Source organism: Bradyrhizobium sp. MV1.5 (assembly GCF_055807615.1).
The window spans coordinates 1-83,746 of the sequence record NZ_JBVVPL010000005.1 but is presented as its reverse complement, the minus strand read 5'-3'; the positions used below and the strand labels follow the sequence as shown (position 1 = coordinate 83,746).

Sequence of the window (83,746 nt, the reverse complement as noted above, 5' to 3'; positions counted from 1 at the left end):
ACTGTTGTCGGGGCAGCTATCGCCCCCTTAACCCCGGGCCCAATTTACTTTTTTGCCCCCCCCGGCCCCCCCCCCCCCGCCGCCGGGGGGGGGGGGGCCCCCCCCCCCCCCCCCCACGTCGGAGCTCGTGAGCGCATGAGCGTATTTGTCCTCCGACGTCTGCTGACCTTGCTGGCGACCCTGGTCGGCGCGTCCGTGATCATTTTCCTGGTGTTGGATGCTCTCCCGGGCAACGCCGCGCAGATGCTAATGGGCGCCGATGCCTCGGCCGACGCGGTGCGTGCGCTCACCGTCAAGCTCGGGCTCGACCAGCCGCTGGCGGTTCGCTATCTGCAGTGGATCAAGGGGCTGCTCGTCGGCGATCTCGGCAATTCCTATGTCTACGGCACGCCGGTCGCAAGCCTGATTGCGGAGCGGCTGGTGCTGACCATTCCGCTCGCGATGATGTCCATGCTGATCACCGTGACGCTGGCGCTGTCGGCCGGCATCTACACCGCCGCCAACCACAACAAGCTCGGCGACGTCGGCGTGATGTCGCTGACGCAGGTGGGCATCGCGCTGCCGAATTTCTGGTTCGCGATCCTGCTGGTGCTGTTGTTTTCGGTGCGGCTGCAATGGCTGTCCGCGGGCGGTTTCCCCGGTTGGGAGGACGGCATCTGGCTCGGAATCAAGTCGCTGCTGCTGCCGGCGGTGTCGCTCGCGGTGGTGCAGGCCGCGATCCTCGCACGCGTCACGCGCTCGGCCGTGCTGGAAGTGCTGCGTGAAGACTTCGTCCGCACGGCGCGCGCAAAGGGCCTCGGCAAGCGCGAGGTGCTGTGGCGTCACGTGCTGCGCAACGCCATGATCCCCGTGATGACGGTGATGGGCCTGCAATTCGCCAATCTGCTCGCCGGCACCATCGTGATCGAGAACGTGTTCTATCTGCCGGGCCTCGGCCGCCTGATTTTTCAGTCGATCGCCAACCGCGACCTCATCGTGGTGCGCAACTGCGTGATGCTGCTCGCGACTATGGTCGTCATCGTCAATTTCGTGGTCGACGTGCTCTATGCCTTCGTCGATCCCCGCATCAAGGTTCACGACCTGTGAGCGCGCCGCTGACCACCCTCGTCGATGCGCCGGCCATCGCGCGCCCTCTGCCGGCCCGGACCTTCTGGCGCCGCGCGCTGCATCATCGCAGCTTCGTGCTCGGCGGCGCGCTGAGCCTGCTGGTTCTCGCCTCGGCGCTGCTGTCGCTGCTGTGGACGCCCTGGTCGCCTTATGAGATCGACATCGCGTCAAAGCTCCGGCCCCCCTCGGCCGCGCACTGGCTCGGCACCGACGTCTTCGGCCGCGACATCGTCTCGCTGCTGCTCGCCGGCGCCCGCTCCACCATCATGGTCGGCATCATCGCGGTCAGCATCGGCCTCACCTTTGGCGTCTGTCTGGGCCTGATCGCGTCGGCCAAGCGCGGCTGGACCGAAGAGATCATCATGCGCTTCTCCGATTTCACCTTCGCCTTTCCGGCCGTGCTCTCCGCGATCATGCTGGCTGCGGTGGCCGGTCCGGGCATGGTGACCTCGATCGTCGCCATCGGCATCTTTCAGATCCCGACGCTGATCCGGCTGACGCGCGGCTCGGCCAACGCGATCTGGGCGCGCGAATTCGTGCTGGCCGCGCGCGCGGCGGGGAAGGGCAAATTTCGCATCACCATCGAGCACGTGCTGCCCAACATCCTGTCGATCCTGATCGTGCAGGCGACGATCCAGTTTGCGCTCGCGATTCTTGCCGAAGCCGCGCTGTCCTATCTCGGGCTCGGCACGCAGCCGCCGCAGCCATCCTGGGGGCGGATGCTGAACGACGCGCAGACGCTGCTGTTCCAGTCGCCGATGCTTGCGGTCTATCCGGGCGCCGCGATTGCGATCGCGGTGCTCGGTCTCAATCTGCTCGGCGACGGGTTGCGCGATCTGCTCGATCCACGACTGGCGCGGGAGCGATGACAATGGGCGAGCGCTCGACCATGCCGTTGATCGAGGTCGAAAATCTCGGCGTGCGCCTCAATACCAGCCGCGGGCCGGCGCAGGCCGTGCGCGGCGTCAGCTTTGCCCTGAAGCGCGGCGAGACGCTCGGGCTCGTCGGCGAATCCGGCTGCGGCAAGTCGCTGACGGCATTGTCGCTGATGGGGCTGCTGCCGGACAGCGCGGTCGTCACCGGCAGCATCAAGCTGGATGGCGGCGAACTCGCTGGATTGTCGGACGCGGACTATTGTCGGCTGCGCGGCAACCGCATCAGCATGATCTTCCAGGAGCCGATGACCGCGCTCAATCCGATGCACACGATCGGCCACCAGGTCGCCGAGCCGCTGCGGCGTCACAGGAAATATTCGGCATCGCAGGCGCGCAAGGAAGCGATCGCCTTGCTCGACCGCGTCGGGCTGCCTGATCCGGCCAGGCGTGTCGACGCCTATCCGCACCAGTTTTCCGGCGGCCAGCGTCAGCGCGTCACGATTGCGATGGCGCTCGCCTGCGAGCCGGACCTTCTGATCGCGGACGAGCCGACCACCGCGCTCGACGTCACTATCCAGGGCCAGATCCTCGACCTGATCGCCGATCTCGTCGAGGAGCGCGGCATGTCCATGATCCTGATCTCGCACGATCTCGGCGTCATCGCCGAGAACGTGCAACGCATGATGGTGATGTACGGCGGCACGATCATCGAGAGCGGACCGACCGACGAGGTGTTCCGCCGGATGGGACATCCCTACACGCAGGGCCTGTTCCGCGCCCGACCGAAGCTTGGGGCGCGCAAGGGGACGCGGCTGACGACGATATCCGGCACGGTGCCGGAGCTCGCCGATCTGCCTTCCGGTTGCACCTTCGCCGACCGGTGTCCACTCGTGATCGACCAGTGCCGGGTCGCACTTCCACCGATGGTGGACGTCGGACCCGGCCATTTCGTGCGCTGCATCCGGACCGACGTGTCCATGGCCGAACGCGTCGGAGCGCTGACCGTATGAGCACGGCGCCTCTTCTCGACGTGAAGGATCTCGAGCAGCGCTACACGCTGCCGCGCGAAAGCGTGTTCCGCCCGCCGGGGCAGGTGCGTGCGCTCAACGGTGTCAGCGTGCGGGTCGACGCCGGCAAGAGCCTCGGTATCGTCGGCGAATCCGGCTCCGGCAAGTCGACCTTCGCGCGCGTGGTGATGGCGCTGGAGCGGCCGACATCGGGGCAGGTCGCGCTGCTCGGCCGCGACCTCAACCGCATCTCCGCTGACGAGCTGCGCCGAGCCCGCCGCGATTTCCAGATGGTGTTCCAGGATCCCTACGGATCGCTGGATCCACGCCAGACCATCGCGCGCATCGTTGCCGAACCGCTGACCGTGTTGGAGGCGATTGATCGCACGACGCTTCGTGCCCGCGTCTCCGCGGTGCTGCGGCAGGTGGGCCTGCGCGATGCCGACATGGAGAAATATCCGCACGAATTCTCCGGCGGCCAGCGCCAGCGCATCGCCATCGCGCGCGCGCTGATCACCCAGCCGAAGCTGATCGTCGCCGACGAGCCGGTCTCCGCGCTCGACGTCTCCGTGCAGGCGCAAGTCTTGAACCTGATGCAGGACCTCCAGGAACAGTTCGGCCTGAGTTACGTCCTGATCAGCCACGACCTGGCCGTCGTCGACTATCTCTGCGACGAGGTCGCGGTGATGTATCTCGGCCGCATCGTCGAGCAGGGCCGTCCCGAGGATCTGTTCGAGAGCTGCGCCCATCCCTACACGCGAGCGCTACTGGAGGCCGTGCCGCGGGTGCGCGCCGGCGGCGGCCGGCGCCGGCGCGGGGCCCAGGCGATCGCCTCGCAATCGGCGGCTGCGACCGGGTGCCCCTATGCCTCGCGGTGCGCGCTCGCCGACCAGCATTGCCGCGAGGTTCTGCCTGAGCTACGCAAGGTGGGCGAGACGCATCTGGCCGCCTGCCACAAGGCGGAAGCCGTGATGGCGTTGCCGCAGTTGCCCGCGGAAGGTTAGTGTCCGGGGCGGAATTGGCGTAGGCTGGGACGAGATGAAGGCCGGGGAGTTACGCATGTTCAGGAAACTATCGATTGTCGCATTCGCCGCCACGCTTGCCGTGGCGCCGTTGCCGGTGCTGGCGCAGAGCAAGAAGGACAGCGTCGTCATGGCGATGACGCTGGAGCCGCCGGGGCTCGATCCCACCAACGCGGCCGCCGCCGCGATCGCCGAGGTCACGCTCTACAACATCTACGAGACGCTGACCAAGATCAACGAGGACGGCTCGACCTCGCCATTGCTGGCGGAGAGCTGGACGGCCTCGCCCGATCTGAAGACCTATACGTTCAAGCTGCGCAAGGGAGTCAAATTCCACAATGGCGAGCCGTTCGACTCGGCCGCCGTGAAGTTCTCGTTCGAGCGCAATGCCGTCGCCACCAGCACCAACAAGGACAAAAGCCTGTTCCAGGGCTTCGAGAAGGTCGATGCGCCCGATGCCGACACGGTCGTGATCACCCTGAAGAATTCAGAGCCTAACCTGCCGTTCCTGCTGGGGCAGGCGAGCGGCTCGATCGTCGAGCCGAAGAGCGCTGCCACCAATATCACGCAGCCGGTTGGGACCGGGCCCTACCAGTTGGGCGCCTGGGCCAAGGGCTCCTCGATGACTCTGACCAAATGGGCCGACTATCGCAACGCCGCAGCGATCAAGCTGTCGAAGGTGACGATCCGCTTCATCTCCGATCCGTCGGCGCAGACGGCCGCGCTGCTGTCGGGCGACGTCGATGCTTTTCCGCGCGTCTCAGCCCAGCGCACCATCGCGCAGTTCAAGGCCGATCCGCGCTTCAACGTCCTGGTCGGCGGCTCCCGCGCCAAGACCATCGTCGCCATCAACCACCGCAAGAAGCCGCTCGACGATGTCCGCGTCCGCCGTGCGATCCTTGCCGCGATCGATCGCAAGGCGATGATCGACGGCGCGGTCGATGGTTTCGGCACGCCGATCGGCAGCTTCTACGTCCCGACTGCACTCGGCTATGTCGACACGACAGGCATTAACCCCTACGACCCCGAGAAGGCCAAGAAGCTGCTGGCCGAAGCCGGTGTCACCACGCCGCTCGAACTGTCGCTGAAGCTGCCGCCGCCGCCTTATGCGCGGCAGGGCGGCGAGATCCTCGCGGCCCAGCTCGCCAAGGTCGGCATCATCGCCAAGATCGAGAACGTCGAATGGGCGCAATGGCTGTCGCAGGTGTTCGCCGGCAATGGTCCGCACAATTTCGACCTCACCATCGTCAGCCATGTCGAGCCGTTCGATCTCGTCAAGATCACCGAACAGGACTACTATCTCGGCTACAACAACGCGGCGTTCAACGCGCTCTACAAGCAGATCGTGTCGACGCCGGATGAAGCCGCCCGTGTCAAGCTTCTCGGTGATGCCCAGCGCATGCTGGCCACCGACGCGGTCTCCGGCTATTTGTACCAGCCGCAGCTGATCACCATCACCAACAAGAAGCTGAAGGGCGTCTGGAAGGACGTGCCCCAGTACGAGAACGACTTCTCGACGTGGGCGTGGGAGTAGGGTCGCGCGCGTCGATTGCGCGATTTCGGTGACGATCTCTCCAACGGAAGAGATCGTCACGAGACCGGTCCAAACAAAAACCTGAAAAACAACCCCATGCACAGTAGCCGGGGGTAATCATTTCAATGGCTTGCGCGTCACGCGATCAGATGGTTTGCGGCGATGCCGTTGATGCGTCGGGCAAAACACTGGCATGATGGCATCATCGAAGAAGGCCGCGCCCGCCTGGCCGGCCCGATGCTCCCCCGACTTTGAACGTTCGGAACCCTCATGCGTTAGCTCGGCGCAGGATGGCCGCAGGCCGTGCGATCCGGCGCGAGGGTATGCGGAGTTCGGTTCTTGCTCAAACTGTACAGGTGGCCATCCGACGAATGGCAGAAGATCGGCGCGGAGATGCCGTCCGAGATCATCTGGGCTGATCTTTTGGACGCGACCGCGGAAGAAAAGCAGTTCGTCGAACGATTGCTCGGGATCCGCGTTCCGTCCGAGGATTCGCTCAGCGAGATCGAAGCGTCGAGCCGCCTGATCCTCGACAACGGCACGCTCTATCTCAGCTCGCCGGCGGTCCGGCTCAACGAGGACAACGAGGCCGAGATCACGCCGGTGGGATTCGTCATCGGCCCGCGCGTGCTGGTGACGGTGCGCTTCGCGCAGCTGCCGATCTTCGACGACATCGGCAAGCGTATCGGCTCCGATGACAGCCTGGAGAACGGCATGTGCGTGTTCGCCAGCCTGGTCGAGGCCATGGTCGACCGCGGGGCCGATGTCCTTGAGCATCTCGGCGCCAAGGTCGACAGGCTCTCGCGGGGCGTCTTCAAAGGTGGGCTCGTCCGCACCAAGCGACCGGTCCGCTCCAGCCGCAGGATGCGCGAGGCGCTGGAGAACATCGGAGAGCTGGCCGATCGGCTCGCCAAGGCGCGCGATGTCCTGCTTGGCGTTGGCCGCATCGCTTCATTCGCCGGCGATGTCGGGGGTGAATGGATCACGGCCGCGTCGAAGAAGCGCCTCGAAGCCGTCTCCAAGGATGTCGCTTCGCTCGGCGATTACGAGACGCGATTGTCGGACAAGATCCAGCTTCTGCTCGATGCCGTGCTCGGCTTCATCAACATCCAGCAGAACGAGCTGTTCAAGATCCTGACCATCGTCTCGGTCGTCGGCGTGCCGCCCACGATCATGGTCGGCATCTGGGGCATGAACTTCAAGCACATGCCGGAGCTGGACTGGACGTTCGGCTATCCGCTGGCGTGGCTCGCCATCATTGCCAGCGGCGTGCTGCCGCTGATCTGGTTCAAGCGCCGCGGCTGGTTCGAGTGAAGCCGCGGCGCACCGCTCGAAAACGATGCGCCGCTTTTCGGGTTCAGACGACTTCGGCGGCGAATTTGCCGATCCAGTCGCGGGCGAGCGTCAAATCGGTTTGCGACAATTGATGGCCCGTCGGCAGGACCTTGTGTTCGACCCGGGCTCCGGCTTCCGACAACAGCGAGGCAAGCTTCGCGGAATTGCTCGCCGGAACGATCGGATCAGCCTGCCCCGACAGAAGCAGGACGGGCTTGCCGCCGAGCTCAGCCTTCGGCGGATCCGACAGCGGCACCATCGCGCGGAGCAGGATCGCGCCTGCCAGCGCATCCGGCTCCAGCAGCAACAGCGCGGCCGCGATGTTGGCACCGTTGGAGAAGCCGACCGCGATCGGCGCGGCGAGGCCATATCGATGCCGTGCCTCCGCGACGAAGTCGCCGAGTTCGTGCGCGCGGCGGCGCACGTCGTCCTCGTCGAACACGCCCTCGGCAAGGCGGCGGAAGAAACGCGGCATGCCGTGCTCGAGCACGCGGCCGCGCGGCGAGAGCAGGGCCGAGCCGGGCGAGATCATCCTGCCGAGCCCGAGCAGATCGTTCTCGTCGCCACCGGTGCCGTGCAGCAGCAGGAGTGGAGGGGAGCCCGCGCTGGTCGCGGGCTCGAAACGATGGACGAATGAACTCTCGGTCATGACACGCTCTCTGCCAAATTCGGCAACACAGCCTCGATCTGCTTGCGCTGCGCTTCGAGGAAGCTCGGCAGCTTGAGGTCGCGTCCCAGCGTCGCGACGGGCTCGTCGACGGCGAAGCCGGGGATATCGGTCGCGATCTCGAACAGCACGCCGCCGGGCTCGCGGAAGTAGATCGAGCGGAAGTAGTTGCGGTCCCGTTGTTCGGTCGGGTGCAGGCCGTGATTGCTCACGAGCCTTTGCGCCATCTTGCCCTGCTCGGCGTCGTCGACCGCGCGGAAAGCGATGTGGTGCACGGAGCCGCTGCCCTGGTGCCCGCGCAAAAAGCCCTTGGCCTCGTAGATGTCGACCACGCTGCCTTCGACATCGCCGGACGCCTTGAAGCGGATCACCGAGCCTTCGCGCGCCGTCTCCTTGAAGCCGAACACGTCGGTGAGGACGGCAGCCGTCTTCGCCGCGCTGTCGAGCAGCAAGGTCACGCCGTGGAAGCCGCGGATCGCATGTTCGGCGGGAACGTCGCCATTGCTCCAGCCGGGCTCGCTCTCGGCGCCGGGGACACCGACGAGCGCGAGCGCCATGCCATCAGGGTCTGTGAACGGCAGCACGGACTCGCCAAAGCGCTTCTCCAGCGCCTCGTAAGCGATGCCCTTCTCGACGAAGCGCTGCGTCCAATAGCCGAGCGAGCCTTGCGGCACGCGGAAGGCGGTCTGGTGCGTTTCACCGACGCCGCGGCGCCCGGCCGGCACGCCAGCCCAGGGAAAAAAGGTCAGGATGGTGCCGGGGCGGCCGGTCTCGTCCCCATAATAGAAGTGATAGGTGCCGGGATCGTCGAAATTGACCGTCTTCTTGACGAAGCGCAGGCCGAGATCCCGGGTGTAGAAGCCGAAATTCCTGATGGGGTCGCCCGCAATCGCGGTGACGTGGTGCAGTCCAGACATTGTCGTCCTCCAAAGCTCGCGGAGCGGTCTTGCTCTGACCGGAAATATCGTTCTGCTTTGGATTGGAGACAATCCATGCAAATATGACGCCTATGTCTACGATTTGGAAACAATCGCCGGCGCCAGTCCATGGATAAGGTCGCCAGCCTCCGGGCCTTCGTAAAGGTGGTCGAAAGCGGCAGTTTTGCCGAGGCGGGCCGGCAGTTGCGGCTGTCACGCTCGGCGATCAGCAAATACATCGCCGACCTCGAAGAGAGCCTCGGCGTGCAGCTCCTGAACCGGACCACGCGCCATGCAAGCCCGACCGAGAACGGCCAGCGCTATTTTGAGCGCGCGATCGTGATCCTGTCGGAGATCGAGGCGGCCGACCAGGCCGTGGCGCAAGCCCAGTCGGCGCCGCGCGGCCTGTTGCGCGTCAACGCGCCGATGTCGTTCGGCACCCTGCGGCTCGGGCCGGTGCTTGCCGATTTCATGGCGCGATATCCGGAGCTGCAGCTCCAGCTCGTGCTCAGCGACGACCTGCTCGATCCCGTCCAGGACGGCTTTGACGTGACCTTGCGCATCGCGGAATTGGAATCGTCGAGTTTGATCGCGCGAAAAGTCATGCCGGTGGCGCGCATGATCTGCGCTTCGCCGGATTATCTGGCGCGTCACGGCACACCGAAACATCCGCAGGATCTGCGCGAACATGCCTCGTTGACCTACGGCTTCCTGCTTACGGGCAATCAGTGGAAGCTCACCGGCACCGATGGCGATCACTGGATCCAGCCGGCCTGGTCGCTCTGCGTCAACAATGCCGAAGTGCTGCGTGATGTCGCGATCAAGGGCAGGGGGCTCGCGCTGCTCCCGGAGTTCATCGCCGCCGATGCCTTGAAGAAGGGCAAGCTGCGAACGGTGCTGGACGATTATTCCGCGCCGCCGCTTGCGCTCTATGCGGTCTATCCGCCGACCCGGCATCTGTCGGTGAAAGTGCGGCTGTTCATCGATTTCCTGGTCGAGCGTTTTGGTCGCGAGGACGAGGCGGGTGTGCGAACCCGCTGACGGGGCGCAGGGCTATGAGCGCACGACCAGACTTTCCCTAGTTCTCGATCTCGAGCCGAACCGCGACATCATCGCCAACGCGCGCAAGCCTACGCGCTCGTGTTCTCGCAATCGCAGATGAAAAGTCCTGGACCATCTCCTTTACTTCGGGCACGAGGTTGGCTGTGTTCACGACTTTGATCGCATAGGGAGGTTTGAGGGCGTTCATCCCGCCTCCAAAAATCGAGTCTAGAAAAGCTCCCACAATGTCGCCATGCCATTCTGGCGCCCCTATCGCAATCTTAAGCGCTAGTCGAAAATCCTGAACAGTTTTCCAGCTGCTGGCGTCGAGTTCTATTTCGTGCATCGTCATACCGAGGGGGATCGTCTAGTTGACCGCACGCTCTTAGGCCGGCCGGAGCAGATCGTCCAGCGCGCTCATCGAGGCCTTTCGAAGCGCGGCGAGCTCGCGGGCGGCACTCTGGCATTCGGGCGTGGACATCGTGACCGCCGCCAGCTCGACCTCACGGCAGCGCTCGAACAAGCGGACCAAGCCGAGCGCACTCGCGCCGCTGCCGAGTTGATGCGCGCAGCGTGCGAGTTGCGTGGCATCGCCAATCACTGCTGCCTTGGCGATGTCCTCGACCAGCTTTTCGCTGGTCTGTTCCAGCAGGTCGTGGAGTTTTGCGATCTGCGCCGCGCCCAGCAGCTCTTTCTGGTCATCGAGGAGATGCCGGTCGATCAACGCGCCTGCGGCGAGTTGCGCCGCCGCTGGCTGGTTCTGGGCATCGTCCTCGATCGCCTCGCGCAGCGCATTGATCAGGATCGGCTTGCTGACGATCCTGGCAATGCCTGCCCCCGCGAGCCGCTCGCGGGCGCGGCGCGACATGTCGGCGGTTACCGCGATGATGCGCGGCATGGTCGGCAGATCGAGCGTTCGGATCCGCGATGCCGCCTCGACGCCGTCCATGTCGGGCATGTGCAGATCCATCAGGATGACATCGAACGCCTGGTCGCGCGCGTGTGCGATGGCCGACGCGCCGTTCGTGGCGATGGTGGCGTGGTGGCCGAGCCTCTTCAACATCGCTTCACCGACCTCGCAATTGACGGGGTCGTCGTCGACCAGCAGCACGCGAAGCTGCCGCGATGGCGGCTGAACCGCGCCTTGCGCGATGTCGGTCGTGGCGAGGCCAAGCGGTACCTCAAGCATGAACGAGCTGCCCTTACCCGGCGTGCTCGCCACCGTGAGCTCGCCGCGCATCAGGCGGGTGAGGCGCCGCGCGATCGCCAGTCCAAGGCCGGTGCCGCCGAACCGCCGCGCGATGCTGTCGTCGGCCTGGACGAAATCCTCGAAAATCCGCTCGTGCATGTCGGGCGCGATGCCGATGCCGGTATCGCGAACGGTGATGCGCAGCAGGACATGATCGTCATGTGCCTCGGCGGCCGCGCTCAAGCCGATGCCGCCGCGCGGGGTGAACTTGATCGCGTTGCCGATCAGATTGAGCAGGATGCGATTGAGCCGCACCGGATCGCCGTGCACGGAGGTGTTGACCGTCGCATCGCAGGCGAGATCGAAGGAGAGGCCCTTGTGAGAGGCCTGCGGGCGCATCAGATCGGCGGCCGTTTCGATGAGTTGATCGAGGCGGAAATCGCGGGTCTCCAGAGTCTCGGCGCTGGCCTCCAGGCGCGCATATTCGAGGATGCCGTCGACCAGCGCGATCAGCGTTTCGCCCGACGCGGCCGCGGTCGTGAGGTGGCGCCGCTGCGCTTGGCCGAGGCTGCCGTCGTCGAGCAGTTGCAGCACGCCCATGACGCCGTTCAGCGGCGTGCGTAGCTCGTGGCTGACGACCGCGAGAAAGCGCGATTTGGTCTCGTTGGCCGCGACCGCCGCGCTGCGCGCGCGCTCGGCGGCATCGTGCTCGGCAAGGGCCTGGTCGCGGGTCTTCTCCAGTTCGGAGGTGCGCTCGATCACCTTGCGCTCGAGCGTCGCATAGGATTCGCGCAAGTGAGCGGCCATCCGGTTGAACTGATCGCCGAGCGCCTCCAGCTCGTCACCGGTCTTGATCGCGAGCCGCAGGCCGAGGTCGCCGCTGCCGATCCGCCGCGCGCCCTGCGTCAGGATCTGGATCGGCACGGTCATGCGCCGGCTCAGAAAGAGAGAGACCAGCACCGCACATGCCAGCAGGATGACCAGGAGAAAAGTCGAGCGTCCGATCGACGCATAGATCGGCGCAAAGGCTTCGGTGAGCGGCAGCTCGACGAACACCAGCCAGCCCAGCGAGGGGACGGTCGCATAGGTCGACAGCACGCGTTGACCGGACAGATCCTCCTTGACCAGGCCGCCCGAGGGCGGCCCGATGCCATCGAGCGCGGCGCGGACGTCGGCATGGCCGGAGAGATCGCTGCGACGCAACGCCGGCCACAGATCGGGATGCGCGATCAACAACCCCATCCGATCGACCACATAGGCCTTGCCGGTGTTGCCGACCCTGATCCCGGCGACGAGGTCCCAGATGAAGCGAAGATTGACCTCGGCGACAATCACATCGGGCGTGAGACCGGTTCCGCGCGTGGCGAGCGTCATGAACGGCTCGGTGTCACCGAGGAAGTAGACCGGTCCGTAATAGGCGCGGCTTTCATTGGCGCCGCGGAAGGCCTGCGAGGCGGAGAGGTCGGCCTTGCTGCCGATCCTGTCTGCGACGCGGCGCGACACGCGCACCTGCTCGCGGCCTTGGGCGTCGAGCTCGGCGATTTCCGCGATCGCGGGCGAGAGGCGCAGGAGGCGGATGGCGTTCAGGCGCTGGTCCTCGTTCGTGGACAGCTCCGGGGGCAGGCGCGAGAGCCACCTGATCTGGTTTTCGATCTGGCCAATGAACTGGCCGATCTGGATCGCGGCGCTTGCTGCCTGCTCGCGCTGGGTCGCCGCCAGAAGCTGCTTCTGCTCGCGATAGGAGAACCAGACGTCGAAGCCGGTGTTGATGGCGAGCGCGGCAAAAGCGAGCGCGACGATCGAGTAGAGGTATTTGCGGAACAGCCGGCCGGCAGGCGGCCGCAAATCTCCCTGGTCGATCGTCTCGTTCACTCGCGGATCTCGTCGGCGCGCGCGAGCAGCGTGAATGGGAGCGTCAAATCCAGCGTGCGGGCGACCGTGCGGTTGATCAGGAGCTCATATTTCCGCGGCGATTGCACCGGCAGATCGCCGGCCTTGGTGCCGCGCAGGATGAGATCGACGTAGTCGGCCGAGCGCACTTCGAGGGTCGGCCCGTAGCTCATCAGCCCGCCCGCATCCATGAAATAATGGAACGGGTAGATCGTGGGCACGCGATGCTTCGCGGTTGCCGCGATGATAGCCTGCCGGTTGACCACCAGAAAGCTGTCGACGAGCGCGATCATCGCGGCCTTGGGCGGTTCGGTAAAGCGTCTGACGGCTTCGTCAATCTCCGTCGGCGCGCTGACGGGGGCGGGGACCACGGACACGCCGGACAGTGCTGCCTCTTGTTCGATGGAATCGAGGAAGAAGCGGCCGCCGCGAGGTGTGGTCGCCGGGTTGAACAGGATGCCGACGCGCGCAAGATCCGGCACGGCCTCCCGGATGAGCTGAAGCCATTTGCCACCCATCTCGGCGGTGCTGTTGGTGAAGCCGGTCACGTTGCCGCCGGGACGGGCAAGGCTTTCGACGAAGCCGTTGCCGACGGGATCGTTGGCGGTCGCGAACACGATCGGGATGGTTTTCGTGGCTTCGAGGACGGCCGCGGTTTCGATCGTCGAGCCGGTCAGGATCACATCCGGCTTGAGCGCCAGCAATTCCTGAACCGCGGTTTTCAGTCTATCCGGCGCGCCGAAGGTCGAACGGAGCTCAAGGCGGAAATTGACGCCTTCGACCCAGCCTCGCTGCCTCAAGCCCACGATGAGGCCACCCAGGCGGGAGGTCGGGCTGTCGATCATGCTCCTTCTGGTCAGTTCGTCGTCGAGCGGCAATGCGGTCAGCGATGCGACGACGCGCATGCGATCAGATGTCGCGCCGAGCGCCAGCCAGCCCGCGGCGGTCGTGCCCGCAAGGCGAATGAACCCGCGGCGATCCACCGCGAGAGCGGAAGGCCGTTCGGTCATGGATGTCTTTGCATGATGGTTTGCCCCAACCCGATGCTTTAGCCCGAACAGCCGGCATCCACAATTGATGAAAAAATGCGTTTGTGACTGCTCATTCGCAGCGGATCTCCGGCGTGGCCTGATTAACGCCGCAGCGTGAATTCTTCCGCGCCCCGCCGCTGCTCCCACTTCGCCTGTTCCAGCTCGGGCCGGTCGCATTCGATCTCGGGATAGCCGATGCAGAGATAGGCGATGAATTTCCAGGTGTCGGGCACGTCGAGAATGGCGTGGATGCGATCCGGATGGAGGATCGAGACCCAGCCAAGCCCGATGTCGTCGGCGCGCGCGGCCAGCCACATCGCGGTGATCGCCGCGACCACGGAATATTCCGTCGTCTCCGGCATCGTCGCGCGGCCGAGGCCGTGACCGGTGTCGCTGGCCTTGTCCGCGAACACGGCGAGGTGGCCGGGGGCCTGTTCGAGACCCGACAGTTTCAGCGTGGCGTAGCGCGCTGCGCGCTCACCAGCATAGGCATTCAGCGCGTCGGCGTTGCACGCTTTGAAGTCGTCGATCACGGCGCGACGCCGTGCGGCTTCGTCGACGATGACAAAGCGCCAGGGCTGGCTGAGGCCGACCGAGGGTGAGAGACAGGCCGTCTCGATCAGGCGATCGATGGCGCCGTCAGGCAACGGATCAGCGCGAAAGCGGCGCACGTCGCGGCGCCACACGAACAGCTCGCGCAAGTGCTGGCGAAAAATGTCGTCGAACTCGACCATCGCGTCACCCTCCGATCTGGACAGCTGCGGCAACCAGCAGGATCAGGATCTCGCCGGTCTGCTCGAACGCGCCGAGGATGTCGCCGGTCTGCCCGCCGATCTGGCGGATGGCAAGTCGCGCCAGCATCAGGCCGGCGAGGGAGATCAGGATCAGGCTCACCAGCGCCTTGCCCGGCCCAAGCGTGAACGTGAGCGCGAGGGTTCCAACAGCGAATGCGATCGCAACGCTGCGGCCCGGCGGTGATCCGGCGCTCGCCGACAAGCCGTCAGGTCGTGCAGGCGCGACCTGCGACATGAAGGCCGGCAACCCCGCGCGGGCCGCAGTGTGCGCAGCGCACAGCGCGAGCGCGACTGCCCACGGATTGGCGATCGCCGCGAGCGCGCTCCAGCGCAGGCCGAAGGACAGGATCAGCGTGCAGACGCCATAGGTGCCGATCCGGCTGTCACGCATGATCTCGAGCTTGCGCTCGCGCGTGCGGCCGCCGCCGAGCCCGTCGGCGGTATCGGCAAGGCCGTCCTCGTGCAGCGCGCCGGTGATGAGGGCGGTCGCGGCCAGCGCGAGCAGGGCGGCAAGGTTCGGTGCCAGACCGAACCGGCTGGCGACCTTGTAGACCAAGGCGCCGGCAAGGCCGACCAGCAGTCCCGCGACCGGAAGGGCCCAGGTCGCGCGCGCGACGGCGCCGTCAGCCGCGGGCTTCGAAGGAGCAACCGGGAGGATCGTCACGAACGATGCCGCCGTCCTGAGATCGGCGATGACATCTCGCAAGAATTCGTCGCGCGGCATCATTTCAGCTTCATCGGCAGGCCGGCGACGACGAACTCGACCTCGTCGGCAACGGCCGCGATGGCCTGGTTCATGAACCCGGCGGCGTCGCGGAAGCTCCGCGCCAGCGCGTTGTCAGGCACGATGCCAAGGCCGACCTCGTTGGTCACGAAGACGACGGGGCTCTTAAGGCGGGGCAGGGCGGTGACGAGCTCGCTCACCTCTCGTTCCCAATCGCGCTCCGCATGCATGAGGTTGGAGAGCCACAACGTCAGGCAATCGACGAGCCGCGCGCCGCCGCCATCGGTTGCGACCAGCGCGGGGACGAGATCGAGCGGCACTTCGCGTTCGATCCAGTCGGTTCCGCGGCGCGCGCGATGCCTCGCGATGCGCGCCTCCATTTCGGCATCGAGCGCCTCGGCCGTCGCGACATAGACCGGCTGCCCGGGTAAGGCGCGCGCGCGCATTTCCGCGCGCCTGCTCTTGCCCGACCGTGCTCCGCCGGTGATCAAAATGACCGCCATAAAGTCTCCTGTCGGCCTGCACTAATCACCAAACGCGGCCAAAAACAAAGCCGAAATCCGCCAGCCGGGGGCTTGCGCTTCGACCACCCTTTGCGCAACAGGGGCGGGACAGGAGACGGGTGTGGGTTTTGCGGGTGCGATGGCGGTGGCGATGGCGGTGGATGCCCTGTTGGGCTGGCCGTCGTGGTTGTTCGCGCACATCGGCCATCCTGTCACCTGGCTGGGCCGGCTGATCTCTACCATCGACGCTGCCTGGAATCGGCCGTCCGATACGCCGGCATTCCGCCGCGCCGCGGGTCTCGCCGGTGCGCTCGTGGTGATCGCGCTCTCCGTCGCGCTCGGCTGGACGCTTCAGTCCTTGCTTGCCGTGGGCTGGATCCAGATCGTGCTGGTCGGCGTCCTGGCCTGGCCGCTGGTCGCCTTGCGTTCGTTGCACGACCACGTGGCTGCCGTCGCAAATCCCATGCGGGCCGGTGACACCGTCGCCGCACGCGAGGCGGTCTCGCGCATCGTCGGCCGCGATCCCGCAGCGCTCGACGAGGCCGGGATTGCTCGTGCGGCGATCGAGAGCCTCGCCGAGAATGCATCCGACGGCATCGTCGCACCGATGTTCTGGGGCGCGCTGTTCGGCTTGCCCGGCATTTTGGGCTACAAGGCGATCAACACGCTGGACTCCATGATCGGCCATCGCTCCGAGCGCCACGAAGCTTTCGGCTGGGCCGCGGCGCGCATCGACGATGTCGCCAATTTCATTCCGGCGCGGCTGACCGGCTGTCTGTTCGTGCTGCTGGCGCCACGGCGATCAGAGGCGCTGTCGTGCATGACGCGGGACGCACGCCGACATCGATCGCCCAATGCCGGCTGGCCGGAAGCCGCCATGGCCGGCGCGCTTGGTGTGCGGCTCAGCGGTCCGCGGATCTATCACGGCAGCACCACCAACGAGCCCTGGCTGAATGAAGGTGCGCGCGATCCGCTTGCCGCCGACATCGATCGGGGATTGACGGTTTACCGCCGCGCCATGCTGCTGCTCGCCGGTGTCCTTGCGATCCTGGCCTTCGCGTGAAAGAACAGCGCATGCGCGAGCACGGTGGAAATCTCGATCTGGCCCAGCAGCGTTTCGGTGGCCCCACGGAGCACTGGATCGATCTGTCGACTGGCATCAACCGCCTGCCTTATCCCGTGGGCGAGGTGAGCTCGCGCGCGTGGAGCGCGTTGCCGTCGCGCGCCGAGATCGAGGCGCTGCATCAGGCGGCGCGGCACGCTTACGGCACCAGCGCGGCGGTTGTCGCGCTTGGCGGCGCACAGGCCGCGATTCAACTGCTGCCGCAGCTCGCGCCGCCCGGCCGCGCGCGCATCCTCGCGCCGACCTACAACGAATATGCCGGGGTCCTCTCGGGGGCGGGCTGGGAAGTCCAGGAGGTCGGGGAACTCGACGCGCTGGCGGGCGCGGATCTCGCCATTGTCGTCAATCCCAACAATCCTGATGGCCGATGCTACGCACCAAAGGATTTGCTGGCGCTGCTGCCGCGCGTCGGCCGTCTCGTCGTCGACGAGAGTTTTGCCGATGTGGCCCCGCAGCTATCGCTTGCATCCGAGGACCGGCCGGGGCTGCTGATCCTGCGCTCCTTCGGGAAGTTTTACGGCCTTGCCGGCCTGCGGCTCGGCTTCGCGCTCGGCAATTCGTCCGACATCGCCAGGCTCGCATCGATGTCGGGGCCTTGGCCGGTCTCGGGAGCGGCGATCGCGATCGGCTGCCGCGCTCTGCGTGACGATGCCTGGGCCGAGGCCACGTCCGCGCGGCTCGTGCGAGACTGCGTTCGCCTCGACGGCTTGGTGCAGTCGCAAGGTTTGACGGTCATTGGCGGGACGCAGCTGTTTCGTCTTTACGGGACGCCTGACGCGCTTGCCGCACAGGAGCAGCTGGCGCGTCGCCACATCTGGTCGCGCGTGTTCGCGCGGGAGCCGACATGGCTGCGCCTCGGGCTTCCGGGCGGCGAATCCGAATGGACGCGCCTGGCCGAGGCGCTAGCGCGCTAGCGCGAGCAGGCCGTCGACGTCGAGATGTTGCTCGATGTGATCGGCGAGCGCATCGAGCGCGCTCTCGACCCTGGCGTGATAGGGCTCCTCGCCGGCGGGAATGTCGAGCTTCGCCAAAAAGGCCTTACGGAAATCATCCGACGTGAACAGGCCGTGCAGATAGCTGCCTTGCACGCGTCCGTCGCGCGAGATCGCGCCTTCCGGTTCGCCGTTCAGCCTTGCGAATGGCCGCGCGCGATCCGGCCCATCGGTGCGCCCGATGTGGATTTCATAAGCCTCGATCGGCTGATCCGTCGCGGCATGCACGGCCGCGACACGCGTCAGCGTCTTCTGCGGGCTCATCACCGTTGCCACATCCAGAAGCCCGAGGCCATCTGTGTCGCCCGCGGGGCCCTCGATCCCATCGGGATCCGTGACGCTGCGCCCGAGCATCTGATAGCCGCCGCAGAGGCCGAGCACATGGCCGCCTCTGCGGTGATGCGCCAGGAGATCGATGTCCCAGCCCTGCGCGCGCAGGAAGGCGAGGTCGCCGCGGGTGGATTTCGATCCGGGGATGATGACGAGCCTGACGTCGCCGGGAATTGCTTCGCCCGGCCGCACCATCACGAGATCGACGCCGGGCTCGAGCTTCAGAGGATCGAGATCGTCGAAATTGGCGATTCGCGACAGCGCGAGACAGGCGATCTTGCATTGGCCCGGCTTGCGCGCATCGCTCAGGCCCAGCGCATCCTCGGCCGGCAGTTCGCCGGCGCGCGCGAACCAGGGCAGCACGCCGAGGCCGCGCCATGCGGTCTTTTCTTCGATCAGTCTGTAGCCGTCGTCGAACAATGTGGGATCGCCGCGGAACTTGTTGATGATAAAACCCCGGATCATCGCGGCATCATCCGGGTCGATCACCGTCTTGATGCCGACGAGTTGCGCGATGACCCCGCCGCGGTCGATGTCGCCGACCAGCACGACCGGCACATCGGCCTTGCGCGCAAAGCCCATGTTGGCGATGTCGGCCTTGCGCAGGTTCACCTCGGCCGGACTGCCGGCGCCCTCCACCAGCACGAGATCGGCGCGCGCTTTCAGCCGCTCAAAACTCTCCAGCACCGCGCCCATCAATGACGGCTTCATCGCCGCATATTCACGCGCACGCGCGGTCGCGAGGCGCTTCCCTTGCACGATCACCTGCGCGCCGACATCGGTCTCGGGCTTGAGCAGCACCGGGTTCATGTCGGTGTGCGGCTCGACGCGAGCGGCCAGCGCCTGGAGTGCCTGGGCGCGGCCGATCTCGCCGCCGTCGACGGTGACGGCCGCGTTGTTCGACATGTTCTGCGGCTTGAACGGGAGCACGCGCAGGCCGCGTCGCACAAAGGCGCGCGCGAGGCCGGCAACGATGAGCGACTTGCCCACGTCCGAGCCGGCCCCCTGGATCATCAATGCGCGCGCCATCGCGAGTTTCTTAGAACTCGACGCCGGCTTGCGCCTTGATGCCGGAGCGGAAGGGATGCTTGACCAGCGTCATCTCGGTGACGAGATCGGCGATCTCGATCAGCTCGTCCTTGGCGTTGCGTCCGGTGAGCACGACATGCGTCATCGGCGGCTTCGAGGTCACCAGGAAATCGACGACCTCGGCGATGTCGAGATAATCGTAGCGCAGCGCGATGTTGATCTCGTCGAGCACGACCATGCGGAGATTCTGGTCGAGGATCAGCTCCTTGGCCTTCTCCCAGCCGGTGCGCGCGGCGGCGATGTCGCGAGCGCGGTCCTGCGTCTCCCAGGTAAAACCCTCGCCCATGGCGTGGAATTGGCAGAGGTCGCCGAAATGGCCGGTGAGCATGCGGCGCTCGCCGGTATCCCAGGCGCCCTTGATGAACTGCACGACCGCGCAGGGGAAGCCATGGGCGACGCAGCGGACGATCATGCCGAAGGCCGAGGACGACTTGCCCTTGCCGGCGCCGGTGTGGACGATGATGAGGCCTTTTTCGCCGCTCTTGGTCGCCATGATCTTGTCGCGGGCGACCTTCTTCTTCGCCATTTTCGAGGCGTGGCGGGCGTCGGTTTCGTCGGCCGTCTGGGTATCCGGTTCTGACGTCATCGGACGGGGTCCTTCGGCTTGACAAGAGGCGGTCGGGGGCAAATGGTGACCCGGCGTTGGTTCCTGTCCTACGACAGGCGAAGAGGGAATGCGATAGGGTCCGAATCGGCAAGATTTGGTTCCAAAATGCAGCCGCCCCCGCGACCGTGACCGGAGAGATGCCCGAAGCCACTGATCCCCTACGGGATCGGGAAGGCGGGGATCGAAGGGGAAACCCTGCTCCGGAAGCCGGGAGACCTGCCAGCGCGGACGATTTTGGACCGGCGGACGGGGTGTTCCGCGACGGGGAAACGGGCCTTCGCAAGAGCGGTTCGTGGGCCTCATCGCTTCCCGCTGTTTATTCTGGAAGAAGCGATGACCGTCACACTTCATGTCTGCATCACCTGCCGCGCCGGCCAGACGCTTGGCGAGGGCGAGACGACGCCCGGCAAGCGCCTGCACGGTGCGATCCTCGAAGCCGGTGTGCCTGACGGCGTCAGCGTGGTTCCCGTCGAATGCCTCTCGGCTTGCAACCAGGGTTGCTCGGTCGCGCTCAGCGCGCCCGGCCGCTGGTCCTATGTCTATGGCCGTCTGTCGGATGCGAATGCGAGCGACGTGGTCGCGGGCGCCGCGGCCTATGTGGCCGCGCCCGACGGCCTCGTGCCCTGGCGCAGCCGCCCGGAGATCTTCCGCAAGCAATCGCTTGCCCGCATTCCCCCCATTCCCCCCTTGGCCGTCGTGCCGGAGGCCGCCAAATGAATTCGCTCGCAAAAGTCCCGGTCACGGTCGTCACAGGCTTTCTCGGCTCCGGCAAGACCACGCTGATCCAGCATCTGCTTGCCAACGCCAACGGGAAGAAGCTGGCGGTGCTCGTCAACGAGTTCGGCAGCGAGGGCGTCGATGGCGAGATTCTGAAATCCTGCGCCGATGCGAATTGTCCGGAAGAGAACATCATCGAACTTGCTAATGGCTGCATCTGCTGCACTGTTGCCGACGATTTCATTCCGACCATGGAGAAGCTGCTGTCGCGGTCGGTGCGGCCCGATCACATTCTGATCGAGACCTCGGGCCTGGCGCTGCCCAAGCCGCTGCTGAAGGCATTCGACTGGCCGGAGATCCGTTCGCGCATCACGGTCGATGGCGTGATCGCGCTGGCCGACGCCGAAGCTGTCGCCGCCGGCCGTTTCGCGCCCGATCCTGACGCCGTCGAGGCGCAGCGCGCGGCGGACGGCAATCTCGACCATGAGACGCCGCTGTCGGAAGTGTTCGAGGACCAGATTGCCTGCGCCGACATCGTGCTGCTGACCAAGGCCGATCTTGCGGGCGCGGCAGGCCTCGAAGCGGCCAAGGCGGCGATCACCGCCGAGATGCCGCGCCGCGTGCCGATGCTGGCGATCACCGACGGTGCGATCGACGCCCGCCTCATCCTCGGCCTCGGCGCTGCCGCCGAGAACGATCTCGCCGCGCGCCCTTCGCATCACGACGGCGAGGAGGATCACGAGCACGACGATTTTGCGTCCGTCGTGATCGATCTTCCTGAGGCCACCGATATCGACGCGCTGGTTGCGTCCGTTCAGCGTCTGGCGCGCGAGCAGAATGTGCTGCGCGTCAAGGGTTACATCGCGGTGGAAGGCAAGCCGATGCGCCTCTTGCTGCAAGCGGTCGGCGAGCGCGTGCGACACCAGTTCGACAAGCCCTGGGGCATGGGTGCGAGGCAGTCAAAGCTCGTCGTGATCGGCGAGCACGGAAACATTGATGAAGCCGCGATCAAGGCGGGACTCGGTATCTGATGCACGTCGTCTTCCGCGAGAGCCGCGGTCTCGAGGAGACTGCGACACCAAGGGACATCGGCCAGGACCCGGCCGATCTCGTGGTGCTCTCGTATTCGGATTCCGATCTGGCGGCGTTCGCGGCCGGCTGGCGCCGGGGCCGCGACAGCCTGCCGTCGCTACGCCTCGTCAATCTCGCCGAACTCCGTCATCCGCTCTCGGTCGACACCTATATCGAGCGCACGCTTGCGCAGGCGCGCGGCATCCTCGTGCGTCTGATCGGCGGGGAATCCTACTGGCCGTATGGGCTCGCGGCGCTGCAGCAACTGGTGAAGGAGCGCGGCATCGTGCTGGCCGTGTTGCCGGCCGACGGCCGCGACGACACGCGACTGGATGCATATTCGACCCTGCCGGTCTCGACATTGCGGCGGCTCAAGGTGCTCTGCGACACCGGCGGCCCTGTCGCGGCGCAAGCCGCGATCGCTCAGCTTGCGTTGGCCTCGGGCCTCTATGCGGGACCTGTTATCGGCGAGATGACCGTGCCCGAGATGGGCTTTTACGATCCGGCGCGCGGTGTCATTGCCGCGCCGGCGTCGGGTGAGGGCAGGCCGCGCGCGCTCGTGGCCTTCTATCGCTCCTATCTCACCGCCGCAGACACAGGCCCGATCGATGCCCTGATCGCGGCGCTGCGCGAGAAGGGGTACGACGCGCATGGTGTGTTCGTCACCTCGCTGAAGGCTCCAGGCGTTGCGGATTGGTTGCGCGGGTATCTCGCGCAAAATCCTCCGGCCGCGATCGTCAATGCGACGGCGTTCTCGGCGATGGGAGACGACGGCACGACGCCGTTCGATGTCGCGTCCTGCCCGGTGTTCCAGGTCGCGCTCTCCACGGCGCGGCGCGAGGATTGGGCGAGCTCGCTCCGCGGCCTGTCGCCTGGCGACCTCGCGATGCATGTGGTGCTGCCCGAGGTCGACGGCCGCCTGTTTGCGGGCGTGGTGAGCTTTAAGTCGGCAGCGACGCGCGATCCCGATTTGCAATTTTCGCATCTGGCGCACAGGCCGGACGATGAGCGCGTGAAGGCCGTCGCCGCGCGCGTTGCGGCCTGGCGGCGCCTTGCGGAGACGCCGGCTGCTGAAAAGCGGTTGGCACTCGTGCTCTCCAACTATCCGGGCCGCCCGCATCAGATCGCGCATGCGGTTGGTCTCGATGCGCTGGCGTCGGTCGAGGCTTTGGTGTCCGACCTCGCGGAGGCCGGCTTCGATGTCGCGCCGGTCCACGGACTCGGCGAGACGTTGCTCAAGCAGACCTTGAACTGGAGCGTTGCCGATTACCGCGCGGCACTCTCGCGCCTTCCGAAAGTCTTGCAGGATGATCTCGCGCAAGCCTGGGGCGCGCCGGAGACCGATCCGGGTTGTCGCGACGGCGCCTTCCATTTCGCCGCGATTCAATGCGGCCGGTCGATCATCGCGGTTCAGCCGGAGCGTGGCGATGCGACCACGCGCGATGCCGACTATCACGATCTCGCCCGCACGCCGCGCCACGCCTATGTCGCGTTCTCTCTCTGGCTCCGGGAGCAGGGCTGTGATGCCGTCGTGCACATGGGCGCGCACGGCACGCTGGAATGGCTGCCCGGAAAATCCGTGGCGCTGTCGCAGGCGTGCTGGCCGGAAGCCCTGATCGGCGATTTGCCCGTCATTTATCCCTTTATCGTCAACGATCCCGGCGAGGCCGCGCAGGCCAAGCGGCGCCTGGGTGCCGTCACCATCGGACATCTGCCGCCGCAACTCGCGGCATCAGCGGTGCCAGACGGATTGCGCAGGCTTGAACAGCTCCTCGACGAGTACTCGACGGCCGATGGCCTCGATCCCGCCCGCCGCCAGCGTCTGATCGCCGCGATCCGTGACGAAGCGCGTGCGGTTGGTCTCGAAGACGATCTTGGCCTCGATGCAGCCGCCGCGCCGGCCGAAGCGATTCCGCGGATCGACCGCTTCGTCTGCGATCTCAAGGAAAGCCAGTTCGGCGACGGCCTGCACGTGTTCGGCCGCGGCGCCTGCGGTGAAGCGGAACGCGACGCTTTGCGGGTCGCGCTTGCAGGACAGCGCGTCGCGCCGGGGCCGTCAGGCTCACCCTATCGCGGCCGCCAGGACGTGCTGCCCACGGGACGCAATCTCTTTGCCGTCGATCCGCGCGCGGTGCCGACGCCGTCCGCGCATGCGCAAGGCATCAAGCTCGCGGAAGAGCTGCTCCGCCGTCATCTGCAGGATCATGGCGACTGGCCGAAGGGCCTTGTCGTCGATCTCTGGGGCTCGGCGACGATGCGCACCGCGGGCGAAGAGTTTGCCATGGCGCTGCATCTGGCCGGCCTCGCGCCCCGCTGGGATCACGCGTCGGGCCGTGTGACCGGCTACGACATCATCGCGCCTGCCGAGCTTGGCCGGCCCCGCATCGACGTCACGCTGCGCGTCTCGGGCCTGTTTCGCGACGTCTTCTCAGGCCTTGCGCAATTGTTCGAGGCGGCAGCCGAGGCGCTGTCGACGCGCGAGGACGAGGGCGACGAAAATCCATATCGCCATCGCATATCGCGCGTGTTCGCGCCGCGTCCCGGACAATACGGCGTGGGTCTCTCGGCAATCCCGGACGCCTTCACGCCCGAGACGCGCGAGGCCGCCGGCGAAGCGTGGCTCTCGGCATCGTCATGGGCGTTCTCGGCCAATGGCGAAATCAAGCTCGATCGTGCCGGTATCGAGAAGCGGCTCGCATCCGCCGATGCTTTTGTTCACGTGCAGGATTTGCCGGAAACCGATCTTCTGCTCGCGGCCGACTATGCAGCGCATGAAGCCGGCATTGCGGCGGCCGCAGCACATCTCGGCGCGGCGGGGCCATCACTCTATCATCTCGATGCGACGCGCGCCGAGCAGCCGCATGCGCGTACGCTGACCGAAGAAATCTCCCGTGTCGTCCGCGCGCGCGCGGCCAATCCGGCCTGGATCGCCGGCATGATGCGCCACGGTTTTCGCGGGGCGGCCGAGATCACCGCAACGCTCGAGCACATGGCCGCCTTCGCGCATCTGGCCGGCGCGGTGCCGCCGCATCTGTTCGACCTCTACTACGATGCGACGCTCGGCGATGACGACGTTCGTGCCTTCATGGCCCGCGAAAATCCGGCGGCACTCGCCGCGATGGAGACGTGTTTCACGCGCCTGCATGAGGCCTCGCTCTGGCGAACGCGCCGCAATTCGATTGCGGCTGCGCTGCGGGAGGCGTCATGAGCGCTTCCGTGGTCAAGGGCTGGTGTCCCGGCGCGCTGCGCCCGATGCAATCGGGCGACGGGCTCGTGGTCCGCGTGCGTCCGTTCGGCGGACGGCTCGATGCGGCGCAAATCTCCGGACTGGCCCATCTCGCCGAACGCCATGGCAACGGCCTGATTGACGTGACCAGCCGGGCCAATCTCCAGATCAGGGGCGTCAACGAGACCAGCCATAGGCTGCTGCTCGACGGCCTTTCGCAACTGGCGCTGCTCGACCCGGACGCCGACACCGAATCCCGTCGCAACATCCTTGTGACGCCGTTCTGGCGTGCCGGGGACACGACCCAATCGCTCGCCGCCGAACTCGAGGAGGCGCTCGCCGACACCGCGCTCGAACTTCCAACCAAATTCGGCTTCGCGATCGATGACGGCACCTCACGCGTACTTGCGGGTGATTCCGCGGACGTGCGGATTGAGCGCGATCGTTCCGGCGGACTGCTGGTGCGGGCTGATGGCGACAAGCTTGGCCGCTCCGTCGCGCGCGGCGAGGCCGTGACCACCGCGCTCGCGTTCGCCGACTGGTTCGTGACCTCAGGCGGCGCCAGAGGCGGGCGAGGGCGGATGGCGGCGCATCTTTCAACCGGTGCAATCTTGTCGGCGGCATTGCGCGGCGAGGCCGAGCCGGCGCCGATCATGGCGGCGGCGCGTCCCGGCCTCTATGCGCAAGGTGCGATGGTCGGGGTCGCCTTCGGACAGATGGCGCATGCAACGCTCAACCAGTTCGCCGGTTGCGGGCATGCGCTGCGCATGACGCCATGGCGGATGGTTTTGAGCGAAGGCAAGCGCGCGATGCCGAACGCGACCGGTCTCATCACCGAGGCCTACGACCCTGCGTTGCGCGTCATCGCCTGCAGCGGTGCGCCACGCTGTCGTGAGGCGCATGCCGATACGCGTGGCCTTGCCGCGGCCCTGGCGCCGAACATCGGCGCGGCCGCACGGCTCCACGTCTCCGGCTGTGCCAAAGGTTGCGCCCATTTCGGTGCGGCTGCCATCACTCTGGTCGCGACCGGCGCCGGCTTCGATCTTGTGCGCGGTGGGTCGACACGCGATGAGCCCATCCTGCGAGGGCTGAACCGCGACGATATCGTCCGAGATCCCTCCATCCTGATGGGAGGGCACTGATGCCGTACATTTACGAGACCGACGGCGCGGCGATCTACCGGCAATCCTTTGCGACCATCCGGGCAGAAGCCGATCTTGCGCGCTTCACGCCGGACGAGGAGCAGGTCGTGGTGCGGATGATCCATGCCGCCGGCATGGTCGGCCTGGAGGCGCATATCCGCTTCACATCAGGCATGGCGGTCGCCGCGCGCGCGGCGTTGCAGAAGGGCGCACCGATTCTGTGCGACGCGCGCATGGTCTCCGAAGGAATTACGCGCGCGCGGCTTCCCGCCGCCAACGCCGTCATCTGCACCCTGGGCGACGAGACCGTTCCCGCGCTCGCGCAGTCCATGCGCAACACCCGTTCGGCTGCGGCCCTCGAGCTATGGCGGCCGCATCTCGACGGCGCAATCGTGGCGATCGGCAATGCTCCGACCGCGTTGTTTCATCTCCTCAACATGCTGGAGGACCGGGACTGCCCGCGGCCCGCGGCGATCATCGGCTGTCCGGTCGGCTTTGTCGGCGCGGCCGAATCCAAGGCTGCGCTGATGGCCGATCCGCCGGTGTCGGCGCTGACGGTCGAGGGCCGCCTCGGCGGTTCCGCGATCACGGTCGCCGCCGTGAACGCGTTGGCGAGCCGGAGCGAATAGCGATGGGACGCATCATCTGCTGCGGTCTCGGCCCCGGTGATCCCGATATGATGAGCGTGCGCGCCGATCGCACGGTACGCGGCGCGAGGCATGTCGCCTATTTCCGCAAGAAGGGCCGGCCCGGCCAGGCGCGCCGCATCGTCGAGGGCATGTTGGCGGCCGACGTTACCGAATATCCGATGGAATATCCTGTCACCACCGAGATCGCCTTCGACACGCCCGAATATGTCCAGCTGCTTGCCGGCTTCCATGACGAATGGGCGGAACGTCTGGCGCGGCTGGCGCGCGCAGTCGATGTCGTCGTGCTCTGCGAGGGCGATCCTTACTTCTACGGCTCCTTCATGCATCTGCACACGCGCCTGCAAGGCCGCGTCGAGATCGAGGTGATCGCCGGCATTCCCGGCATGGTCGGCTGCTGGAACGGCGTGGGACAGCCGATCGCGCTCGGAGATGACGTGACGACGGTGCTCATGGGCACGCTTGCCGAAGCAGAGCTCGAACGCCGCATGCGCGATTCCGATGCGCTCGTGATCATGAAGACCGGGCGCAATCTCGCCAAGGTGCGCCGCGCGCTCGCGTCCGCCGGACGGCTGGACGACGCGTGGCTGGTCGAGCGCGGCACCATGCCGGGCGAGCGCGTGGTGCGGCTCGCCGAGATCGATGCCGCAGACTGCCCGTATTTCGCGATCGTGCTCGTGCACGGCAGGGGCCGGCATCCGGACGCCGCGGAATGACGGGCACGCTGACCATCGCGGGCCTCGGGCCGGGCAGCGATGCGCTGGTGACGCCCGAAGTCTCCGCCGCGCTTGCCGCTGCGACCGACATTCTGGGCTACGCGCCCTATGTCGCACGAGTGCCGCCGCGATCGGGACTCAAGCTGCATCCCTCCGACAATCGCGAAGAGCTGCAGCGCGCGAGCGAGGCACTGCGGCTCGCGGCCGAAGGTGGGCAAGTCGTCATCGTGTCCTCCGGCGACCCCGGCGTCTTCGCGATGGCCTCCGCCGTGTTCGAGGCGCTCGAACAGGCGCCGCAATGGCGGGAGCTGCCGATCCGCGTGCTGCCCGGCATCACCGCGATGCTGGCGGCTGCCGCGCGCGCCGGCGCGCCGCTCGGCCATGATTTCTGTGCGATCAACCTGTCGGACAATCTCAAGCCGTGGGCGGTGATCGAGAAGCGCCTGCGGCTCGCCGCGGAAGCCGATTTTGCCATTGCGATGTACAATCCGCGCTCGGCGAGCCGGCCGGAAGGATTTGGCCGTGCGCTCGCAGTGCTGAACGAGGCCGGCTGCGGCGAGCGCCTCGTGATCTTCGCGCGCGCGATCAGCGCCGCTGATGAAAAGATCGAAACCGTCAGGCTGAACGAAGCGACACCTGAAATGGCCGACATGCGCACGCTGGTGATCGTCGGCAACTCGCAGACACGCCGCGTCGGCCGCTGGGTCTATGCGCCGAGGCAGGTCCGATGACAGAGCCACGTCATGATCTCGGCCGCGCTCTCGACCCGTTGGCGCTCGGGCAGTTCCGGTCGCGAGATCATGATCACGGGCAGGGCCAGCATCCGGGCTGCATCGATCTTGGCGCGCGCGCCGTCGCCGCCCGAATTGCGGGCGACGATCCGGGTGATGCTGCGTTTGCGCATCATCTCCAGCTCGCCCTCAAGCGTGAACGGCCCCCGCGACACGATGACCTCCGCGGCGAAGGGCAGGGGGGCATCCGGCGGATCGACGAATCTCAGCGTGTAGGCGTGCTGCGTCCTGGTCGCGAACGGCGCGATGTGCTGGCGGCCGATGGCGAGGAACACATTTGCCGGCGCGTCGGGCAGTGCGGCGACCGCGGCGTTGACATCAGGTATTTCGATCCAATTGTCGCCGGGCGCCTTCATCCAGGGCGCACGCTCCAGAGCGATCAGCGGCGTGCCGGTTTCCGCGCATGCCGCGACCGCATTGCGGCTCATCTCGGCGGCAAAGGGATGTGTCGCGTCGATCACATGCGTGATGCCTTCCCGACGAATGTAATCGGCAAGACCGCTGACGCCACCAAAACCGCCGATGCGCGTCGGCAACGGCTGATTGGCAGGCGCGCGGGTGCGGCCGCCGTAGGAATACACGGCGTCGATGCCGGCGCGCGCGATCTCTGCCGCGAGCAAGCTCGCGTCGGCCGTTCCGCCCAGAATGAGGGCGCGTGTCATGGCTGATCCCTGGCTGACCATCATCGGTATCGGCGAAGATGGCCTCGCAGGGCTGTCCGAGGCAAGCCGAAAGGCGCTCGCCAGGGCTGAAACTGTCTTTGGCGGTGAACGGCATCTTGCACTTGCCGGCGTGACCGGGCGCGGCCGTCCATGGCCGGTGCCGTTCGATGCAGAGATCGTGCTGAGCCGCCGCGGCGAGCCAACGGTCGTGCTCGCCTCCGGCGACCCGTTCTGGTTTGGCGCCGGCGCGAGCCTCGCCGAAAAGCTCCATAGCGACGAATGGATCGCGTATCCAGCTGCCTCGACATTCTCGCTCGCCGCCGCGCGATTGGGCTGGCGCCTCGAAGCAATTGCCTGTCTCGGTCTCCACGCCGCGCCATTCGAGCGTCTCGTGCCGCATCTGGCGCACGGTGCACGCATCATTTGCCTCGTGCGCGATGGCAAGGCGGCCGGTGATCTTGCAGAATGGCTGACGGCGCGTGGATGGGGTGCTTCGGCATTCTGGACGCTCGCTGCGCTTGGCGGGCCGCGCGAAAGTATCGACGCGCATCGCGCCGACAGCTTCGCAGGCGATCTTGCCGGGAGTCTGGTCACGGTAGCCGTGGAGGCGAGAGGAGCGCAGGGCCTTCCCCGCAGTTCGGGACTATCGGACGAACTCTTCGTCCATGACGGCCAGATCACCAAGCGTCCGGTCCGTGCGCTCGCGCTCTCGGCGCTGGCGCCGCGTCCCGGTGAACGGCTCTGGGACATTGGCGCAGGTTCGGGTTCGATTTCGGTCGAGTGGACGCTGTGCGGCGGCACCGCGATCGCCGTCGAGGCGCGCGAGGATCGCGCCGCGAACATTCGCAACAACGCAGCGGCGTTCGGGTTGGCACATCGGATCACAATCATCGCGGGAAAGGCGCCTGAAGCCCTTGCTGCGCTGGACGGGCCTGACGCCGTGTTTATCGGCGGCGGGCTCGACATCGTGATGTTCGACGCCATCTGGTCGCGGCTCTCGCCCGGTACGCGGCTGGTCGCGCATTCAGTGACGCTGGAGACGGAAGCGCTGGTGGGTGAACTGCACCAGCGCCACGGCGGCGACTTGATGCGGGTCGAGATTGCGCACGCCGCTCCGCTCGGCCGCTACCGTTCCTGGGACGCAGCGCGGCCGGTGGTGCAATGGAGTGCGGTCCGATGAAGGTCGCCGGGCTCGGATTCAAGCGGGACGTCACGCTGGCCTCGCTGCGTGAGGCGCTGCTGGCAGCTGGTGGTCCCGAAGGTCTCGCAGCGGTGGCAACGGTCAGCGACAAGGCCGACTCAGACGCGCTGAAGCAGCTTGCGCGCGAATGCGGCATACCGATCAAGGCAATCACCGCCGAAATGCTGGCCGGCATCGACACGCCAACACAATCAAAGCTCATCGCGGAAAAGTTCGGGACGGGATCGGTCGCCGAAGCGGCCGCGCTCGCGGCAGCTGGACCTCGCGCGCGATTGATTGCGACGCGGGTGGTCTCGCAGGATCGCACCGCGACCGCGGCGATCGCGGAAGGGGACGGCGCATGACGGTGCACTTCATCGGTGCGGGGCCGGGCGCTCCTGACCTGCTGACGTTGCGCGGCCGCGACCTCATCGCAGCCTGTCCGGTCTGTCTCTATGCCGGCTCGCTTGTCCCTGAAGGCGTCTTGGCGCATTGCCCGCCCGGTGCACGGATCGTCAACACCGCGCCGCTGTCGCTCGACGAGATCATCGCGGAGATCGCTGCCGCGCATGCGGGCGGCAAGGACGTTGCGCGGCTGCATTCCGGTGATCTCTCGATCTGGTCGGCGATGGGCGAACAGCTCCGCCGCCTGCGCGCGCTCGGCATTTCCTACACGGTCACGCCCGGGGTTCCCTCTTTCTCGGCCGCCGCGGCTGCGCTGGAGGTCGAGCTGACGCTGCCCGGCCTTGCCCAGACGGTGGTGCTGACGCGCACGCCGGGCCGCGCCAGCGCGATGCCCGAAGGCGAGAAGCTCGCCGCCTTCGCCGCTACCGGCGCGGTGCTCGCCATCCATCTGTCGATTCATCTGCTCGACAAGGTCGTCGCCGAGCTGACGCCGCATTACGGCGCGGACTGCCCGGTCGCGATCGTCTGGCGTGCGAGCTGGCCCGATCAGCGCATCGTCCGTGCCACGCTCGCAACACTCGACGCTGCTGTCGGCAGCGAGATGGAGCGCACTGCATTGATTCTGGTCGGCAGAACGCTGGGCTCGGCGGATTTTTCCGAGAGCCGTCTCTATGCCGCCGACTATGACCGTCGCTATCGGCCGGTCGGCGCCGAGCCGCGCTTTCCGGAGGTGTCGTGATGGCGGCAGGGCTCGTCATCTCCGCGCCGGCGTCGGGCGTCGGCAAGACCACGCTGACGCTGGCGCTTGCCCGCGCCTGGCGCAACGGCGGATTGCGGGTGCAGTGCTTCAAGAGCGGCCCCGATTACATCGATCCCGCGTTTCATGCAGCCGCGACAGGACGCGCCTCAGTCAACGTCGACAGCTGGGCGATGGATCGCGGGACAATCTCGCATCTCGTCAGTCGCGGCATTGACGCCGATGTCGTGCTGGCCGAAGGCTCGATGGGCCTGTTCGACGGCGTGGCTGCCCGTGGCGTCTGCGGCACCGGGGCGACCGCCGACATTGCGGAGATGCTGGACTGGCCGGTGCTGCTGGTGATCGATCCATCCGGCCAGGCACAAACGGCGGCGGCAATCGCGGCGGGCCTTCGCGACTACCGCCCCGGTGTGCGCCTTGCGGGCGTCGTGCTCAATCGCGTTGCGAGCCCGCGCCACGAAGCTCTCGTGCGGCGTGCGCTGCTGGACGCCGGCATCGCCGTGTTCGGCGCGCTGCCGCGCCATGCCGAGATCAGCCTGCCGAAGCGGCATCTCGGGCTGGTCCAGGCCGAGGAGCAGGCGGAGATCGGCAAGCTGATCGACGAGGCCGCGCGCTTCGTCGCCGAGCATGTCGATCTTGACGCGGTGTTGCGTTCGGCTGCCAGCTGGTCACCGCCATCTGCCGGGAGCGGCCTGAACGTGACGCCGCCCGGCCAGCGCATTGCGTTGGCCCGTGACGCCGCGTTCTCCTTCGTCTATCCGCATATGTTGGAAGCGTGGCGCGCGGCGGGCGCCGAGATATCGACATTCTCGCCGCTCGCTGACGAGGGCCCTGATCCGGGCGCCGATGTGTGCTGGCTGCCTGGCGGCTATCCCGAGCTGCAGGCCGGCAGGATCGCGGCCAATGCGCGCTTCCGCAGCGGATTGTGGGCCTTCGCCGAAACGCGTCCGGTGCACGGCGAATGCGGAGGCTATATGGTGCTGGGCAGCGCTTTGACCGACGCCGACGGCATCAGCCACGAGATGACGGGCCTGCTCGGCCTTGAGACAAGCTTTGCCAAACGCCGCATGCATCTGGGCTATCGTTTGGCCGAGCTTGCCGCGCCGATGCCGGGCCATCAGGCCGGCGCACGCCTGCGTGGCCACGAATTCCACTATTCGACGATCGTCGCGCAGCCCGACATGGCGCTGGCGGTCGTCCACGACGCGACAGGCGCGGTCATCGCCGAGACCGGCTCGCGGCGGGGACAAGCCACCGGCACGTTCTTCCATCTGATCGCGGAGGACCGGTGAGCGGTTTTGTGTCCTTCGTCTCCGCCGGCCCCGGCGATCCCGAGCTCCTCACGCTCAAGGGTGCCGCGCGGCTGCGCGAGGCCGACGTCGTGCTCTATGACGATCTTGCTTCGGGCGCGATCCTCGATCTGGCCCGGCCCGGCGCCAATCTCGTCGCGGTGGGAAAGCGGGCGGGACGGCCCTCGACCAAGCAGCACCACGTCAATCGATTGCTGGTCGACTACGCCGTAACAGGCGCGCGCGTGGTGCGATTGAAGTCCGGCGATGCCGGCATCTTTGGCCGGCTTGAGGAGGAGGTCGAGACCCTGCGTGAAGCCGGCATCGGCTACGAGATCATTCCAGGCGTCACCACGGCCTGCGTGGCTGCGGCTCAGGCCGGCATTCCACTGACCCGGCGTCACACCTCGCGCCGGGTGCAGTTTATTACCGGAGCGGACGTCACCGGCGAGCTGCCGCCAGACCTCAATTGGGTGGCGCTGGCCGATCCCGAGGCGACGACCGTGGTCTATATGGGCCGGCGCACATTTCCGGCGCTCGTCGCAAAATTGATCGAGCACGGGCTCGCCCCGACCACGCCGGCGTTGTTTGCCGAATCGCTCGGCCGTCCCGATGAGCGACTGGTCCGCACCACCATTTCGGAACTTGCCGAGCAGCTTGCGCGGGGCGGAGCGGCATCCACGGCGGCCGTCATCCTGTTCGGCGCGCTGGCGGGGGATTATCCGTCATGACGCTCTCGGCCGCCCTTCGCCCCTTGACGCCCGGCTGGCGAAAGGGGCACACAAGAGAGGCATGGTGCTCGACGCGGCGCAAAGCGCCGGAGCATAATCGGGAATGGGGGTGGGCGGACCAAGTTGCGGCGTCCAAAACCCCAGCCGCCCCCGCGACTGTAAGCGGTGAGGGACTTCGATCAGCCACTGGGCCGCAAGGCCCGGGAAGGTCGGAGACTCCCAGTGAACCGCGAGCCAGGAGACCGGCCGTGCACGTTTTGAGGCCAAGGCCGTCGGGTGTGACGGCAAGAAGGATCTGAGCCATGCATATCGAACCCGGACTAGTCTCGGACGCCAAGCTTGTGCTGAGTTATGCAACCGGCATCGCCGTCGGCGGCGTTGCCTTGAAGCTCGCGGTCGAGACCGTGCGCGAGCAGGGCATCACGTCGTTCGCAGCGCGGACGCTCGCCACCACGGGCCTCGTGTTCGTCTTCTTCGAGATCCTGCCGCACTTCCCGGTCGGCGTCTCCGAAGTGCACTTCATCCTCGGCTCGACCTTGTTCCTGCTGTTTGGAGCGGCGCCTGCGGCCTTCGGCCTCGCGTTCGGCCTGCTGTTCCAGGGCATCTTCTTCGAGCCGCCCGACTTGCCGCAATATGGCATGAACGTCACCACGCTGCTGGTGCCGCTGTTCGGGATCCAGGCAATCGCCACGCGGATCATTTCGCGCAACACGGCCTATGTCGATCTGAAGTACCGCCAGGCGCTGGCGCTTTCGACGACCTATCAGGCCGGCGTCATCGCCTGGGTGGCGTTCTGGGCGCTCTATGGCGCCGGTTTTGCCGCGACCAACCTTGCCAGCATCGCGACCTTCGCGGCGTCCTATGCGCTCGTCATCGTGATCGAGCCGATCGCCGATCTCGGTGTGTTGGCGCTGGCGAAGTCGCTGCGCGGCGTCACCGCGGCCGGCCTCGTCACGCCGCGTTTGCACAACGCGGCCTAGAGACAAGCGAACGGGCGGCTGTTAATGGCCGCCCCTCGCAGGCACGATGCTCACGCTCTCCCTGATAGGCATCGGTTGCGGCGATCGCGGGCAGCTCACGCGCGCCGCCATCGGTGCCATCAACGCGGCCGATCTCGTCCTGATCCCGCGCAAAGGGACGGCCAAGTCCGACCTCGCCGATCTCAGGCGGACGATCTGCGCGGATGTGCTCGCCAGCGACAAGACACGTATCGCCGAGTTCGATCTGCCTGTGCGCGACGCCGCTGAAGCGGACTATCGCAAGGGCGTGGACGATTGGCACGATGCCGTGGCCGCTGTCTGGTCGCAGACGATCGCAGATCATCTCGAAGGCAAAGGCAAGGTCGCGCTGCTGATCTGGGGCGATCCCTCGCTTTATGATTCTTCGCTGCGCATTGCGCGGCGGCTCAATCCCTCGCCAAAGATCGAGGTTGTGCCCGGCATCACCTCGATCCAGGCGCTGTGTGCGGCGCATGCGCTGCCGCTCAACGATATCGGCGAGCCCTTTCTGGTCACGACGGGACGTCGCTTGCGCGAGGGCGGCTGGCCGCAAGGTGTCGATACCGTGGTGGTGATGCTCGATGGCGGCACGGCGTTCCAGTCGCTTGATCCGGCGGACCTGCACATCTGGTGGGGGGCCTATCTCGGCCTGCCCGATCAGATTATCATGTCCGGCGCGCTGGCCGAGATCGGCCCGCGTATCGTCGCCGTGCGGCAAGAGGCGCGCGAGCGGCACGGCTGGATCATGGACAGTTACATCCTCAAGCGCAGGCCGTGAGGCAAGCGAGGCAGCATGCTCCCCGAATGGGTCACCCAACAATGCCCGGATATCTCCGCAGTCCACCGCGAGGCGGCGGTGGCGCGGCAGGCGCAACTGACGAAACCGACCGGCGCGCTCGGCCGGCTCGAGCAGCTCGCGATCGAGCTTGCGGGCCTGCAAGCAACGGAGCAACCGCGCGCGGCGCGGGTGCCGATCATCATCTTCGCCGGCGATCACGGCATCGTCGCGCAGGGCGTTTCGGCCTATCCGCAAGAAGTGACCATCGCGATGCTGGCGAATTTTGCCTCCGGCGGCGCTGCGATTTCGGTGCTCGCGCGTGAGCTGGGCTCCAGCCTGGAGGTCGTCGACACCGGCACGCTGGCGCAGGAGGAGATGGCTGGGATCGTGACCGACAAGCCGCGCAGCGGCACGCGCGATTTCAGCGTCGAAGCTGCGCTCAGCCCCACAGAGCTGGCATTTGCGTTCGAAGCCGGACGACGTGCGGTGACGCGCGCGCAGGCCGGGCAGCCCGATCTTCTGATCTTCGGCGAGATGGGCATCGGCAACACCACGACATCGGCGGCGATTGCGGCGAGCTTGCTCGGCGTGAGCGCGGAAGAGATCGCGGGCAGCGGCACCGGCATCGACGCGGCCGGCCGTGTGCACAAGGCGCGGGTGATCGACGCTGCGATCGCACGCCATGGCATTGCGGGCGCTTCGCCCGAAAAGATCCTGTGCGCCGTCGGCGGCCTCGAGATCGCGGCCATCTGCGGTGCAGTTATCGCAGCAGCGCAGCGCCACATCCCCGTGTTGATCGACGGCTTCATCGTGTCGGTCGCGGCGCTGGCGGCGGCGCGGCTCAACCCGTCGTGCCAGCCGTTCCTGCTGGCCTCGCATCAGTCCGCCGAGCAGGGGCATCGGCTGGTGCTTCGCGCGCTCAACGTGCAACCGCTGATCAGCCTCGATCTCAGGCTCGGCGAAGGATCGGGCGCGGCCATCGCGCTGCCGCTGGTGCGGTCGGCCTGTGCGCTCCACAACGGCATGGCGACCTTTGCGCAGGCCAATGTGCCTGATCGTCCGGCCTGATCAAATCATCGGTTGATTGACGCAGACGACGCGCCAGCCGGTCGCGAGCCGGTCGATCCGCGTCAGCGACAGCGGATCGATCACAAAGCGCAGCGCCGCTTGTGGCGTCAGATCCAGCGCGATGCACAGCGCCGCGCGGATCGTGCCGGAATGCACGACGAGCGTTGCGGCCCCGGCGCCGATCTTCGACAGACCCAGCCGGACCCGCGCGACTTGATCCTCAAAGCTTTCGCCGCCCGGCGGCCGTCCGCGCGCCGGATCGCTCCAGAACCGTGCATAGGCCTCGCCACCGGTCGCGGCGAGCTCGTCATGCCGACGGCCGGTCCACTCGCCAAAGTCTTGCTCGCTGAATTCGTCCACCTGCAGCGGCTCGCGCCCCAGCGCGCGAGCCGTCTCGACCGTGCGCCGCGAAGGGCTCGCATAGCTCGCGGCGTCCCGCGGCAGGCGCTGCCGCAGCGCCTCCAGCTGCGCGCGAGCGCCGAGATCGGCCGGCGCGTCGGCTGCATGGATCGTCCCCGTGACGCCATCGACGGGCGCGTGCCGTATCAGCCAGAGGAAGGTCTCGCCTTCCATGCTTATCTCCAAGGAAACTGGTCGTTGTGGCGATAACGCCGCAACTGGCACATTGACTCTGTCTGGATCGTAATCCTAGATGCTCGCGACGGTTTCCCCGAGAGGGGATGAAAAGGGAATGCGGTGCGGGGACGTTGTCCCCAATGCCGTGGCTGCCCCCGCAACTGTAAGCGGCGAATCTTGCGTCACGTGCCACTGGGTGTCTCGGTCCCGGGAAGGCGATGCAAGGTACTGACCCGCGAGCCAGGAGACCTGCCGTCAGCCGTGGTCACACGCGAAGATGTCGGTCGGGGAGTACAGACATTCGGCTTCATCGGAAGGCTTATGAGCCGGAAGATGGGACCTTGGTTCGCTGTGACGTGCCACTGACGTCATACCGAGGTCCAAGACCGTGTCTCCCGTTCGCATTGTACGACCGCGCGCGCTCCTGCTCGCATCCGCGGCGCTCACATCTTTTGTCGCCATCGACATGCCAGCGGCCTTGGCGCAGCAGGCCCGCGAGCCACTGCCGCCCGTCGAGGTCTCGGCGCCACAATCCCGTAGGCAGGCCAGCCCGGCCGCACGAGACGTGCAGGGCCCACGCCGCGCAGCGGCGCGCAGGCCAGCGCCCGCATCTGTCACGCCGAAGCCTATCGTGCCGACCGCGGTTGCGCAGACGCCGCTCAATACCAATGCCGTCGCCGAGAGCGCCTCGCGCCTCGGCCTGACCGTGCGCGAAACGCCCGCGACCGTGGAAGTGATCTCGGCCGCAACCATGCGCGAGCAGGGCTATCGCACCGTGTCCGACGTCGCCCAGGGAGCAGTCGGCGTCACAGCCGGCGACAATCCGGCTGAACCCTCGGCTTTCTCGATGCGCGGCTTCACCAACAGCCAGATCAACACACTCTACAACGGCATCAAGATCGGTCCGCAGAACATGACCTCGCGGATCACCGACACGGCCAATCTGGAGGCTGTCGAATTCCTGAAGGGGCCGGCATCGCTGATGTCGGGCGAGGGCGCCGCCGGCGGCGCGATCAACTTCGTCACCAAGCAGCCGCACACCGGTCCGATCCGCAATGAGGCGGATTTCTCCTGGGACTCGCTCAATTCGTTCCGGGCGCATTACGGCTCGGGCGGCAGCACCAATGTGCAGGGGCTGGACTATCGCTTCGACGTCAGCCGTTCCTCGCTCAACGGCTTTGCCGACGACACCAACACCAAGACGCTCGACGTGTCGGGCCAGCTCAATTACCGCATCTCCGACAGTCTCAAGGTCTGGGGCGCGATCGAGTACCGCGAGGACCGCTCGAAGGCCTATTGGGGCGCGCCGCTGGTGCCGATTGCCTTCAGTGGCTCGCATGCGACGACGGGGATCGTGTCCGGCAATTACATCTCGAACTACAACAAAACCAATCTCGGTGCGGTCACGATCGATGACCGCACCTTCAACACCAACTACAACGTTCTCGACAATCGCAACGTCGCACAGGAGGTCTGGCTGCGCGGCGGTTTCGAGCTGAAGCTGGCGCCCGACCTGACGCTGAAAAGCCAGGCCTATGGTTACGGCGCAGAGCGCACGTGGTTCAACAATGAGATCGAGGCGTTCAATTCCGGTACGAACCTGGTGGACCGTGAGCGCTTCTATGTCGCGCACAGCCAACGCCTGGTCGGCAACATCACCGACCTGATCTGGGATGCGAATATCGCCGGCTTTGACAACCGCTTGGTCACGACGCTGTCCTCGAGCTATCTTGATTTCGTGAGGCCGGGCGCCGCAAATTTCCCCGGCGATTCCGTTCCACTGGTCGATCCGCCCCGCGGCTACTACGGCCTGCTCACTATTCAGCAGCAGACCGCGCGCATCGACAATGAGGCGCTGTCATTCGAGGACCGGCTGAAGCTCACGCGCAGCTTTGCACTGGTTGGTGGCCTGCGTGTCGAGCATATTGGGCTCGACCGCAATTCGACCGACAAGTTCGGTCTGGAGAAGGCGAACTTCCCGTTCTCGCAATCGTGGGCCCCGACCACCGGCCGTATCGGCTATACGTGGGAAGCCGTTCCGGGCCTGACCTTCTTCAGCCAATATGCGACCGGCGCCGACATCGCAGCCAACAACATCTTCCTGCTCAATCCGACCGATCCGCTCAACCTGACCACCGCGCGCACCTATGAGACCGGCGTCAAGCATCTGTTCTGGGACAACCGGGCGGAGTGGTCGTTCTCGGCCTACGACATCCTGCGCAAGAACGTCTATGCCGCGGCCGGCGGCATGCAGCTCAATCTTGCCGGACGGCAGGAATCGAAGGGCGTCGAGCTTGCCGCGTCCGTGCGTCCGATCGAGCCTCTGCGTCTCTGGGGCAACATCGCCTATGTCGATGCGCGCTACGCCGACTACGATTTTGTCGGCGGCTCGTTCGCCGGCAACACGCCGCCGAACGTGCCGCGCGTCGTCGCCAATGCCGGCGCGTCGTACCGTTTCTTCACGCCCTGGGCGGTCGAGCTCGGCATCACCGGCCGCCATGTCGGCGACCGCTACAACACCGATGCCAACACCGTGACGCTGAAGGCCTACACCGTGGCCGATGTCTACGCCTTCGTCGACATCCCCAAGACCGTGTTCAACGCGGTCGACCAGGCCCGCCTGACCTTCCGGGTGCGCAACATCGCCGACAAGCGTTACGCGATCTGGGGCGATCCGTTCTATCCCGACCAGATCCTGCTGGGCGCGCCTAGGACCTATGAAATTTCGGCCGCGTTCAAGTGGTAGGACGCTGATCGATGATGCGCGCGATCGTCCTGCTGCATCGATGGCTCGGGATCGCGTTCTGCCTGCTGTTCGCGATGTGGTTCGCGACGGGGATCGTGATGCACTTCGTTCCGTTTCCCTCCCTGACGGAATCTGAACGCTTTGCCGGGCTCGTGCCGCTGGCTAGCGCTGAGACCAGGATTGCGGTCGCCGATGCCGTTGCCGCGAGCGGCATCGCGGATGCGACGCGCGTTCGCCTGATCCAGCGCAGCAACGGACCGGTCTATGTCGTCGCGGGGCCGTCGCGCGCGGGCGCAGTCCGCGCCTCCGATGGGGCCGATGCGTCGGTCTCGTCTTCCGAGGTCGCGCTGGCCATCGCGCGAGACCACGCACGCAGCCGTGGGCTGGATGCCGCGCAAGCCGCGATCGTCGCGCGCGCGGACTATGACCAATGGAGCGTGCCAAACGGCTTTGACCGCCATCGGCCCCTGTTTCGAGTTGCCCTGGGCGACGCCGCCGCAACGGAGGTCTATGTCTCCTCGCTCACCGGCGAGATCGTTCTGGATACGACGCGCAGCGAGCGGACCTGGAATCTCGTCGGCAGCGTGCTGCACTGGATCTATCCGACAGTCCTGCGAAGTAATTGGTCGCTGTGGGATCGCGTGGTCTGGACCTTGTCGCTGCTGGCCCTGATCGCAGCATTGTTGGGCGCTGTGCTCGGCCTCGCGCGGATCAAACCTCGATGCGGTCTGATCGGCTCGCCCTATCGTGGCTGGCATGCGCTGCATCATCTCATCGGCCTCGCGGCGATGGTGTTTGTGCTGACCTGGATTTTCAGTGGCTGGCTCTCGATGGATCACGGGCGGCTGTTCTCGCGTGGGCAATTGACCTCGGCTGAATCCAGCGTGATGAACGCTTCACCGAATTGGACGGCTGCCCCATCGCTCGATCGGCAGCCTGTGTCGCCGTCGGCCCGTGAGATCGAATGGTTTGCCTTCAACGGCAATCTCTATCGGCGGGATCGCACCGCTCTTGCCGCTCAGACCTTGATTAAGGCAGGGGATGCGCCCCGCGATGGGGCGACGGGATCTCTGGATGTGCAGGAGGTCGAGAGGCCGACCGCGCGTCTCGCGGCCGGCTGCGGCGTACCGTCCGTACTTGCCGACAACGACAACTATCCCGCGCAGTCCACCGTTCCGGGTGCCCCGGTCTACCGCTCGTACTGCGGCGACCTCTGGTTCGACATCGACGGCGCCGACGGCAATTTGCTGCAAAGGCTGGATTCGTCGCGGCGGGTCTATCGCTGGCTCTACGGCGCGCTGCACACGCTGGATTTTCCCGCCCTCGTCGCGCGCCCGTTGCTGCGCGACGGTTTGGTCGTCGGGCTCTGCGCCCTCGGCTTTCTGTTCTCCATCACGGGCATTGCCATCGGCTGGCGCCGCCTCGTCGCGAGGCGTTGAGCGGGCAAAACCACCGCTTACTGATCGTACAATAAAGAGAGGCTGAGCCGACTGGCATGCATAGCTCATAAGCAATCGCATGGCCCGGAGCGCCGGTCGATCGCCTGCAAATTAGACAGTATTTGCGCCGCGCGTGGATTGCAGTGCAACGGATGTGGCTTTTCGCCCTGGAAAACTCGTGTGCGCTGCACTTATCCTGGGTGGAACGATCCACACTGACGTGCTCTCCATGCGGGCAGCGCTGCACTAAAAAGTGCCTCGGCGCGTCGCGCCGGTTGCGGGCCGGTCCTGTGCGTTGCGACAACTCCGGCCCTATCCCGAGGCCATCGCTCTGTCGCACGCTCGCAAGCGGTGGCATGACAGGGGATGATGATGAGCGCTCTGGGCTTGGGATTGAACTTCGCGAAGGACGGGAAGGGCCCCGCGTCCGGTTCGAACGTCGTCCGTAGCTGACGCCACATGAGCACCGACGAAAACCACTGGGAAGTCGGCACCGATATCGGCGGCACCTTCACCGACATCATCGCGATCCGACACTCCCCCGCGGAGGCGCGGATCGCGAAAGTGCCGTCGCGACCTCAAGCTCCGGTTCAGGCGATGCTGGAGGCGATCGAGGCGGTGGGCCTGCGCAAGAGCGAGGTCAAGCGCTTCGTCCACGGCACCACGCGCGTGACCAACGCCATCGTCGAAGGACGTCTGCCGAAAGTGGCGCTGGTGGCGACCCAAGGCTTTGCCGACGTGCTGGAGATCGCCCGCTATCGCCGCCGCGATCTCTATCGTCTCGACGTCCCGCCGAAATCGCCGTCGCTGGTGCCGCCCGAACGATGTTTTGGCCTCGCCGAGCGCCTCGATCACGAGGGCCGGGTGCTGAAGGCGCTGGATGACGCGGAGATCGAGCGCCTGGTGGCCTGGCTCAAGGGGACCGGAGTTCAGAGCGTCGCGGTCGCGCTGCTTCACGCCTATGCCAATCCCGTGCACGAGAAAATGCTCGGCGAGCGGCTCAAGGGCGTCGTCGCCCACGTCTCGCTGTCGCACGAGGTCAATCCCGAGGCGCGCGAATACGAGCGGACCTCGGCGACCGTGTTCAACGCGGCCGCCATGCCGATCGCGGTGGAATATCTCAGCGAGCTGGAGCAACGGCTGCCGATCGGTCCCGGCCTGCAGGTGTTTCATTCGGCCGGCGCCATGGTCCCGATCTCGGCCGTGAAGCGGCGGCCGCTGGTGATGGCGATGTCGGGCCCCGCGGCCGGCGTCTCCGCATCCGTCAGCATCGCGCGCCAGCTCGGCACATCGCGGATGCTGACGTTCGACATGGGCGGCACCACGACCGACGTCTGCCTGATCGTTGACGGCCAGGCCGAGATGACAGACGGCCGGATGCTCGGCGACAAGCCGCTGCGCCAGCCGATGCTTGCGGTTCACTCGATCGGCGCGGGCGGCGGATCGATTGTTCGCAACGGCCCCGGTGGCCTGACCGTCGGACCGGAAAGTGCCGGCTCCGAGCCGGGGCCGGCTTGCTATGGCCGCGGTGGCACCGAGCCGACCATCACCGACGCCAACGCCGTGCTCGGCTATCTCAATCCCGACACCAAACTTGGCGACCGGATCGGAATCGACATCCAGGCAGCCAGCGAAGTGATCGCGCCGATCGCGCGCACTCTGGGGCTGAGCCCGACCGAAACCGCGCTCGGCATCATCAAGGTCGCGAATGCGACAATGGCGCGTGCGCTCCGCCGCGTCACGGTCGAGCGGGGCATCGACGGACGCGACTGCACGCTTCTCGCTTTCGGCGGCGGCGGGCCGATGCACGCCGCGGGCCTGGCCGATCTCTACGGGATCGCCGAGGTCGTCGTTCCCAGTGCATCGAGCGCGTTTTCGGCGCTGGGTTGTCTCACCGCCGATTTCAGCTTCCTCCAGCAGCAAACCCTGCGCGTGGCGCTCGACGGCATCGACCTCGCCCGTGTGTCCGAGCGGATCCGGGTGCTGATCGACGATGCCTCGGCGCCGCTGATTGCCAACGGCGTTGCCGCGACCGAGATTCAGATCGAGCTGGTGGCCTTGATGCGCTACGCGGCGCAGAACGACGCCATTCCGGTGCCGTTCGCGCGACCGCTCGACGTCATCACGCTGAAGAGGGATTTTCTGGCCCGGCACCACGAGCTGTTCGGCTATGCGACGGGCGAGAGCTGCGTCATCGAATCCGTGCGGGTGCAGGCACGCCGTCCGTCGGCGACCGTCGTGAGCCGGCCGACCGTCGCGGTCAGGACGGTATCCACCGGCGAGCGCAGCTGCTCGTTCGACGGCTTTCACGACATCGCGACAAGCATCATCGACCGCGCGTCGCTGACCGAAATCGTCAGCGGCCCGGCCATCATTGAAGACGCATGGTCGACCGTGGTGGTCCCGCCCGGCTGGCAGGCAAGGCCGGATGTTTCAGGCAATTTGTTCCTGACGCGGGGGGCGGCATGAAGCTCGATCCGTTCGTCGTCGAAGTCATCAGGCACGGGCTCTCGGCCGCGGCCGAGGAGATGAGCCTGGTGATGACGCGCTCGGCGCGCTCGCCGCTGCTGCGCGAGGCCGGCGACCTGTCGTCGGCGATCACGGACGGCCGCGGCGACCTGGTCGGACAGGGTCGCGACATTCCGATCCATCTCGGCGCAATGGCCTATACGGTCCTCGAATTGCTGAAGGTGGTGCCGCGGGACGGCCTAAGAGACGGCGACGCACTGATCTACAATGTCGGCCCGCTCGGCGGCAACCATCTCAACGACGTCAAGGTCGTGCGCCCCGTCTTCGTCGATGGCGAGATCGTCGCGTTCGCGGTCAGCCTCGCGCATTGGCCCGATATCGGCGGCACCTGGCCCGGCAGCTATTTTGCGAAAGCGATCGACACCTTCCAGGAGGCGATGCGGATTCCGCCGGTTCTGATCGCTACGGCAGCCGGCGTCAATACGCCGATCGTGCAGCTGCTCAAGGCCAATGTTCGCGATCCCGAATCCTGCGAGGGCGATCTTCTCGCCCAGATCGCAGCGACCAAGGCCGGCGAGAAGCGCATCGTCGACCTTTGCCGCGAGCACGGCAAGGCGGTCTTCACGGCGGCGCAGTCGCGCCTGCACGATCTCTCCGAAATCGAGATGCGCGAGGCGTTGCGCGATCTGCCTGATGGCGTCTACGAGGGCGAGGATTATCTGGACGACGGCGGCGCCGACGATGCGCCCGCGCGCATTCATGTCAAGATCACCATCGCCGGCGACGAAGCGACCTTCGATCTCTCGGGAAGCTGCGACCGCGTCTCGAATTTCTGCAACACGACGCCGTTCATGGCGCGCTCGGCGGTGGCCTATGCCGCGCGCATCATGAGCGGGCGCGACATGAACCAGAACGCGGGCGCGCTGCGGCCGCTGACCATCATCACGCGCCCGGGCTCGATCCTGGAGCCGGGGTGGAATGCCTCGGTTGCGGCCGGCAACCACGAGACCTCGATGCGCATCGTCGATGCGATTTTTCGCGCGATGCAGAATACGATCCCCGAACGTCTGTCGGCCGGCGGGGCGACCACGGCGGGCGTCCTCTTCTTCGCCGAACCGCGACAGAACGGTTCGTGGAAGATGCTCTACGAGGTCCACGGCGGTGGCGAGGGCGCGCGGCATGATCGGGACGGGATCTCGGCGACGCGGGTGCATCTGTCCAACACTTCGAACACGCCGGTCGAGGTGATCGAGGCGAATTACGCGATTCAAGTCGAGCAGCAAGCCATTCGCCGGCAGTCCGGCGGCGCCGGCGCGCATCGCGGTGGAGACGGCGTCATCCGTACGTATCGCATCCTGGCGCCGTCGATGCATTTGACCACCTGCATCGAGCGCATGGTGATCGCGCCGTTCGGCATGCAGGGCGGCGAGCCTGGCAAGACCTGCCGCATCTCGCTGATCAGGCAGGGCGCGAACGTTGCGATCGACGGCAAGTCGAACCTGGTGCTGCAGCAAGGCGATCTCGTCACGATCGAGACCTGCGGCGGCGGTGGCTACGGCGTCGAGGCTGCGGAAAGGAGGGGGTTGCAATGAGCAGATTGCTGCGAACCGGGCTGAATGCCGGCGACAGCGGGCCCATGGCCGTGGTCGGTGGCGAGGGCGTCTATTTTCATCTGTCGGACGGCCGCAAGCTCATCGACGGCAGCAACACCGGCGGCGGCCTCGGACATCGTCATCCCGCCATGGTGGAGGCGATCCGCCGCGCCGCGGATACGCCCGTCGTGAACGAGGGGTGGACCTGGGTCGGCCGCGAGCAGGCCGCTGACGATTTGATGGCCACCGCGTTCCGTGGCGAAGAGGATTGGGTCGGCGCGGTGCGCTTCTGCATCAGCGGCAGCGAGGCCAACGACATGGCGCTGTCGCTGTGTCAGGCGCTGACGCAGCGGTCCGCGCTGGCGACGCGCGAGCGCGCCTATCACGGCATCACCGGCCTGTCGCGCAGCATGACGGTGCAGCCGCAATGGCATGGCGGTCTTGCGGTCCACTCTGGCGGCTCGAAGCTGCCGGCGCCGATGGCGCCCGTGCGGATATTGCCGGCGCCACACGGCGCGATCTATGGCGCGCCGCCCAACAACACCCCGCCCAGCGAATATCTGGCCGACGCCACGCGCCTGCTTTCGGATACCGCAGCGACGATCATCGACTACACGCAGGGCGGCATCTATTACGACGGCGCCTATCAGGACGAGGTGGCGCGGTGCGCGCGGCAGGCCGGCTCGTACTGGATCGCCGACGAAGTGGTGACCGGTGCGGGCCGCGCCGGGCGCTGGTTCGCGTTCCAGGGTGCCGAAAGCCGCCCTGACATCGTGACGCTTGGAAAATCGCTCGGCGGCGGCGCGGCGGCGGTTGCCGCGGTGGTGGTGTCGAAAGATATCGTCGAACGGCTCAAGGGCACGAGCTGGCAGAATTACGGCACGTTGCGCGGGCATCCTATCAGCATGGCCGCCGTTAGCGCCTATCTCAAGGTCGTCAGCGAAGAGAAGATTCTTGAGCACGTGAAGAACCTCGAAAAGCTGTTCGCCCGCCGCCTGCTCGCCATCGCGCAGAAACATCCGAGCGTGCAGCGCGTGGCGGGGCAGGGGCTGCACTGGACCGTGGAGCTGCACGGGCCGGACTGGCGCTCCTGGCACGCCGACACCACCGAGGTGCCGATCGCCTCGCGCGTCGCGGAGCGGGCCCTGGAGGCAGGCGCCGTGATCGGCACCAGCGGTGAGCAGACCTCGCTGTTCCTCGCACCGCCGCTCGTGATCTCCGAGCATGAGGCCGGACAGCTTCTGGACGCGCTGGACCACGGCCTCGATGTTGCGGATGAGGAGCAGACATGAGGGTGCATCGTGCAACGCACGCTATGTCGATCCGCAGGGACCGGCTGGAAAGTCCGGATGATGCTGCGTTATGCTGCCGCGTGCCGGCACATTATTTGAAATTCTAGCCTAGCCCAAGACACCACCAGGAAATCGCTGATGCGTATCGTCAACGTTGCCGCCGCCCAGATGGGTCCGATCCAGAGAGCAGACAGCCGCGAGGCCGTGGTCAATCGCATGATCGCGCTGATGGATGAGGCCAAGAGCAAGGGCGCCGACCTGATCGTCTATCCGGAACTGGCGCTCACGACCTTCTTTCCGCGTTGGTACGTGGAGGACCGGGCCGAGTTCGACAATTGGTTTGAGCGCGAGATGCCCAATGCGGCGACCCGGCCGTTGTTCGAGCGCGCGGCGCAGCACCAGATGGCGATGAATTTCGGCTATGCGGAGCTGACGCCTGACGGGCATCATTTCAACACTGCTGTTCTCACCGACAAATCCGGCAAGATCGTCGGAAAATATCGCAAGATCCATTTGCCCGGCCATGTGGAATACGACACCAAACGCTCGCACCAGCATCTGGAGAAGCGCTATTTCGAGCCGGGCGATCTCGGCTTCAACGTCTGGCGCGAGCTGGGCGGCATTATCGGCATGGCGATCTGCAATGACCGGCGCTGGCCCGAGACCTATCGCGTCATGGGCTTGCAAGGCGTCGAGATGGTGCTGATCGGCTACAACACGCCGTCGGTGAATGCGGAGAGGAGCGACGAGGGCATCGAGAAACGCCTGTTTCACAACCGCCTCTCCGCGCAGGCCGGCGCCTATCAGAACGCGACCTGGGTCGTCGCGGTGGCCAAGGCCGGCAACGAGGACGGACACCCGCTGTTCGGCGGCAGCCTCATCGTTGATCCCAATGGCGAAATCGTCGCCGAAGCGAAGACGGAGGACGACGAGCTGCTGGTCCACGCCTGTGACCTCGACGCCACCACCTTCGGCAAGACCACGATCTTCAATTTCGCGCAGCATCGCCGTATCGAGCATTACGGGCTGATCACCAGCCGAACGGGCGCAGTGCCGCCGCCGGAGAAGTGACGTCGATGGCGGACAAGGGCACATCAGGTATTCCCCTGCGCGAGCTCGATCCACGCGATCGCTACAAACTGCTTTGCGGCGTGGTGGTGCCGCGGCCGATTGCGCTGGTGACGACGCTCGACGCGAACGGGGCGGTCAACGCCGCGCCCTTCAGCTTCTTCAACGTGTTCTCGGAGAGCCCGGCGCTGATCGTGCTCGGTCTCCAGCACAAGCCGGATCACAGCCCGAAGGACACCACCCGCAACATCCATCGCGACGGTGAATTCGTGGTTCACATGGTGGACGAGGCTCTGTCGGTGGCGATGAACGACTGCGCTGTGGATTTTCCATCCGGCGACAGCGAGGTCGCCGCTGCAGGGCTGGCGACGCTTCCCTCTGTAGACGTGAAGGTGCCGCGCCTCGCCGCCGCTCCCTTTGCGCTCGAATGCCGGCGCCATGTCGCGCTGAATTTTTCGCCCGATCGCGAACTGCTGGTCGGCGAGGTGCTCCGGGTTCACGCCCGCGAAGGCCTCGTCGACGAGGCCAACATGTATGTCGACCTCGACGCCTACCGGCCGATCGGCCGCATGTTCGGCAATCTCTACACGACGCAGCGGGATACGTTCGCGCTTGTCCGCGAGAGCCACGCGCAATGGCTCGCGCGGCAGGACGCCAAAGAGCTGAAGGACGCCTAGTGATTCGAGAACTGCACCGTACCCAGCGCCATGGTGACTGCCGCCTGTGTCGGGTCGATCACGGCAATGCCGAGCGCGTCTTCGAGGGGACGGCGATGGCGCGCCATGCCGGCGCAGCCCATCACGATGGCGCGGGCGCCGTCCTCGTCGCGCAGCGCGCGGCCGATTTCGATCATCCTGGCCAGCGTGCCTTCGCCCGAGGCGGTCTCCGCGACGCTCATGTTGAGCGGCCGCTCGCCGGCGAGGCGTTCGGTCAGTCCCATCTGCCTGAGATAGCGCATGTGACGCGGGATCGAGCGCTGGGCGATCGCGATGACGCCAAAGGTTTCGGCGCGGGCCAGCGCGGTCAGCACGCCGCACTCGGCGATGCCAAACACGGGGCGATCGGTGCCTTCGCGGCAGACCTGAAGCCCGGGATCGCTGTAGCAGGCGATGACAAAGGCGGCCGAGCTGTTGTCGCCCTCGACCAGCCGGCGCAGCGGCATGGTGACGTCATCGACATCGGCCTGGCTTTCAATGCCGAACGGTCCCTCGGCCAGCGTCTGGCAGACCAGTTCGGGGCCGCCGTCGAAATCAAGCGGCTTCAGCGCGTCCTCCAGCCCCTGCGTGACCGCAGGGTTGGAGTTCGGATCGATGACGAGAATGCGCGGTCGGGACATGCTGGTCTTCCTGCAAAATTTCGATCACTTGGCTTGAGCCTATCAATGGAGTGCCTCATGACTGAACCCGCTTACGACCTGATCATTCGCGGTGGGCGCGTCGCGACGACGACCGACGTCTTTGAAGCCGATGTCGCCATCTCCGGTGAGACCATCGCCGCCATCGGGCGCGGGCTTCCGCCGGCGAAGCGCGAGATCGACGCGCGCGGGAAGCTCGTTCTGCCCGGCGGCGTCGACAGCCACGCCCATATCGAGCAGCTGTCCGCGGCCGGCATCATGAACGCCGACACGTTCGAGAGCGCGACCGTCTCCGCCGCTTTTGGCGGCACCACCACGGTGATCCCGTTTGCCGCACAACATGTCGGCATGAAGCTGCCGCAGGTGGTCGAGGATTATCACGCGCTCGCGAAGAAGGGCGCCGTGATCGACTACGCCTTTCACATGATCATTGCGGATGCGACCAGGGAAACGGTCGAGGAGCATATTCCGGCGTTGGTGAAGCAGGGCCATGCCTCGATCAAGATCTTCATGACCTATGATCGGCTCAAGGTCGACGACGAGCCGTTGCTGGACATCCTTCTCGCCGCGCGCCAGTCCGGCGCGATGTTGTGCGCCCATGCCGAAAACCACGGCATCATCGCCTGGATGGTGAAGCGCCTGCTCGCGCGCGGCTACACGTTGCCGAAATACCACGCCGTCAGCCACGCCCGCGTGTCGGAGGCCGAAGCCTTTACACGGCTGATCGGCATGGCGGCACTGATCGACCAGCCCATCATGATCTTCCATGTCTCGACCGCCGAGGGCGCCAAGGTGATCCGCGATGCGCGCGGGCAGGGGCTGAAGGTGTTTGCCGAAACCTGTCCGCAATACCTCTTCCTCACCGCTGCCGATCTCGACAAGCCCGGGGCGGAAGGCGCCAAGTGGATGTGCAGCCCGCCGCCGCGCACGCATGCCGACCAGGAGGCGCTGTGGCAGGCGCTGTCGCTCGGCGATCTCCAGACCATCTCGTCGGATCACGCGCCTTATCGTTACGACGAGACCGGCAAGCTGCGCGCCGGTCCCAATCCGAACTTCAAGCAGGTCGCCAACGGCCTGCCGGGACTGGAGCTGCGCCTGCCGCTGCTGTTCGACGCGATGGTGTCGAACGGACGGCTGGGCCTGGAAAAGTTCGTCGAGCTGACGTCGACCGCGCCGGCCAAGATCTACAATCTGCATCCGCGCAAGGGCTCGATCGCGGTCGGCGCCGATGCCGATATCGCGATCTGGGATCCCAATCGCGAGACCGTGATCGCCGACGAGATGATGCATGATCTCGCCGGCTACACGCCGTTTGCGGGACGAAAGCTGAAGGGCTGGCCGGTGTCGGTGCTGTCGCGTGGCCGGGTGATCATCGACGGCAACAAGTGCCTCGCGAGCGCCGGCAGCGGACAGTTCCTGGCACGCAGCGGCGGTGAGGCGGCCAAGGCGACGGGGCGGCTCGTCGCCGACATGGATCCGGAACGGAATTTCGGGGCAAAACTGCTGTGATGGTGGATCGCGCGCGATGAAGATCGTCATCTTCGGCGGCACCGGCTTTGTCGGCCTCAATGTTGCGGAGGCGCTGCTCGCGCGCGGGCATGACGTGACGCTGTATGACCGCGCAGAGTTGCCACCATCCGCGCGGCGATCTCTTGCCGATTACGGCGCCCGGCTCAAAGCGGTGCAGGGCGATATCACCGATGCAGATGCCATCGATGCCCTCATCGCTGAAGGCGTCGATGCGACCGTGCTGGGCGCGGCGATCACCGCCGGTGATGAACTGGAGAGAGCGTCGACCGCACGCGTTCTCGAGATCAACGTGATGGCGCAGATCCCGATCCTGCTCGCCGCGATCCGTCATGGCGTCCGCCGCGTCGTCAATCTCTCGTCGGCATCGGCCTACGGCGCCGCGGGGGCGCGAGTCGAGATTCTCGACGAGGAAACGCCTTGCGATCCGGTCTCGTTCTACGCCATCAGCAAGTTCACCTCGGAGCGCTCTGTCGCGCGCCATGCCGAACTCTTCGGCGGTGATTTCCTGAGCGTACGGCTGAGCGCGCTGTTCGGACCATGGGAGCGACCGAGCTCCGTACGCGACACGCCAAGCCTCCAGTTCCAGATCTTGGCCGCGTTCGCCCGCGGCGAGCCGGCGATCATGCCTGAAGCGGGCATGAGGGACTGGATCTACGCGCCGGATGCGGCCGAGGCCGTGGCGATCCTGATCGAAGCTGACCGGCCGCGCCACCGGCTCTACAACATCTCCCGCGGAGGGCTTTGGCCTGCGCTGCAATGGGGCGAGGCCTACGCTGCGTTGCATCCCGGCCTGCAATGCCGGCTCGCGGCGCCCGGCGAGAAATCCGTCATCAAGCTGCATGGGGCCTATCGCGCGCCGCTGTCGGTGAACCGGATGGCGGATGAATTCGGCTGGCGCGCGCGGTTCGGCTGCGCCGAGTCGGCGGCCGCGATGAGCGCCTGGTTGACGCAGCATAAGGACTGGATCTGACATGCGGCTGCAAGGGCGCACGGCCATCATCACGGGAGCGGGTTCGGGTATCGGCCGCGCCAGCGCCAAGCTCTTCGCGGAAGAGGGCGCGCATCTCGCCCTAGTCGATCGCGATGCCGCAGGACTTCAGGAGACCCTGAGCCTGGTCGGCGAAGCAACGACGCATGTCGGCGACGTCGGCGATGCCGGTTTCGCCGAGACCGTCGTCGGCGATGTCGTGGAGCGACACGGTCGGCTCGACATCCTGATGACCGCCGCGGGGTTTTCCTGCGGCGGCACGGTGCTGACAACGAGCCCGGCCGATTGGGATGCGGTGTTCCGCACCAATGTCGGCGGCACCTGGCTGTGGGCGCGGGCGGCCGTGCCGCAGATGCAGCGGCAGAACAGCGGTTCGATCATCACGCTGGCGTCGCAGCTCGCGTTGGCCGGCGGCAAGGGCAACAGCGCCTATATCGCGGCCAAGGGCGCGATTATCAGCCTGACGCGGACGATGGCGGTGGATTTTGCAACCGACGGCATTCGCGTCAACGCGATTGCACCCGGTGCGATCGATACGCCGATGCTTCGCGGCAGCTTTGCCCGTCACGCCAATGCGGACGAGGTGCGCGAAGCCTCCCGCAATCGTCACGCCATGAAGCGGTTCGGCCAGGCCGATGAGGTCGCGCAAGCCGCGCTGCATCTCGCAAGCGATGCGTCCTCGTTCACGACCGGCACCGTGATGGTGGTCGACGGAGGCTGGCTCGCGGCATGAGTGATGCGCTGACAGAGCTGGAAGCGCACGTTCGTGCCGATCTCGTACGGATCGCGCATCCCGGTGCCGCCTGGCTCGAACCGAAGACGGGACCGAACGGCAAGCCGGCGCTGGATGTGCTCGTGATCGGCGCCGGCCAATCCGGCGTCGCCATCGGCTTCGGCCTGATGCGCTCCCGCGTCAGCAACATCCTGCTGCTGGACAAGGCCGAGGAGGGGAAGGAGGGGCCATGGCTCACCTATGCCCGCATGCCGACGCTGCGCAGCCCGAAGGACTATACCGGTCCTGACCTCGACATTCCGAGCCTGACCTATCAATCTTGGCATGAAGCCCGCTTCGGTAAGGAAAGCTGGCAGACGCTGAATCTGATTCTGAGGGAGCACTGGGCTGAGTATCTGCTCTGGCTACGGCGCACGATCGGCTTGCCCGTGCGCAACGGCTGCGAGCTTCTGGAAATCCGGCCGGCGGCGGATGGTTTGTTGGCCGCACGCGTGAAACGTGGCGATGGAGTCGAGACACTCCATGCGCGCAAGATCGTGCTCGCGACGGGGCAGGAGGGAATGGGCGGCTGGATGATCCCGGAGCCGCTGAGCCATCTGCCCGAGAGCTCGGTCGCAACGGTCGCCGATGATATCGATTTCGAAAACCTCCGCGGCAAGCGCGTCGCCGTGATCGGTGCCGGCGCATCGGCCTTCGACAATGCGGCGACCGCGCTGGAAGCGGGCGCGGCCGAGGTGCACCTGCTTTGCCGTCGTGCGCAGATCCAGGTGATCCAGCCCTATCGCTGGCTGACCTTCCGCGGCTTCTTGAGCCATCTCAGCGATCTCGACGATGCCTGGCGCTGGCGCTTCATGCGCACCATCCTCGAGATGCGCGAAGGCTTTCCGCAACCAACTTACGATCGCTGCGCAAATCATGCCAATTTCACATTGCACGAGAGCGCGCCGATCGAGGCAGCCCGCGAGACCGATGACGGCCTGGAATTGCAGACGCCGCACGGCGCCATACCTGCGGATTTCGTCATCTGCGGCACCGGCATCGACATGAACTTTGCCGGACGTGGCGAGCTGCGCGCATTTGCCGGCAATATCGCAACCTGGGCGGACCGCTACCAGCCCCCGGAGAGCGAGCGCAACGCGCGGCTCGGCCGCTTTCCCTATCTCGCCGACGATTACGCCTTCACCGAACGTGTTGCGGGCGAGACACCGTGGATCTCGAATATCCATCTCTTCGCCATCGCCTCCACCATGAGTTTTGGCCCGTCGGGATCGTCGATCAACGCGATGACGACCGCGGTGCCGAAGCTGGTCACTGGCCTGACGCGCGGCCTGTTCCGCGCCGATGTCGAACGACACTGGGCCTCGCTTCGCGCCTACGACGTGCCGCAGGCCGTGGTCACGCGGCCGGCGCGAAACATGGAGGAACCGCGATGATCGTCCATGCGCCACCGCGACAAAGCGTCCACAAGAGCGCATCATGAGACTGGCGCGCAACTTGCTTCTTTCTTGACCTGTCCTGCTGGCGTTCCTGTCGAAAATATTGGGGAAAACGAATGCGTTTTGTATCTTTCAGGCTGGCATCCTCCGTGCTCGCCACCACCGCGTTGTTGCTCGTCGCCACCGCGCCCTCGCAAGCGCAGACCAGGGCCGAGACGTTGCGCTATGTCACCGGCGCATCCGTCAACACGCTCGATCCCAACATCCCGGGCTCGACGCGCGAATCCTTCGCGCTCAGCATGAGCACATACGACCGCCTGGTGGCGTTCGGTCGCAAGCAGCTCAACGGCAAATGGGTGTTCGATCTCGACAAGATCACCGGTGAGCTCGCCGAATCCTACGACGTCAGCCCGGACGGACTGAAGCTGACATTCCGCCTGCGCAAGGATGCCAAGTTCCAGGACGGCTCGCCCGTGACCGCCGAGGACGTGAAATGGTCGCTCGATCGCTGCGTCACCGCGCCGATCCTCGGCAAGGCACAATTGCTGACGGGATCGTTGACGTCGGCCGACCAGTTCAAGGTGATCGATCCCCTCACGATCGAAGTGACGCTGCCAAAGCCCGACAAGCTGGCGCTGCCGAATCTCGCGACGGTCTACCCGTTGATCATCAACTCGAAGGTCGCCAAGGAACATGCGACTCCGGAGGATCCCTGGGCCACCGCCTGGCTGAAGGAGCACACCGCTGGCAGCGGTGCTTACGTGATCGAGAGCTTCAAGCCTGGCGAGCAGGTGATCATCAAGCGCAACGAGGCCTGGAACCGCGGCTCGCCCGACAAGCCGGCGTTTTTCAAGCGCGTCATCGTGCAGTCCGTGCCGGAGCCCGCGACCCGCGCCAATCTGGTCGAGCGCGGTGACGCCGATCTCGTCGTCGATCTCCAGGCCAGCGACGTGCAGTCGCTCGAGGCCAAGGGCAAGCTCAAGGTGGTCTCGACGCCGCAATACAATTCGATCACCTTCGTCTCGATGAACAACCAGATCCCGCCTTTCGATAACGTCAATGTCCGCCGCGCCATCGCCTTCGCGCTGCCCTATGAGGATATGTTCAAGGCTGCCTTGTTCGGCCGCGGAGCGCCGCTGTTCGGTGCGAATTGGCCTGATGGCAAGCCGCTGAACGGCATCTATCCGTTCCAGGCACCGGTGAAGACCGATCTCGACAAGGCGAGGGAATATCTGAAGGCCGCAGGACTCCCCGAGGGTTTTTCGACCACCTTCAGCTTCAACGTAGGCCAGGCCTCGACCGCGGAGCCGATGGCTGCTCTCGTGAAGGAATCCCTTGCCAAGATCGGGATCAAGGTCGACATCCAGAAGCTGCCGGATGCGCAGATGTCGACGCAGATCAACGAAAAGAAGCTGCCCTTGTTCACGGAAGGCATCGTCGCCTGGCTGCCGTCGACCGATTACTTCTACCGCAACTTCTACACCGGCAATCAGCGCTGGAATTACAGCTCGATCAACAATCCGGAGCTGGCGACGATCGCGCAGGAAGCACGCTTCGAGCCCGACAAGGCCAAGTACGAGGAGGATGGCCGCAAGCTCAATGCGATCCATTTCAGCGAGATGCCGCAGATCCCGCTGTGGCAGCCGAACCAGGACGCCGTGATGGCGGCCTCGATCGAGGGCTATACCTACGAGTTCCATCGTCAGGTCGACTATCGCGACGTCAGCCGCAAGTAATCTGACTGAAAAGTGATGTCCGCAAACGGAGGCTCTGAAAGGTGATGACCGGACTTGGTGCGACGGTGGCGCGGGCGGGGAGGCGGCTTCTGTCGTCGCTGCCGGCGTTGTTCGGCGTGCTGGTCTTCACCTTTCTCCTGATGCGGGTCCTCCCCGGAGATCCCGCGGTGTTCTTTGCCTCGGGACCCAATGCCGGCAAGGAGGAGATCGAGCAGATCCGCAAACAGATGGGGCTCGACAAGTCGGTGCCGGAGCAGCTCGTGTTCTATCTGTCCGATATCGGCCGCGGCAATCTGGGCCGCTCAATGATGACGGGGCAGCCGGTGCTCAAGGATTTGCGCGAGCGTTTGCCGGCCTCGCTGGAGTTGACCTTCACGGCGCTCCTGATCGCGCTGATCGCGGCGGTGCCGCTCGGCGTGGTCGCAGCCTTGAAACCGGGATCGCTGGTCGATCACGGCGTGCGGCTGTTCTGCGCGCTCGGCGTCTGCGTGCCGACCTTCGTGTCGGGCCTGCTGCTGATCTATGTGTTCTACTATCTGCTCGGTCTTGCGCCTGATCCGACCGGGCGGATCGACGTCTTCACCTCGCTGCCGCCGCAGCGCACCGGGTTCCTGTCGATTGATTTCCTGCTCGCGGGAGACATCGAGGGCTGGTGGGCGGCCTGCAAGCAATTGATCCTGCCGGCGCTGAGCATGGCCCTGTTCGTCATCGCGCCACTGGCGCGGATCACGCGTGCGTCGATGCTGGTCTCGCTCGGCAGCGATTTCGTGCGCACCGCGCGCTCGGTCGGATTGTCCTGGCAGAAGGTCGTCGTCACCTATGCGCTGCGCAATGCGATCCTTCCTGTCATCACCATTGCCGGCATCGTGTTCTCGACCATGCTTGGCGCGAATGTCCTGGTGGAGAAGGTGTTCTCCTGGCCGGGCGTTGCCTCCTACGCGCTCGATGCACTGCTGTCGTCCGACTATGCGCCGGTCCAGGGTTTCGTGCTGCTGATGGCTGGCATCTTCGTGCTGGTCAATCTCGTGGTCGACGTCTGCTATGGCATCGCCGATCCCAGGGTGTCGATCGGATGACCAGCGCAACCCTCCGCCATTCGGTCTGGATCTTGCGCGGCAATCCGCTGACTGGTGTCGCCGCGGCGGGTGTCCTGCTGTTCGTCCTGGTCGCGATCTTCGGACCGTGGCTGGTGCCCTATGATCCCGTCGTCTCCAATGTCTCGGAGGCCCTGCAGCCGCCGAGCGCGGCGCACCTCGCCGGCACCGACCAGCTCGGGCGCGACGTGTTCAGCCGCCTCGTCGTTGCGGCCCGGCTCGACCTTGCCATCGCCGTCTCGGCGGTCGGCATCTCCTTCGTGATCGGCGCCGTCGTAGGCTCCTTCTGCGGCTATGCCGGCGGCAGGCTCGACCGCTCGGTCGGCCGCTTCGTCGACGTCATGATGGCCTTTCCGCTGTTCGTGCTGGCGATGGCGATGGTTGCGGCGCTCGGCAACCGGATCGAGAACATCGTGATCGCGACCGCGATCATCAATCTTCCCTTCTACATCCGCTTCGCGCGCGCCGAGGTCAACGTCCGGCGCAATGTCGGCTGGGTGGAGGCGGCGCGTTCCTGCGGCGAGAGCCATTTCTCGGTGGTGCTGCGCTTCCTGCTGCCGAACATCCTGCCGGCGATGGCGGTGCAGATCTCGCTCAATCTCGGCTGGGCGATCCTGAATGCCGCCGGCCTCTCTTTCATCGGTCTTGGGGTCAAGCCGCCGACGCCGGAATGGGGCATCATGGTCGCGGAGGGCGCCCGCTTCATCTCGACGGGGCGGTGGTGCCTGGTGGCCTTTCCGGGCCTCGCCTTGATGATGGCCGTGCTGTGCTTCAACCTCCTCGGTGACGGGATGCGGGACATTCTCGATCCGCGCATGCGCACATGAGCGAGGACTTGCTCAGGATCGACGATCTCCACGTCGCATTCTCGACGCGACGCGGGACGGTCGAGGCCGTGCGCGGCGTGACGCTCAAGGTCGAAGCCGGCGAGATGCTCGGCCTCGTCGGCGAGAGCGGCTCGGGCAAGTCGGTGACTGGTTTTGCGACGACGCGGCTCCTGGATTCAGCCGGGCGCGTCACCGCAGGCAAGATACTGTTTCGCGGCCAGGACGTCACAAAACTCAGGGGCGATGATCTCCGGCAGCTCCAGGGCGCCGCGATGTCGATGATCTTCCAGAACCCGCGAGCGGCCCTCAATCCGATCCGCACGATCGGCCTGCAGATCGCGGACGCGATCCTCACTCACAAGCGGATATCGAAGGGCGCCGCCCGCGCCGAGGCGCTGGAGCTGTTGCGCGCCGTCCAGATCCGCGAGCCGGAAGCGCGGATGAACGCCTATCCGCACGAGCTCTCCGGCGGCATGTGCCAGCGCGTCATGATCGCGATCGCGATTTCCTGCAATCCAGCGCTCTTGATCGCTGATGAGCCGACGACCGGCCTCGATGTCACCACGCAGAAAGTGGTGATGGACCTCCTGGCGGAGATTGCCGCCGCGCGCGGCATGGCAACGATCCTGATCACGCACGATCTCGGCCTAGCGGCGCGATATTGTCGACGTATCGCGGTGATGGAGCGCGGCCGCATCGTCGAAGAGGCAAGTCCGAGGACGCTGTTCGGTGCGCCACAGCACGCCTATACCAGACGTCTGGTGGCGGCGTCCCCGACCGCGACCTCCCGGATTGAGGATCTCGTGACGGAAGAGGAGCGGGAAGGCTCCGCGGCTGTCGTCAGCAGGCCCAGACAGGAGCTCGCCTACGGGACTCCGCCGCTGCTGGAAGTGCGCAAGCTCGCAAAGCGCTTCGACGAGGGCGCTGCGGCGGTGGCGGACTTCTCGATGACGATGGCCGGCGGCGAGAGCGTCGGCCTCGTCGGCGAATCCGGCTCCGGCAAGAGCACGACGTCGCGGATGATCTGCCGCCTGATCGATCCGAGCGAGGGCGAGATCGTGTTCGACGGGCAGTCGATCGGCCATGTGGCGTCGCGCGACTTTCACCGCTCGCGCTTCCGCAAAGACATCCAGATGGTGTTCCAGGACCCGAACGAGAGCCTCAATCCGCGCTTCACCGCCTTCGATTGCATCGCCCATCCCCTGATGCGGCTCGACGGCATGCGCGGGGGCGATGCGCTGCGCAAGCGCGTGGAAGACTGCGCCGATCACGTGGGGCTGCCGCTGGATCTGTTGCCGCGCTTTCCGCATCAGCTCTCCGGCGGCCAGAAGGCGCGCGTCGGCATCGCCCGCGCCATCGCCTGCCGGCCGCGGCTCCTGGTGCTGGACGAGCCGACCGCCGCGCTCGACGTCTCCGTGCAGGCCGTGGTGCTGCAACTGCTCGACCGCATGCGGCGCGAGAACGACATCGCGCTGCTGTTCGTCAGCCACGATCTCAACGTGGTGCGCATGCTTTGCGACCGCACCATCGTGCTGCGCAATGGCGGCATCGTGGAGCAGGGCGAGAGCCGGGCGCTGTTCGACAATCCCAAGACCGACTACACGCGCAAGCTGGTCGAGGCGATCCCTCATATCGAGACCGGGCCGGTGCTGGCGGCCGCGCTTTGAGGTCTCGACCGGCCCAGATGGTGCGGATCTCCCGCTGGAGAAGGCCCGGTTAGTGGCACACCATTTGCACGCCAACGAGCTCTGGTTTCACCTGTTCTTGGCCAACGATGGCCGGCATCACGGCACTATTGGGAGGATTTCATGGATCGCAGGACCGTATTGAAGGGACTGGCCGGCGCGGGCGGTCTGGCATTGAGCGGCCTCTCGGCCCCGGCGATCGCACAAGGCGCCTCCGCGCGCACCCTGCGCTTCGTGCCGCAAGCAAATCTCGCCAATTTCGACCCGATCTGGGGCACGCAATATGTCGTGCGCAATGCCGCCGCGCTGGTCTGGGATACACTCTACGGCGTCGATTCCGCGCTCCAGCCGCAGCGGCAGATGGTCGAGTCCGAGGAGGTGACCGACGATGGCACCACCTGGACGTTCAAACTGCGGCCGGGGCTCAAATTCCACGACGGCGAGCCGGTGCTGAGCAAAGACGTCGTTGCGAGTCTCACCCGCTGGGCGGCGCGCGATCCGATGGGGCTGATGCTCAAGGCGCTGCAGCAGGAGCTCACCGCTGTCGACGATCGCACCTTCAAATGGGTGCTGAAGCAGCCGTTCCCGAAGATGCTCTATGCGCTCGGCAAGAACAATTCGCCTTGCGCCTTCATCATGCCGGAGCGCATTGCGCAGACCGACCCGTTCAAGCAGATCGGCGATTATGTCGGCTCGGGGCCGATGAAGTTCGCCAAGGGTGAGTGGGTCCCCGGTGCGAAAGCCGTGTTCGAAAAATTCGCCGACTATGTGCCGCGGCAGGAGAAGGCGTCGTGGCTCGCCGGCGGCAAGCAGATGCTGCTCGACCGCGTCGAATGGATCGTGATGCCCGATCCGGCGACCGCCGCGGCAGCTCTGCAAAACGGCGAGATCGATTGGTGGGAGAACCCGATCGCGGACCTCGTCCCGATCCTGAAGAAGAACAAGAACATCAGCGTCGACATCGGCGATCCCCTCGGCAATGTCGGCTCGTTCCGCATGAATTTCCTGTATCCGCCCTTCAACGACGTGCGGGCGCGGCGCGCGGTGCTGATGGCGATGAGCCAGGAAGACTACATGCGTGCGCTCGTCGGCGATGACAATTCGCTGTGGAAGCCGCTGCCCGGCTTCTTCACGCCCGATACGCCGCTCTACACCGAGGCGGGCGGCGAGGTCCTGAAGGGCAAGCGCGATCTCGACGCCGCCAAGAAGCTGCTCGCCGAGAGCGGCTATTCCGGCCAGCCGGTGACGTGCCTCGTGGCGCAGGACCAGCCGATCACCAAGGCGTTCGGCGATGTGACCGCCGATCTCCTGAAGAAGCTCGGCATGAATGTCGACTTCGTCGCGACCGATTGGGGTACGGTCGGCTCCCGCCGCGCACAGAAGACGCCGCCCGGGCAGGGCGGCTGGAACATGTTCCACACCTGGCATGCGGGTTCGGACTGTATCAATCCGGCGCCCTACACCGCCATTCGCGCCAACGGCGACAAGGCCTGGTTCGGCTGGCCGAACAGCCCGGGCACCGAGAAGGAGGTCACGTCCTGGTTCGAGGCCAAGAACCTCGACGAGGAGAAGGCCGCGGTCGCTCGCCTCAACAAGGTCGCGCTCGAGGACGTCGTCTACGCGCCGACCGGCTTCTTCCTCAGCTACACGGCCTGGCGCAAGAACGTCTCCGGCATCACGAAAGGGCCGCTGCCGTTCTTCTGGGGCGTGTCGAAATCCGCATGACCCTGCGCTGAAGCCAGATGCTCTCCTACATCCTCCGGCGTATCGCCTCGACCTTGCCCGTGATGGCGATCGTCGCGCTGTTCGTGTTCAGCCTGCTCTACATCGCGCCGGGGGATCCCGCCGTGGTGATCGCGGGCGATCAGGCAAGTCCGGAGGATGTGGAGCGCATCCGTCAGAGCCTCGGCCTCGACCGACCCTTCCTGATCCAGTTCGGCAGCTGGGTCTGGCGCATTCTGCACGGCGATCTCGGCACCTCGATCTTCACCAATCTGCCGGTCTCGACCATGATCGGGCAGCGTCTCGGGCCGACGCTGTCGCTGATGATGGTCACGCTCCTGCTCACGATCGTGATCGCGGTGCCGCTCGGCGTGCTGGCGGCCTGGAAGGCGGGAAGCCTGATCGACCGGGCCATCATGGCCTTTGCCGTGTTCGGCTTCTCCCTGCCGGTCTTCGTCGTCGGCTATGTCCTCGCCTACATCTTCGCGCTGGAGCTCGAATGGCTTCCCGTGCAGGGCTATACGCCGCTCGCCCAGGGCCTCTGGCCCTGGCTGCAAAATCTGATCCTGCCGGCGATCGCACTCGGCTGTGTCTACATCGCCCTGATCGCGCGTATCACGCGGGCCACCATGCTCGAAGTGTTGCAGCAGGACTATATCCGCACCGCGCGCGCCAAGGGCCTCGGGCAGGGCGGCATCCTGTTCGTCCACGCGCTGAAGAACGCGGCGGTGCCAATCGTCACGGTGATCGGGATCGGCATCGCGCTCCTGATCGGCGGCGCAGTTGTCACGGAAAGCGTGTTCGCGATTCCCGGCCTCGGCCGGCTCACGATCGACGCCATCCTGCGCCGCGACTATCCCGTCATCCAGGGCATCGTGTTGCTGTTCAGCTTCGTCTACGTCCTCGTCAATCTGATGATCGACGTCATTTATACGCTCGTTGACCCGAGGATCCGCTATTGACCGACACGACCGTGAATCCGCAGGCGCTGCCGGCGGGCTTCGTCCTCGCGCCGCAACTGCCTGAGATCCTCCGGCCGGTCACAATCCGGCGCGGCTTCATCGGGCTGCTGCGCGGCCATCCCACCGTTGCCATCGGCGGCACGTTGCTGCTGTTGCTCGTCCTGATCGCGATCTTTGCGCCTTATCTTGGAACGGTGGATCCGACCGCACTTGCACCGGCCAAGCGCACCCGCGCACCGTCGGCGCTTTACTGGTTTGGCACCGACGTCCTCGGCCGCGACATCTATTCACGCGTGCTGTTCGGCGCGCGCGTCTCGCTCACGGTCGGCTTGTCCGTTGCGATCTTCGCCTCCGCGGTCGGTCTCGCCATCGGCATCGTCTCCGGTTTCATCCGCTGGGCCGACGGCATCTTGATGCGCTTCATGGACGGCCTGATGTCGATTCCGCCGATCCTGCTGGCGATCGCGCTGATGGCGCTGACACGCGGCAGCGTCGGCAACGTCATTCTGGCGATTACCGTTGCCGAGATACCGCGGGTTTCCCGTCTTGTCCGTAGTGTGGTGCTGTCGCTGCGCGAGCAGCCTTACGTGGATGCGGCGGTGGCCTGCGGCACGCGCACGCCGATGATCATCCTGCGCCACATCCTGCCGAACACGCTGGCGCCGATGCTGATCCAGGCGACTTACATTTGCGCCAGTGCGATGATCACGGAGGCGATCTTGTCCTTCATCGGCGCGGGAACGCCGCCGACCATTCCGTCCTGGGGCAACATCATGGCCGAGGGGCGGGCGCTGTGGCAGGTCAAGCCCTACATCGTGTTCTTTCCGGCGGCCTTCCTGTCCGTCACCGTGCTCGCCGTCAATCTGCTCGGCGACGGCCTTCGCGATGCGCTCGATCCGCGCATGGCCAAGAGCCTCTGATGGTGAGGGACTGATCGCGATGGCACTGCTCGAAGTCGAGAATTTGCAAACCCACTTCCGCACGCCCAGCGGCATCAACCGCGCGGTGGAAGGCGTATCGTTCCATGTCAACGAGGGCGAGACGCTCGCCATCGTCGGCGAGTCCGGCTGCGGCAAGTCGGTAACCTCGATGTCGCTGATGCGGCTGATCCCGGAACCGCCGGGCAGGATCGCCGGCAGCATCCGCTTCGCGGGCAAGGACCTGCTGCAAATGTCCGATCGCGAGATGCGCGCGATCCGCGGCAACGACATCTCGATGATCTTCCAGGAGCCGATGACCAGCCTCAACCCGGTGCTGACCGTCGGCCGCCAGATCCGCGAAACGCTGATGATCCACCAGGGCCTGGACAAGCAGGCCGCCGAGGCGCACGCCATCGAGATGCTGATTCTGGTCGGCATTCCCGAGCCGAAGCGTCGCGTGCGCGAATATCCGCACCAACTCTCCGGCGGCATGCGCCAGCGCGTCATGATCGCCATTGCACTCGCCTGCAACCCAAAGCTTCTCATTGCCGACGAGCCGACCACCGCTCTCGACGTGACGATCCAGGCGCAGATCTTGAAATTGATGCTGGATCTCAAGCACCGGGTTGGCGCGGCGATCATCCTGATCACCCACGATCTCGGCGTCGTCGCCGAAATCGCCGAGCGCGTCATGGTCATGTATGCCGGCCGCAAGGTCGAGGAAGCGCCGGTGGCGGACCTGTTCCGTTCGCCGCGTCATCCCTATACGCAGGGCCTGCTCGGCGCAGTGCCGCGGCTCGGCTCGTCGCTGACCGGCAGCGCGAGGCGGCTTGCAGAGATTCCGGGGCAGGTGCCTGATCTTCGCAAGCCCATCGTCGGCTGCGTCTTCGCCGGGCGTTGCGCGCTCGCGACCGATCTCTGCCGGCAGTATGCGCCGGGGCTCGAAGAGAAGGGGCCACGTCACGTCGCGGCCTGCCACTATGCGGCCAAGGGAGCGGTCGCGGCATGAGTCCCCCGCTGCTCCAGGTCAACGACCTCAAGAAGCACTTCCCGGTCAAAAAGGGCCTGTTCAGCCGCAAGTCGGAATGGGTCTATGCGGTGGACGGCGTGTCGTTCGAGATCGCGCGCGGCGAGACGCTCTCGCTGGTCGGCGAGTCCGGCTGCGGCAAATCGACGGTCGGCCGCGCGATCCTGCGCCTGTTCGACATCACGGCAGGGCAGGTCATCCTCGACGGCCAGCGTATCGATGACGCCCATCCGAGCACGATGCGCCAGATGCGCCGCCGCGTGCAGGTAGTGTTCCAGGACCCGTTCTCGAGCCTCAATCCGCGCATGCGCGTGCGCGACATCCTGGCCGAGCCGATCCGCAATTTCGGCCTCGCCAAATCTGCGATCGATCTCGAAACCCGCGTGACGGCGCTGATGGACACCGTGCGTCTGCCGCGCGAGGCGCTGAACCGCAGGCCGCACGAATTCTCCGGCGGCCAGCGCCAGCGCATCGGCATCGCGCGGGCGCTCGCCGCCGAGCCCGACCTGATCGTCTGCGACGAGGCGGTCTCGGCGCTCGACGTCTCGGTCAAGGCGCAGATCGTCAATCTGCTGCAGGATCTGCAGCGTGAGTTCGGCCTGGCGTTGCTGTTCATCAGCCACGACCTCGCGATCGTCGAGCACATGACCCATCGCGTCGCGGTGATGTATCTCGGCAAGATCGTCGAGGTGGCGCCGCGCTACGAGATCTTCGCCGCGCCAAAGCATCCTTACACCAAGGCGCTGCTCTCGGCGGTGCCGCTGCCGGAGCCTGGCGCCCAGCGCAATCCGATCATCCTCAAGGGCGACGTGCCAAGCCCGATCAACCCGCCGAGCGGGTGCCGCTTCCACACCCGTTGCCCGCTCGTGTTCGATCGCTGCCGGACCGAGGAGCCGACATTGCGCGCGGGTGGACCCGAGCAGTGGGTGGCCTGTCATCTCGAAGATAGTGCAGCGGTGGCGAGCGGCTAGCCGTTGGGCCGGCGGCAATCCTCTGGATCGAGGCGTAGGCGCGACAATCGGGCAAGGATGGCACTCTGCTCCTGTTTTGCCCGACGAGTCAAAAACGTTTGCGACGAAAATTCATGTGTAAAAACAACCTCATTCTACTGTGCATGGGGTTGTTTTCGCGTTTTTTGTTGAGCCGCCTTCAACCTTGGCGGCGTAGGAAGCCGGTGATGGTGACCTTGTCCCAGATGCCGGCCGCCGCAAACGGATCGGCTCGGTTGAAGGCTTCGACGTCGCTGCGGCCGGGCGCCTCGATCAGGAACAGGCTGCCGATCATCCTCTCGCCGTCGTCGGAAACCAGCGGCCCCGACATCACGATCTTGACGCCGAAGCGCGAGGTGTCGCTCAGGAAAGCCTTGTGGGCATCGTAATGGGCGAGCCGGGTCGGCAGCGCGCCGTCGCGGTCGAGGGCGTGAATGGCGAACAGCATGATGGTCTCCGTTTATGTCTCGTTTTCTTGGGACGGCCGCGACAGCGGCCGTCCGGGCTTGTCGTGATGGGTGCGCTTGGTTACTTGCCGCCGAGCTTGCTGGCTTCCTCGAAAGTCGGGCAGCTCCGTTGCTCCAGCGGCACGTCGAACGGCTGGTAATTGTCCTTGGTGATGACGGTCGGCTTCAGCACGATCTCGGCGATGACAGGCTGGTTGCGCAGGGATCGGATCGCCATCATGGTGCCGAGGCAGCCTTGAAAAAATCCGTTGTAGTCGCCGCTCGCGAGCAGCTTGCCGGACTTGATCGCGTCGATCGCTTCCTTGGTGCCGTTGATGCCGATCACCTGCGCCTTGCGATTGGCGCCGTCGAGCGCCTCGATCGCGCCGACGGCCATGGCGTCGTTGGCCGCGAGCACGCCGTCGATCTGCGCGTTCGACTGCATCAGATTCTCCATCACCTGGAGTGCCTGGAGCCGCTGGTAATTGCCGGGCTGCGAGGCCAGCAGTTTTGCACCGGCATTCTCCTTCAGCGCGTCGTTGAAGCCGCGGACGCGGTCGACATTGGTCAGCGAACCCTTGACGCCCTCGATGATGACGATGTTGCCCTTGCCGCCCAGCGTCTTGAGCAGGAAGCGCGCGGTCTCGAGCCCGAGGCTGTAATCGTCGGCGCCGACGAAGGAGAGGAATTTGCCGCCGGCCGAGCGGTCGGTGATGTTGACGACCGGGATCTTGGCATCGTTGATCTTCTCGACACCCGGCACCATCGCCTTGTAGTCGACCGGCGTGAAGACGATGGCGCTCGGCTTCTTCACCACGACGTCCTCGATCTGGCTGAGCTGCTCGGGAATGCTGTCGGGCTTGGTCGGGATATACTGCAGCGTCTTGGCGTTCAGCGTTTTCGCCATGTTGTCGGCGCCGACCCGCACCGTCTGGAAGAACGGGTTGGTCTGGTTCTTGGTGAAGACGGCGATGGTCTCGCCGTCGGCTCGCGCTTGCGTTGTGAATACGGCCGCCATCAGCAGCGGCAGCGTCAAATAACCCAGTTTCTGTTTCATGTTGCCTCCATCCCTCGTTTTGCTTGTTGGTCGTTCAAGAACTCATTGCGCGCGGCGGCGGGTCTTCATGTCGAGCCAGACCGCGAGGATGACGATGATGCCGGTAACCAGCGGCTGCCAGTTGGCGCTGACCGACAAGAGGTTCATGCCGTTCAGCACCAGTGTCAGGATCAGCGCGCCGATGAAAGTGCCGAACACGGTGCCGACGCCACCGAACAGCGATGTGCCGCCGATCAGGACGGCGGCGATCGCGGGCAGCGTCAGGCTTTCGCCGATGTCGGCCTCAGCCGAATTCAGCCGCGACAGGAAGATGATCGAGGCGAGCCCCGCCATGGTGCCAGAGACCGCGTAGACCAGCAGCAGGCGGCGCGCGACCGGAATGCCGGAGAGCCGTGCCGCGACCGGATTGGCGCCGATTGCATAGATCTCCTGGCCCCAGATCGTTCGCTGCGCAAACAGCGTTCCGATGCCGAGGAACACCAGCAGCAGATAAACCGGGATCGGCAGGCCGAACAGATAGCCGCTGCCGATCTGGCGGAAGCCGGCCGGAAAGCCGTGGAGGGTTTCGCCCGCCATGTACCAATAGGTGAGGCCGTTCAGCACCCAGAGCATGCCGTAGGTGGCGATGAAGGAGGGGATGCGCAGCGCGGTGACCATGACGCCGTTGAGGAGCCCAACGAGGCCCCCGCAGGCAAGCCCGGTGAGGATGCCGAGCGCCGGCGAGCCGGTCTTGTGGATCACGGTCCCGGCGATGCAGGCGGACAGCGCGACATTGGCGCCGACGGAGAGATCGAGGCCCGCGGTCAGCACCACCAGGGTCAGGCCCGAAGCGATGAAGAAAGTCAGGCTCGCCTGCCTCAGCACATTGAGGATATTACCGAGGCTCAGGAAGGAATCGCTGAGCACGGCGAGCACCGCACAGATCAGCAGCGCCGCGAGCAGGCGATAGAACACCTGGATCGCATCCTGCGACAGGAACGAGCGGGGCGGCGCGATGGCGTCTTTGCTGATGTCGGTCATGCGCGGCTCCGCAGGCCGTCAAGAAAGAGGGCAACGATGACGAGGACGCCCACGCTCGCGACCTGCACCGAGGATGGCAGCGAGATCAGGTTCAGCCCGTTGCGCAGCACGCCGACCGAGAGCACGCCGAGCAGCGTGCCGAGCAGCCAGCCATTGCCGCGCTCGAACGACGTGCCGCCGACGGCGACGGCCGCAATCGCATCGAATTCGAGACCGAGGCCGGCGGTCGGGTGACCTGAATTCATCCGCGCCGTCATCAGCAGGCCGGCGATGCCGGCCATGGCGCCGCCGATCGCATAGACCGCGATCAGCAGCCGGTTGGGTGACAGGCCGGCATAGCGCAGTGCCTCGCGGTTGCCGCCGAGCGCGAAGATATAGGTGCCGAAGCGGGTATGATAGAGCAGGCCGTGAAAGGCCGCATAGGTGACGAGTGCCATCACGATCGGCACGGGCACGCCGAGAAGCGTCGCCGAATAGATGTCGCGCACGCTGTGGGGGATGCCGACCACGCTCTGACCGTCGCTGACGATTAGCGACAGGCCTTGCGCCATGCCGAGCGTGCCCAAGGTCGCAACGAACGGCGGGATGCCCACGATGGCAACCAGCCAGCCGTTTGCGAAGCCGAAGGCCGCGCCGACGATGAGCCCGGCGCCGAGGCCGAGCAACATCGAGTGGGTGGCGAGCGAGACGATGGCGACGCAGAGCGAGGTCAGCGTCAGCACCGCGCCCATCGACAGGTCCAGCCCCTCGGTCATGATGATCAAGGTCATCGGCAGCGCGAGCATGGTCAGGATCGTCGACTGTACCAGCACATTGGAGAGGTTGGCGACGGACAGGAAGCCGGGCGCGATCGTGCTGAACAGCGCGACCAGCAGCACCAGCACGATGGCAACGCCAGGAATGCGTTGCAATGGATTGGATCGCGAAACGACCGCGGCCTCACGCATGATGCATCCCCAGTCGCACGATGTTCTCCTCTGTCAGCTCGTTGCGCGCGAGGTGCCCGGCGATGCGTCCTTCGCGCATCACATAGGCGCGGTCGCAGACATGGCAGATCTCGACCTGTTCGGATGAGATCAGCAGCGCCGCCGCACCCTCCGCGACAAGGCGGTCGATGAGGGCGAAGATTTCGGCCTTGGCACCGATGTCGATGCCCCGGGTCGGCTCGTCGAAGATGAAAAGTTTCGAGCCGGCGGCGAGCCACTTGCCGATCACGACCTTCTGCTGATTGCCGCCGGAAAGCAGGCCGACGGTCTGGCGCGCGCTGGGCGTCGCAATGCGCAACTGACGGATCAGTCCGTCGGACGTGCGCTGTGCCCGGCGCTGGTCGAACAGACCGCTCGGGAACAGCTTTCGCAGCGCCGACACCACCAGATTGTCCCCCACCGATCGCAACAGCGCGAGGCCCTCGCTCTTGCGGCTCTCCGGGATCAGCGCAATGCCGCGGCGGGCGGCGAGGTCGGGTTCGCCGGAGATAGTCTTGCCGTCGAAGATGATCTCGCCTGATGTCACGGGATCGGCGCCGAAGATCGCGCGCGCGACCTCGCTGCGACCGGAGCCGACCAGCCCACACAGGCCGACGATCTCGCCGCGGCGCACCTCGATGTTGATGTCCGAGATTCCGGTGGTGGCGCTCAGGCCCTTGACCTCCAGCAGCACTTCGCCGGGCTTGTCGGCAAAATTGCGCGGATAGGTCATGTCGACGTTGCGACCGACCATCATGCGGACGAGCTGGTCCGGCGTGACGTCGGCGGGTTTGACGCCGTCGATGCGGCGGCCGTCACGCAGCACCGTGATGCGGTCGCCGAGCGCGAACACCTCCGCCATGCGGTGCGAGATGTAGACGATGGAGACGCCGTCGGCCTTCAGCCGCGCGATCAGCGCGAACAGCAGCTCGGTCTCGCGATCGGACAGCGCCGCGGTCGGCTCGTCCATCACGAGGATCCGGGCGTTCTGGCTGATCGCTTTCGCGATCTCGACCATCTGCTGCTGCGCCACCCCCAGCTTGTCGACGATGGTGGAGGGATCGATCTCGAAGCCGATCGTACCGAGCACGCGCGCGGCGTCGGCCAAAATCCTGCGGCGGTCGATCGTGCCGGGGATGCGGCCCTTCGGCTCGCGGCCAAGGAAGATGTTCTGGGCGATATCGAGATGAGGGACGAGGGAGAATTCCTGGAAGATCACGGCAATGCCGAGCTTCTGCGCGTCCGCGGCCGAATTGATAGCGACCTTCTCGCCCTTGAAGTAGAACTCGCCGGCATCGGCGCGGTAGGCCCCGCACAGCACCTTCATCAGGCTCGACTTGCCGGCGCCGTTCTCCCCTAATAGCATGTGGACTTCGCCGGGGAAGACGGCAAAGGACACGTCATCCAACGCCTTGACGCCGGGAAACTCCTTGCTGATGCTGCGCAGCTCAAGGAGCGGGACAGGCGAGGAGGGCTCGACGGCCAGTGCGGCGGTGCTCATGCCTGCGCTCCGCTTGCAAAGATCTTTCCGGGATTCATCAGTCCGTCTGGGTCGAGCGCGGTCTTGATCGATCGCATCACATCGACGGCCTCGCCGAGCTCATCGGTGAGATAGTCAATCTTGCCGAGCCCGATGCCGTGCTCGCCGGTGCAGGTGCCGTCCAGGGCAATCGCGCGGGCGACCATGCGGGCCTGGAGCGCCTTGGCACCTTCGGCTTCCTCGGGTCTTGCCGGATCAATCAGGATCAGCATGTGGAAATTGCCGTCCCCGACATGGCCGACGATAGGGGCGATAAAGCCATGCTCGTCTGCGTCGCGCCGGGTCTCCGTGAGGCATTCCGCCAGCCGCGAGATCGGCACGCAGACATCGGTGATCACGGCGCGCGCGCCGGGGCGCAGGCCCAGGCCCGCATAGAGCGTGTTGTCGCGGGCGTGCCAGAGTCGGCTGCGGTCCTCCGGCGCCTTGGCCCATGCAAAGCCATCTCCGCCATGGTCGGCGGCAATGGCCTGTGCGGCTTCGGCCTGCTCGGCGACGGAGGTCTCGGAACCATGGAATTCGAAGAACAGGGTCGGGGCTTCGCGATAGCCGAGCTTCGCATAGGCGTTGATGCCGCGCATCATGACGTCGTCGAGCAGCTCGATACGCGCCACGGGGATCGCGGACTGGATCATGGATATCGCGCTGTCTACGGCGTTGTGCAGGGTGTCGAAGCTGCAAACCGCGGCCGAGATCGCCTGCGGCACGGGATGCACTTTCAGCGTGACCTCGGTGATCAGTCCGAGGGTGCCCTCGGCACCGACGAACATCCGCGTCAGGTCGTAGCCGGCGGCTGACTTGCGCGCGCGCCGGGCGGTCCGGATCACGCGGCCGTCGGCCAGTACCACCTCCAGCGCCATGACATTGTCCTTCATGGTGCCGTAGCGCACCGCCATGGTGCCGGAAGCACGCGTGGACGTCATGCCGCCGATCGAAGCGTCGGCGCCGGGATCGATCGGAAAGAAAAGTCCGGTGCCGCGCAGCTCCGCATTGAGCTGCTTTCGCGTGATGCCGGGCTGCACGACGACGTCCATGTCGCTCTCGTGCACCATCAGCACCTTGTTCATGCGTGCGAAGTCGAAGCAGACGCCGCCCGCGACCGCGGCCGCATTGCCTTCGAGCGAGGTCCCGGCGCCGAACGGCACGATGGGCATATTCGCGCCCGCGCACAGCTTGACGATCTCCGCGACTTCCTGCGTGGTTTCAGGGAAGACGACGATGTCGGGCGGCAGGTTGCGATAATGCGACTCGCTCTGCCCATGCTGATCGAGCACGCCACGCGCGACGCTCGCGCGCGGGCCGATCATGCCTGCGAGGCGATCGGCCAATATGCTCGTGCTGACCCGCGGTCCCATCCTTGCTCCCTGTCTGCCTTGTTGTCGGACCCTTGTCTGGTCCGCCGTCGTTCAGCTTAAGCGGCTCGTGCGCTGCTAGCGACCTGCTTCAGGCCGAAATCATAGTTGAGATGATAATACTCGGTGTCCACCATGCGACCATCCGGCGCACGGCCAGGCGGGCACCGCACAAATTCGCGGATCAGGCTGTCCTTGACGCCGAACACCACGTCGCTGTCGAGATACTGGTCGCCGGCCACGAACACATGGGTCACCAGTTGCTCGAAGCCGGGCGCCGAGATCATGAAATGCACGTGCGCCGGGCGCCAGGGATGGCGGCCCTGAACCTCCAGCATGTCGCCGACCGTGCCGTCATGCGGGATCGGATAGGCAGCCGGCTTGATCGACCAGAAATTGAAGCGGCCATTCTGGTCGGCGTGGAAGCGCGCCCGCATCGCAAGGTCGCCGATCTTGTCGAGCTGCTGCACGTCGTAATAACCGTCATCGTCGGAATGCCAGACGTCCACGACGGCGCCGGCGAGCGGCCGTCCGTCGACGGTCGACACCGAGCCGGTGACGATCATCGGATCGCCCTTCTTGGGACCGGAGATGTCCTCGCCGTTGCTCTTCTCGGGCGACGCCTGCACGAAGAACGGACCGAGCACCGTGGTTTCGGTCGCGCCTTCCGGCACCGGATGGTTGATCGCGTCGACCAGCATGGATACGCCGAGCGCGTCCGACAGCAAGATGAACTCCTGGCGCTTGTCGTCGCACATGTGACCGGTGCGGGTCAGGAAGTCGATGCCGTATTCCCATTCCTTCTGGGTCGGTCGCACCTCGCGGACAAAGGCATGAAGGTGGCGCACCAGCGCTTCGCTGACCTGCTTGATCCGCGGATCGGTTGCGCCCGCGATCCGCTGCAGCACCGCGTCGGTGATCGTGTTCTCGTTGAAATTGCGCATAGATGCCTCTGTGACTCAGAGTTTGGGCTCGCCGAGGCCGGACAGCCGCTCGATGTGCTTGACGGTCGCGATGAAGTCGGCGTCGCCGTCGCCCTGCGCGACCAGCGAGCCATAGGTCTCGCGCACTTGGGCGGCGAGCTGAAGCGGCACGCCGACGGCGTGGCCGGCGCCCAGGATCAAGTCGAGATCCTTGGCCATCTGCCTGCAGGAGAAGGTCGAGTCGAAATCGCGGTTACGCAGTGGGGCGGTTTTGTACTTCACCATCGGTGAGGCCACGGCGCTGTCGTCGAGAACTTTCAGAATGTCCTGCCATCCGATGCCGCCCTTGCGCGCCAGTGCCAGGCTTTCCGCCATCATGGCGGCTGACACCGCGATCATCAAATTAACCGCAAGCTTCGCATATCGCGCTTCCTCACTGGGCCCCAGATAGGTCTGGGCGCGGGTGAAGGCGGCGAGCAGCGGCTTTGTGTTTTCGTAGGCGTCCTTCGGCCCCGAGACGAAGCAGCTGAGCGCGCCGGTGTGGACGATGCTGGCATTGCCCGAGACCGGCGCACGCAGGTAGAAGACACCGCGCGCCTGTGCGGTGACGTCGACCTCTGCGGAAGCCTCGACGCTCACGGTGCTGGTCTCGATCAGGACAGATCCGGCAGCGATCGCGGCGATGAGGCCGGTGGGACCGAGCAATGCGCTGCGCAAGGCAGCGTCATCGGGCAACGACGTGACGATCGCGGCCTTGCCGCTCACGGCCTCGGCCGGCGAAGCGGCAGTCGAAATGCCTTGCGCGCGCGCCTCGTCGAGCCGTGCGGTACTCCGGTCGAACGCGGTGACGGCGTAACCGGCCTTGGCGATGAGTACCGACATCGGCAGGCCCATCTTGCCGATCCCGATGAAGGCGATCTTTTTCGAAGTGTCTGCCATTGTTGTTGTCCTTCGCCCTTAGGCGGCTTGCCCCTGTCGTTCGATGTCGTGCACCAGCCGCCGGCCGGATTGTACGAGCAGTTGCTTCTTCGCCTCCAAACCGTCGGCCAGCAGCCGTCCATTCCGCTTCTTCCACACGCCGCCGATCATCACGGCCTCAATATTCGCAAGGCTCGTCTGCATCACTACGGTGGAAACGGGATCGTGCACCGGGACGAGGTTGAGATCGGAGCAATCGATGATGACGAGGTCGGCGAGCTTGCCCGGTGTCAGCGAGCCGATCTGGTCCTCGCGACCGAGCATGCGGGCGCCTTCCGTCGTGATCCAGCGCAGCGCCTCGCGGACGAGGATCGTGGTCGTGGCCGGAATGGTGCCGCTGGCCTTGCGCGACTCGGTGTTGTCGAGTGCCCGCTGCATCGAGAGCGCAACGCGCGCGGCGGAGAAGAGGTCGCCGGCCAGCACGGATTCCAGATCGATGCCGATGGTCGGCCGCACGCCGCGCTTGAGCAGCCGTCCGGTGATCGGAAAGCCGTGGCCCTGGATCATCTCGTTCTCCGGCGTCACCGAGAAGGAGACGCCGAGGGCGACCATCCGGTCCAGGAGATCGTCAGGCAGATCGTTGCCATGGACGATGTTGATGCCGACACCGACGACGCCAGCTTCGATCAGATTCTCCCAGCCCCCGGGCGTCTTTGCAGGACCGCCGCCCTGATGCATCGATGCGATCAGCTTCAGTTCCCGCGCCATGCGAAAATCATGCATGGCGACATCGAGCGTCGAATAGTGCGGGCCGAGGATGGCGAGCCCAAGCGTGACCAGGCCGTCCCGGTCGGCGAGGGGCCCCGCCAGCAGTCGCTCGACCTCACGGCGCGGATGCGGGATCTCCGAGAAATGCGGCTTGCCCGGTTTCGGCTCGGGCTTGGGCGAGCCGTGGAAGAAGGCCGCGCGGATACCGCTCTCGATCAGGCCGCGCACCGCGGCGTCGGTATGATCGGGCGTCGGATTGTTGTGGCACCAGTCGACCAGCGTGGTGGTGCCTTGGTTGATCTGGTTCAGCGCGCCCACCAAGCTCGCGATATAGATGTCCTCGGGCCGGAACACCGTTGCGAGCCCGGCATGCATGCGGCGGAAATATTCCAGCAGCGTCCAGTTGGCGGCATAGCCGCGCAGGCCCGTCTGCCAAGTGTGCATATGCGCATTGATCAGGCCAGGGATGACGATGCGGCCGGTGCCGTCGACGATCTCGGTCTCAGTCGCGCCGCCGCCGATGTCGATCGATGGACGCACGTCGACGATGCGGCTCTCCTCGATCAGCACGTCGCCGCGAGGTAAATCGCCGATCGCGTCATCCATGCTGATGATGAGCGCGGATTTGATGAGCGTACGCCGCATCGAATCAAGCCACCGCTTTGGTGACGCCGGGCGGCTCGCCGGCCCAGGCGCGCGCGATCAAGTCGCGGATGGTGTCGCGTTCGAGCGGGCGCGGGTTCCAGTAGGCGTTGGTCACCGCGAGATCCGCAGCCTTGTCGATGCCGCTTTCGGGCATGCCGATGTCGCGCAATGCGACCTTCGCACCCAGGCGCTTCGCGAGCTCGAAAAGTCCTTGCGATGCATCGGCGGCGCCGATTGCGCGCGAGATCCGCGCCATCGCGTTGGGCACGGCCGGGGCGTTGTAGGCCAGCGCGTGCGGCAGCACGATGGTGTGGGTCTCGGCATGCGGCAAGTCGAAGGTGCCGCCGAGCGTGTGGCAGAGCTTGTGATGCAGCGCCATGCCGACGGTGCCAAGGCAGACGCCGCATAGCCAGGCGCCATACAGTGCTTCGGTGCGGGCCTCACGATCGTCGCCCTTGGCGGCGATGGCGGGCAGGGCACGTGCCAACGCGCGAATGCCTTCTTCCGCCATCAGCGACGTGACAGGATTGGTGTCGCGCGCGTAGAGCGCTTCGGCCGCATGCGCGATCGCGTTGATGCCGGAGGTCGCGGCCAGGCTCGCCGGCAGCGTCAAAGTGAGATCGACATCGTAGATCACCGTCTCAGGCAGGATGGCGGCGTCGCGTACCGTGGTCTTCAGCCCGTTCTCGGTCTGGCCGACGATCGGCGTCATCTCCGAACCGGCATAGGTGGTTGGAATACAGAGCTGGTTGACTCCGGTGCGCAAGGCCAGTGCCTTGCCGAGGCCGGTCGTGGATCCGCCACCGAGGGAAATGACGCAGTCGGCCTCGCACGCCTTCATCGCCGCGAGCGCCCGCTCCGTGACCTCGACCGGCGTGTGCATGGTCGCGCCCGGAAAAATGTCGGCGTAGAGCGGACCGAGTGCCGCGCCCAGGCTTTTGCCTTGCGTCTCCTGCTGCGGCGTCGTCAGCACCAGCGCGCGCTTGCCACCGAGCCGCTCGACCTCAGTCTTGGCGCTAGCCAACGCTCCGCTGCCGAACACGACGCGGCAGGGCAGGTTTTCAAAAGTGAACGTACCGATCATGCGCCGGTCTCTTTGATGGGATAATCGACCTGGAAGCGTCCGATCCGCAAGTCGCCCAGCGCCTCGCGCACGCGCAAATGTTCCGGGTGGGTGGCATAGGCCTGGAGCGCAGCGTGGTCCGTGAATTCGGAGAACAGAACGACGTCGCAGGCGTAGTCGACATCGCTGACATCGAGGCCGACCTCGATATGGGTGAGGCCGTCGATCCGGCCGCGCAGCCCCTCAAACAGGGACTTGACCTTGACCCGGGCGGCGGAACGCTCCGCGAGCGTCTCCCCGCGCAGCCGCCACATCACGATGTGCCTGATCGGGCCCGACATTTCCCTGTTTCCTCGCCTGCCATCTTGCTTGTGTTCTGGCTATCTTGACTTGCGGGATACGGAAATAAAGGTCAATAATCGTAAGTCTCTTTTCCTATTTGCGAAAAAATGGACCGCCTGCTCCAGTTGGAAGTGTTCGCCAAGACGGCCGAGCTCGGCAGCCTGTCCAAAGCTGCCGAAGCCCTGCGCATGTCGAATGCTGCCGCGAGCCGCCATCTCAGCGCGCTCGAGGAGCGCCTTGCGGTGCGGCTGATCGAGCGCAACACTCGTCGGCTGTGGTTGACGGAGGCGGGGCAGGAACTGCTGGAGCGCTCCAGTCGCGTCTTGAGCGAATTGGCGGAGGCCGAGGACATCGTCAGCGATCGCGCGCTGTCGCCGCAGGGCACGCTGCGGGTCACGAGTTCGCTGTCCTTTGCGGTGATCTATCTGGCGCCGATGCTGCCGGCCTTCCGCGCGCGCTATCCGAAGCTCAATATGCAGATCACCACCGCCAACCGGTACTCCGATTTCATCGAGGCCGGCATCGACGTGGCGATCAGGACGCGCGAGCAGGAGCCGGATTCGAACATCATCGTCCGCCGCATCGGCCAGATGCGGCGGGTGCTCGCTGCTTCGCCGTCATATCTCGCAAGCTGCGGCGAGCCGGAGCAGCCGGTCGATCTCGCGCGTCACAACATGCTGGTCTACAATCTCGCCAACGATCCCTATTCGCTGCGCCTGCGCAAAGGCAACGGCGCGCAGACTGTTCGCATCACGCCGACGCTCGACAGCAATGACGGCCAGGTCATCCGCGGCGCTGCACTGGCGGGGCTCGGCATTCTCATCCAGCCGCTCTACATCGTGCAAAGCGATATCGCGGCGGGCCGCCTCGTCCCCGTTCTGATGGAGTGGGAGCTGCCACTGCTCACGATGAACATCGCTTACCAGAACCGTGCCGGACTGCCCGCCAAGATCAGGGTCTTTTCCGACTTCCTGGTCAGCCACATTCGCGAGCATTCGCTGCCGGGGATCTGGATCGACGCGGCGAAGTGAGCGACATTTTCGAATTCAGCCATCCGCGCTAGCTGGCGGTAGAGGGACTGGTTCGCGGCGACAAAACGGCCGATGGAAATTTGCCTCCGAAAGCACGTGTCTTGGGTTGGACACGCGATCCGTCGATCACCTCGAGCCGGCCGCAGCGGTTCAAGGTGTGCAACTTCCTGCCGGGCCATGCCGGTCCGGGCCGCAGGGAGTGACGGACGATCTGCTTGAACGTCGTCGGTGACAGTTCGACGATTTCCGCCAGGGCGAGCGCTGCGCCGTATCCCTCGGCACAATCCTGGACCGGTCGCCACAATCGCTCATTGATGGTGACGAAATTCCCTGCCGGCCGCGCGCTCGCGCGGTCGATCAGGACCGGGTTGCTGGCATGCGGCAACCACGGGCCCATGAGGTGCTCTGCGTAATAGATCGCCAGCGAATCCGAATAGCCGCCGGTGCCGTCGCGCCAGGCTCCGAACAGATAATTCAGGCCGTTGTGTCGCGTGATCGTGGCATCGGCCAGCTCGACGCCCGAAAGCAGCGTCGCGTGCCGCTCCCATTTGTCCGGAAACCGAACGCATTTGTAGATGGCGACGTCCCCATTGGTCGAGCTCTCCGGGATCATCCACAACGCGCCGTCGTCCTCGATCAGGAACGGATAGGAGAGGTGCCAGGGCTCCTCCAGAACGGGGACGACAGCTCCAACCGGGCCGGCGTCGTCGAACTCGATTGCCGAAATGATTCCTTTTCCAACCCGGTGATCGAGATCTTCAAAGAAGACGAATGTTCTTCCTTGCCATTTGATGGGAAAAGGATCGGCGTAGAAGTGGTTTCCAGGATCGGCAAGGACGTTCCAGCGAGGCCCTGACAGATCTCCAGTCTGCCAGACGCCGGCACCATCATTGAAACGCCATCCGACATGCCAATGCGGGGCATAGCAGCAGAGGCGATAGATCTCCTTGGCGATCGATACGGCGAGGCCGCGCGCGACATACGCAGCCGGCAGGCGGCCGTTACCAATTAGGGCGGGGCGTGCCAGCTGCGGCACGATGCGCGGTCGTCCCGACAGGATGGCTGCCACCATCGTCAGGGTTCGCGCCACGACCGTTTCGAGCGCGCCGCTCAAGCCGGCTGCAACTTCTCCGGAAGGGTGGCCGCGATCGAGGACTGCGCCGTCGACCTCGTCGATGATTTCGATCACCGGAAGATCGCCGGCGAGAATGGCGGCAAGGACTGCGCTTTCGCCTGCGGCGCCATTGAACAGCGGGCGGAGATACTGCCGGGCCGAGCAGTTCGGATCCCGCGCGGCACCTGTGAAATCGACGATCACGTCTGGCGTGCCGGCGCGAGCCTGCATCCGGTCCCGACTGACGTTCAGCCTGTCGGTGCCGCTGTGCTTGCCCTTGTGCAACACCAAACGTTCCAGCTCAAACAGCATGTCGAGACCCGTCGGCCGCCGCTCCGCCGTTGCCGTCCACGCGATCTGGACCGGTACATCCCGGTCGTCGATCGACAGCGTCTCGCGGCCCATCCACCGCCGCGCATGCTCAATTTCACAGCGAAACTCGATGGTCATGCCGAGCCAACCCGTTTCAATGCGTCCCGATCAAATGACCTGGCCGAGAATTCGAACGTATTCCTCCACCATGGCGTCCACTGAATAGCGCAGCTTCAGACCTTTGGCGTTTTGTCGCAGCTCGTCGCTCAGTCGTTGGTCCGTCAGGAGCCTGGAGACGGCGGCCGACAGCTTGGCATGATCGGAGGCATCGACGAACAGCGCTGTCGGTTTTCCTTCGACGGACAAGACCTCGCGCAAGACCGGGAGATCGGTGACGACCGAGGGAACGCCGGCGTTTGCGGCCTCGACAGCGGCCAGGCCGAAGGTCTCCGCCTGCGTCGGAAATACGAACACGTCGAGAGCGGCGAGAAACTCCGCCATCTGGCGCGGGGTGATTTCGCCGAGCAGATGCAGCCTGTCCGATACTTTCAGTTCATCCGCCAACTGCCGCAGCCGGGCCTCGTCGGCTCCCTGGCCGGCCAGTGCGAGGTGCCAGGAGGGTTGATCCGGCAACAGACGTATCGCCGCGTCGAGCCGCTTGTGCGGGTGCAATCTTGCTGCGCAGCCGAGCAGGGTGCGATCCGGCGGCAGGTTGAATTTCTGTCGCGCGGCTTGCTTCGTCAGGGTGAGGGCCTTGTCGTCGAAGCCGTGCGGGACGTGCACCATGCGCGCGCGATAGGCCCTGGGGTAGCGCGAATACTCGCGCTGCATGTCCAGCGAGTTGAGCGTGATGCGGTCGAAGAAGCCGAGGGTGCCCATGACGATGTCGGCCATCCGGACCGGCCAGCTCATCGACAGCGCGGATGAAACCTGATTGGCGATGACAGGCGCGCGGCAGATCAGGCGCGCCACGCCGGCGCCGATGACATTGCCGAAGTGCTGAAACGTCAGAACGGCGTCGGGCCTGGTAGCCCTGATATGGCTGCCGAGCGTCCACAGCATTTGCAGCAGCGCCAGCGGATTTCCCGGCCGGCTCGACGCGCAGTAGATCGTGTCGGGCGGCTCATCGAACGAATCCGACTTGCGGAAGAAGAACAGATTGGTGACGCGATAGCCGCGGGCGGTCAGCCCGGCGCCAAGCAGGCGCGAGATCTCCTGCGCACCGGCGTTCTCGGCCTGGGTCTGCACGAGAAGCACGTGCAGCTTTCGTCCGCTACCGTTGGCCGGCGGGAGTGCTGTCGCAGTCGTCTCGCCCAACGCCTTGCTTGGCTGATAATGGAGCACGGATCCCGACCCATTAGAGAAACGAATTTTTCACCTTCTTAACTCCGTATCTACCATGCGGGCATCGCGCGGACACCGACTAGCAAGAAACGGAGTTAATGCGTGCCCTGCCGCAAGGGCGTCGTTCACGAGGGAATTCCGCTCGTTTCCGACGGAGTGAAGAGGACGCGGGTAGCCGCCGATTAACCATCGATATTTGGGTTGGAGCGGGCCCACTGAGAGCGTGCGAAAGCGACTCTGCCGGTGCGCTGACGGCTGCCGGTGCGCTCTCCTTCATGCGGGACACGGGCGACATGTCCTGACGCTCTATTCGCCGGAGTCAGCACCACGGACCGCGTAGGCGCTAGGCTTGGATGCCGAGAAGCGCAAGAGGCCCAGAATCGAAGGATCGACCCCGGTTCGCCGGCGACAGAGGATGTTGAGGGCGATGGTCGCGAGCGCGAGCGACACAGTGGCCGAGATCGCGGCGCCAAGAACGCCGAGCCAGGGAATGAGGACGAGAAATCCCACCAGCCGCAGCGCTACGTTCCCGGCGATCACGGGGACATACTCGCGCTCATAGCCGGTCAGCTGCAAGATCGCCGCAGACGGACCGCCCGCCGCCTGGAACGCCGTTCCGATCGCGAGCACGATCAAGACCCAGTGCTGCGCAGCGAAATGCGGCCCGAACAGGTTGAGCAGATGGGGACCTCCAACCCAGATCAGGAGAAGTCCGCTGACCACGCACACCGCGGTCACTTCCGCCATGAGCCGCAACGTTCGCTCGAATTCCCGATGATTCTTGCTGAAGTACAGCGACGGGAGCCGACGTGCGCCAAAACTGTACAGTGCGGCCGACAGCATGGCGAAGATGTTGGCCAGGCGCGAAGCGGCAAAGTAAATTCCGGCGGTTGCCGGGTCCAGCATCCAGTAGACCAGAATGACGTCGAAATACTGGTTCGCGGCTTCGAGGATGGATGCGGCCCAGAAATGAAGCGCGCTCGATCTCCAGCGCGACGTCTCGGACCCCGCCGCCGTGCCGCGGAAATCCGGCAGAACTCGCGCAATCGCGATGATCTGTGCAATCAGTCCGACCGACATGGCGATCGTCATCACAGCGATCAATTCGGCGGGATCGAGCTGGCGATGGCCGAACATGATTGCGAGCAGGAACAGCACGACGCTGACGCGCCAGAAGAACTCCCTGTTTCCTTCGCCCATGAGAATGCTGACCAGAGAGCGTGCGATCTGGCTGCCAAGCATCAGTCCCGCATTCACGGCAGTGTAGGCCGACACCGCGAGAACCAGCAGCCACGAGGCGCCTTTGATGTTCGCGCCGATCGCGATTGCGCCGATCGCAATCAACATCGCGACGGAGGAAATTTTGAGGCTCGACAGCAGCACGCCTTTGGTGAGATCGGGCTGATTTCCCACCCGATACTCGTTCAGGAATCGCACCAGCAGCGATTCCTGGCCCACCAGTCCGACGACCGCCGCCATCTGGGCTACCGAAAGCCAGGTCGCAAAGATGCCGAACCCATCGGGCGACATCGTTCGTGCCGCAAGCGAGAACAATGCGAACGCAAGCGCGCCGCTGCCAACCTTGAGAAGGATGGTTCCGGCAACACCGCGCGTCACGTCGCGCCGCATGAACTGGACGATGGATTCGATCATGAAAACTTAACGAGGCAACTTTCCCTGAAGAGACACTTTCCGATTACCTGCGACAGCCTAGCATGCCGAAAAACCGCGAGTGTTAATGGACGGCCTCCATGATCCTGCCGGCCGCGGCGACCTCGCGGCCATGCCTGTTGCTTCACTATGGAACAGCGCTGACCCCATTGTCCCAGATAGAGCAAAGTGCGGCCCGATCGCGTGGCGGCATGGCGCCGCATCGACGGCCAATGAGGCGAGACGGGCCGCTGGAATGCGGATTGGCTCGCCGGGATTGGTCATCCCGAGCAAGGCGCGTGCCGGATCTCATCGGGCCGGGCAGGTCTCCGCTGCATTAACCGAGATATCGAGAAATGATCGCGTTTGGTCCCGCGATGCGAGATCAGGCGAGAGAATTGCACGGGTAATCATCGTTGACCGTGGGAGCCTGGACCATGACGGCGGATAGCAACGTGACCGAGCCGATTGCCGCAGCCGGCCCTTTGACGATCGTCGCCGACATCGCGATCGTTGGCGGCGGCCTCGCGGGCTCGCTCGCGGCGGCCGTGCTCGCGCGGTCGGGGCATCGTGTCGCTCTCGTCGACAAGCGCGCGATCCATCCGGACGAGTTCCGGGTCGAGAAAATCGGCGGCCATCAGCTGGAGATGTTGCGCAAGCTGGGCTTCCTCGACGCGCTCGACAAGGTAGCCTGCAGATATGACCAGGTGCTCAATATCAGGGAAGGCAAGGTGGTCGATGTCAGCGTCGGCCGGGCTTACGGACTTCCATATGCGGATCTCGTCGCCATGGCGCGCAGTCAATTGCCTGATCCGTCGAGCCTGATCGTCGACGAGGTCACGGCCGTCAAATGCAGCGACGATGCTCAGCATGTCGAGCTTGCGTCCGGACGGCGTATAACTGCGCGCCTCGTCGTGCTGGCCACGGGCATGGCGGGCGTTCTCGGCTACAAGCTCGGCATCAAGCGGCGCGTGCTGGCGGAGCGCCATTCGGTCTCGTTCGGCTTCACGATCGCCCGCCGGGATGATGCGCCGTTCGACTTCGAGGCGCTGACCTGTTACGGCGAGCGCACGGCGGATGGCATCGACTATCTCAGCCTGTTTCCCGTGCGTGCCGGCATGCGGGCAAATCTCTTCATGTTCCGCGACCCGACCGATCCGATCATGCGCGAGCTGCGTCGCGAACCGGAAGCGACGGTTCTGCGCCTGCTGCCCGGATTGCGGCCTTACCTCGGCGACTTCCACGTGACCGACCGGGTGCAGAATTGGGTGATGGACCTGTCGGTCGTGGAAGGACATCTCCAGCCCGGCGTCGTTCTCATCGGCGATGCGTTCCAGACCAATTGCCCTGCCGCCGGCACGGGCGTTGCCCGCCTGCTGGTCGACGTCGACCGCCTCTGCACCGAATATGCGCCGCGTTGGCTAGTGACCGAGGGCATGAGCCGGGACAAGATTTCGGAATTCTATTCTGATCCCGACAAGGTCGCGGCGGACCAGCAATCACTGAAGATGGCGCACTTCCGGCAGGCCCTGACGTCCCGCAACGATATCGGCTGGGACGTGCGGCGGCGGCTGCACTTCCTGCGACGCAGGATCACCCACCGGGTCGATCAGATGCGGCCGGGCTGGCTTGCACATGTTCGAAGCGCGCTACGCGCCTGAGAGTCGCACCTGTCGGCGCCTCGCACCGGTCAGCGCGTGGGCGTTGAAGTTCGGGTCGGCAGGAACCTGAATTCCGACATTCGCTTGGCGGCCAGTTTGAGCCAGGGAGCCTGTTTCAGCGCGAACAAGGAAATGGCGCCCACGGTGCTGCCGGCCTGCGTGACCGTCCACATCGGCGAAGGCTGCGCGCCGAACTGCTTCTTGTAGGGCTCGTCGCCGATGGTGAAATCGAGCATCCGATCCCCGCGCTCGATGCAATCCTTCGCCACCTGCTCGAACATCAGTGCGCCCAAGGACTGGCTTTTGTATCCGGCAATGTCGAAGGCGCCCATGATCACGAGGAAGCTGCCTTGATGGCAGAGTCCGAGCACGGCCGCGATTACCTCGCCGTTCATCTTCATCGCATAGAGCCGGACAAAGGAGCCGAGGCCGCGGTGCGCCACGTCAGAATAGAAGCCGTAATATTCGGCGCGCTGGAGCAGATCGCCGTCGCCATGTGCCTGAAAGCGCGGCCCGCGAAATTTCCTCATGACATCCAGCACCTCGATGACGGAGGCGCTGTCGCTGCAGGATGAAAAACTCAAGTCCCCCTTCTTCTGGAGCTGCCGGGCTTTCTTTGCGAGCTCCTTCTGGTAGGAACGATCCAACGCACTGGCGCGCCATTGCTCGAACGGCGCGACGAGAACGGTGGCGTAGGCATTGGTCTCCATCGCTATGCGGCGGGGCGCAGCCAGAAGGTTCTCGATCGGAAGCCGTCCGTCCGGCAGCTTGGTCATCCGGAGCAGATCGAACGGGCGGACGAGGCACCGGAGCTCTGCGCACGCACTCTCGTCCTTGAGCAGCTCGGAAAATACCTGCGGGCTGCACACCGGCGCCAGATAGTCGGAAACGCGGAGGTCGGCGAATTCGACGGTCCGTATCGGGCCGCGCCGGATCCGCAGCAAGGGCAGCACCATCGCAAGGGCGCCCGTCGCGCGGTGGCGGACCACGACAACCAGAGGAGTTGCGCCCGCATGAGACGCGAGCCTGGTGTAGAGGGTGTCGAGCCAGAGCGGATGCTGGAACGCGGTGGCCGCCGAGTTGTCAAAGAGCTCTGCGTAGTCCGGCGACAGGAAGTCGAATCCCTGCTCGATGGCGATGTCGAATGTGTTGCTAGGTCTGTTCATACGCAACCAAGAAAACAGATGGCTCGGGATGGTCGATGGAGCCGGATCTACGCTCTATAGCAGGGTCGTTACGGCGGAGACACCGGCGGCGTGTGATTTGCATTAATCCTTCGAGCAAGGCTCGTATGGTTACCAAACCGTAAAATTCCTGATCGAGGGGCCTCGCGGCCGAAACAGCCACGACGGCGTCAACCCCTCTTGTCAAAAATATTCCCCTTTACCGAAATTCGGAAATGGCGTATGTGTCGCCCATCCCGGCTCATCCTTGAGGGGCGATCTTGTGGTCGTCACG

The 83,746-nt window shown here is 65.5% G+C and carries 74 protein-coding genes and 3 riboswitches; of the genes, 46 read left to right on the top strand and 28 right to left on the bottom strand.

Going from position 1 to position 83,746, the window contains the following annotated elements; genetic code table 11:
* Positions 1-135: 135 nt before the first annotated feature.
* The 6 genes from AC0L2J_RS06755 to AC0L2J_RS06730 all read left to right on the top strand — a co-directional run bounded on the left by AC0L2J_RS06755 (position 136) and on the right by AC0L2J_RS06730 (position 6,859).
* Positions 136-1,086 carry an ABC transporter permease gene (locus AC0L2J_RS06755; RefSeq protein WP_063992992.1) on the top strand — a complete coding sequence of 317 codons (951 nt, stop codon included), beginning with the start codon at positions 136-138 and terminating at the stop codon, positions 1,084-1,086.
* Positions 1,083-1,976, top strand: coding sequence for an ABC transporter permease (locus AC0L2J_RS06750; protein ID WP_473388038.1), 894 nt, complete (start codon positions 1,083-1,085; stop codon positions 1,974-1,976). The genes AC0L2J_RS06755 and AC0L2J_RS06750 overlap by 4 nt, the downstream gene beginning before the upstream one ends.
* 2 nt (positions 1,977-1,978) lie before the next feature.
* Positions 1,979-2,992, top strand: a complete 1,014-nt coding sequence (locus AC0L2J_RS06745) for an ABC transporter ATP-binding protein (protein WP_473388036.1) — start codon at positions 1,979-1,981, stop codon at positions 2,990-2,992.
* Positions 2,989-3,993, top strand: coding sequence for an ABC transporter ATP-binding protein (locus AC0L2J_RS06740; RefSeq protein ID WP_473388033.1), 1,005 nt, complete (start codon positions 2,989-2,991; stop codon positions 3,991-3,993). The genes AC0L2J_RS06745 and AC0L2J_RS06740 overlap by 4 nt, the downstream gene beginning before the upstream one ends.
* Before the next feature lie 55 nt (positions 3,994-4,048).
* Positions 4,049-5,545: an ABC transporter substrate-binding protein gene (locus AC0L2J_RS06735; RefSeq protein ID WP_473388030.1), complete on the top strand. Its 1,497-nt coding sequence runs from the start codon at positions 4,049-4,051 to the stop codon at positions 5,543-5,545.
* Between the two features lie 339 nt (positions 5,546-5,884).
* A complete protein-coding gene (locus AC0L2J_RS06730) occupies positions 5,885-6,859 on the top strand; it encodes a magnesium transporter CorA family protein (protein WP_007608479.1) in 975 nt (324 codons plus the stop codon).
* Between the two features lie 43 nt (positions 6,860-6,902).
* On the opposite strand, the gene AC0L2J_RS06725 is transcribed toward AC0L2J_RS06730, so the two are convergent.
* Complete coding sequence (locus AC0L2J_RS06725) at positions 6,903-7,529, bottom strand: alpha/beta hydrolase (protein WP_473388027.1); 627 nt, start codon at positions 7,527-7,529, stop codon at positions 6,903-6,905.
* Positions 7,526-8,464 (bottom strand): ring-cleaving dioxygenase, encoded by a 939-nt coding sequence (locus AC0L2J_RS06720; protein ID WP_473388024.1) that lies wholly within the window; start codon positions 8,462-8,464, stop codon positions 7,526-7,528. The genes AC0L2J_RS06725 and AC0L2J_RS06720 overlap by 4 nt, the downstream gene beginning before the upstream one ends.
* Before the next feature lie 129 nt (positions 8,465-8,593).
* Here AC0L2J_RS06720 and AC0L2J_RS06715 point away from each other — a divergent pair, with 129 nt between their 5' ends.
* Positions 8,594-9,505 (top strand): LysR family transcriptional regulator, encoded by a 912-nt coding sequence (locus AC0L2J_RS06715; RefSeq protein WP_473388022.1) that lies wholly within the window; start codon positions 8,594-8,596, stop codon positions 9,503-9,505.
* Between the two features lie 37 nt (positions 9,506-9,542).
* Here AC0L2J_RS06715 and AC0L2J_RS06710 read toward each other — a convergent pair whose 3' ends face one another.
* The 6 genes from AC0L2J_RS06710 to cobU form a co-directional block, all read right to left on the bottom strand.
* Positions 9,543-9,857, bottom strand: coding sequence for a barstar family protein (locus tag AC0L2J_RS06710; RefSeq protein WP_473388020.1), 315 nt, complete (start codon positions 9,855-9,857; stop codon positions 9,543-9,545).
* 33 nt (positions 9,858-9,890) lie between these two features.
* Positions 9,891-12,566: a hybrid sensor histidine kinase/response regulator gene (locus AC0L2J_RS06705; RefSeq protein WP_473388017.1), complete on the bottom strand. Its 2,676-nt coding sequence runs from the start codon at positions 12,564-12,566 to the stop codon at positions 9,891-9,893.
* The gene (locus AC0L2J_RS06700; protein ID WP_473388014.1) at positions 12,563-13,594 is read right to left on the bottom strand and encodes an ABC transporter substrate-binding protein; all 1,032 of its coding nucleotides are present in this window, start codon (positions 13,592-13,594) and stop codon (positions 12,563-12,565) included. Before AC0L2J_RS06700 ends, AC0L2J_RS06705 begins: the two co-directional genes overlap by 4 nt.
* A gap of 122 nt (positions 13,595-13,716) precedes the next feature.
* Positions 13,717-14,349: a 5,6-dimethylbenzimidazole synthase gene (gene bluB, locus AC0L2J_RS06695; RefSeq protein WP_473388012.1), complete on the bottom strand. Its 633-nt coding sequence runs from the start codon at positions 14,347-14,349 to the stop codon at positions 13,717-13,719.
* A 4-nt stretch (positions 14,350-14,353) separates the two neighbouring features.
* Complete coding sequence (gene cobS, locus AC0L2J_RS06690; RefSeq protein WP_473388011.1) at positions 14,354-15,136, bottom strand: adenosylcobinamide-GDP ribazoletransferase; 783 nt, start codon at positions 15,134-15,136, stop codon at positions 14,354-14,356.
* Positions 15,133-15,636 carry a bifunctional adenosylcobinamide kinase/adenosylcobinamide-phosphate guanylyltransferase gene (gene cobU / locus AC0L2J_RS06685; protein ID WP_473388009.1) on the bottom strand — a complete coding sequence of 168 codons (504 nt, stop codon included), beginning with the start codon at positions 15,634-15,636 and terminating at the stop codon, positions 15,133-15,135. Before cobU ends, cobS begins: the two co-directional genes overlap by 4 nt.
* Before the next feature lie 121 nt (positions 15,637-15,757).
* Between cobU and cbiB the strand changes: the two genes are divergently transcribed.
* Complete coding sequence (cbiB, locus tag AC0L2J_RS06680; protein ID WP_007608494.1) at positions 15,758-16,699, top strand: adenosylcobinamide-phosphate synthase CbiB; 942 nt, start codon at positions 15,758-15,760, stop codon at positions 16,697-16,699.
* Positions 16,700-16,710: 11 nt separating this feature from the next.
* Entirely contained in the window at positions 16,711-17,673 is a 963-nt protein-coding gene (gene cobD / locus AC0L2J_RS06675) for a threonine-phosphate decarboxylase CobD (protein WP_473388007.1), read from the top strand.
* Here the strand turns inward: cobD and AC0L2J_RS06670 are convergent.
* Together AC0L2J_RS06670 and cobO are read right to left on the bottom strand one after the other, a co-directional pair.
* Positions 17,662-19,110 carry a cobyric acid synthase gene (locus AC0L2J_RS06670; RefSeq protein ID WP_473388005.1) on the bottom strand — a complete coding sequence of 483 codons (1,449 nt, stop codon included), beginning with the start codon at positions 19,108-19,110 and terminating at the stop codon, positions 17,662-17,664. The genes cobD and AC0L2J_RS06670 overlap by 12 nt on opposite strands.
* Before the next feature lie 10 nt (positions 19,111-19,120).
* A complete protein-coding gene (gene cobO / locus AC0L2J_RS06665; protein ID WP_473388003.1) occupies positions 19,121-19,756 on the bottom strand; it encodes a cob(I)yrinic acid a,c-diamide adenosyltransferase in 636 nt (211 codons plus the stop codon).
* A gap of 40 nt (positions 19,757-19,796) precedes the next feature.
* A riboswitch (cobalamin riboswitch) is annotated at positions 19,797-20,015 on the top strand.
* 95 nt (positions 20,016-20,110) lie between these two features.
* On the opposite strand from cobO, the gene AC0L2J_RS06660 reads away from it, so the two are divergent.
* Genes AC0L2J_RS06660 through cobJ form a run of 7 tightly spaced genes read left to right on the top strand, consistent with a single transcriptional unit; the run spans position 20,111 to position 28,027 of the window.
* Complete coding sequence (locus AC0L2J_RS06660; protein ID WP_473388002.1) at positions 20,111-20,494, top strand: DUF1636 family protein; 384 nt, start codon at positions 20,111-20,113, stop codon at positions 20,492-20,494.
* On the top strand, positions 20,491-21,525 hold the full coding sequence (gene cobW, locus AC0L2J_RS06655) for a cobalamin biosynthesis protein CobW (protein ID WP_473388000.1): 1,035 nt from the start codon (positions 20,491-20,493) through the stop codon (positions 21,523-21,525). The genes AC0L2J_RS06660 and cobW overlap by 4 nt, the downstream gene beginning before the upstream one ends.
* Positions 21,525-24,773 (top strand): cobaltochelatase subunit CobN, encoded by a 3,249-nt coding sequence (gene cobN / locus AC0L2J_RS06650; protein ID WP_473387997.1) that lies wholly within the window; start codon positions 21,525-21,527, stop codon positions 24,771-24,773. Before cobW ends, cobN begins: the two co-directional genes overlap by 1 nt.
* Positions 24,770-25,933, top strand: coding sequence for a precorrin-3B synthase (cobG, locus tag AC0L2J_RS06645; protein WP_473387994.1), 1,164 nt, complete (start codon positions 24,770-24,772; stop codon positions 25,931-25,933). Before cobN ends, cobG begins: the two co-directional genes overlap by 4 nt.
* Entirely contained in the window at positions 25,933-26,562 is a 630-nt protein-coding gene (locus AC0L2J_RS06640) for a precorrin-8X methylmutase (protein ID WP_063992975.1), read from the top strand. Before cobG ends, AC0L2J_RS06640 begins: the two co-directional genes overlap by 1 nt.
* A 2-nt stretch (positions 26,563-26,564) precedes the next feature.
* The gene (locus tag AC0L2J_RS06635; RefSeq protein WP_007608520.1) at positions 26,565-27,296 is read left to right on the top strand and encodes a precorrin-2 C(20)-methyltransferase; all 732 of its coding nucleotides are present in this window, start codon (positions 26,565-26,567) and stop codon (positions 27,294-27,296) included.
* Positions 27,293-28,027 carry a precorrin-3B C(17)-methyltransferase gene (gene cobJ / locus AC0L2J_RS06630; RefSeq protein WP_473387990.1) on the top strand — a complete coding sequence of 245 codons (735 nt, stop codon included), beginning with the start codon at positions 27,293-27,295 and terminating at the stop codon, positions 28,025-28,027. Before AC0L2J_RS06635 ends, cobJ begins: the two co-directional genes overlap by 4 nt.
* On the opposite strand, the gene AC0L2J_RS06625 is transcribed toward cobJ, so the two are convergent.
* Positions 28,003-28,749: a cobalt-precorrin-6A reductase gene (locus tag AC0L2J_RS06625; RefSeq protein WP_473387988.1), complete on the bottom strand. Its 747-nt coding sequence runs from the start codon at positions 28,747-28,749 to the stop codon at positions 28,003-28,005. The genes cobJ and AC0L2J_RS06625 overlap by 25 nt on opposite strands.
* On the opposite strand from AC0L2J_RS06625, the gene cbiE reads away from it, so the two are divergent.
* The 8 genes from cbiE to cobT all read left to right on the top strand — a co-directional run bounded on the left by cbiE (position 28,748) and on the right by cobT (position 35,955).
* On the top strand, positions 28,748-29,929 hold the full coding sequence (cbiE, locus tag AC0L2J_RS06620; RefSeq protein ID WP_473387985.1) for a precorrin-6y C5,15-methyltransferase (decarboxylating) subunit CbiE: 1,182 nt from the start codon (positions 28,748-28,750) through the stop codon (positions 29,927-29,929). The genes AC0L2J_RS06625 and cbiE overlap by 2 nt on opposite strands.
* Positions 29,926-30,294: a cobalamin biosynthesis protein gene (locus AC0L2J_RS06615; RefSeq protein ID WP_473387983.1), complete on the top strand. Its 369-nt coding sequence runs from the start codon at positions 29,926-29,928 to the stop codon at positions 30,292-30,294. Before cbiE ends, AC0L2J_RS06615 begins: the two co-directional genes overlap by 4 nt.
* Positions 30,291-31,073 carry a precorrin-4 C(11)-methyltransferase gene (gene cobM / locus AC0L2J_RS06610; protein WP_473387980.1) on the top strand — a complete coding sequence of 261 codons (783 nt, stop codon included), beginning with the start codon at positions 30,291-30,293 and terminating at the stop codon, positions 31,071-31,073. The genes AC0L2J_RS06615 and cobM overlap by 4 nt, the downstream gene beginning before the upstream one ends.
* Positions 31,073-32,383 (top strand): cobyrinate a,c-diamide synthase, encoded by a 1,311-nt coding sequence (locus tag AC0L2J_RS06605; protein WP_473387976.1) that lies wholly within the window; start codon positions 31,073-31,075, stop codon positions 32,381-32,383. The genes cobM and AC0L2J_RS06605 overlap by 1 nt, the downstream gene beginning before the upstream one ends.
* Positions 32,380-33,111 carry a uroporphyrinogen-III C-methyltransferase gene (cobA, locus tag AC0L2J_RS06600; RefSeq protein WP_473249687.1) on the top strand — a complete coding sequence of 244 codons (732 nt, stop codon included), beginning with the start codon at positions 32,380-32,382 and terminating at the stop codon, positions 33,109-33,111. The genes AC0L2J_RS06605 and cobA overlap by 4 nt, the downstream gene beginning before the upstream one ends.
* 45 nt (positions 33,112-33,156) lie before the next feature.
* Positions 33,157-33,376: riboswitch (cobalamin riboswitch) on the top strand.
* A 37-nt stretch (positions 33,377-33,413) separates the two neighbouring features.
* Positions 33,414-34,091, top strand: coding sequence for an energy-coupling factor ABC transporter permease (locus AC0L2J_RS06595; protein ID WP_473249688.1), 678 nt, complete (start codon positions 33,414-33,416; stop codon positions 34,089-34,091).
* 46 nt (positions 34,092-34,137) lie between these two features.
* Positions 34,138-34,887 (top strand): precorrin-6A synthase (deacetylating), encoded by a 750-nt coding sequence (cobF, locus tag AC0L2J_RS06590; RefSeq protein WP_473387971.1) that lies wholly within the window; start codon positions 34,138-34,140, stop codon positions 34,885-34,887.
* Positions 34,888-34,902: 15 nt separating this feature from the next.
* Entirely contained in the window at positions 34,903-35,955 is a 1,053-nt protein-coding gene (gene cobT, locus AC0L2J_RS06585) for a nicotinate-nucleotide--dimethylbenzimidazole phosphoribosyltransferase (protein WP_473387969.1), read from the top strand.
* Here cobT and AC0L2J_RS06580 read toward each other — a convergent pair whose 3' ends face one another.
* A complete protein-coding gene (locus AC0L2J_RS06580; RefSeq protein ID WP_473387965.1) occupies positions 35,956-36,528 on the bottom strand; it encodes a histidine phosphatase family protein in 573 nt (190 codons plus the stop codon).
* Between the two features lie 72 nt (positions 36,529-36,600).
* Positions 36,601-36,802: riboswitch (cobalamin riboswitch) on the top strand.
* Between the two features lie 117 nt (positions 36,803-36,919).
* Here AC0L2J_RS06580 and AC0L2J_RS06575 point away from each other — a divergent pair.
* The 7 genes from AC0L2J_RS06575 to AC0L2J_RS06545 all read left to right on the top strand — a co-directional run bounded on the left by AC0L2J_RS06575 (position 36,920) and on the right by AC0L2J_RS06545 (position 47,814).
* Entirely contained in the window at positions 36,920-39,277 is a 2,358-nt protein-coding gene (locus AC0L2J_RS06575) for a TonB-dependent receptor (RefSeq protein ID WP_473387962.1), read from the top strand.
* An 11-nt stretch (positions 39,278-39,288) separates the two neighbouring features.
* Positions 39,289-40,716: a PepSY domain-containing protein gene (locus AC0L2J_RS06570; protein ID WP_473387960.1), complete on the top strand. Its 1,428-nt coding sequence runs from the start codon at positions 39,289-39,291 to the stop codon at positions 40,714-40,716.
* Positions 40,717-41,175: 459 nt separating this feature from the next.
* Positions 41,176-43,185 (top strand): hydantoinase/oxoprolinase family protein, encoded by a 2,010-nt coding sequence (locus AC0L2J_RS06565; RefSeq protein ID WP_473387958.1) that lies wholly within the window; start codon positions 41,176-41,178, stop codon positions 43,183-43,185.
* Positions 43,182-44,777: a hydantoinase B/oxoprolinase family protein gene (locus AC0L2J_RS06560; protein WP_473387956.1), complete on the top strand. Its 1,596-nt coding sequence runs from the start codon at positions 43,182-43,184 to the stop codon at positions 44,775-44,777. The genes AC0L2J_RS06565 and AC0L2J_RS06560 overlap by 4 nt, the downstream gene beginning before the upstream one ends.
* Positions 44,774-46,069 (top strand): aminotransferase class III-fold pyridoxal phosphate-dependent enzyme, encoded by a 1,296-nt coding sequence (locus AC0L2J_RS06555; RefSeq protein ID WP_473387953.1) that lies wholly within the window; start codon positions 44,774-44,776, stop codon positions 46,067-46,069. The genes AC0L2J_RS06560 and AC0L2J_RS06555 overlap by 4 nt, the downstream gene beginning before the upstream one ends.
* Positions 46,070-46,207: 138 nt before the next feature.
* Positions 46,208-47,140 carry an N-carbamoyl-D-amino-acid hydrolase gene (locus AC0L2J_RS06550; protein WP_007608555.1) on the top strand — a complete coding sequence of 311 codons (933 nt, stop codon included), beginning with the start codon at positions 46,208-46,210 and terminating at the stop codon, positions 47,138-47,140.
* A 5-nt stretch (positions 47,141-47,145) separates the two neighbouring features.
* Positions 47,146-47,814 (top strand): flavin reductase family protein, encoded by a 669-nt coding sequence (locus tag AC0L2J_RS06545; protein WP_007608557.1) that lies wholly within the window; start codon positions 47,146-47,148, stop codon positions 47,812-47,814.
* On the opposite strand, the gene AC0L2J_RS06540 is transcribed toward AC0L2J_RS06545, so the two are convergent.
* Positions 47,811-48,473, bottom strand: a complete 663-nt coding sequence (locus AC0L2J_RS06540) for an aspartate/glutamate racemase family protein (RefSeq protein ID WP_473387949.1) — start codon at positions 48,471-48,473, stop codon at positions 47,811-47,813. The two genes, AC0L2J_RS06545 and AC0L2J_RS06540, sit on opposite strands and share 4 nt — an antisense overlap.
* Before the next feature lie 57 nt (positions 48,474-48,530).
* Between AC0L2J_RS06540 and hydA the strand changes: the two genes are divergently transcribed.
* The 13 genes from hydA (at position 48,531) to AC0L2J_RS06475 (ending at position 64,122) form a co-directional block, all read left to right on the top strand.
* Positions 48,531-50,000 (top strand): dihydropyrimidinase, encoded by a 1,470-nt coding sequence (gene hydA, locus AC0L2J_RS06535; RefSeq protein ID WP_473387946.1) that lies wholly within the window; start codon positions 48,531-48,533, stop codon positions 49,998-50,000.
* 16 nt (positions 50,001-50,016) lie between these two features.
* Positions 50,017-50,991, top strand: a complete 975-nt coding sequence (locus tag AC0L2J_RS06530; RefSeq protein WP_473387943.1) for an NAD-dependent epimerase/dehydratase family protein — start codon at positions 50,017-50,019, stop codon at positions 50,989-50,991.
* Position 50,992: 1 nt separating this feature from the next.
* Positions 50,993-51,742: an SDR family oxidoreductase gene (locus AC0L2J_RS06525; protein WP_473387942.1), complete on the top strand. Its 750-nt coding sequence runs from the start codon at positions 50,993-50,995 to the stop codon at positions 51,740-51,742.
* Entirely contained in the window at positions 51,739-53,175 is a 1,437-nt protein-coding gene (locus AC0L2J_RS06520; protein WP_007608564.1) for an NAD(P)-binding domain-containing protein, read from the top strand. The genes AC0L2J_RS06525 and AC0L2J_RS06520 overlap by 4 nt, the downstream gene beginning before the upstream one ends.
* 119 nt (positions 53,176-53,294) lie before the next feature.
* Positions 53,295-54,914, top strand: coding sequence for an ABC transporter substrate-binding protein (locus AC0L2J_RS06515; protein WP_007608565.1), 1,620 nt, complete (start codon positions 53,295-53,297; stop codon positions 54,912-54,914).
* A 41-nt stretch (positions 54,915-54,955) separates the two neighbouring features.
* Positions 54,956-55,990: an ABC transporter permease gene (locus tag AC0L2J_RS06510; protein WP_007608567.1), complete on the top strand. Its 1,035-nt coding sequence runs from the start codon at positions 54,956-54,958 to the stop codon at positions 55,988-55,990.
* The gene (locus AC0L2J_RS06505; RefSeq protein ID WP_473387939.1) at positions 55,987-56,835 is read left to right on the top strand and encodes an ABC transporter permease; all 849 of its coding nucleotides are present in this window, start codon (positions 55,987-55,989) and stop codon (positions 56,833-56,835) included. Before AC0L2J_RS06510 ends, AC0L2J_RS06505 begins: the two co-directional genes overlap by 4 nt.
* On the top strand, positions 56,832-58,502 hold the full coding sequence (gene nikE, locus AC0L2J_RS06500) for a nickel ABC transporter ATP-binding protein NikE (protein WP_473387938.1): 1,671 nt from the start codon (positions 56,832-56,834) through the stop codon (positions 58,500-58,502). Before AC0L2J_RS06505 ends, nikE begins: the two co-directional genes overlap by 4 nt.
* A gap of 141 nt (positions 58,503-58,643) precedes the next feature.
* Positions 58,644-60,245, top strand: coding sequence for an ABC transporter substrate-binding protein (locus tag AC0L2J_RS06495; RefSeq protein WP_473387936.1), 1,602 nt, complete (start codon positions 58,644-58,646; stop codon positions 60,243-60,245).
* 17 nt (positions 60,246-60,262) lie between these two features.
* Positions 60,263-61,204 carry an ABC transporter permease gene (locus AC0L2J_RS06490; protein ID WP_007608573.1) on the top strand — a complete coding sequence of 314 codons (942 nt, stop codon included), beginning with the start codon at positions 60,263-60,265 and terminating at the stop codon, positions 61,202-61,204.
* Positions 61,201-62,124: an ABC transporter permease gene (locus AC0L2J_RS06485; protein ID WP_473387934.1), complete on the top strand. Its 924-nt coding sequence runs from the start codon at positions 61,201-61,203 to the stop codon at positions 62,122-62,124. The genes AC0L2J_RS06490 and AC0L2J_RS06485 overlap by 4 nt, the downstream gene beginning before the upstream one ends.
* Before the next feature lie 19 nt (positions 62,125-62,143).
* Entirely contained in the window at positions 62,144-63,133 is a 990-nt protein-coding gene (locus AC0L2J_RS06480; RefSeq protein ID WP_007608575.1) for an ABC transporter ATP-binding protein, read from the top strand.
* Positions 63,130-64,122 carry an ABC transporter ATP-binding protein gene (locus tag AC0L2J_RS06475; RefSeq protein WP_473249704.1) on the top strand — a complete coding sequence of 331 codons (993 nt, stop codon included), beginning with the start codon at positions 63,130-63,132 and terminating at the stop codon, positions 64,120-64,122. The genes AC0L2J_RS06480 and AC0L2J_RS06475 overlap by 4 nt, the downstream gene beginning before the upstream one ends.
* Before the next feature lie 178 nt (positions 64,123-64,300).
* Here the strand turns inward: AC0L2J_RS06475 and AC0L2J_RS06470 are convergent, their stop codons facing one another.
* From AC0L2J_RS06470 to AC0L2J_RS06420, 11 genes are all read right to left on the bottom strand, one after another.
* Positions 64,301-64,588, bottom strand: coding sequence for a YciI family protein (locus AC0L2J_RS06470; RefSeq protein WP_007608578.1), 288 nt, complete (start codon positions 64,586-64,588; stop codon positions 64,301-64,303).
* An 80-nt stretch (positions 64,589-64,668) separates the two neighbouring features.
* On the bottom strand, positions 64,669-65,643 hold the full coding sequence (locus tag AC0L2J_RS06465; protein ID WP_063992952.1) for a sugar ABC transporter substrate-binding protein: 975 nt from the start codon (positions 65,641-65,643) through the stop codon (positions 64,669-64,671).
* 42 nt (positions 65,644-65,685) lie between these two features.
* Positions 65,686-66,663 carry an ABC transporter permease gene (locus AC0L2J_RS06460; RefSeq protein WP_473249706.1) on the bottom strand — a complete coding sequence of 326 codons (978 nt, stop codon included), beginning with the start codon at positions 66,661-66,663 and terminating at the stop codon, positions 65,686-65,688.
* Entirely contained in the window at positions 66,660-67,610 is a 951-nt protein-coding gene (locus AC0L2J_RS06455; protein WP_473387932.1) for an ABC transporter permease, read from the bottom strand. Before AC0L2J_RS06455 ends, AC0L2J_RS06460 begins: the two co-directional genes overlap by 4 nt.
* Positions 67,603-69,129 carry a sugar ABC transporter ATP-binding protein gene (locus tag AC0L2J_RS06450; protein WP_473387930.1) on the bottom strand — a complete coding sequence of 509 codons (1,527 nt, stop codon included), beginning with the start codon at positions 69,127-69,129 and terminating at the stop codon, positions 67,603-67,605. The genes AC0L2J_RS06455 and AC0L2J_RS06450 overlap by 8 nt, the downstream gene beginning before the upstream one ends.
* Positions 69,126-70,520 (bottom strand): FAD-linked oxidase C-terminal domain-containing protein, encoded by a 1,395-nt coding sequence (locus tag AC0L2J_RS06445; RefSeq protein ID WP_473387927.1) that lies wholly within the window; start codon positions 70,518-70,520, stop codon positions 69,126-69,128. Before AC0L2J_RS06445 ends, AC0L2J_RS06450 begins: the two co-directional genes overlap by 4 nt.
* 56 nt (positions 70,521-70,576) lie before the next feature.
* The gene (locus AC0L2J_RS06440) at positions 70,577-71,461 is read right to left on the bottom strand and encodes an intradiol ring-cleavage dioxygenase (RefSeq protein WP_473387925.1); all 885 of its coding nucleotides are present in this window, start codon (positions 71,459-71,461) and stop codon (positions 70,577-70,579) included.
* Positions 71,462-71,476: 15 nt separating this feature from the next.
* Positions 71,477-72,379, bottom strand: coding sequence for an NAD(P)-dependent oxidoreductase (locus AC0L2J_RS06435; protein ID WP_473387923.1), 903 nt, complete (start codon positions 72,377-72,379; stop codon positions 71,477-71,479).
* 18 nt (positions 72,380-72,397) lie between these two features.
* Positions 72,398-73,771, bottom strand: a complete 1,374-nt coding sequence (locus AC0L2J_RS06430) for an amidohydrolase family protein (RefSeq protein WP_473387921.1) — start codon at positions 73,769-73,771, stop codon at positions 72,398-72,400.
* A gap of 4 nt (positions 73,772-73,775) precedes the next feature.
* Positions 73,776-74,855, bottom strand: coding sequence for a maleylacetate reductase (locus AC0L2J_RS06425; protein ID WP_473387919.1), 1,080 nt, complete (start codon positions 74,853-74,855; stop codon positions 73,776-73,778).
* Positions 74,852-75,175: a Dabb family protein gene (locus tag AC0L2J_RS06420; RefSeq protein WP_063992943.1), complete on the bottom strand. Its 324-nt coding sequence runs from the start codon at positions 75,173-75,175 to the stop codon at positions 74,852-74,854. The genes AC0L2J_RS06425 and AC0L2J_RS06420 overlap by 4 nt, the downstream gene beginning before the upstream one ends.
* Positions 75,176-75,283: 108 nt before the next feature.
* Here AC0L2J_RS06420 and AC0L2J_RS06415 point away from each other — a divergent pair, with 108 nt between their 5' ends.
* On the top strand, positions 75,284-76,207 hold the full coding sequence (locus AC0L2J_RS06415) for a LysR substrate-binding domain-containing protein (RefSeq protein WP_473387916.1): 924 nt from the start codon (positions 75,284-75,286) through the stop codon (positions 76,205-76,207).
* 28 nt (positions 76,208-76,235) lie between these two features.
* Here the strand turns inward: AC0L2J_RS06415 and AC0L2J_RS06410 are convergent, their stop codons facing one another.
* The 3 genes from AC0L2J_RS06410 to AC0L2J_RS06400 all read right to left on the bottom strand — a co-directional run bounded on the left by AC0L2J_RS06410 (position 76,236) and on the right by AC0L2J_RS06400 (position 80,630).
* Positions 76,236-77,771, bottom strand: coding sequence for a glucosamine inositolphosphorylceramide transferase family protein (locus AC0L2J_RS06410; protein ID WP_473387915.1), 1,536 nt, complete (start codon positions 77,769-77,771; stop codon positions 76,236-76,238).
* A 30-nt stretch (positions 77,772-77,801) separates the two neighbouring features.
* A complete protein-coding gene (locus AC0L2J_RS06405) occupies positions 77,802-78,977 on the bottom strand; it encodes a glycosyltransferase family 4 protein (RefSeq protein ID WP_473387912.1) in 1,176 nt (391 codons plus the stop codon).
* A gap of 306 nt (positions 78,978-79,283) precedes the next feature.
* Positions 79,284-80,630 carry a lipopolysaccharide biosynthesis protein gene (locus tag AC0L2J_RS06400; RefSeq protein WP_007608608.1) on the bottom strand — a complete coding sequence of 449 codons (1,347 nt, stop codon included), beginning with the start codon at positions 80,628-80,630 and terminating at the stop codon, positions 79,284-79,286.
* A 434-nt stretch (positions 80,631-81,064) separates the two neighbouring features.
* Here AC0L2J_RS06400 and AC0L2J_RS06395 point away from each other — a divergent pair, with 434 nt between their 5' ends.
* The gene (locus AC0L2J_RS06395; RefSeq protein ID WP_063992940.1) at positions 81,065-82,288 is read left to right on the top strand and encodes an FAD-dependent oxidoreductase; all 1,224 of its coding nucleotides are present in this window, start codon (positions 81,065-81,067) and stop codon (positions 82,286-82,288) included.
* 29 nt (positions 82,289-82,317) lie between these two features.
* Here the strand turns inward: AC0L2J_RS06395 and AC0L2J_RS06390 are convergent, their stop codons facing one another.
* Entirely contained in the window at positions 82,318-83,454 is a 1,137-nt protein-coding gene (locus tag AC0L2J_RS06390) for a GNAT family N-acetyltransferase (protein ID WP_007608616.1), read from the bottom strand.
* Between the last annotated feature and the right edge of the window lie 292 nt (positions 83,455-83,746).

Excerpts from the sequence above, each read along its gene's own strand:
- AC0L2J_RS06745 (WP_473388036.1), top strand. The coding sequence starts at position 1,979 with ATGGGCGAGCGCTCGACCATGCCGTTGATCGAGGTCGAAAATCTCGGC.
- AC0L2J_RS06400 (WP_007608608.1), bottom strand. The coding sequence starts at position 80,630 with ATGATCGAATCCATCGTCCAGTTCATGCGGCGCGACGTGACGCGCGGT.
- AC0L2J_RS06725 (WP_473388027.1), bottom strand. The coding sequence starts at position 7,529 with ATGACCGAGAGTTCATTCGTCCATCGTTTCGAGCCCGCGACCAGCGCG.
- AC0L2J_RS06555 (WP_473387953.1), top strand. The coding sequence starts at position 44,774 with ATGAGCAGATTGCTGCGAACCGGGCTGAATGCCGGCGACAGCGGGCCC.
- cobS (WP_473388011.1), bottom strand. The coding sequence starts at position 15,136 with ATGATGCCGCGCGACGAATTCTTGCGAGATGTCATCGCCGATCTCAGG.
- AC0L2J_RS06740 (WP_473388033.1), top strand. The coding sequence starts at position 2,989 with ATGAGCACGGCGCCTCTTCTCGACGTGAAGGATCTCGAGCAGCGCTAC.
- AC0L2J_RS06480 (WP_007608575.1), top strand. The coding sequence starts at position 62,144 with ATGGCACTGCTCGAAGTCGAGAATTTGCAAACCCACTTCCGCACGCCC.
- AC0L2J_RS06435 (WP_473387923.1), bottom strand. The coding sequence starts at position 72,379 with ATGGCAGACACTTCGAAAAAGATCGCCTTCATCGGGATCGGCAAGATG.
- AC0L2J_RS06735 (WP_473388030.1), top strand. The coding sequence starts at position 4,049 with ATGTTCAGGAAACTATCGATTGTCGCATTCGCCGCCACGCTTGCCGTG.
- AC0L2J_RS06595 (WP_473249688.1), top strand. The coding sequence starts at position 33,414 with ATGCATATCGAACCCGGACTAGTCTCGGACGCCAAGCTTGTGCTGAGT.
- cobJ (WP_473387990.1), top strand. The coding sequence starts at position 27,293 with ATGACGGGCACGCTGACCATCGCGGGCCTCGGGCCGGGCAGCGATGCG.
- AC0L2J_RS06545 (WP_007608557.1), top strand. The coding sequence starts at position 47,146 with ATGGCGGACAAGGGCACATCAGGTATTCCCCTGCGCGAGCTCGATCCA.
- AC0L2J_RS06395 (WP_063992940.1), top strand. The coding sequence starts at position 81,065 with ATGACGGCGGATAGCAACGTGACCGAGCCGATTGCCGCAGCCGGCCCT.
- bluB (WP_473388012.1), bottom strand. The coding sequence starts at position 14,349 with ATGGTCGAGTTCGACGACATTTTTCGCCAGCACTTGCGCGAGCTGTTC.
- AC0L2J_RS06635 (WP_007608520.1), top strand. The coding sequence starts at position 26,565 with ATGGGACGCATCATCTGCTGCGGTCTCGGCCCCGGTGATCCCGATATG.
- AC0L2J_RS06520 (WP_007608564.1), top strand. The coding sequence starts at position 51,739 with ATGAGTGATGCGCTGACAGAGCTGGAAGCGCACGTTCGTGCCGATCTC.
- AC0L2J_RS06720 (WP_473388024.1), bottom strand. The coding sequence starts at position 8,464 with ATGTCTGGACTGCACCACGTCACCGCGATTGCGGGCGACCCCATCAGG.
- hydA (WP_473387946.1), top strand. The coding sequence starts at position 48,531 with ATGACTGAACCCGCTTACGACCTGATCATTCGCGGTGGGCGCGTCGCG.
- cbiE (WP_473387985.1), top strand. The coding sequence starts at position 28,748 with ATGGCTGATCCCTGGCTGACCATCATCGGTATCGGCGAAGATGGCCTC.
- AC0L2J_RS06715 (WP_473388022.1), top strand. The coding sequence starts at position 8,594 with ATGGATAAGGTCGCCAGCCTCCGGGCCTTCGTAAAGGTGGTCGAAAGC.
- AC0L2J_RS06515 (WP_007608565.1), top strand. The coding sequence starts at position 53,295 with ATGCGTTTTGTATCTTTCAGGCTGGCATCCTCCGTGCTCGCCACCACC.
- AC0L2J_RS06710 (WP_473388020.1), bottom strand. The coding sequence starts at position 9,857 with ATGACGATGCACGAAATAGAACTCGACGCCAGCAGCTGGAAAACTGTT.
- AC0L2J_RS06565 (WP_473387958.1), top strand. The coding sequence starts at position 41,176 with ATGAGCACCGACGAAAACCACTGGGAAGTCGGCACCGATATCGGCGGC.
- AC0L2J_RS06640 (WP_063992975.1), top strand. The coding sequence starts at position 25,933 with ATGCCGTACATTTACGAGACCGACGGCGCGGCGATCTACCGGCAATCC.
- cobF (WP_473387971.1), top strand. The coding sequence starts at position 34,138 with ATGCTCACGCTCTCCCTGATAGGCATCGGTTGCGGCGATCGCGGGCAG.
- cobW (WP_473388000.1), top strand. The coding sequence starts at position 20,491 with ATGAATTCGCTCGCAAAAGTCCCGGTCACGGTCGTCACAGGCTTTCTC.
- AC0L2J_RS06670 (WP_473388005.1), bottom strand. The coding sequence starts at position 19,110 with ATGGCGCGCGCATTGATGATCCAGGGGGCCGGCTCGGACGTGGGCAAG.
- AC0L2J_RS06755 (WP_063992992.1), top strand. The coding sequence starts at position 136 with ATGAGCGTATTTGTCCTCCGACGTCTGCTGACCTTGCTGGCGACCCTG.
- AC0L2J_RS06490 (WP_007608573.1), top strand. The coding sequence starts at position 60,263 with ATGCTCTCCTACATCCTCCGGCGTATCGCCTCGACCTTGCCCGTGATG.
- AC0L2J_RS06660 (WP_473388002.1), top strand. The coding sequence starts at position 20,111 with ATGACCGTCACACTTCATGTCTGCATCACCTGCCGCGCCGGCCAGACG.
- AC0L2J_RS06460 (WP_473249706.1), bottom strand. The coding sequence starts at position 66,663 with ATGACCGACATCAGCAAAGACGCCATCGCGCCGCCCCGCTCGTTCCTG.
- cobT (WP_473387969.1), top strand. The coding sequence starts at position 34,903 with ATGCTCCCCGAATGGGTCACCCAACAATGCCCGGATATCTCCGCAGTC.
- AC0L2J_RS06450 (WP_473387930.1), bottom strand. The coding sequence starts at position 69,129 with ATGAGCACCGCCGCACTGGCCGTCGAGCCCTCCTCGCCTGTCCCGCTC.
- cobO (WP_473388003.1), bottom strand. The coding sequence starts at position 19,756 with ATGACGTCAGAACCGGATACCCAGACGGCCGACGAAACCGACGCCCGC.
- cobD (WP_473388007.1), top strand. The coding sequence starts at position 16,711 with ATGCGCGAGCACGGTGGAAATCTCGATCTGGCCCAGCAGCGTTTCGGT.
- AC0L2J_RS06550 (WP_007608555.1), top strand. The coding sequence starts at position 46,208 with ATGCGTATCGTCAACGTTGCCGCCGCCCAGATGGGTCCGATCCAGAGA.
- AC0L2J_RS06415 (WP_473387916.1), top strand. The coding sequence starts at position 75,284 with ATGGACCGCCTGCTCCAGTTGGAAGTGTTCGCCAAGACGGCCGAGCTC.
- AC0L2J_RS06440 (WP_473387925.1), bottom strand. The coding sequence starts at position 71,461 with ATGCGCAATTTCAACGAGAACACGATCACCGACGCGGTGCTGCAGCGG.
- AC0L2J_RS06430 (WP_473387921.1), bottom strand. The coding sequence starts at position 73,771 with ATGCGGCGTACGCTCATCAAATCCGCGCTCATCATCAGCATGGATGAC.
- AC0L2J_RS06455 (WP_473387932.1), bottom strand. The coding sequence starts at position 67,610 with ATGCGTGAGGCCGCGGTCGTTTCGCGATCCAATCCATTGCAACGCATT.
- AC0L2J_RS06605 (WP_473387976.1), top strand. The coding sequence starts at position 31,073 with ATGGCGGCAGGGCTCGTCATCTCCGCGCCGGCGTCGGGCGTCGGCAAG.
- AC0L2J_RS06445 (WP_473387927.1), bottom strand. The coding sequence starts at position 70,520 with ATGGGACCGCGGGTCAGCACGAGCATATTGGCCGATCGCCTCGCAGGC.
- cobU (WP_473388009.1), bottom strand. The coding sequence starts at position 15,636 with ATGGCGGTCATTTTGATCACCGGCGGAGCACGGTCGGGCAAGAGCAGG.
- AC0L2J_RS06420 (WP_063992943.1), bottom strand. The coding sequence starts at position 75,175 with ATGTCGGGCCCGATCAGGCACATCGTGATGTGGCGGCTGCGCGGGGAG.
- AC0L2J_RS06425 (WP_473387919.1), bottom strand. The coding sequence starts at position 74,855 with ATGATCGGTACGTTCACTTTTGAAAACCTGCCCTGCCGCGTCGTGTTC.
- AC0L2J_RS06410 (WP_473387915.1), bottom strand. The coding sequence starts at position 77,771 with ATGACCATCGAGTTTCGCTGTGAAATTGAGCATGCGCGGCGGTGGATG.
- AC0L2J_RS06495 (WP_473387936.1), top strand. The coding sequence starts at position 58,644 with ATGGATCGCAGGACCGTATTGAAGGGACTGGCCGGCGCGGGCGGTCTG.
- AC0L2J_RS06530 (WP_473387943.1), top strand. The coding sequence starts at position 50,017 with ATGAAGATCGTCATCTTCGGCGGCACCGGCTTTGTCGGCCTCAATGTT.
- AC0L2J_RS06465 (WP_063992952.1), bottom strand. The coding sequence starts at position 65,643 with ATGAAACAGAAACTGGGTTATTTGACGCTGCCGCTGCTGATGGCGGCC.
- AC0L2J_RS06700 (WP_473388014.1), bottom strand. The coding sequence starts at position 13,594 with ATGACCGAACGGCCTTCCGCTCTCGCGGTGGATCGCCGCGGGTTCATT.
- AC0L2J_RS06390 (WP_007608616.1), bottom strand. The coding sequence starts at position 83,454 with ATGAACAGACCTAGCAACACATTCGACATCGCCATCGAGCAGGGATTC.
- AC0L2J_RS06580 (WP_473387965.1), bottom strand. The coding sequence starts at position 36,528 with ATGGAAGGCGAGACCTTCCTCTGGCTGATACGGCACGCGCCCGTCGAT.
- AC0L2J_RS06625 (WP_473387988.1), bottom strand. The coding sequence starts at position 28,749 with ATGACACGCGCCCTCATTCTGGGCGGAACGGCCGACGCGAGCTTGCTC.
- AC0L2J_RS06615 (WP_473387983.1), top strand. The coding sequence starts at position 29,926 with ATGAAGGTCGCCGGGCTCGGATTCAAGCGGGACGTCACGCTGGCCTCG.
- AC0L2J_RS06475 (WP_473249704.1), top strand. The coding sequence starts at position 63,130 with ATGAGTCCCCCGCTGCTCCAGGTCAACGACCTCAAGAAGCACTTCCCG.
- cobG (WP_473387994.1), top strand. The coding sequence starts at position 24,770 with ATGAGCGCTTCCGTGGTCAAGGGCTGGTGTCCCGGCGCGCTGCGCCCG.
- AC0L2J_RS06570 (WP_473387960.1), top strand. The coding sequence starts at position 39,289 with ATGATGCGCGCGATCGTCCTGCTGCATCGATGGCTCGGGATCGCGTTC.
- cobM (WP_473387980.1), top strand. The coding sequence starts at position 30,291 with ATGACGGTGCACTTCATCGGTGCGGGGCCGGGCGCTCCTGACCTGCTG.
- AC0L2J_RS06560 (WP_473387956.1), top strand. The coding sequence starts at position 43,182 with ATGAAGCTCGATCCGTTCGTCGTCGAAGTCATCAGGCACGGGCTCTCG.
- AC0L2J_RS06525 (WP_473387942.1), top strand. The coding sequence starts at position 50,993 with ATGCGGCTGCAAGGGCGCACGGCCATCATCACGGGAGCGGGTTCGGGT.
- AC0L2J_RS06505 (WP_473387939.1), top strand. The coding sequence starts at position 55,987 with ATGACCAGCGCAACCCTCCGCCATTCGGTCTGGATCTTGCGCGGCAAT.
- AC0L2J_RS06470 (WP_007608578.1), bottom strand. The coding sequence starts at position 64,588 with ATGCTGTTCGCCATTCACGCCCTCGACCGCGACGGCGCGCTGCCGACC.
- nikE (WP_473387938.1), top strand. The coding sequence starts at position 56,832 with ATGAGCGAGGACTTGCTCAGGATCGACGATCTCCACGTCGCATTCTCG.
- cobN (WP_473387997.1), top strand. The coding sequence starts at position 21,525 with ATGCACGTCGTCTTCCGCGAGAGCCGCGGTCTCGAGGAGACTGCGACA.
- AC0L2J_RS06540 (WP_473387949.1), bottom strand. The coding sequence starts at position 48,473 with ATGTCCCGACCGCGCATTCTCGTCATCGATCCGAACTCCAACCCTGCG.